At 42.3% G+C, this 115,343-nt stretch carries 102 protein-coding genes and 1 other annotated feature (1 of these 103 running past the window's edge); of the genes, 57 read left to right on the top strand and 45 right to left on the bottom strand.

Features of this window, described 5'->3' with window-relative positions:
* The 6 genes from punR to L2703_RS11085 all read left to right on the top strand — a co-directional run.
* Positions 1–399: the 3' portion of a DNA-binding transcriptional activator PunR gene (gene punR, locus L2703_RS11110; protein WP_248971159.1), read on the top strand. 504 nt of this gene lie to the left of the window's left edge; the window shows 399 of its 903 coding nt (coding positions 505–903); its start codon lies off the left edge, out of view; it ends in the stop codon at positions 397–399.
* 184 nt (positions 400–583) lie between these two features.
* Positions 584–1,243, top strand: a complete 660-nt coding sequence (locus L2703_RS11105) for a Bax inhibitor-1/YccA family protein (RefSeq protein WP_248971158.1) — start codon at positions 584–586, stop codon at positions 1,241–1,243.
* Between the two features lie 67 nt (positions 1,244–1,310).
* On the top strand, positions 1,311–1,700 hold the full coding sequence (gene tusD, locus L2703_RS11100) for a sulfurtransferase complex subunit TusD (RefSeq protein ID WP_248971157.1): 390 nt from the start codon (positions 1,311–1,313) through the stop codon (positions 1,698–1,700).
* Positions 1,701–1,884: 184 nt separating this feature from the next.
* The gene (gene tusC, locus L2703_RS11095; RefSeq protein ID WP_248971156.1) at positions 1,885–2,241 is read left to right on the top strand and encodes a sulfurtransferase complex subunit TusC; all 357 of its coding nucleotides are present in this window, start codon (positions 1,885–1,887) and stop codon (positions 2,239–2,241) included.
* Positions 2,238–2,546 (top strand): sulfurtransferase complex subunit TusB, encoded by a 309-nt coding sequence (gene tusB / locus L2703_RS11090; protein WP_248971155.1) that lies wholly within the window; start codon positions 2,238–2,240, stop codon positions 2,544–2,546. Before tusC ends, tusB begins: the two co-directional genes overlap by 4 nt.
* Positions 2,540–2,878: a TusE/DsrC/DsvC family sulfur relay protein gene (locus L2703_RS11085; RefSeq protein WP_248971154.1), complete on the top strand. Its 339-nt coding sequence runs from the start codon at positions 2,540–2,542 to the stop codon at positions 2,876–2,878. The genes tusB and L2703_RS11085 overlap by 7 nt, the downstream gene beginning before the upstream one ends.
* A 263-nt stretch (positions 2,879–3,141) precedes the next feature.
* On the opposite strand, the gene serS is transcribed toward L2703_RS11085, so the two are convergent.
* The 6 genes from serS to lrp form a co-directional block, all read right to left on the bottom strand.
* Positions 3,142–4,428: a serine--tRNA ligase gene (gene serS, locus L2703_RS11080; protein ID WP_248971153.1), complete on the bottom strand. Its 1,287-nt coding sequence runs from the start codon at positions 4,426–4,428 to the stop codon at positions 3,142–3,144.
* An 18-nt stretch (positions 4,429–4,446) separates the two neighbouring features.
* Positions 4,447–4,821, bottom strand: a complete 375-nt coding sequence (gene crcB, locus L2703_RS11075; RefSeq protein ID WP_248971152.1) for a fluoride efflux transporter CrcB — start codon at positions 4,819–4,821, stop codon at positions 4,447–4,449.
* Positions 4,814–6,145: a replication-associated recombination protein A gene (locus tag L2703_RS11070; RefSeq protein WP_248971151.1), complete on the bottom strand. Its 1,332-nt coding sequence runs from the start codon at positions 6,143–6,145 to the stop codon at positions 4,814–4,816. The genes crcB and L2703_RS11070 overlap by 8 nt, the downstream gene beginning before the upstream one ends.
* 7 nt (positions 6,146–6,152) lie before the next feature.
* Positions 6,153–6,797, bottom strand: coding sequence for an outer membrane lipoprotein periplasmic chaperone LolA (lolA, locus tag L2703_RS11065; RefSeq protein ID WP_248971150.1), 645 nt, complete (start codon positions 6,795–6,797; stop codon positions 6,153–6,155).
* A gap of 11 nt (positions 6,798–6,808) precedes the next feature.
* A complete protein-coding gene (locus L2703_RS11060) occupies positions 6,809–9,460 on the bottom strand; it encodes a DNA translocase FtsK (RefSeq protein ID WP_248971149.1) in 2,652 nt (883 codons plus the stop codon).
* 296 nt (positions 9,461–9,756) lie between these two features.
* Positions 9,757–10,254: a leucine-responsive transcriptional regulator Lrp gene (gene lrp / locus L2703_RS11055; RefSeq protein WP_248971148.1), complete on the bottom strand. Its 498-nt coding sequence runs from the start codon at positions 10,252–10,254 to the stop codon at positions 9,757–9,759.
* Between the two features lie 178 nt (positions 10,255–10,432).
* Between lrp and ald the strand changes: the two genes are divergently transcribed.
* On the top strand, positions 10,433–11,548 hold the full coding sequence (ald, locus tag L2703_RS11050; RefSeq protein ID WP_248971147.1) for an alanine dehydrogenase: 1,116 nt from the start codon (positions 10,433–10,435) through the stop codon (positions 11,546–11,548).
* Between the two features lie 65 nt (positions 11,549–11,613).
* On the opposite strand, the gene L2703_RS11045 is transcribed toward ald, so the two are convergent.
* From L2703_RS11045 to L2703_RS11030, 4 genes are all read right to left on the bottom strand, one after another.
* Positions 11,614–13,875: a bifunctional diguanylate cyclase/phosphodiesterase gene (locus L2703_RS11045; RefSeq protein WP_248971146.1), complete on the bottom strand. Its 2,262-nt coding sequence runs from the start codon at positions 13,873–13,875 to the stop codon at positions 11,614–11,616.
* 228 nt (positions 13,876–14,103) lie between these two features.
* Entirely contained in the window at positions 14,104–15,318 is a 1,215-nt protein-coding gene (locus L2703_RS11040; RefSeq protein WP_248971145.1) for an RsmB/NOP family class I SAM-dependent RNA methyltransferase, read from the bottom strand.
* Positions 15,319–15,444: 126 nt separating this feature from the next.
* Complete coding sequence (locus tag L2703_RS11035; RefSeq protein ID WP_248971144.1) at positions 15,445–16,713, bottom strand: sugar MFS transporter; 1,269 nt, start codon at positions 16,711–16,713, stop codon at positions 15,445–15,447.
* A 375-nt stretch (positions 16,714–17,088) separates the two neighbouring features.
* A complete protein-coding gene (locus tag L2703_RS11030) occupies positions 17,089–18,720 on the bottom strand; it encodes an alpha-glucosidase family protein (protein WP_248971143.1) in 1,632 nt (543 codons plus the stop codon).
* Positions 18,721–19,222: 502 nt separating this feature from the next.
* On the opposite strand from L2703_RS11030, the gene L2703_RS11025 reads away from it, so the two are divergent.
* The 10 genes from L2703_RS11025 to L2703_RS10980 all read left to right on the top strand — a co-directional run bounded on the left by L2703_RS11025 (position 19,223) and on the right by L2703_RS10980 (position 38,454).
* Entirely contained in the window at positions 19,223–21,961 is a 2,739-nt protein-coding gene (locus tag L2703_RS11025; protein WP_248971142.1) for a TonB-dependent receptor, read from the top strand.
* Positions 21,962–22,042: 81 nt separating this feature from the next.
* Positions 22,043–23,527 (top strand): tryptophan halogenase family protein, encoded by a 1,485-nt coding sequence (locus L2703_RS11020; protein ID WP_248971141.1) that lies wholly within the window; start codon positions 22,043–22,045, stop codon positions 23,525–23,527.
* A gap of 24 nt (positions 23,528–23,551) precedes the next feature.
* Positions 23,552–25,450 carry a glycoside hydrolase family 13 protein gene (locus L2703_RS11015; protein WP_248971140.1) on the top strand — a complete coding sequence of 633 codons (1,899 nt, stop codon included), beginning with the start codon at positions 23,552–23,554 and terminating at the stop codon, positions 25,448–25,450.
* Positions 25,451–25,552: 102 nt separating this feature from the next.
* Positions 25,553–27,517, top strand: a complete 1,965-nt coding sequence (locus L2703_RS11010; protein WP_248971139.1) for an alpha-amylase family protein — start codon at positions 25,553–25,555, stop codon at positions 27,515–27,517.
* A gap of 239 nt (positions 27,518–27,756) precedes the next feature.
* Entirely contained in the window at positions 27,757–29,970 is a 2,214-nt protein-coding gene (locus L2703_RS11005; protein WP_248971138.1) for a YfaP family protein, read from the top strand.
* A gap of 532 nt (positions 29,971–30,502) precedes the next feature.
* Positions 30,503–31,099: a tRNA (pseudouridine(54)-N(1))-methyltransferase TrmY gene (gene trmY / locus L2703_RS11000; RefSeq protein WP_248971137.1), complete on the top strand. Its 597-nt coding sequence runs from the start codon at positions 30,503–30,505 to the stop codon at positions 31,097–31,099.
* A gap of 207 nt (positions 31,100–31,306) precedes the next feature.
* Positions 31,307–33,415: a glycoside hydrolase family 97 protein gene (locus tag L2703_RS10995; protein WP_428848655.1), complete on the top strand. Its 2,109-nt coding sequence runs from the start codon at positions 31,307–31,309 to the stop codon at positions 33,413–33,415.
* Positions 33,416–33,804: 389 nt separating this feature from the next.
* Positions 33,805–35,343 (top strand): MFS transporter, encoded by a 1,539-nt coding sequence (locus tag L2703_RS10990; protein ID WP_248971136.1) that lies wholly within the window; start codon positions 33,805–33,807, stop codon positions 35,341–35,343.
* Between the two features lie 66 nt (positions 35,344–35,409).
* Positions 35,410–37,890, top strand: coding sequence for a glycoside hydrolase family 15 protein (locus tag L2703_RS10985; protein ID WP_248971135.1), 2,481 nt, complete (start codon positions 35,410–35,412; stop codon positions 37,888–37,890).
* Positions 37,891–38,058: 168 nt separating this feature from the next.
* The gene (locus L2703_RS10980; protein WP_248971134.1) at positions 38,059–38,454 is read left to right on the top strand and encodes a DUF805 domain-containing protein; all 396 of its coding nucleotides are present in this window, start codon (positions 38,059–38,061) and stop codon (positions 38,452–38,454) included.
* 330 nt (positions 38,455–38,784) lie between these two features.
* Here the strand turns inward: L2703_RS10980 and L2703_RS10975 are convergent, their stop codons facing one another.
* The 3 genes from L2703_RS10975 to L2703_RS10965 form a co-directional block, all read right to left on the bottom strand.
* Positions 38,785–39,717 carry a DUF808 domain-containing protein gene (locus L2703_RS10975; protein ID WP_248971133.1) on the bottom strand — a complete coding sequence of 311 codons (933 nt, stop codon included), beginning with the start codon at positions 39,715–39,717 and terminating at the stop codon, positions 38,785–38,787.
* A 262-nt stretch (positions 39,718–39,979) separates the two neighbouring features.
* Positions 39,980–41,017, bottom strand: coding sequence for a LacI family DNA-binding transcriptional regulator (locus tag L2703_RS10970; RefSeq protein ID WP_248971132.1), 1,038 nt, complete (start codon positions 41,015–41,017; stop codon positions 39,980–39,982).
* A gap of 39 nt (positions 41,018–41,056) precedes the next feature.
* Positions 41,057–41,767 (bottom strand): DUF3334 family protein, encoded by a 711-nt coding sequence (locus tag L2703_RS10965; RefSeq protein WP_248971131.1) that lies wholly within the window; start codon positions 41,765–41,767, stop codon positions 41,057–41,059.
* A 273-nt stretch (positions 41,768–42,040) separates the two neighbouring features.
* Here L2703_RS10965 and L2703_RS10960 point away from each other — a divergent pair, with 273 nt between their 5' ends.
* Complete coding sequence (locus L2703_RS10960) at positions 42,041–43,651, top strand: methyl-accepting chemotaxis protein (RefSeq protein ID WP_248971130.1); 1,611 nt, start codon at positions 42,041–42,043, stop codon at positions 43,649–43,651.
* Between the two features lie 231 nt (positions 43,652–43,882).
* Here the strand turns inward: L2703_RS10960 and L2703_RS19010 are convergent, their stop codons facing one another.
* Entirely contained in the window at positions 43,883–44,008 is a 126-nt protein-coding gene (locus L2703_RS19010; protein WP_283107860.1) for a hypothetical protein, read from the bottom strand.
* A gap of 21 nt (positions 44,009–44,029) precedes the next feature.
* Between L2703_RS19010 and L2703_RS10955 the strand changes: the two genes are divergently transcribed.
* The 10 genes from L2703_RS10955 to L2703_RS10910 all read left to right on the top strand — a co-directional run bounded on the left by L2703_RS10955 (position 44,030) and on the right by L2703_RS10910 (position 52,101).
* Positions 44,030–44,287 carry an HPr family phosphocarrier protein gene (locus L2703_RS10955; protein ID WP_248971129.1) on the top strand — a complete coding sequence of 86 codons (258 nt, stop codon included), beginning with the start codon at positions 44,030–44,032 and terminating at the stop codon, positions 44,285–44,287.
* Positions 44,288–44,298: 11 nt separating this feature from the next.
* Positions 44,299–46,014, top strand: coding sequence for a phosphoenolpyruvate--protein phosphotransferase (ptsP, locus tag L2703_RS10950; protein WP_248971128.1), 1,716 nt, complete (start codon positions 44,299–44,301; stop codon positions 46,012–46,014).
* Positions 46,015–46,083: 69 nt separating this feature from the next.
* Positions 46,084–46,593 carry a PTS glucose transporter subunit IIA gene (gene crr, locus L2703_RS10945; RefSeq protein WP_248971127.1) on the top strand — a complete coding sequence of 170 codons (510 nt, stop codon included), beginning with the start codon at positions 46,084–46,086 and terminating at the stop codon, positions 46,591–46,593.
* 210 nt (positions 46,594–46,803) lie between these two features.
* Positions 46,804–47,145 (top strand): ArsC family reductase, encoded by a 342-nt coding sequence (locus tag L2703_RS10940; protein WP_248971126.1) that lies wholly within the window; start codon positions 46,804–46,806, stop codon positions 47,143–47,145.
* On the top strand, positions 47,145–48,278 hold the full coding sequence (dapE, locus tag L2703_RS10935) for a succinyl-diaminopimelate desuccinylase (RefSeq protein WP_248971125.1): 1,134 nt from the start codon (positions 47,145–47,147) through the stop codon (positions 48,276–48,278). Before L2703_RS10940 ends, dapE begins: the two co-directional genes overlap by 1 nt.
* A complete protein-coding gene (locus tag L2703_RS10930) occupies positions 48,269–48,976 on the top strand; it encodes a M15 family metallopeptidase (protein ID WP_248971124.1) in 708 nt (235 codons plus the stop codon). The genes dapE and L2703_RS10930 overlap by 10 nt, the downstream gene beginning before the upstream one ends.
* A 36-nt stretch (positions 48,977–49,012) precedes the next feature.
* Positions 49,013–49,861, top strand: coding sequence for an alpha/beta fold hydrolase (locus tag L2703_RS10925; RefSeq protein ID WP_248971123.1), 849 nt, complete (start codon positions 49,013–49,015; stop codon positions 49,859–49,861).
* 109 nt (positions 49,862–49,970) lie between these two features.
* Positions 49,971–50,585 (top strand): carbonate dehydratase, encoded by a 615-nt coding sequence (gene can, locus L2703_RS10920; RefSeq protein ID WP_248971122.1) that lies wholly within the window; start codon positions 49,971–49,973, stop codon positions 50,583–50,585.
* 491 nt (positions 50,586–51,076) lie between these two features.
* Positions 51,077–51,814 carry a 3-deoxy-manno-octulosonate cytidylyltransferase gene (gene kdsB / locus L2703_RS10915; RefSeq protein WP_248971121.1) on the top strand — a complete coding sequence of 246 codons (738 nt, stop codon included), beginning with the start codon at positions 51,077–51,079 and terminating at the stop codon, positions 51,812–51,814.
* Positions 51,815–51,879: 65 nt separating this feature from the next.
* A complete protein-coding gene (locus L2703_RS10910; RefSeq protein WP_248971120.1) occupies positions 51,880–52,101 on the top strand; it encodes a DUF2897 family protein in 222 nt (73 codons plus the stop codon).
* A 62-nt stretch (positions 52,102–52,163) separates the two neighbouring features.
* Here the strand turns inward: L2703_RS10910 and L2703_RS10905 are convergent, their stop codons facing one another.
* Both L2703_RS10905 and L2703_RS10900 read right to left on the bottom strand, forming a co-directional pair.
* Positions 52,164–53,243: an AI-2E family transporter gene (locus L2703_RS10905; protein ID WP_248971119.1), complete on the bottom strand. Its 1,080-nt coding sequence runs from the start codon at positions 53,241–53,243 to the stop codon at positions 52,164–52,166.
* A 28-nt stretch (positions 53,244–53,271) separates the two neighbouring features.
* Positions 53,272–53,493: a sulfurtransferase TusA family protein gene (locus L2703_RS10900; protein ID WP_248971118.1), complete on the bottom strand. Its 222-nt coding sequence runs from the start codon at positions 53,491–53,493 to the stop codon at positions 53,272–53,274.
* A gap of 127 nt (positions 53,494–53,620) precedes the next feature.
* Here L2703_RS10900 and bepA point away from each other — a divergent pair, with 127 nt between their 5' ends.
* The 3 genes from bepA (at position 53,621) to L2703_RS10885 (ending at position 55,924) form a co-directional block, all read left to right on the top strand.
* Positions 53,621–55,090 (top strand): beta-barrel assembly-enhancing protease, encoded by a 1,470-nt coding sequence (gene bepA / locus L2703_RS10895; protein WP_283107858.1) that lies wholly within the window; start codon positions 53,621–53,623, stop codon positions 55,088–55,090.
* Between the two features lie 85 nt (positions 55,091–55,175).
* Entirely contained in the window at positions 55,176–55,532 is a 357-nt protein-coding gene (gene arsC / locus L2703_RS10890; RefSeq protein ID WP_248971117.1) for an arsenate reductase (glutaredoxin), read from the top strand.
* An 11-nt stretch (positions 55,533–55,543) separates the two neighbouring features.
* Positions 55,544–55,924 (top strand): DUF2069 domain-containing protein, encoded by a 381-nt coding sequence (locus L2703_RS10885; protein WP_248971116.1) that lies wholly within the window; start codon positions 55,544–55,546, stop codon positions 55,922–55,924.
* A gap of 306 nt (positions 55,925–56,230) precedes the next feature.
* Here L2703_RS10885 and hda read toward each other — a convergent pair whose 3' ends face one another.
* Positions 56,231–56,941 (bottom strand): DnaA inactivator Hda, encoded by a 711-nt coding sequence (hda, locus tag L2703_RS10880; RefSeq protein WP_248971115.1) that lies wholly within the window; start codon positions 56,939–56,941, stop codon positions 56,231–56,233.
* 84 nt (positions 56,942–57,025) lie between these two features.
* Positions 57,026–58,123, bottom strand: coding sequence for a DUF2066 domain-containing protein (locus tag L2703_RS10875; RefSeq protein ID WP_248971114.1), 1,098 nt, complete (start codon positions 58,121–58,123; stop codon positions 57,026–57,028).
* A gap of 532 nt (positions 58,124–58,655) precedes the next feature.
* Between L2703_RS10875 and L2703_RS10870 the strand changes: the two genes are divergently transcribed.
* Positions 58,656–59,882 carry a uracil-xanthine permease family protein gene (locus L2703_RS10870; RefSeq protein ID WP_248971113.1) on the top strand — a complete coding sequence of 409 codons (1,227 nt, stop codon included), beginning with the start codon at positions 58,656–58,658 and terminating at the stop codon, positions 59,880–59,882.
* An 83-nt stretch (positions 59,883–59,965) separates the two neighbouring features.
* Here L2703_RS10870 and grxD read toward each other — a convergent pair whose 3' ends face one another.
* Positions 59,966–60,307, bottom strand: a complete 342-nt coding sequence (gene grxD / locus L2703_RS10865; RefSeq protein ID WP_248971112.1) for a Grx4 family monothiol glutaredoxin — start codon at positions 60,305–60,307, stop codon at positions 59,966–59,968.
* Positions 60,308–60,542: 235 nt separating this feature from the next.
* On the opposite strand from grxD, the gene sodB reads away from it, so the two are divergent.
* The 4 genes from sodB to L2703_RS10845 all read left to right on the top strand — a co-directional run bounded on the left by sodB (position 60,543) and on the right by L2703_RS10845 (position 66,235).
* Entirely contained in the window at positions 60,543–61,127 is a 585-nt protein-coding gene (gene sodB, locus L2703_RS10860) for a superoxide dismutase [Fe] (RefSeq protein ID WP_248971111.1), read from the top strand.
* Between the two features lie 298 nt (positions 61,128–61,425).
* Positions 61,426–63,360: a PrkA family serine protein kinase gene (locus tag L2703_RS10855; protein WP_248971110.1), complete on the top strand. Its 1,935-nt coding sequence runs from the start codon at positions 61,426–61,428 to the stop codon at positions 63,358–63,360.
* 55 nt (positions 63,361–63,415) lie between these two features.
* Positions 63,416–64,681 (top strand): YeaH/YhbH family protein, encoded by a 1,266-nt coding sequence (locus L2703_RS10850; protein ID WP_248971109.1) that lies wholly within the window; start codon positions 63,416–63,418, stop codon positions 64,679–64,681.
* A gap of 9 nt (positions 64,682–64,690) precedes the next feature.
* Entirely contained in the window at positions 64,691–66,235 is a 1,545-nt protein-coding gene (locus L2703_RS10845; RefSeq protein WP_248971108.1) for a SpoVR family protein, read from the top strand.
* Between the two features lie 68 nt (positions 66,236–66,303).
* On the opposite strand, the gene fadR is transcribed toward L2703_RS10845, so the two are convergent.
* Positions 66,304–67,023, bottom strand: coding sequence for a fatty acid metabolism transcriptional regulator FadR (fadR, locus tag L2703_RS10840; RefSeq protein WP_248971107.1), 720 nt, complete (start codon positions 67,021–67,023; stop codon positions 66,304–66,306).
* A 587-nt stretch (positions 67,024–67,610) separates the two neighbouring features.
* On the opposite strand from fadR, the gene nhaB reads away from it, so the two are divergent.
* Both nhaB and dsbB read left to right on the top strand, forming a co-directional pair.
* A complete protein-coding gene (gene nhaB, locus L2703_RS10835; RefSeq protein WP_248971106.1) occupies positions 67,611–69,203 on the top strand; it encodes a sodium/proton antiporter NhaB in 1,593 nt (530 codons plus the stop codon).
* A 108-nt stretch (positions 69,204–69,311) separates the two neighbouring features.
* On the top strand, positions 69,312–69,830 hold the full coding sequence (gene dsbB, locus L2703_RS10830; protein ID WP_248971105.1) for a disulfide bond formation protein DsbB: 519 nt from the start codon (positions 69,312–69,314) through the stop codon (positions 69,828–69,830).
* A 49-nt stretch (positions 69,831–69,879) separates the two neighbouring features.
* Here dsbB and L2703_RS10825 read toward each other — a convergent pair whose 3' ends face one another.
* Genes L2703_RS10825 through L2703_RS10815 form a run of 3 tightly spaced genes read right to left on the bottom strand, consistent with a single transcriptional unit; the run spans position 69,880 to position 71,655 of the window.
* Complete coding sequence (locus L2703_RS10825) at positions 69,880–70,323, bottom strand: YcgN family cysteine cluster protein (RefSeq protein WP_248971104.1); 444 nt, start codon at positions 70,321–70,323, stop codon at positions 69,880–69,882.
* Between the two features lie 60 nt (positions 70,324–70,383).
* Positions 70,384–71,346 carry a lytic murein transglycosylase gene (locus tag L2703_RS10820; RefSeq protein ID WP_248971103.1) on the bottom strand — a complete coding sequence of 321 codons (963 nt, stop codon included), beginning with the start codon at positions 71,344–71,346 and terminating at the stop codon, positions 70,384–70,386.
* Between the two features lie 30 nt (positions 71,347–71,376).
* Positions 71,377–71,655, bottom strand: a complete 279-nt coding sequence (locus tag L2703_RS10815) for a YcgL domain-containing protein (RefSeq protein ID WP_248971102.1) — start codon at positions 71,653–71,655, stop codon at positions 71,377–71,379.
* Between the two features lie 119 nt (positions 71,656–71,774).
* Here L2703_RS10815 and minC point away from each other — a divergent pair, with 119 nt between their 5' ends.
* From minC to minE, 3 genes are read left to right on the top strand one after another with little or no spacing between them, the layout of a single operon-like run.
* On the top strand, positions 71,775–72,440 hold the full coding sequence (minC, locus tag L2703_RS10810; RefSeq protein WP_248971101.1) for a septum site-determining protein MinC: 666 nt from the start codon (positions 71,775–71,777) through the stop codon (positions 72,438–72,440).
* 27 nt (positions 72,441–72,467) lie between these two features.
* Positions 72,468–73,277 carry a septum site-determining protein MinD gene (gene minD / locus L2703_RS10805; protein WP_248971100.1) on the top strand — a complete coding sequence of 270 codons (810 nt, stop codon included), beginning with the start codon at positions 72,468–72,470 and terminating at the stop codon, positions 73,275–73,277.
* 2 nt (positions 73,278–73,279) lie between these two features.
* Positions 73,280–73,540 (top strand): cell division topological specificity factor MinE, encoded by a 261-nt coding sequence (gene minE / locus L2703_RS10800; RefSeq protein WP_160052275.1) that lies wholly within the window; start codon positions 73,280–73,282, stop codon positions 73,538–73,540.
* A 102-nt stretch (positions 73,541–73,642) separates the two neighbouring features.
* Here minE and rnd read toward each other — a convergent pair whose 3' ends face one another.
* The 8 genes from rnd to yoaA all read right to left on the bottom strand — a co-directional run bounded on the left by rnd (position 73,643) and on the right by yoaA (position 82,415).
* Positions 73,643–74,755: a ribonuclease D gene (gene rnd / locus L2703_RS10795; protein ID WP_248971099.1), complete on the bottom strand. Its 1,113-nt coding sequence runs from the start codon at positions 74,753–74,755 to the stop codon at positions 73,643–73,645.
* 87 nt (positions 74,756–74,842) lie between these two features.
* The gene (gene fadD, locus L2703_RS10790; protein ID WP_248971098.1) at positions 74,843–76,516 is read right to left on the bottom strand and encodes a long-chain-fatty-acid--CoA ligase FadD; all 1,674 of its coding nucleotides are present in this window, start codon (positions 76,514–76,516) and stop codon (positions 74,843–74,845) included.
* A 214-nt stretch (positions 76,517–76,730) separates the two neighbouring features.
* On the bottom strand, positions 76,731–77,630 hold the full coding sequence (locus tag L2703_RS10785; RefSeq protein WP_248971097.1) for an alpha/beta hydrolase: 900 nt from the start codon (positions 77,628–77,630) through the stop codon (positions 76,731–76,733).
* Between the two features lie 157 nt (positions 77,631–77,787).
* Positions 77,788–78,549, bottom strand: a complete 762-nt coding sequence (locus L2703_RS10780; protein WP_248971161.1) for a class I SAM-dependent methyltransferase — start codon at positions 78,547–78,549, stop codon at positions 77,788–77,790.
* A 98-nt stretch (positions 78,550–78,647) separates the two neighbouring features.
* Positions 78,648–79,322, bottom strand: a complete 675-nt coding sequence (locus L2703_RS10775; protein WP_248971096.1) for a M50 family metallopeptidase — start codon at positions 79,320–79,322, stop codon at positions 78,648–78,650.
* Positions 79,315–79,644 (bottom strand): hypothetical protein, encoded by a 330-nt coding sequence (locus L2703_RS10770; protein ID WP_248971095.1) that lies wholly within the window; start codon positions 79,642–79,644, stop codon positions 79,315–79,317. Before L2703_RS10770 ends, L2703_RS10775 begins: the two co-directional genes overlap by 8 nt.
* 69 nt (positions 79,645–79,713) lie before the next feature.
* Positions 79,714–80,415: a tRNA (adenosine(37)-N6)-threonylcarbamoyltransferase complex dimerization subunit type 1 TsaB gene (tsaB, locus tag L2703_RS10765; RefSeq protein ID WP_248971094.1), complete on the bottom strand. Its 702-nt coding sequence runs from the start codon at positions 80,413–80,415 to the stop codon at positions 79,714–79,716.
* Between the two features lie 74 nt (positions 80,416–80,489).
* Positions 80,490–82,415, bottom strand: coding sequence for a DNA repair helicase YoaA (gene yoaA / locus L2703_RS10760; RefSeq protein ID WP_248971093.1), 1,926 nt, complete (start codon positions 82,413–82,415; stop codon positions 80,490–80,492).
* Positions 82,416–82,627: 212 nt separating this feature from the next.
* Between yoaA and L2703_RS10755 the strand changes: the two genes are divergently transcribed.
* Genes L2703_RS10755 through L2703_RS10745 form a run of 3 tightly spaced genes read left to right on the top strand, consistent with a single transcriptional unit; the run spans position 82,628 to position 84,896 of the window.
* Complete coding sequence (locus tag L2703_RS10755; RefSeq protein WP_248971092.1) at positions 82,628–83,872, top strand: cation:proton antiporter; 1,245 nt, start codon at positions 82,628–82,630, stop codon at positions 83,870–83,872.
* Positions 83,869–84,336, top strand: coding sequence for a DUF6265 family protein (locus tag L2703_RS10750; protein WP_248971091.1), 468 nt, complete (start codon positions 83,869–83,871; stop codon positions 84,334–84,336). The genes L2703_RS10755 and L2703_RS10750 overlap by 4 nt, the downstream gene beginning before the upstream one ends.
* Entirely contained in the window at positions 84,336–84,896 is a 561-nt protein-coding gene (locus L2703_RS10745) for a DUF1569 domain-containing protein (protein WP_248971090.1), read from the top strand. Before L2703_RS10750 ends, L2703_RS10745 begins: the two co-directional genes overlap by 1 nt.
* Positions 84,897–85,123: 227 nt before the next feature.
* Here the strand turns inward: L2703_RS10745 and L2703_RS10740 are convergent, their stop codons facing one another.
* Positions 85,124–85,519 carry a Fis family transcriptional regulator gene (locus L2703_RS10740; protein WP_248971089.1) on the bottom strand — a complete coding sequence of 132 codons (396 nt, stop codon included), beginning with the start codon at positions 85,517–85,519 and terminating at the stop codon, positions 85,124–85,126.
* Between the two features lie 350 nt (positions 85,520–85,869).
* Here L2703_RS10740 and L2703_RS10735 point away from each other — a divergent pair, with 350 nt between their 5' ends.
* The 9 genes from L2703_RS10735 (at position 85,870) to hisIE (ending at position 94,909) form a co-directional block, all read left to right on the top strand.
* The gene (locus L2703_RS10735; RefSeq protein WP_248971088.1) at positions 85,870–87,210 is read left to right on the top strand and encodes a hypothetical protein; all 1,341 of its coding nucleotides are present in this window, start codon (positions 85,870–85,872) and stop codon (positions 87,208–87,210) included.
* A 303-nt stretch (positions 87,211–87,513) separates the two neighbouring features.
* Positions 87,514–87,632: a sequence feature (His leader region), on the top strand.
* 69 nt (positions 87,633–87,701) lie between these two features.
* A complete protein-coding gene (gene hisG, locus L2703_RS10730) occupies positions 87,702–88,601 on the top strand; it encodes an ATP phosphoribosyltransferase (protein WP_248971087.1) in 900 nt (299 codons plus the stop codon).
* Between the two features lie 3 nt (positions 88,602–88,604).
* Positions 88,605–89,897: a histidinol dehydrogenase gene (gene hisD, locus L2703_RS10725; protein WP_248971086.1), complete on the top strand. Its 1,293-nt coding sequence runs from the start codon at positions 88,605–88,607 to the stop codon at positions 89,895–89,897.
* A gap of 27 nt (positions 89,898–89,924) precedes the next feature.
* The gene (hisC, locus tag L2703_RS10720; protein WP_248971085.1) at positions 89,925–90,986 is read left to right on the top strand and encodes a histidinol-phosphate transaminase; all 1,062 of its coding nucleotides are present in this window, start codon (positions 89,925–89,927) and stop codon (positions 90,984–90,986) included.
* 58 nt (positions 90,987–91,044) lie between these two features.
* A complete protein-coding gene (gene hisB / locus L2703_RS10715) occupies positions 91,045–92,112 on the top strand; it encodes a bifunctional histidinol-phosphatase/imidazoleglycerol-phosphate dehydratase HisB (RefSeq protein ID WP_238104410.1) in 1,068 nt (355 codons plus the stop codon).
* Positions 92,113–92,121: 9 nt separating this feature from the next.
* Positions 92,122–92,772, top strand: a complete 651-nt coding sequence (hisH, locus tag L2703_RS10710; RefSeq protein ID WP_248971084.1) for an imidazole glycerol phosphate synthase subunit HisH — start codon at positions 92,122–92,124, stop codon at positions 92,770–92,772.
* Positions 92,769–93,506, top strand: coding sequence for a 1-(5-phosphoribosyl)-5-[(5-phosphoribosylamino)methylideneamino]imidazole-4-carboxamide isomerase (hisA, locus tag L2703_RS10705; RefSeq protein ID WP_248971083.1), 738 nt, complete (start codon positions 92,769–92,771; stop codon positions 93,504–93,506). Before hisH ends, hisA begins: the two co-directional genes overlap by 4 nt.
* Positions 93,488–94,261 (top strand): imidazole glycerol phosphate synthase subunit HisF, encoded by a 774-nt coding sequence (hisF, locus tag L2703_RS10700; RefSeq protein WP_238104403.1) that lies wholly within the window; start codon positions 93,488–93,490, stop codon positions 94,259–94,261. The genes hisA and hisF overlap by 19 nt, the downstream gene beginning before the upstream one ends.
* A 24-nt stretch (positions 94,262–94,285) precedes the next feature.
* A complete protein-coding gene (hisIE, locus tag L2703_RS10695) occupies positions 94,286–94,909 on the top strand; it encodes a bifunctional phosphoribosyl-AMP cyclohydrolase/phosphoribosyl-ATP diphosphatase HisIE (protein WP_248971082.1) in 624 nt (207 codons plus the stop codon).
* A gap of 80 nt (positions 94,910–94,989) precedes the next feature.
* On the opposite strand, the gene L2703_RS10690 is transcribed toward hisIE, so the two are convergent.
* The 13 genes from L2703_RS10690 to speA all read right to left on the bottom strand — a co-directional run bounded on the left by L2703_RS10690 (position 94,990) and on the right by speA (position 110,606).
* Entirely contained in the window at positions 94,990–95,859 is an 870-nt protein-coding gene (locus tag L2703_RS10690) for a mechanosensitive ion channel family protein (protein WP_248971081.1), read from the bottom strand.
* 61 nt (positions 95,860–95,920) lie between these two features.
* Positions 95,921–96,856: a lauroyl-Kdo(2)-lipid IV(A) myristoyltransferase gene (lpxM, locus tag L2703_RS10685; RefSeq protein WP_248971080.1), complete on the bottom strand. Its 936-nt coding sequence runs from the start codon at positions 96,854–96,856 to the stop codon at positions 95,921–95,923.
* A 170-nt stretch (positions 96,857–97,026) separates the two neighbouring features.
* A complete protein-coding gene (gene ihfA, locus L2703_RS10680) occupies positions 97,027–97,326 on the bottom strand; it encodes an integration host factor subunit alpha (protein ID WP_160052251.1) in 300 nt (99 codons plus the stop codon).
* Between the two features lie 3 nt (positions 97,327–97,329).
* Complete coding sequence (pheT, locus tag L2703_RS10675; protein WP_248971079.1) at positions 97,330–99,717, bottom strand: phenylalanine--tRNA ligase subunit beta; 2,388 nt, start codon at positions 99,715–99,717, stop codon at positions 97,330–97,332.
* 15 nt (positions 99,718–99,732) lie between these two features.
* On the bottom strand, positions 99,733–100,716 hold the full coding sequence (gene pheS / locus L2703_RS10670; RefSeq protein WP_248971078.1) for a phenylalanine--tRNA ligase subunit alpha: 984 nt from the start codon (positions 100,714–100,716) through the stop codon (positions 99,733–99,735).
* Positions 100,717–101,283: 567 nt separating this feature from the next.
* Entirely contained in the window at positions 101,284–104,118 is a 2,835-nt protein-coding gene (locus L2703_RS10665; RefSeq protein ID WP_248971077.1) for an ExeM/NucH family extracellular endonuclease, read from the bottom strand.
* Positions 104,119–104,323: 205 nt separating this feature from the next.
* Positions 104,324–105,214: a putative ATP-dependent zinc protease gene (locus L2703_RS10660; RefSeq protein WP_248971076.1), complete on the bottom strand. Its 891-nt coding sequence runs from the start codon at positions 105,212–105,214 to the stop codon at positions 104,324–104,326.
* Positions 105,215–105,267: 53 nt separating this feature from the next.
* Complete coding sequence (locus tag L2703_RS10655; RefSeq protein WP_248971075.1) at positions 105,268–105,618, bottom strand: DUF3802 family protein; 351 nt, start codon at positions 105,616–105,618, stop codon at positions 105,268–105,270.
* 79 nt (positions 105,619–105,697) lie between these two features.
* Positions 105,698–106,273 (bottom strand): YceI family protein, encoded by a 576-nt coding sequence (locus tag L2703_RS10650; RefSeq protein WP_248971074.1) that lies wholly within the window; start codon positions 106,271–106,273, stop codon positions 105,698–105,700.
* A gap of 85 nt (positions 106,274–106,358) precedes the next feature.
* A complete protein-coding gene (locus L2703_RS10645; protein ID WP_248971073.1) occupies positions 106,359–106,814 on the bottom strand; it encodes a YaiI/YqxD family protein in 456 nt (151 codons plus the stop codon).
* A gap of 29 nt (positions 106,815–106,843) precedes the next feature.
* On the bottom strand, positions 106,844–107,482 hold the full coding sequence (pdxH, locus tag L2703_RS10640; protein WP_248971072.1) for a pyridoxamine 5'-phosphate oxidase: 639 nt from the start codon (positions 107,480–107,482) through the stop codon (positions 106,844–106,846).
* 177 nt (positions 107,483–107,659) lie between these two features.
* Positions 107,660–108,589, bottom strand: a complete 930-nt coding sequence (locus tag L2703_RS10635; protein ID WP_248971071.1) for an S-adenosylmethionine decarboxylase proenzyme — start codon at positions 108,587–108,589, stop codon at positions 107,660–107,662.
* Between the two features lie 106 nt (positions 108,590–108,695).
* Positions 108,696–110,606, bottom strand: a complete 1,911-nt coding sequence (gene speA, locus L2703_RS10630) for a biosynthetic arginine decarboxylase (protein ID WP_248971070.1) — start codon at positions 110,604–110,606, stop codon at positions 108,696–108,698.
* Positions 110,607–111,176: 570 nt separating this feature from the next.
* On the opposite strand from speA, the gene L2703_RS10625 reads away from it, so the two are divergent.
* The 4 genes from L2703_RS10625 to L2703_RS10610 all read left to right on the top strand — a co-directional run bounded on the left by L2703_RS10625 (position 111,177) and on the right by L2703_RS10610 (position 114,695).
* Entirely contained in the window at positions 111,177–112,010 is an 834-nt protein-coding gene (locus tag L2703_RS10625) for a CvfB family protein (RefSeq protein ID WP_248971069.1), read from the top strand.
* Between the two features lie 211 nt (positions 112,011–112,221).
* Positions 112,222–112,875 carry a YceH family protein gene (locus L2703_RS10620; RefSeq protein WP_248971068.1) on the top strand — a complete coding sequence of 218 codons (654 nt, stop codon included), beginning with the start codon at positions 112,222–112,224 and terminating at the stop codon, positions 112,873–112,875.
* A 90-nt stretch (positions 112,876–112,965) separates the two neighbouring features.
* Positions 112,966–113,799: an ABC transporter permease gene (locus tag L2703_RS10615; RefSeq protein ID WP_248971067.1), complete on the top strand. Its 834-nt coding sequence runs from the start codon at positions 112,966–112,968 to the stop codon at positions 113,797–113,799.
* Positions 113,796–114,695, top strand: coding sequence for an ABC transporter ATP-binding protein (locus tag L2703_RS10610; protein WP_248971066.1), 900 nt, complete (start codon positions 113,796–113,798; stop codon positions 114,693–114,695). Before L2703_RS10615 ends, L2703_RS10610 begins: the two co-directional genes overlap by 4 nt.
* Positions 114,696–115,343 lie beyond the last annotated feature (648 nt).

The raw sequence follows: 115,343 nt of genomic DNA, 5'->3' as shown, positions 1-115,343 counted from the left end.
GCGTTTTTGGTGAGCAAGAATCACCCTCTAGCGAAAGCTGAACACCCATTAACGGATGAAGAGTTAATACAATATCCATCAATTTGCTTGCAAGACACCGCACATAATCTCGCTCACAGACCAAACTGGCTATTAAACAACCAACGCCGCATTGTGGTACCAGACTGGATCCGCGCCTTAAACTGTTTTCGTGAAGGCTTAGGCATTGGCTACATGCCTTACCATTTAGCTGATATTTTTATTAAAGCTGGGGCGTTAATTGAAAAACAAATTGCCTCCCCAAAACAAGATACCGCTTGTTGCCTTGCATGGAACAGTGCCAATATGACTCCAGCAATGCAATGGGTGCTCGATTACTTAGGTGAAACACCTAAACTAAAAAAAGAATGGTTAAGTTAACCCATTGAACAGATTAAGGTTATATTAAACTTAAGATTATGGTAAGTTAGCTAACAACCGTGAACAACAAATTCATTTTAATTTAATGTACGTTGCTTAACCTATGTAAAAGGATTGAGTGTCAGAGTGAAAACGGTGCGTTTTCACGTTGAACAAATCATTGAGTTAATCTCAGGAGACGATAATGAGTCAACAATCAGTTTTATCCCCAAGTCTATCGACTACCGAAGTCAATAAACTGCTCAAAAACACTTATATGCTACTGTCTATGACACTTGCTTTTGCTGCGCTAACCGCTGGCTTAAGCATGCTGTTAGAAATCGGTAGATGGACCTCACTAGGCCTGTCATTAGGTGGTTTAGTGTTACTGTTTGTCACGTTAAAAAAAGCTGATTCTGCTGCCGGTATTTTTTGGGTATTTGCTTTTACCGGTATGGAAGGCGCATCACTGGGCTACATTCTTAACCACTACGCAGGCATGGCAAATGGTCCTGGTTTGATCATGCAAGCGCTTGGCTTAACATCGGTTATTTTTGTGGCGTTGTCAGCTTATGCACTGACCACTAAAAAAGACTTCTCATTTATGGGCGGGTTCTTATTTGCGGGCATGCTAGTGATGATTGGCGCCTTAGTCATTAACTTATTTGTACAAAGCTCAGTTATGTTTATGGCAATGAATGCCGGTATTGCATTGTTAATGACTGGTTTTATCTTATATGACACCAGCCGTATCGTGAATGGCGGTGAAACCAATTACATCCGTGCAACGGTTTCGTTGTTTTTAGACTTCTTAAACTTGTTTATGAGTCTTTTACATTTGATGGGTATGGGCAACGACGATTAATCGCCGATAGAGTTCACCTCCAAATTAAGATAAAATGGCCCCTAATTAAGGGCCATTTTTTATTATCATGAGTAAATTTATCATCCAAGTAAACGGCAGCGTTTATGGCTCCAGTGCAAGCTTTCGCGCATTGTCTTTTTGCCAAAATGTATTGGCTAATGGGCATAGCATTATTAATGTGTTTTTTTATCAAGATGGTGTAACCAACAGTAATGCCCTTACCTGCCCGGCATCTGACGAGATAAACATGCATGCTAAGTGGCAAGCCTTTGCAAAACAGTATCAAGTGCCGTTAATCAACTGCGTATCGGCGGCTCTGCGTCGTGGTGTACTGTCTGAACAAGAAGCAAATGAAAATGGTAAATCACACTGGAACAGTGATGCGTGTTTTACTATGGGTGGTTTAGGTGAATTAGTTGTGGGAATTGAAAAAGCGGATCGGTTAATCAGCTTTTAGGCGCGGGTTAACTTAGCGGGTTGCATGTCGTCGTGCTCGCCCTTTTTCGTCGTGTCGAATGCATAAATCACATAAGACAGTCAATTAAAAGACACCCATTTCTGCTTTACCATCATGGCCAACATTGTGCAGTAAACAATGCCCTTACACTATAAACAGGCTCGACTAATTAACGGTATATAGAATGAAATCGTTAGCAATTGTATTTCGCCATGCCCCTTTTGGTCACACTAGCGGCCGCGAAGGGCTAGACTTGGCAATGCTTAGCGCAAGCTTTGAGCAACAAGTCAGTCTTATTTTTACTGATGAAGCCGTATTGCATTTACTTGCAGGCCAAACACCTGAGCAAGCCGGTGCTAAAGACTATTTGTCTGCATTAAAGGCATTACCATTATATGACATTGAAACGGTATTAGTGTGTGCTGAGTCATTAGCCATATTGGGTATTAATGCGAGCGAATTAAGCATTGATGCACAAGTTGTGACAGCGGACCTTATCACCCAAACATTACAAACCGTTGATGAGGTACTCGTATTTTGATCTTACATCAAATCCAAACATCAACGCTTTGCGACAATGCGCTCAACACCTGCTTGCGGTACATTCACCCCAATGACAGTATTTTACTGTCTGGCGATGCCGTAAATTGCTTATTGCAAACCCAGTGGCAACAACGTTTGGCTGCAGTAAATTTATTGGTGCTACAAGACGATATTCAAGCCCGTGGCTTACAGAAGCGCATTGATGATATTGCCGCTAAAATGCAACCTCAATTATTTCATATTATTGATTATTCAAATTTTGTTGAACAATCGCTTAAACATAACAAGGTGATCACTTGGTAAACTCATTTGAATTTAATGGTCAGCAAATAGAAACAGATCATCAAGGTTATTTGAAAAATGTCGCAGATTGGCAAGAGTCGATGGCACAAATCATTGCCACGACGGAAAACATTGAACTGACAGCGCAGCACTGGGAAGTCATTTGGTTTGTACGTAATTTTTATCTTGAATACAAAACCAGTCCTGCAATAAGAGTGTTGGTAAAGGCAATTGGCCAAAGCTTAGGCCCTGATAAAGGTAACTCTAAGTATTTATACACCCTATTTCCTGTTGGGCCAGCCAAACAAGCTACCAAAATTGCTGGGCTACCTAAACCGGCTAAGTGTTTGTAGCGTAAAGTAGTTTATAAAAAAGCCCAGTTAAGTATTCTTAACTGGGCTTTGTCGTTATTACTTTGGAACCATATTGTCTAAAAAGAGTAAAGCCACTTGAGCAAGTAACATTATCACCAATAAAACAAAAAACATTCCAATTGAAGACGATATAAATTTTCCGTTATTACGTTGACCGTTAGCCACCGCTTGTTAGCCTCTGAAAAGATCAAAAACAGAGATAATAAGTCGTGCTCAATAAGCAAGGCACGACACAAAACCCATTAACCAATAACGCTTAAACCACCCATGTAAGGACGTAATACTTCAGGTACTGTGATGGTACCGTCTTGGTTTTGATAGTTTTCAAGCACGGCAACAAGTGTACGGCCAACAGCTAAACCTGAACCATTTAATGTGTGTAATAACGCTGGTTTGTTGTCAACTTTACTACGGTATCTTGCTTGCATTCTACGCGCTTGGAAGTCTCTCATGTTTGAACAAGATGAGATTTCACGATAAGTATTTTGTGCTGGCAACCATACTTCAATATCGTAGGTTTTACTTGAGCCAAAGCCCATATCGCCAGTACACAACACCATAGTACGGTGCGGTAAACCAAGTAATTGCAACACTTTTTCAGCGTGAGCGGTGATCTCATCTAAGGCTTGCATTGAATGATCTGGGTGCGCAATTTGCACTAACTCAACTTTATCAAACTGGTGTTGACGAATTAAGCCTCGGGTATCGCGACCATAAGAGCCCGCTTCACTTCTGAAACATGAGGTTAATGCTGTCATTTTCATTGGCAGTTCGCTTTCATCAACAATCATGTCACGCACGTAGTTGGTGAGTGGCACTTCTGCGGTAGGAATAAGCGATAAACCTTGGCCTTCTTCTGTGGCAGGTTTTGTGTGGAATAAATCTTCACCAAACTTAGGTAATTGACCTGTGCCTAATAAACTGTCTTCGTTCACTAATAATGGCACGTAGGCTTCAGTGTAACCATGCTCTGTGGTGTGCAGATCTAGCATAAACTGACCTAATGCACGGTTTAAGCGAGCAATTTGACCACGCATAATAATAAAACGTGAACCGGTAATTTTTACAGCACTTTTAAAGTCTAATCCGCCTAACGCTTCGCCTAGGTCTAAATGATCTTTTATCTCAAAATCGAAGGTTTTAGGCACCCCCCAACGGCGCACTTCAACATTGTCATTTTCATCAGCACCCACTGGCACCGATTCGTCTGGCAAATTTGGCACACTCATGGCGATGAGGTTGATTTGTTGTAAAAGCGCTGCTAATTCCGCTTTTTTAGCATCTAACTGAGTACCTAAATCACCCACTTGCGCCATGATGGCACTGGTGTCTTCGCCGCGAGCTTTAGCTTGACCAATCGACTTTGAAATCGCGTTACGCGATGCTTGTAAGTCTTCGGTTTCTACTTGAAGCGATTTACGCTTTTCTTCAAGCTTGGTCAAATTATCAACATCAAGAATAAAACCACGAGTGGCTAAACGCTCGGCGGTGACTTCCAGTTCATTACGCAAAAATTTTGGATCTAGCATGTTGTCAGTTCTTTTTAGTTAAACGCGAGAAAATACAAGCTGTTGACCTATGTACACCATAAAAAGACATAAGGTGACATTCAACAACACATTTAAAACAGCCTTATGCCAAAGGCCTTCCTGGATCAGCAATAAGGTTTCATTTGAGAAAGTCGAAAACGTGGTTAACGCCCCTAATAAACCAACGCCGATTAGGGCTTTAATTTCGGGGCTGACATGGCTCAATTGCCCAAGTGCATAAACAACGCCCATTAAAAACGATCCCATTACATTAACCAACAGTGTACCAAAAGGAAAACTGCTTCCAAATAGCTGGATCATAAATATTGACAGAAGATAGCGTAAAACTGCACCAATTGACCCACCCAGCGCGACAAGCAACACGTTAGTCATAACGCTTGACCTCACTTTGCTTATCAAGATCACTTAATTGAGCTAATTTATCTTGAATGCGTTTTTCAAAACCACGATTGGTCGGTTGATAAAATTGACTGTGCTGCAACGACTGTGGAAAGTAATTTTCGCCCGGTGCATAGGCACCAGGTTCGTTATGAGCATAGCGGTATTCTTTACCAAAACCGATTTCTTTCATGAGTGTGGTGGGGGCATTTCGAAGATGATTAGGCACTGGTTCATGGCCTGTTTGTTTAGCAAGCTCACGGGCAGCCTTAAAGGCGGTGTAAACCGCATTACTTTTAGGGGCGCTAGCAAGATACAATACCGCTTGTGCAATCGCTCGCTCACCTTCGGCGGGCCCGACTCTGTGATAACAGTCCCAGGCATTTAGCGCAACGGTCATAGCAACGGGGTCGGCATTACCTATGTCTTCTGAAGCGATAGCCAATAAACGCCTCGCAACATATAACGCATCGCCACCGCCTTCTAAAATTCGGCAAAACCAGTAAAGTGCGGCATCTGGCGCTGAGCCTCGCACAGATTTATGAACGGCAGAAATTAAATCGTAAAACTGATCGCCATTTTTGTCATAACCTGCCGCTTGATGGCCTGCAACCTGAGTCAGCATGTCTGTGGTAAATTCACCGCCATCGCTAACCAAATCGCTCATGAGCTCTAGTAAATTGAGTGCTTTGCGGGCATCACCTTCACTTATGTCGGCAAGTTGTTTAGCCACCCTATCTGGTAGGGTTAACTGTCGCTTGCCAAAGCCTCGTTCAGTATCATTCAGTGCTTGTGTCACAATTAACTGAATTTCGTCCGACGTTAATCGATTAATAAGATAAACACGGGCGCGAGAAAGTAAGGCATTGTTGATTTCAAACGACGGGTTTTCGGTGGTTGCACCAATAAAAATAACCGTGCCGTCTTCAATAAAGGGTAAAAAGGCATCTTGCTGACTTTTATTAAAACGATGCACTTCGTCTACAAATAATAAGGTGCGTTGGCCACGACTTTGGGCAATGGCTTTGGCTTGCTCAATGGCGGCACGAATGTCTTTTACACCCGATGTAACCGCCGAGATACGCTCCACATGAGCATTTGCATAATGCGCTATCAGCTCAGCTAAGGTGGTTTTTCCGGTACCGGGAGGCCCCCACAATAACATTGAGTGGGCCCGATTTGCCTCTAGCGCTTTACGCAGTGGTTGCCCTTCACCGAGCAGGTGCGCCTGGCCGATATATTCGCTAATGTCCCTTGGCCGCATTCGTGCAGCTAAGGGCCTAAAATCAGGCGCGAAATCAAATCCTAAATTAGCCATTAACCCTTTAATTAACCTGTTTTAGGCGCTGGTCGTCTATTTCAACGTTGTCTGGTATGGCAAACTTGAATAAGCTTTTTTCAGTTGCTGACACTGCGCGTTGAGCTGACAATTGAAATTGACTTAGATTACCTTGTTCATCTGTTAAATTAAATTGGGTAAGTTGTTCACCATTAAAACAGACGCTAACGGCAACAACGCTGCTGTTAAGTTTTTTAGGCTGAATGTCAAAACAACTCGATTTTGCTTTGTTTTGACGTTTCATCACTGTGTATTTGTTCCATGTTTCGTCATCGCGATGAACCAACAATGCCATCGGTGATGCGTCTACCGCTTGCGATACGTCCATCACAGTCACTTCTTCAGCAAAAGGATTAAAGACCCATAAATTAGCGCCATCAGCAACAATCAGCGACTCATCTGGCTCAGTTAAGTGCCAGTAGAATTGATTGGGAAAAGCCAATGCAAATACCCCATTACCACTTTGAATGGGCTTATTGTTAATGTCGGTGACTTGCTGAGAAAACGTGGCATGCAAGCTGTCTATTTTGGCTAATTTGGTGCGTAATTCTTTGGCATCATCAGCCTGTGCAGCGGCGGTGAGCATGCTCGTCGTAATAAATAGGCTTAATACTGTAATACGTTTATTCATCATTATTCCTATTAGTTTCTTGGTGGTGGCGGAGCCAACACCTCACGGTTACCATTGTGGCCTTGAGAGCTGACAATTCCCTGACCTTCCATCATCTCTATGATGCGGGCGGCGCGGTTATAACCAATCTTAAATTTGCGTTGCACACTTGAAATGGAGCCGCGGCGGGTTTCAGTTACAAACGCCACTGCATCATCATAGAGTGCATCGTATTCTTCTTCAGTGTCTGACGTTTCACCCGGTAGCAGCACCTGCTCGCCTTCTGACACGCCATTTAAAATCTCATCAATATATTGTGGTTGGCCGCGCTCACACCAATCGGCGACCACTTTATGCACTTCATGGTCATCAATAAATGCACCGTGAACCCGGTTAGGCACACTGGTGCCTGGAGGTAAATACAACATGTCGCCCATGCCTAATAACGTTTCGGCGCCTTGCTGATCTAAAATCGTACGCGAATCGATACGTGACGACACTTGGAATGCGATTCGAGTTGGGATGTTAGCTTTAATTAAACCTGTGATTACATCTACCGACGGACGCTGAGTCGCTAATATTAAGTGAATACCTGCCGCACGGGCTTTTTGAGCAATACGGGCAATAAGCTCTTCAACTTTTTTACCGACAATCATGATCATGTCGGCAAATTCATCCACTACCACGACAATTGATGGCAGTTTTTCTAACGCTGGCGCTTCATCTAACATGCTCTCAGATGACTTCCATAATGGATCTGGGATGTATTCACCTTTTGCGGCAGCATCTTTAATTTTATAGTTGTAACCTTTTAAGTTACGCACGCCTAACGCTGACATTAATTTATAACGACGCTCCATTTCGCCTACACACCAACGCAGTGCATTGGCGGCTTCTTTCATATCGGTAACCACTTCACATAATAAATGAGGGATCCCTTCGTACACCGATAGCTCAAGCATTTTAGGGTCAATCATAATAAAGCGCACATCATCTGGGCCAGACTTATACAGTAAGCTGGTGATCATCGCGTTAACCCCTACAGACTTACCCGAGCCTGTGGTACCGGCCACTAATAAGTGCGGCATTTTGCCCAAATCGACGACGACAGGTTCGCCTGCAATGTCTTGACCTAGCACCATTGATAGCGTCGATTTACTGTCATTAAAGGCGGCGCTGTCTAGCACATCACGCATAAACACGGTTTCGCGGAATTTGTTGGGTAATTCAATCCCTACATAGGCTTTACCCGGAATAACCTCAACCACACGCACGTTTTCGGCTAACAAAGAGCGCGCCAAATCTTTTGCAAGGTTGGTAATTTTAGAGGCTTTAACCCCAGGGGCCAGTTCAAGCTCAAAACGTGTGATAACAGGACCAGGGAACACGCCAACCACATTGGCAATAATATTAAAATCGGCCAGCTTAGTTTCAACGAGTCTGGCAACTTGATCTAATTCTTCTTCACTGATGGGGTTTTTCTTACGATCGGGAACATCAAGTAAACTAATACTTGGCAAGGGATCCATTTGGCGTTTTTCTTTGGGTGCCTGGCCATCAATAACCACTAAACCGTCGACAATTTTAGCTTCTTTTTTCGGTTGTTTTTGAGCGACTAGTGCCCCGTTTGAATGCGGCTTTTCAAATGCATCAGCAAATGGATCGGCCGCGAATTCATCGTCAATGTCGCTATCATCATTTGCACTAAAACTGACATCATCATCTTCGTCTTTAGTGGCAACCCACGGGGCAAACGCGGGCTCATCATCTTCAAGTTTAATAGACGGCTCTTGACGATCATCAAAGTCAAGTTCGTCATCGTCAATATCGACAGGCTCGATTGTTTCTGTCACTTTTGGCTTGCGACTAAAGAAACTGCGTTTTTTCTCAATCACGGGCTCATGATCAGCGTCATCGTTTATGGCGTGACTGTTAACCGTGCGATCTTTACCCGGTTTAGCAAATGCATTGTTGCTCTTTTCTGCTGGCTCTTGTTCGTCTAATTCTTCACGGCGTTGTTTAAACTTGTCAACTAAAGACATAAAGCCTTTGGTGTCTTCGGTTTCGCGTTCGCGTTTAAACAAGCTTGGTAACGTCCAAATACGTTTTACGCACCAAATCGCACTAAAGCCAGTTAACTCAATGATGGTTAGCCAGCTAATTCCTGTTGCTAAGGTAAAACCAGCACAAATAAAACACATCAATAATAACGTTGTGCCAAGTGTACTAAAGTAAGGCAGCATCGCCTGCCCTATTACATCGCCTGCCACGCCACCGGCTGAAAACACAAACATGTTTTCAGCGTTCATACTCACTAACGCAGCCAGGGCTAACAGCATTAACATAAATCCAATAATGCGCAGACCGACAGAGAAATAGTCGATTTCAAACAATCTATGGGCACGATTAAAAATAAACCAACCGGTGGTGGCAATAATGACGGGGATTAAAAACGCGATAAAGCCAAAAAAATAAAACAGCACATCTGCCGTCCAAGCGCCAACAGCGCCAGTCCAATTGTGAATTTCACCTTGATAATGTGATTGACTCCACCCGGGATCATTGGGGTTAAAACTCGATAGCGCCAATAGAATGTAGGTTGCAACCATGCAACAAATAATTAAACCACCTTCAAGCAAGCGTTGTAAGCCGCTGAGTGTTTTTAGACTATTTTCCTGAGTCAAACGAAAACATCCATAAAAGAGTGAAAAATAAGGGTTAAGATAACAGAATATCACTGTATTTGCAGTGATTATGCACCTTGATTTAATGAAGCTCAATGGATTGTTATAGGGAATTAATCCAGGCAATCAAAAGTGTGCAAGATAGACTAAGCAGTGGCGATTTTATCGACACAAACAATCTCTGATGAAGCCATAAAAGAGAGTCAAGCTCGCGATTTTATAGTCCATCAAGATTGCATTAAAACGCTGGTAACAATAGTGCAAACAGGTTAAACCACTTAGTGGTGTAGATAAGGCTATCCTAGATTGTATAAGGCCACTTTATTAGTCTGCTTTACTTCTTCCATTACCACATAAGTACGAGTATCTGACACTGAGGGTAATTTCAGTAAGGTTTCACCTAATAATCGTCGATATGCAGACATATCTGACACTCTTGTCTTTAATAAGTAGTCAAAATCACCAGAGACTAAGTGGCACTCTTGAATGTCATCTAGGAGTTGAACCGCGCGATTAAAGCGATCAAAAATGTCTGGCGTGTCTCTATTTAAGGTGATCTCAACAAACACAAGTAACGATGCACCTAAAAAATGTGGATTAACCAACGCAGTATAGCCGTTTATAAAACCTTGTTTTTCTAGGCGTTTAACTCTTTCTAGGCAAGGCGTCGGGCTTAAGCCAACGCGTTTAGACAGTTCGACATTAGAAATCCGCCCGTCAATTTGTAGCTCGTGCAGGATATTGCGATCGATACGGTCTAAATCTTTAATTGAAACGTTTTTATTACTAACCATATTTTTAACCTTGTTTTGTCCTTAAAACAATATTTAAACCTTTTTTAAGGGGAACTTCAGCAGCATAATCTGCTTAACCAGCACTATACTAGAGTTCCCTGAAATAAGCACGTTCAGGTCACAATTAATAACAACTATACCCACTTAAAGTGGGTTTTATGCAAATTGAGGCTCAAAAATGATTATTGGTGTACCAACAGAAATCAAAAACCACGAATACCGTGTCGGTATGGTTCCTTCAAGTGTGCGCGAATTGACGATTAAAGGTCATGAAGTTTTTGTTCAGTCAGATGCGGGTGTAGGTATCGGCTTTACTGATCAAGATTACATAGATGCTGGAGCTTCAATTTTAACAACCGCTGCTGAAGTCTTTGCTAAAGCGGAAATGATTGTCAAAGTAAAAGAGCCATTAGCTGTTGAACGCGCAATGCTGCGTAAAGACCAAATCTTATTTACTTATTTACACCTAGCACCTGATTTAGCCCAAACGAACGATCTCATCGCTAGCGGCGCAGTGTGTATTGCCTACGAAACCGTTACCGATGATCGTGGTGGTTTACCCCTTCTTGCTCCTATGTCTGAAGTTGCCGGCCGTATGTCAATTCAAGCGGGCGCACGTGCGCTTGAGAAATCACTCGGTGGTCGCGGCATGTTGTTAGGCGGAGTGCCTGGTGTTGAGCCTGCTAAAGTGGTCATTATTGGTGGCGGCATGGTAGGAACTAACGCGGCACAAATGGCGGTCGGTATGGGCGCTGATGTCGTTGTACTTGACCGTAGTATTGATGCATTACGCCGCTTAAATGTTCAATTTGGTTCAGCGGTTAAAGCCATTTACTCAACAGCCGATGCGATTGAACGTCATGTGCTTGAAGCAGACTTAGTCATTGGTGGTGTATTAGTACCAGGTGCTGCTGCGCCAAAACTTATCACTAAAGACATGGTTAAGCGCATGAAGCCTGGTAGCGCGATTGTTGATGTTGCTATCGACCAAGGTGGTTGTGTTGAAACTTCACACGCAACCACTCACCAAGACCCAACTTACATTGTTGATGACGTTGTGCATTACTGTGTGGCAAACATGCCAGGTGCTGTTGCACGTACATCAACGTTTGCATTAAACAATGCAACCCTTCCTTACATCATTAAGTTAGCTAACCAGGGTTACAAACAAGCGTTATTAAATGATAAACATTTATTAAATGGCTTAAACGTTATCCACGGAAAACTAGTATGTAAAGAAGTGGCTGAAGCGTTAAACCTTGAGTTTACTGAGCCTAAAAGCATGCTTAACTAATTAGGTTTTGGTGTAATAAAAAATGCCGCATGAGTTAATGCGGCATTTTTTTATGGCTATAATTTTTATATTGTAGTTTGTGACTGTTTTGCTAATAGCTCAAAAAATGCTTGTTGTGGCATCGGTTTGTGAAAGTAATATCCCTGCACCGACTCAATGTCTTGCAACTTAATAAAATCAAACTCTGCCTGAGTTTCTACACCTTCTGCAACTATGGTTAAATCAAGCGCTCTACTCATACTAACAATGGCTTCAATGAGTGCTTCATGGCGGGCCCCCATAGATATTTTTTGAATAAACGACTTATCAATTTTTACTTGATCTACTGGGAAATTGGCCAAATAAGACAGTGACGAATACCCCGTACCAAAGTCATCAACTGAAATTTGCATTCCACGATGTCTTAACTCGTTAAGCAACTGATTGATGGTATCAAGTTGTTTCATCATCAGTGATTCGGTAATTTCAAGTGTAATAAAAGAATAGGGAAATTGTCCGGCATCATACTCGGATTGTTTTTCATCAAAATAACGCAAAAAGCGTTGTTGTAAATCTGTGGTCCAAAACTCAATTGTCGACACATTAATTGATAGTGGGATAGTCAAACCACGTTGTTGCAGTATAGCTATCGTGTTAAGTGCTTCATTTCTTACCCATTCACCAATATTGACAATAAAGCCCGATTGTTCGGCGATAGGAATAAATTCATCCGGCGAGATAAAGCGTCCATCATATTGCCAACGTAACAAACACTCAGCTTTGACTATCAAACCGTTATGTGGATTGACGATAGGTTGATAATACAATGCAAATTCATTGTTACTGATGGCTGACTTTAAACGCATGTGTAATTCGGCACTGCGTTCTGCATCTTTTTGAATTTGTTGATTAAAAAAACGAAAACAATTACGCCCATGTGATTTGGCATTATACATGGCTTGGGTGGCACAATTTAAAATTTGTTCCACGTTTTCGGCATCATCTGGGTAACGAGCTAAACCAGTACTTATGGTCAGTTTAAGATGTTGCCCGCCCACTGAAAATGGATTGTCGAGCACTGCCGAGACATCGTTAACCATGTTGATGAGCGAATCTGTCGATAATTTACCCGGTAATACTAAGGCAAACTCGTCTGCTGCAATGCGCGATAACAATACGTTTTCAGGGATCACACTCGACAAGCGTTTAGCCACTAACTTTAACACCAAATCGCCTTTGTCATGGCCTAAGGTATCGTTAATTTGTTTAAAATGGTCTATGTCTATCAACATCAAACTAAACTGTTTTTCACTCTCATGATGTAAATCGTCCGACTCAATCATGCTTTGCAAACTATGGAACAGGTGTTTTCGATTTACCAACCCAGTTAATTGGTCATAGTTTGTTTGAAAATGAATAAGCTGCTCGGCATTTTTTCTGGCCGAGATATCATTAATCAACCAAGCGAAACAATTTTGTTGGGTAAAAGTGTCACGAATAACAGTGACCGTTAGGGCAATATCAATAATGTCATTATCATTTTTTAAGCCCTTTAATTCCCCTTGCCAAGCGTGTCCTCTTGATAAACTATCAAATAAATCGGCTGTTACTGATGGGGATGAGTGACTTAAAAAACGTTGTACATCAAATAATTTAAGGTTGGCGTAGTAAGTCGAGGTTAACGCTTTAAATACAGGATTGGCTAATAATACTGAGTTATCTTCACTGGTGATCACTAGCGCAATAGGTAGACTACTAAAAATTTTACTGCTTAACCGTTGTACATGCATTCCACGGCTTCGCTCAATGGCCAAACTGGCTAATCTAGCGGCTTCTTGAATGAGAATTAAGTCCTGCTCCGTTGGCGACTTTACCGTATCGTAATACATGGCAAACGTACCAAGTACGTTATTGTTACTGTCTTTAATGGGTTCTGACCAACACGCTTTTAATCCAGATTTAAGCGGGATCTCTTTGTACTTTTGCCAATTAGGATGATTATCAATATCGTCAACAATCACCCGCTGACACAAAAATGCAGCAGCACCACATGAACCGACTTCGGGACCTATTTCAACACCATGAATGGCCTGATTGTACGTATCAGGTAAATTTGGCGCAGCACCAGATAAGAGCCTTTTGCCATCATCACTGATGAGCAATACCGATGCTCGAGTACCTATTTTTTGCGCCTCAATCAGCAACACTAACGCGTGGAGCATTTCGCCTAAAGGCTGACCCTGTAACACCATATTCAAAATAGTGCTGTAACGCTCTAGGCTGGATTCATGGTATGGATCTTGAGACGAATCCGGCAAGGTGCTGATAATATTAGGTCCTATATCCATAGTGCTCCGTATATAAATGAGCTAAATTGCATAAACTAACTATGTTAATAAGATTATGCATTTATATGCTTTTAATCAATGTAAAATTCACATTTAAGCTCAAAAATATTGGCAAGTCAGCAGCATAATTATGCATGAAAAAAAACAGTGCCCAAAAGACACTGTTATAAAATTGATAAGTATTTGTTACGTTTATAGCTTGTTACTATTGATACCAACAATAACGTGCTATTCAGAAACCCGTTCCATTTTGGCAAGATAAAAACCGTCAAAGCCGCGCTCTGACACTAAGATATTTTCATCTTCAATAAAGCGAAATTGTGGGTTGTCAGCTAGAAAAGCGTCCACTTGCTGACGATTTTCTTCTGGCATGATTGAACAGGTTGCGTATATCAGCATACCGCCCACTTTGACCATGCGGCTGTAACTTTGCAAAATCTGCTTTTGCAAATCAATCAATACGGGTAAACGCTCAGGGGTATCACGCCATTTTGAATCTGGGTTACGCTTTAACACGCCAAGTCCTGAACAAGGCACATCAAGTAGTACTCGGTCGGCACTGAGCTTTAAACGTTTAATGGTTTTAGAGCTGGCAATAATGCGGGTTTCAACATTATGCGCACCAGCACGTTTAGCACGAGCTTTTAAATTGTCGAGTTTCCATTGCTCAACATCCATTGCCAATAAACGCCCTTTACCTTGCATTTGCGCAGCAATATGCAGCGTTTTGCCCCCCGCACCCGCGCAGGCATCAACCACACGCATCCCCGGTTTAGCGCCTACGGCGTCAGCCACTAATTGCGAGCCGGCGTCTTGTTGTTCAAACCAACCATCTTTAAAGGCATCGGTACGAAACAGAGCCGAATCTGAGGTTACCTCAACTGCAGAGGCAACATCGGGCAATGCAACGGCCGTTACGCCCTCTTTTTGCAAACGAGCAATCAGTTTTTCACGATCGCACTTAAGCTCATTAACGCGCAAATAGCGCTTAGGTTGCTCTGCTAATGCAGCACGTTCTGCCGGCCATTTATCGCCTAATTGGGTTTGCCCTAATTCGTTTAACCATTCAGGACAACCATCCCACAACACAGGATCGGCTTTGGCTTTTTCAAGATTGACATCAAATGATGCTTGCTCGATTTGTAACGAGTACTGCATCTTAGGTAAATCAAGGCCATGAAACACATGCCAACCATTAAGCAGTTTCGACCCCTGGCGATCAAACTCGTCGGGGGTGATATCGACTAAAAAACAATACAGATTAAGCCGACGTAAAATATCGCCAGTAACTTGGGTGATCCGCGCTTGCTCTGACGGGTTAAGCGATAAACCAGAAAAATGCTCAGAATAAGCGCGATCTAGTGGTTTTCCTCGGGTTAACACCATCGTCAGTACGTTTAATACTAATTCAGATGAACTGCCAGACAGCGGGTAAGTTAACATGGGCTCTCTCATAAAATAACAATCAGTGTAAAAACGTGCCGATCATAGGGATTTAGGCCACTGATAGCAAGAAAAAGCGACCCGAAGGTCGCTGAGTTTGTCTGCCAGTAAACTGGGGATCACCAATTACATTTTTGAGCCTTTAGCGCCATAAAATAAAATAAAGCCATAACACACAACCGGTAAAATAAACGCCAGTTGTAAGCCCATGGCATCTGCCATGACACCTTGTAATAACGGTACAATCGCGCCGCCCACAATGGCTAAACATAAAATACCGCTGCCTTGTGAGGTGTGTGGGCCTAAGCCACGCAATGCCAGGCTAAAAATGGTTGGGAACATAATTGAGTTAAATAGTCCCACACCTAAAATTGACCACATGGCAATAGCGCCACTGCTAGTCATTGCCACTAACACAAGCACAGCAGCCATTAAGGCATTAAAAGCAAGCATGGTACCCGCCGGAATTTTTTGCATTACCGCAGAGCCAATAAAACGACCGACCATCGCCCCGCCCCAATAATAGGTAATGTATTTAGCCGCATCGGCTTCTTGTAAACCGGCAATATGTTCTTCGCCTAAAAAGTTAACTAAAAAGCTACCAATGGATACTTCTGCGCCCACATAAACAAAAATACCCACCGCGCCCAACACTAAATGGGTACTTTGCCATGCGCTGGTTTTGCCGTTGTGTGTAACAACCCCTGTGTTGTCAGACACTTCATTGTGCTCAGCAATGGTCGGTAAGTTAAGTTTGGCAAAAATAAACGCTAATACACCTAACATGGCGGCCAAAATAAGGTATGGCAGTTTAACCACTTCCGCTTCGGCTTGCGCATGGCTTAAACCTTCAGCAGCGCCACTTGCCACAGACAAGATGAGTACCGCCCCAAAATAAGGGGCAACCGTGGTACCCAGTGCATTGAATGCTTGGGTCAGATTTAAGCGGCTCGATGCAGTTTCAACACTGCCTAATGCGTTAACATAAGGATTCGCGGCAACTTGTAAAATGGTGATGCCTGATGCTAATACAAACAATGCGCCTAAAAACAATCCGTATGTTGCAAACGCCGCGGCGGGGTAAAACAACAAACAACCTAAGCAGGCGATTAATAAACCACATACTATGCCTTTTTGATAACCCATTTTTTTAACTAACTTACCCGCGGGCAACGACACCAAAAAGTAAGCGCCAAAAAAGCAAAATTGGATCAGCATTGCCTCGGTGTAATTAAGTGAAAACACCGCCTTTAAGTGCGGAATTAAAATGTCGTTTAAACAGGTGATAAATCCCCACATAAAAAACAGCGAGGTTAATGACACTAACGCAAACCGATAATTACCATTACCACCGTCAGTTGTTGTGTATTCTGTACTTTGCATTGTTGAAGCCATAATTGGTCTCTTCTCGTTAGTTATTGTTGTTTGGCATATTACTTCTATATATTGGCGATAATTATCGTCAAGGTGACAATTTTTATTGGGGCATATTTACTCATTCAATAATGCCCATGGATGACAGAAAAAAAACCTGAAACACCAAGACCTGTTGAACTTGCAAGGTTGTTTTTGCAGCGAATTGTTGGCCATTACTTACCTATATCACTGCGAGGTAGAGACTTTTCGTGTCATTATTTTGCACAAAGAGTCGACAACGCAGTAAACAGGGCCAACAAACGCTGCCTGAAAAGTTAGCCTAAAAACGTGTTTAACTCGAACAACATTCAACCAGCAAAGGTCAAAGGCCTTTCGTATTTCAGTTTGTAAATGCTAGTTCAATTTGCCATAAAAGCTGGCAAAGCCAGGCAAAATAACAGCACTTGTATCATCTGATGCGATATAACCAGACTCCAGCCCATGCCCCTGCACAGCCTCATCTAGTGTTAACTTGCCTAAGTCAAAACGACATTGTTCACCAGAAAAATTAAACAGAACCAGCATTCGCTGCGAGTCTAGTGTTCTGATAAAGGCCAACACATTGGTGTCGGCATCAACAAACGATATGTCACCTTGCACCAATAAAGGCTGTTGTTTTCGCCAGGCTAAAAAATGCCGGTAACTGTTTAAAATAGAATAACTGTCTACATCCTGCACATCTACGGCGCAGTTTTTATGCTCTGGTGCTACGGGTAACCAGGGGGCCACATCACTAAAACCGGCATGTGGGTCATTTTTAATCCATGGCATAGGTGTACGACAGCCATCACGGCCTTTAAACATTGGCCAAAACGCAATACCAAAAGGATCTTGTAATTGACTAAATTCAATCGATGCCTCGGTTAAGCCTAATTCTTCACCTTGATAACTGCATACACTGCCACGCAAAGAAAATAACATCGCATTGAGCATTTTTATCATGGTCGGGTTTGCTTGCGCTTTCCCCCAACGAGATGCAACCCGTTGTACGTCATGATTACCAATTGCCCAACATGGCCAACCATCACCAATGCTGGCTTCTAATTCTTCTGCGGTTTGGCGAATATAGGCTGCGCTAAAATCATCGGTTAATAGCTCAAAACTGTAGGCCATGTGTAAACGATCATCGCCTTGAGTATATTCTGCCATCGTGGCTAATGAGTCTTCTGATGAAACCTCACCCAAGGTGACGGCACCCGGATAGCGATTAATTAATTCCCTTAACTCTTCAATAAAACCCACGGTTTGAGGCCGGGTATTGTTGTAATAATGGTATTGATAAGCATAAGGATTGTCTTCGCTAAAACCACGGCCTTGGCGTTTGTCTTTTGGTTTAGCAGGGTTGTCGCGTAATTGCTCATCGTGATAACAAAAGGTAATGGCATCAAGTCGAAAGCCATCTACGCCCTTTTTAAGCCAAAATTCTACGTTATTAAGTACAGCTTGACGTACTTGCGGACAATGGAAATTTAAATCAGGTTGGCTTTTAAGAAAATTATGCAAATAGTATTGTTGGCGTCGAGGCTCCCACTCCCAGGCACAACCACCAAAAATGGCTAACCAGTTATTTGGTGCACTGCCATCGTCTTTAGGGTCGGCCCACACATACCAATCTGCTTTGTCGTTGTCACGACTTTGGCGACTTTGTTCAAACCATGCATGCTGATCTGATGTGTGACTTAACACCTGATCAATGACCACCTTAATATTGCGTAAATGCGCCTGTTCAATAAGTTGATCAAAATCCGCCATGGTGCCAAACAAAGGATCAATTTCAAGATAGTCACTAATGTCGTAACCAAAATCTTTCATCGGCGATTTAAAAAAAGGTGAAATCCAAATCGCATCGACGTTGAGGCTAGCAATGTAGTCAAGCTTAGCAATAATACCTTGTAAGTCTCCAACGCCATCACCATTGGAATCCATCAAACTGCGTGGGTAAACTTGATATATCACCCCACCTCGCCACCAGGTTACCTGACCCATTGTATCCCCTTAAACTAAGTTAACGCATTTTTGCCCTGCAAGTTAACTTGATGTTACGACCGAGTAACAGGTCGCGCTTGTTTTATTAATACCCAGAGGATACGTGAATAAGGAAATCAGGTTCAATACACCTGCATACGTATGCAAAGAAACAATTACATTTCACAGGTTGGCCAAAACAACTTAAAAACAATAAAATCATACATTTACTACACAAAAAGACACATTCAACTCTGTGTTTAAATTATACAACAGCAGCTAAATGGCGTTGCTGCTGGCTTTGAATACGTATGCATAATATTGTCGGCAAAAGTGTACTGGGAGTAGTATCGTCACTGTTGTGCAACAATTTGGTCATAACTTCAGCACTTATGCAGTCACTTATAAAGTTAATTAAGCATGCTGGAGCATAAACACAATAAAGACTGTAACCAAAATTCAAAAGGACACTAACACTCGACCTAAATCAAGCTGTTAAGTGTTCACAAAAGGGGAAAGATGAATGTTGCTATTTAAACCGAGCCTACTTACGTTAGCACTAGCCACCGCCGGTGCGAGTATCAGCGCCTACGCTGCTGATGATGTCAACACAACTGAGACTGCCGAAGAAAATATCGAAGTGATCCAGGTCACTGGTATTCGCCGCAGTTTGCAAGAAGCACAAGCCGTTAAAATGACTAGCTCTTCTGTCGTTGAAGCGATTTCAGCTGAAGACATTGGTAAGCTACCTGATGTATCAATTGCTGAATCACTTGCACGTTTACCTGGTATTGCCGCACAACGTCTAGATGGTCGTGCTAACGTCGTATCTATCCGTGGTTTAGGCCCAGATTTCTCGTTAGCAACGTTAAACGGGCGTGAGCAAGCGTCAATTAACGATAACCGTGGCGTTGAATTTGATCAGTACCCATCTGAATTGCTCAACTCAGTGGTAGTTTACAAAACCCCTGATGCGTCGTTAATGACCCAAGCTATTGCTGGTACGGTTGATATGCAAACCATCAGCCCGCTAAAACACGGCGAACAAACCTTTGTTGTTAACTTACGTGGTGAAACCAACTCACTTGGTGCCCTAAACGCTGGCAGTACTGATAAAGGCTACCGAGGCAGCATTTCTTATATCGATCAATTTGCAGACGACACTATCGGTATCGCGTTGGGTTATTCTCGCATGCAATCACCTAACCAAGAAGAGCGCTGGCAAGCATGGGGTTACCCAGAAGATGCTAACGGCGATGCTATTTTAGGCGGTGCTAAGCCCTATGTACGTTCATCTGAACTTGAGCGTGATGGGGTAATGGCGGTTATAGAATTTCAACCAAATGAACAATTCCGCTCTGTAGTCGATGTGTTTTACACCAAGTTCTATGATGAACAAATTTTACGTGGTATCGAAATCCCTGGTCAATGGGGTGGCGGTTGGGCTAACAGCGGTAGCACCTCAACGACTGTTGAGAACGGTTTAGTCACTGAAGGGTCTTTCCAAGATGCAATGGTATTAGTGCGCAACGACATTAATACTCGTGATGCAGACTCTATCTCAGTCGGTTGGAACAACAACTATATCATCGATGATAACTGGGAAATCGAAGCTGACTTGGCTATGTCAAAGGTTGAACGTACTGACATTGGTATCGAAACCTATGCCGGTACTGGCCGTGGTAATGGTGTTGGTGCAGTAGAGCCTAACCTAGGATTTAACTTCACTGGCGATGGCCGTTATTTATTCGACCCATCATTAGATTACGCAGATCCTGAGTTAATCAAACTAGGCGGCGCATTCAGCTGGGGGCCGTCAATTGATGGCAACATGCAAGATGGTTTTATTAACAAGCCTAAAATTGAAGATGAATTAGCCACATTGCGTTTAAGCACCACTTACAATTTCGATGAAGGCTTTATGCGTAGCGTCGAATTTGGTGTTAACTACACAAACCGCGAAAAGAACAAAGTCGATAATGGCGAATATTTAACCCTTAAAGGTTATGAAATCGGCAGCGGTGATAACTATATGTTAGCTGTGCCAAATGAATACTTACAAAACCCGACATCGCTTGCCTTCTTCGGCATGGGTAATATGCTTTCTTACAATGCGTTAGCATTATATAACGCAGGCATTTATAACTCATTAGATGCAGCTACCGTTCAACCTGAACGTTCAACTAACACTTGGCAAGTTGAAGAGAAAGTATCTACTTTCTACGTAAAAGCGGATTTTGAAACTGAAATTGGCGATATGCCTTTAACCGGTAACTTTGGTGTTCAGGCGGTTCAAACAAACCAATCATCTAATGCTAAAGCCGTTGAAAACGTCAATGGAACTCTAGAAGTCGTTGATAGCTATGGTGAAGATGATTACCTAGAATGGTTACCAAGCATGAACATTGCACTTGGTTTAACTGACAGCCAGCGTATCGTATTAGCCGCTGCCCGTACCATGAGCCGTGCTCGAATGGACAAAATGAATGCTTCTGCAAGCTTCAATTACGATCCAAATGGTGCCGGCGGGATTTACTACTCTGGTAGTTCAGGTAACCCGACTCTTCGTCCTTGGATGGCCAATCAAGTTGACTTAAGCTACGAAAACTACTTTAGCGATCAAGGTTATTTCGCTATTGCAGCATACTACAAAAAGTTAGAAAACCCTGTTTATACTGAAACCATCTTCCTTGATTTTGAAGACGTTATTCCAGGTGTTGAGCCAGGAAAAGGTCAAGGTTCATTCGAAGCACCAGTGAACGGTGATGGTGGCCATATTGCCGGTATCGAAGCGTCATTCTCTGTGGACTTTGGTTATTTTGCAGATGCGTTAGAAGGTTTTGGTACAATCCTAAACGGTTCTTACAATGACTCTGAAGTAAGAGAAACTGCAGACCGCGACCCAATCGCTTTAGCAGGTCTTTCTGATAAAACCTTTAATGCCACCATTTACTATGAAAACTCAGGTTTTGAAGCCCGTGTTAGCTCTCGCTACCGTAGCGATTTCTTAGGTGAAGTTACTGCAATCAGCTTAAGCCGCGTAAATGTAAACGTTCAAGGTGAAACCGTGGTCGATGCGCAAATTGGTTATGACTTTACCGAAAGTGGTATTGATGCACTATATGGTTTATCAGTGGTATTCCAGGTTAATAACTTAACTGATGAGCCATTTATCACTTACACTGGTGATGATGCTCGCCATGTTCGTGACTACCAAAACTATGGTCGTAACTTCATGCTTGGTGCTAACTACAAGTTCTAATACTGTAGGACTTGTTCCTAACACTTAGCTGTTGTTTAGAATAAGCCTCTGTATTGCAGAGGCTTTTTTTTAAGGATGATTATGGCGACTAACGTAAATCACATTGTTGTTCTAGGTGGTGGAACAGCAGGTTGGATGACGGCAGCATTACTCAGTAAACTGTATAAAGACTGTTTATCTGTTAGCCTAATTGAGTCTGACGATATCGGCACTATTGGCGTAGGAGAAGCCACCATCCCTCCCCTTAAAATTTTCAACGATGTGCTTGGTATCGATGAAAAAGCATTTATACAGCAAACTAAAGCCACTATTAAGCTGGGTATTGAGTTTGAACATTGGGGCAAGGTTGGCGATAAATACATGCATGCCTTTGGCGAATTCGGTAAAGATATTGGTTATACGGCCTTTCATCATTACTGGTTAGCCGACAAACCTGAAGCTAAATCGTTATGGGACTACTCCTTTAACTATCAAGCGGCTATTGAAGGTAAATTTTCCCCTACACCGCGAATTCACAACAATCAGCTTGCTGGCATTACGCATGCTTATCACTTTGATGCCGGGCTTTATGCCAAATTGCTGCGCAAATACAGTATCGACAAAGGGGTAAAGCGCATTGAAGGTAAAGTGATTCAGGTCACTCAAGATGAGCGCGAGTTTATCACCTCTCTTACCCTTGATAATGGCAACACAGTTAAAGGCGATTTGTTTATTGACTGTTCAGGCTTACATGGCATGTTACTGGATAACGTATTTAAGGTCGGCTTTGACAGTTATCAGCATTGGCTACCTTGTGATAGCGCTTGGGCTGTGCCTTGTGAAAAAGTCGAGCCGATAGTGCCTTATACTCGCTCAATTGCCCACAAAAATGGTTGGCAATGGCGTATTCCACTGCAACACCATACTGGTAATGGCTTGGTGTTTGCCAGTCATAAAATGTCTGATGATGAGGCAAAGCAATTACTGCTTGATAACTTAGATGCGCCTGCTATTGGTGAACCTAGGCTCATTCGTTTCACCCCAGGCCGACGTCAGCAGCAATGGGTTAAAAACTGCCTTGCCATTGGGCTTTCCTCTGGCTTTTTAGAGCCGTTAGAGTCCACCAGCATTCATTTGGTGCAAACTGCCATTATCCGTTTAACTAAATTAATGCCACATGCACAAATCAACCAACCACTTATTGATGAATATAACCGTCAATCTAAAGTGGAATTTGAGCAAATTCGTGATGTTATTATTTTGCACTATCACCTCAATACTCGCTCAGAACTCGATGATATTTGGCATGATTGCCGAGCAATGGACATTCCAGAGTCACTTAAACACAAAATAGCCCTTTTTAAAGCTACAGGTAATTTATTTAGGCATCAGGAAGATCTCTTTACTAATGAGGCATGGCTACAGATCATGTTAGGACAAGGCATCATGCCAGAAGATTATAACCCCCTCGCCAATATGATCACCAAAGCACAGCGACTTGAATTTTTAGCCAATCTTAATGCCATTTATCGGCAGCAGCTTACGTTGCTGACATCTCACGAACAGTTTTTAACATCTTGTGGATGATCCAGCAAGAAATTAGGAGTTAACATGAAATCACTTATTAAACTCAGCGCCATTGCCGCAAGTATTAGTTTAAGTTTTGCCGTACAGCACGCTAATGCCAATGATTTTACCAAACAACATCTTTCTGTTGAGCCTGAGTTTTGGTGGGCAGATATGCACAATAGCCAATTGCAGTTGCTTATTTATGGTGAAGGTATTGCTAAGCAACAAATTAAGCTTAAACAAGGCAAAAAGGTTAAACTGTTAGCCGTCGATACCACAGACAGCCCCAATCATGTGTTTGTCACACTGGAGTTAAAAGACGCACCAGCGCAAACATTATCATTTGATATTGTTGATAAAAATAACGTTATTGGCCAATTTGATTATTCGTTACTAACACGTGAAGCCAATTCAGCCAAGCGTATTGGTTTTAACAACAAAGATGTGATTTATCTCATCACACCTGATCGTTTTGTCAACGGTAATCCAGATAACGATAATCACCCAAGCATGCTTGAAAAAGCCGATCGCAGCTTTGATGGTGGCCGTCATGGTGGTGATATTATGGGGATCCGCAAAGCACTGCCCTACCTGCATGATTTAGGCGTCACGCAGCTGTGGATTAATCCGTTACTTGAAAATAACCAAGAAAAGTATTCATACCATGGCTATTCAACAACTGACTTTTATCGCATAGACCCACGTTTTGGTACCAACGAAGAGTACTTAGCTCTTGTGCAAGAAGCGCGCAGTTTTGGTATTGGGGTCATTAAAGATGTGATAGTCAATCACATGGGCTCAGGACACCGTTGGATGGCAAACTTTCCAAGCAACAGTTGGATAAATGGTCAACAAGCTTGGCAACAAAACCCCAAGGACATTTTATACACCAGTCACCGCCGTACAACAGTACAAGACCCTTATGCTGTAGCCAGTGACAGGGCTGATTTTGACAAAGGCTGGTTCACCGACACCATGCCCGACATGAACCAAATCGATCCTAAAATGGCGACGTATCTCATTCAAAACAGCATTTGGTGGGTTGAATATGCAGGTTTAAGTGGCATTCGCGAAGACACCTACTCTTATGCTGATAAAGCATTTTTAACCCGTTGGTCTAAAGCCATTATGGACGAGTATCCCAACTTTAATATTGTTGGCGAAGAGTGGACAGGCAACCCTATTACAGTGAGTTACTGGCAGGCTGGTAAACAAAATAACGATGGTTATACCTCATACACACCTAGCATGATGGATTTTCCGCTTTATGACACGTTAATTGCCAGTTTGACCGAACCCGAGGGCTGGGACACGGGCTTAATCAACTTGTACCAACGTTTAGCCGACGATGTAGTGTACGCTAAACCAACAGATTTGGTGTTATTTGAAGGCAATCACGACACCAACCGCCTGTATAGCTTAATGAAAAACGATATTGGTTTATTCAACATCGCCATGGCCTACGTGCTCACAAGTAACCGTATTCCACAAATTTTTTATGGCACAGAAGTGCTTATGCAAAGCCCAAGTGAAGGCCGAAACGATGGCGCGGTGCGCGGTGATTTTCCAGGGGGTTGGCCGCAAGATAAGGTTAACGCGTTCACCGAAGAAGGGTTAAGCGTCACTCAAAAAGAAGCGTTATCATTTGTGCGCACCCTCCTTAATTACCGTAAAAACTCATTGGCTATCCAGCAAGGTAACTTACGTCATTTTGTACCTAAAGATGGCATTTACGTGCAAAGCCGCCAACATGGTGATGAAACCTTATTGATTATTTATAACAAAAATGATCAAAGTGTCGCGCTCGACTTACACCGTTTTAGCAGCGTATTTAATGGCTATACGTACGGAACCGATATCATTAATAAACAATCTTATCAATTAGATGCACCACTTAAACTGGAGCAAAAAGGCGTAACAATATTGTCGCTAAAACGATAAGTTTACCCATTGCTAGGCTGATCCACTGTTGATGAGCCTAGCCGCGATAAACACACACGCTTATGCACCACCGCAAGTGGATACCAAGATAAAAGAGTCCCTATGTTATTACCTTTAGTGTCAATTAACGTTAACCTGCGCCCAATCACCTACATAGCCGTGATAGGGTTAAGCTTAAGCATTAGCGGCTGTAAGCCAACTAATACCGACATTCAAAAAACTGAAAATGTGAGAGAATCGACATCATCAATGGCACACGTTAAGTCATCTCCCACAACAGGTAAACCCGTTGTATACCAAGTATTCACCCGTTTGTATGGCAACACCAACACCACAAATAAACCCTGGGGAACCATTGCAGACAATGGCGTGGGTAAATTTAGCGACTTTACCGATACCGCCTTACAAGACATAAAATCCTTAGGCACCACTCATATCTGGTATACCGGAGTGCCCCACCATGCGGTCATTAACGATTACACCAGTATTGGTATTAGCAATGATGACCCTGATGTGGTTAAAGGCCGTGCAGGCTCACCTTATGCGGTAAAAGATTATTACAACGTCAACCCAGATTTAGCGAGCAATCCGACTAATCGCTTGGCAGAATTTGAAGCCTTAATTGCTCGAACTCACGCCAATGGTATGCAGGTGATAATTGACATTGTGCCCAACCATATCGCCCGTAACTATCACTCGCTATCTGCCCCACAAGGCGAACCAGACTTTGGTGCCAATGACGATACCTCACAGGTTTATAGTAAACATAACAACTTTTATTATGTTATCGGTGAAGACTTTACCGTACCAGATGCCCCCAATGACTACGCACCACTAGGCGGCGAATTTCACCCTCTGAGCGACGGCAAATTTGCTGAATCACCAGCAAAGTGGACAGGTAATGGCTCGCGTTTAGCCAAACCCGATGCCAACGACTGGTACGAAACCGTGAAAATTAATTATGGTCTAAAGCCCGATGGCAGCCATGACTTCCCGACACTGCCACTTGAATATGCTCACAAAACCGCCGCGGAGCATCTGGCTTTTTGGCAAGCACAAGCGGTCGATGACATCCCCGACTCCTGGCGTAAGTTTGAACGGATAGCACAATACTGGTTAACTAAAGGTGTTGATGGGTTTCGTTACGACATGGCCGAAATGGTACCCGTTGAGTTTTGGAGCTACCTTAACAGCCATATTAAACACACTAATCCCAATGCCTTTATTTTAGCCGAAGTATATAACCCTGATTTATATCGTGATTATATCCATTTAGGTAAAATGGATTACCTGTACGACAAGGTGGATTTATACGACAGCTTAAAAGCCATTATTCAAGGAAAAGCCAGCACAGCGGTTATCGCTACAGTGCAAGCAAAAGTGAGCGACATTGAACAACATATGCTGCACTTTTTAGAAAACCACGACGAGCAACGTATTAACACCGCCGATTTTGCCGGTAATGCATTCAATGCCCTGCCCGCCATGGTGGTGTCGACCACATTAAGCCGCTCACCCACGCTGCTGTATTTTGGCCAGGATGTGGGCGAACAAGGCGCGCAAATGGCTGGGTTTGGCCAACCGACTCGCACCAGTATCTTTGACTATGTTGGCGTGCCTGCACATCAACGCTGGATGAATAACGGCAAGTTTGATGGCGGACAGTCCACCCAAGATGAAAAGGCATTACGGGCTTATTATCAAACCTTATTAACCCTGAGCCACACTGCACCAGCACTCACTGGCGAATACATTGAATTAGACACCCTGCAGCGCCAGCTTAATACACCAGGTTACGATGATGAGGTTTTTGCGTTTAGTCGCTTTAATACAGAGCAGCAATTGATTATTGTCAGTAACTTTAGCCAACATCACAGTAAAGCACTTAACCTTACCTTGCCGGACACATTAGTCAGCCAGTGGAATGTCACGGAAAACAGGGCGTTGAAAGACTTACTCAACCCCAAAGAGCCATTAAAGCAGCTTGTACTGCATAAGGACAATCACGCTACAATCAGTGTGCAACTTGCGCCACTTCAGTCGGCCGTTTTGGCGTTGACGCGTTAACAATACCCTCAAGTATGTGAGCAATCAATGTGGCTCAGACTGCGCAGTTTGAGCCACATGGTTATCGTCACGGCATTCCTGTACATAAGTATAGGTCTGGCAGTAAAAACACATTACTTTTGCGTATTGAAAATAAATGGTTAACCCACCATCATCTAGCGCTAAATATCTACACATCAATACTTCACATATTGCAGATATTTAGCGCTTATTAACACCTTAATGAATGGAGTGGTTAAATGGATTTAATACAAAAGTGGCGATTATCTATCGTGGCTACGGCACTTACTGTTGCGTTAACTGGTTGTGGGTCTTCCGATGATGACGATGAGGCTGTCAGCAACATTGCCCCGTTAATATCTTCTAGTGCGGTGGTCACTGCCATCGAAGACACTCAATACCGTTATCAACTGACGGTGACCGATCCTGATGATGCTAATGATGGTGCAAATTTATCCTTTGCACTAACCAATGCACCCACTGGCATGTCGATTAGCAATACGGGTCTCATTTCATGGACGCCACTTGAAGGAGTATTAACCTCTGGAATTATCACTGTCACGGTAAGCGATGGTGGTGAAGACGGCGCTCAGCCTGCTGTCCAGAATTTTGAAATCGCAGTCACGCCAGTAAACGATGCGCCTACTGTGTCTTCTGTCGCGGCACAAAGTGTCGATTCTGGTGCAACATTTACCTACCAATTAGTGGTCTCTGATGTTGATGATAGTGATATCGAAAATGACATTAGCTTTGAACTCATTAACGGACCAAGTGACTTAACGATTAGCCCATCTGGCTTAATCACTTATACCTCTTCTGTTGCTGAAACAACCTCTACCGATATTTCAATACAAATTGCTGACGGCGGTGAAGATGGCGTAGCCCCCATTCAAGTTAACTTTAATTTGAATGAAAAGTTTTTCTATACCATTTCCGGCTCTACAATTAACTATTTTAATGGTGAAATGATTCCAGAAAGTATCGTTAGTTTGTCTAACGGTGACCTAGTCGTAAACACAACAACCTCCAATGCAGAAGGTTTGTTTTCAACAAAAATTCAAGATACTCAATTAAGCGACAGATTAACGCTTGTGGCTGACGCGACAAATTATTCTGAAGCTGCACGGAGTATTTCAAGAAATGAGTTAACACAGGTACACACGTTACAACTACAACCTGTACATGCATCTATTAGTTTTGATGCAACTCAAGCCTCAGAGCTCGCTGTTGATGGTAATGTTCTTGTAAACTTGCCTCAAAATAGCTTGGTCGATCTCAACGGTAATCTTGTCTCTAGCGCCGTTGTAGCTGAGCTAACGATTATTAACCCCGCGATTGATATCGAAATGATGCCTGGGGATATGCTCACAACAAACAGTGCGAATGAAATCGTCCCGATAGAATCTTTTGGCGCTATTACCGTCAGTTTTGTTGATGATGCAGGTAATAAGCTGCAGTTAGCAACAGATAAAGTTGCACAAATTAACATCCCCGTGGCAGGTACCAACCCACCAGCAACAATACCGCTTTATTATTTCGACACCACGACAGGTTTATGGGTTGAAGAAGGCGAAGCGCAATTAGTGTCCATCAATGGTGAAGCATTCTATCAAGGTAGCGTGAGTCATTTTACCACCTGGAATGCTGATATGATTTACGACACGATTATCGTCAATGGCTGTGTGGAAGACGAAGAAGGTAATCGATTGAGTGGTGCTCGCGTTATTTCAGATGGGCGTAACTATTTAGGCCGTTCGGTAACATTCTCACTCGACAATGGCACATTTAGCCTACCAGTAAAAAGTAATTCAACCGTATTATTAGGCGCAACAATTGGTTTTCAAAGCCGAACATCAATTATTAATACTGAGGCTGAAGACATTACCTTAACTCAATGTTTAGTGCTATCTGAAGCATTAACCAAAATCACATTGAACTGGGGGGAAGCACCTCGAGATTTAGACTCACATTTGTTTATTGTCGATGCTGAAGGTAATCAGAACCATGTGTTTTATGCCAACTCAGGAGTCACGATTAATGACACGATTATCTATTTAGATGTTGATGATGTAACCAGTTACGGCCCTGAAGTCATTTCTATTCCTCAATTCCCGGTCGAAGGGCGTTATGACTATTATGTCCATAATTATTCAGGTTCACCTGATATTGACCCATCAACAACTCGTGTCGAAATCATCTTTAATAACCAGCAGCGTATTTTTAGCCCGCCAACTAACGGCATCACCGAATGGTGGCATGTTGCTAAAATAGAAAAAGACGCAGAAGGTCAATTACTGTTCACCGCCATTAACGAATGGAGCGACGAGCCGCAAACAACGATTGTGACACCGCAAACAGTACAAAGGCCACAATCTGTGGTTCCAATCACACAACTGGAGTCTATCGTTAAAGGTCTGATCAGCAGTAAATATTACAATAATCATATTCAATAACGGTAAAGAGGGATTAAGTTACTCTTAATCCCTCTTTAAACTGCCTCGTGTTAACACAGCATCGCCTCACCCTTCATCAACTGCTACTGCAGTATTAATTTCATCACTAGAGCAAGTTGTTCTTTGCCGATTGTTTTGCAGCCATTTGTTGGTTCATATACAAGTGCGCGGCAGTGACCTTGATGTGTCGTTATGCTACATAAAAGTCGATAACACCGTAAAAATGGCCAACAAACGCTGAATAATTCGAGTTACAGCCACAGATAAAACTGGGATAATGCCGCTGTAATCCCACTACCACTAATTATCTGGTGATTGAGCGAGCGTTTTACGCCTTCTAGGCAAGAAATAAGATTGTAGAAAGGTTGCTCAGCAACATTCTATTTAACACCATAGAAGACAAATAGCGCTGTCTCGCATAAGACGCTCAGACTGGCCACATAATTAATGGAAGTGGTATCATTTTATTTAATCGCGTGACCCTGCAAGGTTATCGCCTTTCCTACCATTGTTCATTTTTAGGATGTTTTTCATGCGCGCGTTTGTCGTTCGAGCCAGAGCAGCTCCAGTTGATAGCCAACAATTTTTAGCGGGTATTGGTCAATCGGCTCACACAGAAATTTTAGCCCACACGTTAATGAACACCCTCTTTGTGGCGCAATCTCATCGTGATGATGTGGTCGTGTATTTAGTGCTAGAAAGCACCAGCGATTTTTCCCGCACAATTTGCTTTCGCTCAAGCGAACTAGGCCATATTGGTGGTTTTCATGAGCAAAACCTCACCAATAAAATTGCCAAGGCATTAACTGTCTCTAAAGGCATGGATAAAGAACAGTTACGAGACGTCGAGGCTGGTATCACTGTACGTACTGTTAGCTTTGAAAAGTTAGTGCAAGAATTAGCCGAAGAGTATCAGCTGTATATGCTCGAGAAAAAAGGCACTCCGGTTCGCGATATTGAATTTGCAGCAAATCCGTGTTTTTTATTAACCGACCATATCCCCATGCCTAAAAAGAGCTTTAATAGCTTAAAGCGACTTGGCACCCAACACATTAATTTAGGCCCTAAAATGCTGTTTGCATCCCAATGCGTGGTGCTGATCCATAACGAATTAGACATGAGACTATAGTTATCAGCTGGACCTCGGCTTGCCTTTACTGCATCAAGTACATCATACATGCCGCTCTTGATGCTATAAGGGCAAACGTTAACTGCGTCTTTTTAAGTGCTACAGCACTCGCCCGCTGAATACGTATGCAGATCTTTGCGGTAAAATCTAAAAGCGTCATATATTACTTGTTGATAACAATATAATAATAAATAACAAGGATACCGTATGACACCCTCATACCTACAGCCAACGGCTTTATGCCCAGATGTTGACACTCAAGCTCTATTTAACAAATCAATCATAGGGTTAACCTGCACTTTAGCCGTTTGTGGCTTGGCATTTTCGAGCATGGTGAATGCCAAAACCGTGCAAGTAACCTCGCCAGACACCCACATCAGCATCAGTTTAACAGACGACAATGGCCGCCCTGAGTACCAAGTACAATTTAATGGCAACACCGTCATTAACCCCAGTAAACTTGGCCTGGTATTTCAGCAGTTAGGTGAATTTGGCAGCGAGTTTACCATTAAGCATGTAACCCAAAATAGTGTTGACCAAACCTGGCAACAACCCTGGGGTGAACGTGAGAATGTTCGCGATCATTATAACCAAATTGTGGCCACGTTTAGCAACGGTAAAGCTGATTTTGACATTGAGTTTAAAGCCTTTAACGACGGCATCGGCTTTCGTTATCTGGTCCCCAAGCAAGCCGGTTTAAACAGCACACCCAAGCTGAATATTACCGATGAGCTTACCGAATTTGCTATCCCCAACCCGCAACTCACCACAGCATGGTGGATCCCTGGCCGAGGCTGGAACCGCTACGAGTATTTATATCGCACCACCACACTCGATAAAATCGACCGTGCCCACACCCCTATGACATTTAAAACCGCTGATGGCATACACCTAAGCATCCATGAAGCCGCCCTCACCGACTATGCCGCCATGGTATTAAATCAAGGCCGTGACGGCACACTGCGCGCAGATTTAACCCCATGGTCAGACGGTATACGGGTTAAAACTCAACCTGGGTTTTCTACGCCGTGGCGCACCATTCAAATAGCCAAAGATGCACCAGGGTTACTGAACTCAGACTTGATCCTTAACCTTAACGAACCTAATAAATTAGGCAATGTATCTTGGGTGCAACCGGGTAAATATGTCGGGATCTGGTGGGGTATGCACCTCAACGAAAACACCTGGGGTAGCGGCCCCAAACATGGCGCAACCACCAACGAAACCAAACGCTACATGGACTTTGCCGCGCAATATGGTTTTGATGGGGTGTTAGTTGAAGGCTGGAACGAAGGCTGGGACGGCAGTTGGTTTGATAATGGCGATGTATTTAGCTTTACTAAAGCCTACCCAGACTTTGATATGGACGCGATTAGCCAATACGGAAAAAACAAAGGAGTGCGTTTAATTGGCCACCATGAAACATCTGGCTCAGTGACTAACTATCGCAATCAAATGGGCGACGCATACGACTTATACAAAAAGCATGGTGTGACTCAGGTTAAAACCGGTTATGTGGCCGATGGTGGCGACATCAAACGCATTGATGAAACTGGCATAGTGAGACACGAATGGCACGACGGCCAGTTTATGGTAAACGAGTATTTACACAGTGTGACCGAAGCGGCCAAGCGAGGCATTAGCATAAACACCCATGAGCCAATTAAAGATACGGGACTACGCCGCACTTACCCTAACTGGATTGCCCGCGAAGGTGCCAGAGGCCAGGAGTATAACGCCTGGGGTAGCCCACCTAATAACCCCGAACACACAGCCATATTACCCTATACCCGAATGCTAGCAGGGCCAATGGATTTTACCCCGGGGGTTTTCAATTTAGCCCCACAAGGTTTAAACGCTGAAAACCGCGTACAAACCACGCTAACAAAACAATTGGCACTGTACGTTGTGCTATACAGCCCTATTCAAATGGCGGCCGATTTACCGCGTAACTATGTACAACGTCTTGATGCATTTCAATTTATTCAAGACGTACCAACAGACTGGAGCGAGAGTATCGCCCTTGCCGGCGACATTGGTGATTATGTCGTTTTTGCTCGTAAGCAGCGCGGTGAGCAAGATTGGTATTTAGGTGCGTTAACTGACGAAAATGCGCGTAAATTCAGCATTAAACTCGATTTTTTAACCGCTGGAAAACGTTATGAAGCACAAATATACCGTGATGGTAAAAACGCAGATTGGTTAACAAATCCGTATGATTACGTTATCGAAACCAAAATGGTGAGCGCTAACGATACTCTGCCACTGTCACTTGCGCCCAGTGGCGGTACAGCTATTCGCTTTAAAGCACAGTAGCATGTTACAAAAGTGTGTGTGTTTGGTTGCTCAAATGGCATGAATACGTATGTAGCACGTTGAACCAACAACAGGCACAAGGCTACTATAAAACCTGCTATTTCGTTCTCAGATTGCAGGATGAGATGGACTAGGTCGTTTCTGGTAAGCCACGTGTAGAGGCAACCAGCTTTAAGTACCACTGTTGCTTTTATCGATAGCGTATTAGGACAATAATCTATCGATAACGCTTAGGTCTTGGCGAATACCTGTCTTAGGGAGATGCGTATTCGCCATTTTTTTATCGACACCCTTGTCTCAAGAGTGGATCTGGCAAACTTAAGAGCCACATAGCACCATTAACAGTCATAATAATAAGTCAGCATAACGACTGATAAAAAGGATACAACATGTCAGCGGATAAACATCATAAAGTGACCCAACAGCCACAACTGAGCTTTTGGCAAATCTTTAATATGTGCTTTGGTTTTTTGGGGATTCAATTTGGTTTTGCTCTGCAAAATGCCAACGTCAGTCGTATTTTTCAAACCTTAGGTGCTGCCATCGACGACATTCCGATTTTATGGATTGCCGCGCCGCTTACCGGGCTCATAGTGCAGCCTATTATTGGTTACATGAGCGACAACACTTGGAACGCCCTTGGGCGTCGTCGTCCTTATTTTTTAATTGGTGCCGTGCTAACCACGTTATCACTATTTATTATGCCTCACTCGCCTACCCTGTGGATTGCGGCAGGCATGTTGTGGATTATGGACGCATCGATCAACATCGCCATGGAGCCATTTCGTGCCTTTGTTGGCGACAATCTACCTAAAAGCCAACGTACCCAAGGGTACGCAATGCAAAGTTTTTTTATTGGCATAGGTGCAGTTGTCGCCTCGGCCATGCCCTATATGTTGACTAACGTGTTTGATGTAGCCAATACCGCTGCAGCAGGCGATATTGCCGACTCTGTGCGCTACTCATTCTACTTTGGCGGCGCAGTGTTATTTGTCGCCGTGGGCTGGACGATTATCTCCAGCAAAGAATATTCACCAGAAGAGCTAGCCTCGTTTGAACAGCACGCAAAACATAGCCAATCGATAGAAAATACCAATAATCGTACCCATAAACAGTATCAAACTGGCGGCATTATCTGGATGGTGATTGGCGCCATATTCACCGCAGCCATTATTACGCAAGATCTTGATAAACAGCTTTATATCCTTAGCATTGGTATTTTTGCGTTTGGTCCACTGCAATTGTTTTGTGCGCATAAACTGACTCAAACAAGCCTCTGTGAAAACAAACGTGAAAACAATGGCATGTTGTTTAATGTGGTCGATGATTTGTTTCATATGCCCAAAGCCATGCAGCAATTAGCTGTGGTGCAATTTTTTGCTTGGTTTGCCCTCTTTGCCATGTGGATTTACACCACAGCAGCGGTGACCTCACACCATTACGCCACCAGCGACGTACTCAGCCAGGCGTATAACGATGGTGCCGACTGGGTGGGAATGCTATTTGCCTCCTACAACGGATTTGCCGCCATTGCTGCCATCATCATTCCGTTTTTAGCCAAAGTGGTCGGTATTAAACTCACTCACACCATTAATATGTTTTTAGGTGGGCTGGGGTTAATCAGCTTTATGTTTATTGAAGACCCGAACCAATTATGGATCCCTATGATTGGGGTTGGCTTTGCCTGGGCCTCTATTTTGTCAGTCCCTTACGCCATGTTGTCTTCAGCGTTACCGGCTAAAAAAATGGGCGTGTACTTGGGGATTTTTAACTTTTTCATTGTGATCCCCCAGTTACTGGCAGCCAGTATTTTGGGCTTGTTATTAACCGTGTTTTTTGATGGTCAACCCATCTATGCCTTGGTATTAGGTGGAGTCTTTATGATGGTGTCGGGCATTGCCGTGCTATTTGTCAAACAAGATAACTAAATCATTTACTTAAAAGAAAAATATCAGCGTTCTGTCATCATCACAGACAATATTTTGGGGACATATATGTTAACACTACACTCACCGCGCAGCGCCATTTCAACCGCCGTTTCGGCAAGCCTATTAGGGCTCATATTAACTGGTTGCTCACCTAGCGACACCGCAACCAAGGTTGAAACGGCTGCGAGTGCTTCGCCCATTCAGACCGTTGCGCCAGGGGCTCCGGGAGCTGAGCCGACGTGGGCTTTTTCGGGTAAAACAGGCATAGGCACCTCTTACGAGCCGTACATCAATGGGCAATATCAGGACCAAGCGACGAACCCTGTCAGTAAAGTATGGTTTTCTGTCGCCCAGGGCATACTCACCGAAACCATGTTTGGCCTGATTCATAATGCACAATTAAAAGAGCTGCAATTTGTTATTAGTGGTAATGGCTTTGTTGACACAGAAAAAGATAACACGATTAGCACCATTGAATACCTCGACACCGACGCACAAGGGCGGCCATTGTCGCTGGCATATAAGCTGATCAATAAAGACATTGAAGGCAAATACCAAATCGAAAAGCACATTTTTACCGATCCTGATAGAAATAGCTTAATGATGAGAGTCACTTTTACTGCCTTTGAAGCTGGGATCACGCCGCATTTGTACGTTAATCCGCATATTGATAATAGCGGCGCCAATGACATCGCCTCGGTTGAGGGCCAAGCACTTGTGGCACACACCAGTGACGCCAATTCAACCGTAATGACCATTAAAACCGACGTTGATTTTGTGCACGCAAGTGCAGGCTTTGTTGGTACATCAGACGGCATTATCGACTTACAAGATAATGGCCAGTTGGACTCGTACTATCACACCACCAGCGATACCAATCAAGGTGGCAATGTTGCATTAACTGCGCAATACCCAACGTTAACCAAAGCCAATGACAGCTTAACAATGAACTTGGCCATTGGATTTGCTAAAGACAAAGCCAGCAGCCTCGCCACAGCTCAGGCTACATTAGATGCTGGTTACGATGCCGTAAAACAGGCCTATTTAGGTGATGACAAGCATATCGGCTGGAAAGATTACCTTAGCTCTTTAGCGCCATTAACTAACATGAGCGCCAATACCACAGATAACGGCAAACTGCTGTATGCCAGTGCATTAGTGCTCAAAGCACAAGAAGATAAAACCCATGCAGGCGCCTTAATCGCATCACTGTCTAACCCATGGGGTGATACCGTTTCAGCCAACGTCGGCAGTACGGGCTACAAAGCAGTATGGCCACGGGATTTTTACCAATGTGCTATGGCATTTTTAGCCATGGGCGACACTCAAACCCCTAAAGTGGCGTTTGAGTATTTAAAGAAAGTTCAGGTTAACCAACAAACCCCAGGTTTTGCAGGCACACCGGGATGGTTTTTACAAAAAACCCACGTAGATGGCCAAATCGAATGGGTTGGCGTGCAGCTTGACCAAACCGCAATGCCCATTATGCTCGGCTGGAAGTTATGGCAAGCTGGAGTATTAACCGATACCGAAATCACTCAGTGGTATCAAGACATGCTAAAACCTGCGGCCGACTTTTTAGTCAGTGGCGGTAACGTCAAACTTGACTGGAATGAGACAAACATTAGCCCGCCAAGCACCCAACAAGAACGCTGGGAAGAACAGGCAGGCTTTTCACCTTCGACTACCGCTGCCATTATTGCCGGTTTAGTGGCCGCAAGTGACATGGCTACACTGGCAAAAGATGCACATGCCAGCGCATACCTTGAGTTAGCTCAAAAACTGCAAAGCCAGCTTGAAGCAACTATGGTCACCACCAGCGGCTTACTCAGTGCAACTGAGTCAGCACATACTGAGGGTAACGCAGCGCCTTATTATGTGCGCATTAGTCCTAATGGTAATCCCAACACTGCGGACAAACTTTTAGACAACAATGGTAAGCCTGGCTTAGATCAACGACTGATTTTAGACGGCGGTTTTTTAGAATTAGTACGCTATGGCGTGGTTGATGCACAAGACCCTGTCATTAAAAACAGCGTGATGCTCATTGATAATCAACAGCTTGAAGATAACTTACGGGTTAAATACGAGTTTACCGCTAAAGATGGCACTAAAGTGCCAGGTTATCGCCGTTACGGTAATGACGGCTACGGTGAAGACATTGTCACAGGCCTAAGCTATGCAGAAAAAGGCAATACCGAAGATCAACGCGGCCGTGTATGGCCCTTCTTTACCGGCGAGCGCGGCCATTACGAATTAGCACTTGCAAAATCAGCCGGGAATTTAACCCCCGAGAGTAAAAAAGCATTAATTAACACCTACGTGCAAGGCATGGAAACGTTTGCTAATCAGGGGTTAATGTTGCCAGAACAAGCATGGGACGGCGTCGGTAACCCAACACGCTATAATTACAAAATGGGTGACGGCACTAACTCGGCCACACCACTGGCGTGGACTCATGCTGAATACGTTAAGTTGGTCCGTTCAATGACCGATGAGCAAGTATGGGACTTTTATCCTGTAGTCTCGCAAAAATTGACCAAATAACCGATTTGACTTAGGTGTCGCTGCCTATAATATGCTGAGATTTTCATTAAACGCCGTTGCTTATTGCAGCGGCTTTTTTGTCTAAAATATGAATAACCTCTTGTTAAATCAATAGCATCTTGTTACAACTACATCAGATTAAAAATAGTTAACGTTAAGGACTAACGAATGGATTGGTATTTAAAAGTATTAAAACAATATTTCGACTTTACAGGTCGCGCGCGTCGTAAAGAATATTGGATGTTTGCATTAATAAGCGCAATTATCAGTGTGGTGCTGACATTAGTAGACATGGGCACTGGGATGTACAATGACATCTACGGTACTGGTTTATTGAGCACGGTTTACTCGTTAGCCGTATTAATTCCAAGTATTGCCGTGAGTGTGCGCCGCTTACATGACACAGACCATTCAGGTTGGTGGCTATTTTTATTACTTATCCCGCTGCTTGGCGCGCTGATTATTTTAGTTGTAATGTGCTTTAACAGTAAAGATGACAACGAATACGGCCCAAACCCAAAAGCGCAACCAACTTTGACTGATAACGACAATTTAACCGCTTAAGTTATTTGTATCGTTAAAAAAGGAGCAAGGTCAATGACCCTGCTCCTTTTTTTCATCGCTCATTTACATCTTTAATGTACATAACCTAAGCTCGGGATAAGGGATGAACTTATACTATTTAAAATCAACATGTTACCCTTTCTCACCTTCAAGCTTGTCATTTGTTCTGCTAACAAGGCGAATTGACGCGTCAATAGCTAGCCTATTGTAAGTCGATTCAACGCAGTGAGCAGGGCAAAGGACTGTTTGAAAGGCATTTATTATCCCGAGCTCAGGTTACATATCAAACTAAATCATGTTTTACCAATGAAGCGCTTTAACGCTACAGCGTTAGCCTTTTGATGGTATTAATTTCATCACAGCATTCATGAGCAACACCGCTAATCCACCAGCCACCACGCCAAACAATGCGTTGAGTACGCTTGGCGTTAATAGCCCTAACACCCCACCTACCACATTAATTTGTTCAACCACCACGGCCGCATGTTCTATCCATTCAAATACCACATGAATACCATGAGTTAAAATGCCGCCACCCACCATAAACATGGCAATGGTGCCAACAACGGTGAGTATTTTCATTAAATAGGGCGCTGCAGATACCAGCATTAAACCAATTTTGTGCCCTAAGCCTTGCGCTTTACGCCTCGCAAGGTATAAGCCTAAATCATCAATTTTAACAATACCCGCAACTAGGCCATACACCCCAACAGTCATGATCAGAGCGATCACAGACAAGGTTAAAAATTGCCCCATTAAATCCATGTGAGCCGCAACACCAAGGCTAATGGCAATAATTTCAGCAGACAGCACAAAATCGGTACGAATAGCACCTTTGATTTTATCTTTTTCAAATGCTGCCAAATCATCAATGTCCGCTTTGGCTTTAGCAACAATGGTTTCATCGTCAATAGGCGCGGACGTTTTATGTGTCATCGAATGATACACTTTTTCAAAGCCTTCGTAGCACAAAAACAAACCGCCAAACATTAACAAAGGCGTGATCGCCCAAGGAATAAAAGCACTGATTAATAAAGCAAGCGGCACTAAAATAAGTTTATTTCGAAACGATCCTTTAGCAACCGCCCATACAACAGGCAGTTCACGCTCTGATGCCACACCAGACACTTGCTGGGCATTCAATGCTAAATCATCACCTAAAACACCTGCCGTTTTACGTGCAGCAACTTTACTCATTGCCGCAACGTCATCCAGAATCGTCGCGATATCGTCTAACAAGGTTAATAAACTGGCGCCAGCCATAATTGCTTGTATCCTTAATTAAAAATAATTCTCTATTGGTTAGGGCCTGTTTATCTTTGCAGGTAAAATGTTGTTCAAGTTAAAACGTTTTAGCCGAACCTGTAAGGCAGCGTTTGTTGGCCATTTTTACTGCGTTATTGACTTTTTGTTCAACATAATACACATCAACGTCTGTGCCACGCAGTTGCATATATGAAAAATGACCAACCATTCACAGCAAAAACAACCTTACAAGCGAAACAAGAGCGAGTATTTATACTGATTACCGCTCATCAATATTGGCACCACATGAGCCACGTATCACCAAACTTGTTTGTATAAGACGTTGGCTAACTTCTTCACCGCGGATCAACTTTAATACGCTTTCAACTAAAATTTCACCCGCATATTTAGTATCTTGTTTAACCGTAGTTAATGCAGGATTAGCAAAGCTAGCCACCGGAATATCATCATAACCAACAACGGCAACCTGCTCAGGCACTAATACTCCACGTTTTTTTAATGCCCTTATTGCCCCTATTGCAATAAGATCACTGGCAGTAAAAACAGCGTCAAATGTAATCCCCGCATCAAGTAATGCCATCGCGGCGTCATATCCCGATGCTTCGGTATTAATGGCGTGATGTTGTAGTTGTTTATTCGCGGTAATTCCCGCAGAGGTTAAGGCGTCAACATGACCTAAATAACGATCGCGAAACTCAGGGCTGTGACCAGAAGCGTCCCCTAAAAATGCAATATGGCGATGTCCAAGCTTCAATAAATGTTCGGTGGCAATCAATCCACCTTGGTGATTATCACAACCAATTGATAACACGGCTTTGTTGTTGTGCTCGGCACCCCAAATAACAAAATGGGTATTTTTTTCGATTAAGGTTTCCAGCTTATGGGCGTAATCCATGTAATCACCATAGCCGAGCAAAATGATACCGTCCGCCTTGTTACTGTCTTCATAATCTGCGTGCCAATCTGTCGATAACTGCTGAAATGATACAAGTAAATCATAACCTTGCCGGGCTGTCGCACGAGTAATAGACCCCAGCATAGACAAAAAGAAGGGGTTGATCATTGAATCGTCATTGGTGGGATCTTCACAGATTAATAACGCCAATGTTAGGCTATTTTGGGTGCGTAAATTACTGGCGTTTTTGTCGACTTTATAATTGAGCTCTTTGGCAATAGCTTGAATACGTTGGCGAGTTTCTAAATTCACCAACGGACTATTGCGTAGCGCACGAGATACGGTAGATTGCGACACGCCTGCACGGTATGCGATATCAATAGAGGTCGCTTTAGATGTCATTTTTCTGCATCGCCTTTATTATTTAGTGAGGTTTTACCGCTACAAACCAAGCTCACTGAGTAAATCGTCGGCATCATCAGCCACAATCCCTTTAACACTTGGATCGTTTATCATATCTTTAGTTTGCACCTTTGGCTTGTGTGCGGCTTTACCATGGGCCTCGATAAGTGAATCTGCATCAAATTCTTCATCCATTTCAAAATCTGCAGAGCGAATAAACTCAGTTTTATCCATTGCAAATTCAAGATAAAAAATATGATTATTTTCGGTTCTAAATGATACCCGTCTTGCCACGGCATTATCTAGGTTAGTATCTACCGATATTGTTAATTCTTTATTAATTGTTAACATTTTTGGCTGGCTTTGGCTGATCGATGTTTGTAACTCTTTGGATATTTTTCCAATAAAATCACCCAAAATTTGGTTCATCAACTCACCCATCACGTTACTGACATCGTCTGATGTATGCGAAAAAGCCAATTCAGATTCTGGCATGCCCATGTTGATCATATAGCGTCGATAAATTTCAATCGCTGCATCGGCTGAAAAGTTGATCACAACCAGGCCGGAAAAGCCACCATCAAAGATTGAAAAACAGCCTAAATCAGGTTTTAAGCGAGTCCGTGAAATACTTTGTACCATACCCGCATGGCTAACCTGGCTGGCACTCGTGCTTGATAAGACATGAGAGACCGAATGGCACAGCTTTAACAGAATGTCGTCGTTATTAACAGTGTGTGAAGAATGCATCGTTTTTATACCTTGTTATTGTTTAGACTAATCTTGCGGGTAAAACGTAAAAAAATCAAAATTAAAACAGTTGATTAGCTTGTTTAATAATCAAACACACCACAAATCTAATTAACCGCATGAAATACCTATATTTTATATTCTAGTTTGCAGATTACACAAAAATGCAAATTGTTGCTATTTGCTCACAAAATTCACCTATAACAGTTAAGTTTTCTATAAAAATGTTTATAATTCGAACACTCAATATGGATGTGAATTTTAGGGCAATAAATGATTGATTTACTGAGACGTTTAACCATTTTAAAGCGGCTGTTTATTATGCTGTTATTGGCGGCTATTGGCACGGTCGTTTTTGGCAGTTTTTCTGTAAAAGAACAATACAATCATTTAGTCGAACAAAAACAAAAAATGCTCAATGCTCAGGTCTCGTTATTAAGCCATACCCTTACGGCATTACAACGCAAGCAGCCATTATCTGACACCGATTTATTGTCGATAATCAATGAAATCAGTTTACCCGACCATGTTGGCTTACTTGTTGTTAATGAACAGCCGCAAGTGCTTATCAATAGTTTAACCCCATCGGCAATAGGATTATCGGCCGATGGGGTTACTCGCGATAATAATAAAATCAGCTTTAAGCAATTATTGGTCGATGCAAAACAAACGGTGGCTCAAGCCAGGTTTACAACAAACGAAGCCAACCGCGATTCAGCCACTATCTTAGCCGCGGGTGTTTATTTCCCAAGTCATCAGTGGACCTTGATCACTCAAGCCAGTTTAGCCGATGTCAATCACAGTATGACGGGTATTATTATTGATTACTTAATCATTATGATGGTGATTTCGGTACCTATTTTTGCCTTTTTTTTATTGCTCAATCATTCAATTACTCAACCATTAAAAGCGGCAATTCATGCCATGAACCAAATAGCTAAAGGTGAAGGCGATCTTACTCAGCGATTATCAACCCAAGGCAACGATGAAGTGGCTCAAATGGCCCATGGGTTTAATCAATTTGTGATTAAAATTGCCAACATGGTGGCCCATTTACAGCCTCTTGGACAAAACTTACACAACGAAGCAATCGATTTACTTGGCACCGTGAAGCAATCAAATCAAAGTGCTAATCAAGTCAATAATGAAACCCAAAGCGTTGCGACGGCCATTAATCAAATGCTGTCAACAAGCCAGGAAATGGCCCGTAATACTCAAGACGCAGCCCAAGGTGCAAATAATGTCAAACATCAAGCCGAGCAAAATCAGCAGTTAATGCAACAAACCGTAGAGCACACAGAGAGCTTAGTTGGCGAATTAAAACAGTCAGAAAAAGTGTCTTTAAGCTTAAGCCAGTCCTCTGCTGAAATCGGCAGTATCTTGGATGTGATTGGCAGCATTGCTGATCAAACCAACCTATTGGCACTTAATGCGGCCATTGAAGCTGCTCGAGCGGGCGAACATGGACGTGGTTTTGCTGTTGTCGCAGACGAAGTGAGAGCACTAGCCAATCGAACCCAATCATCAACAAATGAAATCAATAAAATCATCAGTCAAATTCAACAAGGGATCCAATCGGTCATCGATAGCAATGCTCATACACAGCAACAATCAGCACAACTGCAACGCAAAGCCATTCAATCTAGCGAGGCAATCGCCGAAATTCTAATGCTCATTGATAACATCAGTAATATGACCGCACAATTAGCCAGTGCGACCGAAGAGCAAGCGCTGGTAACAGAAGACATTAATCGAAACGTCACAACCATTACAGAACTGACAGAGTTATCACTTCGCGTCAATGAAATTCATGAACACGCAGCGCAGTCATTACAAACTGTCAGTCAAGACATGAGCACAACCTTAGGGCAATTCAAAATCTGAGACCATTACGCATCAATAAGTGATAACTCAGTAAGAAGTTAAAAGGGCTTAAACGAGGCGAATGACTGAATGAATAGCGTTCTGTTTCTAAGTCATGCAACGCTGTGTAAGCCCTTTTAACACTCGCCACTTATTAATACGCAATGGTATATCTTCATTTATACCTGATAAACATGTATTACACTGTGGTATGCGTGTTTGTTCAGAGCATGACTTTTAGCCATGTACACTTTAAGGTATATTAAGTGCTTCTGATTGAATACCGTCGTATTTCATATTTGCTTTAAGCACTGCGCCCGTCATGGTTAATGGCGTAAATACCTGAAATATTACATTAAATGAGTATTTAGTTGTCATTCATTATTGAGTATTTTCTCTATGTATCAAAAAACGGTAACCATTAGCGCACCTCATGGTATTCACACTCGCCCAGCAGCATTGTTAGTTAAAGAAGCCAAAACATTTACATGCGACGTAATGGTAGAGTGCAATGGTAAACAAGCAAGTGCGAAAAGTTTATTTAAATTACAGACATTAGGGTTATATCAAGGCGTGTCGGTTACCGTATTTGCTACAGGAGAGCAAGCACAAGCGGCTGTCGATAAAATTGCCACCTTGCTGAACACCCTCACATAACAGGAACGTTTATGTCATTCAATGGAGTTGTAGTTTCTGCAGGCATTGCATTTGGCAAGGCATTAATCATGACCTCGCAAACGCCGCCATTGGATTTTAAACTGCTCAGTGCAGAACAAATCAAGCAACAGCAGCAACAATTAACCCATGGCATTGAACTGCTTATTCATCATTTACAACATTGCCAGCGTCATTTGTGTCAAGAATGTGATAATTTTCAGCTAATCGACGCCGATATCATGCTGCTCGAAGATGACGGTCTTCAACAACAATTACATCAACATATTGAGCAATTTAAAGTGAGTGCGGCGGTGGCGATTGATAGAATTTTCAATCAACAAGCCGCTGAATTAGCCTCGTTAGACGATCCTTATCTTGCCAATCGCAGTGGCGACATATTGTGTTTATCAAAACGTTTAATCAGTGCCCTGCATGGGCATTTACAATCTGACTTGTCGACCCTAACCGACGACACCATTTTATTAGCTGACGACTTAACGCCTGCAGAATTTGCCATTTTACCGCTTAAACACATCAAAGGCATTGTATTAGAGTCCGGTGGACTCACCAGCCACACCGCCATTTTAGCTCGAGCTGCTGGTATCCCTGCACTACTCAACTATCCATTTTCTAAACGTCTGGTGCCAATTAGTGACGGCGAGCAATTAGTACTCGACGGAATGACAGGCGAACTGCACATTGCTCCTTGTGAAGAATTGTTTGCCAAGCTTAAACAAAAACACATACAAGAGTTGCAACGACGCCAAGCGTTGACCGCCTACAAAGATAAACCAAGCATCACCATAGATGGCCACCATGTCACGTTACTAGCCAACGTCGGTAATTTAAGTGAGATTTCACATGCAACTGATGTGGGGGCTCAAGGTATTGGTTTATTTAGAACCGAATTTTTACTAATGAACGCCAAAGCATTACCCAATGAGCAGCAACAATACAAGCTGTATTGCGATGCGTTACACAGTTTACATGGACAAATATTATCCATCAGAACCTTTGATATCGGTGCCGATAAAGAAATTCCCTGCCTTGAGCAAACTCATGAAGACAACCCCGCGATGGGCATTCGTGGCATTCGCTATAGCTTGGCTCACCCAAATACCTTTATCACCCAAGTTAAGGCTATTCTTCGCGCGGCTAATCATGGTCCCATCAGATTGATGTTTCCCATGGTGAGCCAAATAGAAGAACTTGAAGGCGCCCTAGCATTAATTGAGCAAGCCAAAGCACAATTAATTGAGCAAGAAAAAGGCTTTGGCGAGTTGATGTTAGGCATTGTGGTAGAAACGCCAGCAGCAGTGTTGAACCTTCCTAGCATGTTGCCATTGCTTGATTTTGTCAGTATTGGTACAAATGATTTAACCCAATATACTTTAGCTGCTGACCGCACGAATCCAAATTTAGCCAAACAATATCCCGCGCTATCTCCTGCGGTGATTCAATTAATATTGATGACCATCACTTATTGTAAACAGGCTAATGTTAACGTTTCTTTGTGTGGTGAACTGGGTAGCGATCCACAAGTATTGGGATTATTAGTCGGTTTAGGTTTAGACGAGATCAGTATTAACCCGACCCATTTACTCGAGGTGAAAGCAGCCCTCGTCAATGGGCGTTATCAAGATTTTGTCAAACATGCACACACCATTACAACATTAACGCGGATTGAAGATATCTGTTTAGCCATTAGTGCGGTTAACGACAATTAAAGCTGGTAAATTTAGCAGGGCGCTTTACAATTAAACACATAAAAATATTAATAAAAGGGGCTTTTTCTTATGGGATTTTTAAGCCGCATTCGACGACTCATTTCTGGCCAGCCACAACTGTCTGGCGGAATAGCTATTTTAGCGCCTGTATCGGGTGAAATAGTAGCTATTGAAAAAGTACCAGATGTCGTTTTTGCAGAAAAAATTGTCGGCGATGGCATTGCTATCGATCCTAAAGGCGAATTTATCGTTGCGCCAATTGATGGCACCATCGGCAAAATTTTTGAAACAAATCACGCCTTCAGTATTGAGTCTCCACAGGGCCTAGAGCTGTTTGTTCACTTTGGGGTTGGCACGGTTGAACTTAGAGGAAATGGCTTTAAACGTTTAGCCGAAGAAGGCCAACAAGTTAAAGCTGGCCAACCTATTTTGTCGTTTGACTTGGCTTTTTTACGTGACAACGTAGAAAGTTTATTAACGCCTGTCGTGCTGGCAAACATGGAAGATGTGACTAAATTAGACAAAGCCCAAGGTTCAGTCATCGCCGGCAAAGATGTTATTTTTACGGTGCAAATGTAACGCGACTGTCTGCTGCTAAGATGCAAGCGAGCTTAGCTTGCATCTTATGAATTCTATTCAAAACACGCCATTACCCTTGTCCAAGGCGCGACTCAATGCCACAATGATCTTATAAATTTGATTTGCTGCCCTCTCACATATTATCAGCAGAGTCAGTGTAGCGGTCTTGTTCCCCTTGTTCACATCAACCGATAAAAAAGGAGCGCTCCTTTGACGTTATACGGCATTAAAAATTGCGATACCGTTCGTAAAGCACGCAAATGGTTAGAAGCAGAAAAAATTGATTACACTTTTCATGATTTTCGTGAGGATGGCCTAACAACTGACATGGTTAATCAATGGGTTAGCACAGTGGGTTGGGAAGTATTATTTAATAAACGCAGCACAAGTTTTCGCAGCCTAAACGACGCCGACAAAGCCGATATAACACAAGACAAAGCCATTGCTCTTATGGTTGAGCATCCAACGTTAATTAAACGTCCGGTCTTGGTTAAACAAAACAACATCCTAATCGGTTTTAAAGCTGAACAATACCAAGCGTGGTTTGCGTAATGACGAATGAAGTAATTGAATTAACAAAAGAGCTCATCTCCCGCCCATCGGTCACACCACTCGATGAAGGCTGCCAAACATTAATGGCTAACCGCTTAGCAGCTATTGGTTTTGATATTGAACCTATGGTTTTTGAAGATACCACCAACATGTGGGCCAGACGCGGAAAGGGTCAACCAGTATTTTGTTTTGCAGGTCATACCGATGTCGTGCCAACGGGCGACTTAAATCGTTGGCATACCCCCCCTTTTGAACCCACGATAATTGATGATTATATTCATGGTCGCGGCGCAGCCGACATGAAAGGCTCATTAGCCGCCATGATTGTTGCCACCGAGCGCTTTGTTGCAAAACATCCCGATCATAATGGTTCAATTGCTTACCTCATCACCAGTGATGAAGAAGGTCCATTTATCAACGGTACCACGCGTGTTATCGACACCCTAGAAGAGCGAAATGAAAAAATCACTTGGGCGTTAGTCGGCGAGCCATCTTCAACACATAAACTCGGTGATGTTGTTAAAAATGGTCGTCGTGGTAGCTTAACCGGCCACCTAACCGTGAATGGAATTCAAGGTCATGTAGCTTACCCTCACCTTGCAGACAACCCTATTCACAAAGCATCACCTGCGTTAGCTGAATTGGCGCAAATGCATTGGGACAATGGTAACGAGTTTTTCCCGCCGACCAGTTTTCAAATTGCCAACATTAATGGTGGCACAGGCGCATCGAACGTGATCCCAGGGGATCTTAAGGTGATGTTTAACTTCCGTTACTCAACAGAAGTAACCGCAGAAGAGTTAATCAGTCGCGTGGTCAACATTCTCGATGCGCACGGACTCGATTACGATATTGATTGGGTTTTTAACGGCTTACCCTTTTTAACTGGCGACGGCCCACTGCTTGATGCAACCCGTGACGCAATTCGTGAAGTCACAGGCTATGATACCGATCCGCAAACCTCAGGCGGAACATCAGATGGACGCTTTATTGCTCCTACTGGCGCACAAGTGATTGAACTGGGCCCAGTGAATGCCACCATCCATAAAGTGAATGAATGCGTTAAAGTGTCCGATCTTGAAGTATTAGCCAATTGCTATGAGCGTATTTTGGAAAAACTATTGTGCAATTAACATCGCAGCTCATTGTGGATATTCCTAGGCACCAACAAAAACTGTATGGCTTAGACGCCCATCATTTGATGCCTGTTGGGGAGTTTTTACTTGAGCCGCGCACCGCTGCGGCATTTGCCGAGATGCAATTTGCCGCAGCAAAAAATGGATTCGACTTACAAATATGTTCAGCTTATCGCCCCTTTGAGCGGCAAGTGCATATTTGGAATGCTAAAGCATCGGGCAAACGATCTTTATTAGATATTGAGTCAAACCCCATCGATTTTGCCTCGCTAAATGAACAACAACTTATCGACACTATTTTGATTTGGTCCGCCTTACCTGGCGCATCAAGGCATCATTGGGGCACAGATATCGATGTATACGATGCCAAACACATAAGTAAACAGTCGCTGCAATTAGTCAGTGCAGAATACCAAGCAAACGGCCCCTGTTTTGCCCTGCACCAATGGCTCACTCATCACGCGCAGCAATATGGTTTTTATTTTCCTTATCAAGCACAAAAAAGTGGTGTCAGCCCAGAACCATGGCATTTAAGCTACTTCCCTGTCGCCACAGATTACCTAAGTCAGTTTCGGGTCGATGAATTAGCAAAAGTGTTGTCTCAGGCGCAAATATCATTACAATCGCCGCTAATTGAACGATTAACCGAATTAGTTAATCAGTATGTTTTTTATGTCGCGCCTTCTCCGGCTTAACGCCCGCGTGTCACCTAGATAAATGAGCCAACAGCTATGTCAACCATATTACCCAGTATCATTATTGACCAACACCCGCTGCATTATATTGATAAAGGCAGTGGCCCTGTGGTGGTGTTTTGTCACGGTTTATTAGCCAATGGCCACATGTGGCAAGCACAAATAGAGGCGTTATCTACACAGTATCGTTGCATTGCAATCGATTTTTGGGGGCACGGACAAAGCCAAAGCATCCCCGCCGAGTGCAACAATTTACAAGATGTCGCCAAACACGTATTGCAGTTACTCGATGCACTTGCAATTGATAATATCGCTGTCATTGGCCACGGCAGTGGTGGAGCTGTGGCTGCCGAAATGGTATTAATGGCCCCCACACGCGTACATGCTTTAGTCATGCTAAACAGTTTTGTGGGGTTTGAGCCACAAGTTAACTGTATAAAATATCAAGGTTTTATGGCAAAAGTGGCTAATGAACAAACCATATCAGATGAGCTCGCGACAAGCATAACTGAACTATTTTTTAGTAAAAATGCCAAAGAACTTAGCCAGCAAAACCAACCATTAACTCTAGCGATAGCGGCATTTCACCAGCAACTAAGCCACATCAGTACTCAACAAATCGCCCCTTTACTGAAATTCGCCAATATGGCAATTTTTAAACGTGACACATTAGAGTTTGTCGAGACATTAACCTTGCCGACATTAGTCGCGGTGGGTCTTGATGGCCATTTGCGCACCGCATTAGAAAGCTATTTAATGCACGACAGCATAGATGGCAGTCAATTACTGCATATTGAACAAGCAGGCCATTTAGCCAATATAGAAAAAGCCGATTTGTTCAACCAGCATGTTATTGAATTTCTGAATAAAGTGAATTTTACTTAATCAAGTAAAAGGATAGACCAGATCTTGTCACATTACTGATATACTCGTCATTTTATAACATCATGTCAGTCAATATTGATCGACATCTTACAGAATAATCCGGGCGCCAATGAAACTTCTAAAATCATTATTTGACAATAATCGCCGTTGGGCTGAGCGGATCAACAAAGAAGATCCAACGTTTTTTGAGCAACTAGCAAAACAACAAAATCCCGAGTATTTGTGGATTGGTTGCTCCGACAGTCGAGTCCCTTCAAACCAAATCATTGACCTATTACCTGGCGAAGTGTTTGTGCACCGTAATATCGCGAACATGGTTATTCACACCGATTTAAACTGTTTGTCTGTGCTGCAATATGCTGTCGATGTGTTGAAAGTGAAACACATTATGGTCGTTGGCCATTATGGCTGTGGTGGTGTGCGCGCAGCAATGGGCACCCAGCGTTTCGGGTTAATTGATAACTGGCTTGGTCACCTACGTGATATTCACCGTATACATCATGCCGATCTTGAGTCGATGACAGAACAACAGCGATTTGACCGTTTATGCGAATTAAACGTCATGGAACAAGTCTCTAATGTGGTATCAACTAACATTATTCAAGAAGCATGGGACCGCGGCCAAGACGTGGCCATTCATGGCTGGATTTACGGCATCAATAATGGTTTGTTAACTGATTTAGACGTGACAATTGACCGAGTACACGGGCGTAACATTCCTTAACTCAGTCATCACCTTATCTCCTCGCAATGGCCTGCATTACCACTTAACCTTCTTTGTTAATGTGCAGGCCTTTGATTAGCAAATACTCTAATGGTGTTAGCCTATTCAGAAATCAGCGTTCACAACTCTCCCCCCCCCAATTTAACCTAAACTCTGGATGATTGATGCATTGATAATTTAACAATAATCAATACGTTATAATATTTAATTAATCATTGATGGCTCAGCGATAATGTAAAGGGCTTAATGAAACGAGTAACAAAAAAGATGATAAAAGGCTATTTGAAAGGGTTTATTATCTAAGGCTCAGGCTATTTATTAACAATGATAATAATAAAGATGCAGATTTAAATATTACCTTGTATATAATGGCTTCTCTGGCGTAATCAAGGCACTGGCACCTAAGTGCGATTAACGCATAACCTATTAAATTATTGAGGATAAATGTTTATCTTCGATGTGTGATGTCTTCAACCAGTAGGGCGAATGTAATGAACGTAACTCTCATCATCCCAGCACGATATGGCTCAAGCCGTTTTCCTGGCAAGCCACTTGCCCTTATTGCAGGTAAACCAATGATCCAGCGCGTATACGAACGTGCAGCACTGGCAACAGGAATAGACAATATATACGTTGCCACCGATGACGACAGAATAAAAAACACCGTCGAAGGATTTGGCGGTAAAGCGGTAATGACAGATCCAGACGCCGCCTCGGGTACAGACCGCATTAACGATGCCATTGAACGTTTAGGCTTAAGTGATGATGACCTCGTCATTAATTTACAGGGCGATCAACCCTTAATAGACCCAAGTGCTATAGAGCAGATGGTGAGTTTATTTCAACAGCATCCAGGTGAGTTTGAAATGGCGACATTAGGCTTTCAAATTACCGAAGAAAAAGAATTAGACGATCCCATGCACGTAAAAGTGGTGTTTGATAACAACCATAATGCACTGTACTTCTCCCGTGCTCGCATTCCATTTGGCCGAGATATCAAAGAGTACCCGGTTTACAAACACATTGGGGTTTACGCTTATACCAAACGTTTTATTAATACCTTTGCTAAGTTACCGTTAGGTAGATTGGAAGATATTGAAAAATTAGAGCAATTACGCGCATTAGAAAACGGCTATAAAATTAAAGTCGTAATAAGCAAATACAACGCACCAGAAGTCGATGTACCTAGCGATATTGATAAATGCGAACGCATTTTAGCAGCAAACTAAAGCCTATCATCCCGTAACTAACTATAATAAGGTGGTGTTAATTCACCACCACTGGGGAGCAACACATGAGCTTAGAAGGCTATGAAGTCTGGCTGATCATCATTTTAGTATTGGGCGTTATTGCCAGCAATATCGCCGTGCTAAAGTATTCAGCTAAATTTAAAATGCCACAATTTGGTGATCCTAAAGAGCATAAAGGCAAACCAACAGCAAATGATGAAGATAAAGTCGCAACCAATCACCATTCAAGCGAGACAGATAAAAACGATAATAAGCCCAATCGTTAACTTAACGCGTAAAAAAACGCTAGTCATTAACAATGACTAGCGTTTTTTATTAGATACCGTGTTTATTCGTTATCAAGTGCCACTTTAGGTGAAGAGGCATTAGGCCACGCATTAATTACCGCTTTCACTAACGAGGCCAACGGAATCGCAAAAAAGACTCCCCATACGCCCCATAATCCGCCAAAAACTAACACAGCTGCAATAATGACCACTGGGTGTAAATCCACAGCGTCTGAAAACAATATTGGCACTAACACGTTGCCATCTAATGCCTGAATAATGCCGTAACCTAGCATTAAATAACCAAATTCAGCACTAAAACCCCACTGAAAAAAGGCCACTAATGCAATCGGCAATGTCACCAAAGTGGCACCAACGTATGGTATCAACACAGACAAGCCTGTTAGTACCCCTAACAAAGCCGAATAACGTAGCCCCATCACAGCAAAAAAGATATAGCTCACCACACCAACGATTACAATTTCAATCACTTTACCGCGAATGTAATTAAATATTTGTTGGTCCATCTCAAACCATACTGTTCTGGCAAGATCACGATTTGCAGGGAAAAAACGTTTACTGCCTTTCATTAACTGATCTTTATCTTTTAGAAAGAAAAATACCAACAATGGCACTAAAATAGCGTACACCATTAACACCAATAATGACGCAGAATAACCTAACAACTGCTTGCCTAAATCTAACAAGTGCTGAGTATCAAGCATCTTGTTCACTTCTTCCATCATTGAGTCCAATTGCGAAGCGCTGACAAATTGCGGATATTCCGCACTAAACTCTCTAACAATAAGCATGCCCTTGTCTATCATTGTCGGTAAGTCAGTGACTAATGACACCCCCTGGCGCCAAATACTGGGCACTAATCCCAACATTAAAATCAACATTACACCGAGAAATACCACCAACACGATCGTGGCCGCAGCCGTGCGACTAATCCCTAGTCGAGACATTTGCGCAACAGGCCACTCAAGTAAAAATGCTAACACTAGCGCCACTAATAGCGGCGCTAACAATCCAGCACCAAAGTACAACGCAAGCCCAATACCGATAATAATAAACATCAAGGTAATGGCCTGGGGATCGCTAAAACGGGTTTTGTACCACTCTGTTAAAAATGCCAGCATTGAACAACCTTTATATAAAAAACACTAATTAGTTTGTTTTGGTAATTATCATAGACAAACAATGCGACTCATCTTTGATGATTTCAATACCAAAACCCATTTTTTTCATTAATAAGGGAACATCTCGACGTGAACCGTGGTCAGATAAAAGGACATGTAAGGTTTCACCCACTTGTAGCTCCTTAAGTAAAAGTTTCACTTTAACTAAAGGATACGGGCAAGAATACGGTGTTAAATCAATAAAAATCATTATGAGCTTGCTTTAATCATTCTAGGCCTATTATCCTAGCTTGAACAACAAACCACAAGCGATGTTGCAAAACCAACTTGTGCGTTAAGCCAAGAACTTACGACTCATTTAGCATTATAGGTTTCGCTTGCGTAAATTATCATTATCAGCCTTTTCAAAAGCATTAACAGCTACAGCCATTAGTATTGTCTTTGCTGGCAGTATTGCCCACAGCTTCGCCAACAATGATCTTCCCGATCTGGGCACCGCAGCAGTCAACACATTCAGTTTAGAAAAAGAAAGCGTTTACGGTGATGCCTACATGCGAGTGATTCGCTCATCTGCACCCGTACTTAATGATCCAGTATTAACCCAATATTTATCTGAGCTTGGTAACAAACTCGTGGCCAACGCGACTGGAGTAAAAACCCCCTTTTATTTCTTTTTACTGCGTAATGATGAAATCAACGCATTTGCTTTTTTCGGTGGCCATGTTGGGGTGCATACTGGGTTATTTTTAAATGCCGAAAATGAAAGTGAGTTAGCCTCTGTACTCGCCCACGAAGTCACTCACGTAACCCAGCGACATTTAGCGCGCTCACTTGAAGCACAACAAAAAAGTTCAACAGCCACCATTGCAGGTATGTTAGGTGCGATTTTACTCACTATTGCTGCGCCACAAGCAGGTATGGCAGCATTAGCAACAACACAAGCACTATCAACCCAATCAAAAATTAACTATACCCGCTTGCATGAAAAAGAGGCCGACCGCATAGGTATGCAAATATTGGTTGATGCCGGTTTTGATCCCAATGCCGCAGCGACATTTTTTGGCCAACTTGCAGCGCGTTATCGTTTTTCGACAACCCCGCCACAAATGTTGTTGACTCACCCATTGCCAGAATCTCGAATTACCGAAGCCCGCAACCGAGCCGCGCAATACCCTAAGCGTATTGTACCCGACAGTTTAAACTATCAATTAGCTAAAGCGCGTATTCAAGTGCGTTTTTCAAATTACAGCGACGATGGTGCATTGTCATTATTTGAGCAGCAGTTAAAGAAGAATAACTACACCTTTGAAGACGCAGCACTATACGGTAAAGCCTTGGCCTTATTTCGTTTAGAAAAATTTGCTCAAGCTGAAGCCATCATAGATACCCTGCTAAAAAAAGATGATAATAATTTATTTTATCTCGACACTAAAACCGACCTATTAGCCCAAAAGAAAGACTATGCATCTGCCATTGCTTTACTCGAAGGGCAACGTAAATTAAAGCCAACATCGCAAGTGATTAATACCAACTTGGCACATATTTATGTCGAAGCCGATCAAGCTTTAAAAGCCATCCCACTGCTTGAAGAGCTCATTTTTTTCGACAAGCAAAACATGTTGCCATATCAAATAATGGCCGATGCATATCGCAAGCTTGATAACAAAGCGCTCGAATATTACAGCAATGCTGAAATTATGGCGCTAACGGCTAACTATCAAGGCGCAATCGATCAATTAAACTATGCCTATCGTTATTCTGAAGGACAAACTTTACAACTGGCACGTATAGAGGCGAGGATCCGTCAGTTTAGACAAGCAGACAGGGATCTTGAACAGTTCAAGTAATCATAACGCAGTAACGTTAGTCGTAAATATTTGATAGAATAATGGCAAACTGATTGTTTGCCATTTTTTATGACGGAAGTTGCCCATGACAAAAACTAAAACAACGATTTTCCATAATCCGCGCTGTTCTAAAAGCCGTGAGACCCTTGCATTACTTGAGGCAAATGGCGCAGACATTACTGTCGTTGAATACTTAAAACAGCCGCCTAGTGTCGCAGAAATTCGTACAATATTATCTTTACTCGGTCTCTCTGCCCGTCAAATAATGCGCACAAAAGAAGATGAATACAAAGCCCAGCATTTAGATGATACAACACTCACAGAAGAACAACTTATCGCCTCGATGGTGGCTACACCTAAATTAATTGAACGTCCAATCGTACTGGCTAATAACAAAGCAGCCATTGGCCGTCCGCCCGAAAATGTCCTGACCATTCTTTAACGAGTAACATAATGACTTCACAGACCTTGTTTCAATTAAGCCGTATTGGTTATCTTGCGCTACTCCTACTGCTAAGTGGTTGGTTTATCCAACAAGGTATTAATGGAACTTATTCGCTAGGGTTCAGTTTAATTTGGATTATACCTTTACTGTTTCCCCTTAAAGGTATTCTTACTGGTAATCCGTACACCTATGCCTGGGCTAGCTTTATTTTATGTGTATATTTACTCCATGGTTTAACACTGGCATACATCACTACAGACGCGTTTGTCTTTGCACTCATTGAATCAGTATTGATTTGTATTTTATTGGTGACCTTCCCGTTTTATGCCCGCAAACGCGGCCGCGAATTGGGCCTAGGATTAAAGAAAAAATCTGAACAGAATAGTTAACCTGAGCTCGGGATAATAAATGCCTTTCAAACAGTCCTTTGCCCTGCTCACTGCGTTGAATCGACTTACAATAGGCTAGCTATTGACGCGTCAATTCGCCTTGTTAGCAGAACAAAAGACAAGCTTGAAAATGAGAAAGGGTAACATGTTGATTTTAAATAGTATAAGTTCATCCCTTATCCCGAGCTCAGGTTAGTTAAACTTGATTGTGATCATTTAATAAAAAACGCCAAATGAATTCATTTGGCGTTTTTTATTGTCATTTACTATCCATGACTGCGTGTTCGCGACATGGATAAGCGTGATTTATAGCCTAAGCATTTCTTTAATGAACGGAATCGTTAGTTTACGCTGATGCACCATGGATGCTTTATCAAGCTTATCGAGCACATCAAATAAGGTACGTAAATCACGTGCCATACGAGTAAGCAAAAAACGCCCGACGTCATCAGATAACTGCAAGCCACGCATTGCTGCACGGCGTTGTAATGCAGCCAGTTTCTCATCGTCTGCCATTGGTTGAAGTTGGTAAATTAAGCCCCATTGCATCCGCGAGACTAAATCTGGTAGTGAAAACCCCGCCTCAGATGGCGATGCATTACCACTGACAATCAAACGGCAATCTTGCTGCTCTGCAATACGATTATACAGATGAAATATCGCTTCCTCCCACACCGGATGCCCAGCAATAGCTTCAACATCGTCAATGCAGATGAGTTCTAAAGATTCAAGCCCTTCAAACAATGCTGGTGAAATACTGGCATGGATCCCAAGCGGAATATAAAGTGTGCGGCGTTCTAAATCATTTGCATGGGCGCAAGCTGCATGCATTAAATGAGTTCGGCCTGACTTTTCTGGACCATATACATACAAAGAAGACGATAATTTACCTTCTGCGCTAGCCTGAAGCTTCTGGATCAGCTCATCATTACCCGAAGCAGGATAATAACTTTGAAAGGTTTCATCGTCGGGTAAATAAACGGGCAAAGATAATTGTCTTGGTGAGTTTTGTGTCACTCAGATAGGTCTCAACATCAAAAACGAACTAGGGTTATTATACATGTAAGCGCCCTGTATTCACAGAGCGCTAGTTTCGCCGTGTTATTGGCCCAACCATTGATACATTAACTGTGGTTGCGAAGCCTCTGATTTTTGTTGATAAAATGAGTCTACACTGCCCATAGTGTCTAATTTTGATAATCGACTATCAATATCAAGTAAGCGCTGTAAATCATCCACATTACTATATAACTCAAGGTTAAAGGTTGCTGTGCTTCCTTTAAATGAGTGCAAACGGATTGACTTAATGGCGCTAAGTTGGCGTAAATACGCTTCTATATTCACCATTTGACTCATGGTATTTAACCCAGAAAAACTGACTTCTGTGGCCACATTACTGCCTGTTGATGCTATTGCATATTGGCTAATATGGTAATCGGCTAAAATACTCATCATACGTTTTACCGCTTGTTGATTATCTGTTGCCTCACCTTGCTGAGCAACCAATGGTTGTAACACACCATTTGTTCTGGTCTTATTAAACAATTTAATCGAAAACATGACCCGGTTGCCTAAGTTTTCAATATTGGCAATGGCAAAATAATCAGACTGGTAACGAGCTGACGCAACAAATACTACATCGGTAAAGCCACCGCGCACATCATTGACCGTTACCCCCATAACATCATCAAGATCCATAATAGGCAACATTATCGGAATACCTTTATTGGCAGACTCTTGATTTAAATCATCACGGATATCAGACAATGACGCATCAGCTAAAATGCTTGGCTCTGCGTTTTCATCTACGGTTAACCACATGAGGGTAAGTGGGCGTTGGCTTCCCCAAACGGGTAAGCCTGCTTCACGCAATTTGGCTACGACGCGCTGATGATCGAAGCTGGCTTTTAACATTAACTCGCCATTTTGCTCAAAATAACCATACTGAGTCAAAATCACTTCAGGATCGTTTATCTGTGCCTTAATCAAGGGATTTAATACCACACTTGGGCTGCCAGAGTTCTTTAAAAATACAGCCGCTAACGCTTCTTTCAGGGCATTATTTTTAACATCGTTTGCACGTGAACTCACCGCAATATCGGCCTCTTCAAGCTTGCTGACTTCAGCGGCCTGCACAAGGGCAATTGAGGTTAATGCAACTAAAGGTAACACAATGAGATTAATTAGTTTTTTAAGCATCTGATAACATAAACGCAGCAAATAAAAGTGACGAAATTATATCATAATAAAAAATGGATAACGAAAACTCTTTTTACAACAGATAAGCATCCTAGTCATTTTGACCAAGTATTGTAGCGATATCAAATAACTATAATCGCAACACAAGTCTAATACAGATTATGAAAACATAAGCATTTATGTGACAATTCGCGCCGTTTAATCAGACGCTCACTTCTAGGGCTTGTTGATCTATGCTGCTTGAATGTTATTCGAGTTAACAATGTTTAGGCCAAGGGAATGGATTGGTGCTTACTCCTATCAGCTACTCGTTATTCCGAAGCATCATTCAATAAAGCGTAAAATAGTGAACGTTTTTAGCCGCCCCCTTCGGCAACGGTTGATGGCCAGTTTTACGGCATTATCGACTTTTTATGTAACATAATAATACCTCAACGTTTTGCCGCGCAGTTATATATGTGACTAATGGCCAACAATTGGCTGTAAAAAACCTTGAAAGGTCAACCGGCCCAAGATAATTATGGAGAAAAATATGAAACGCGTGTTAATTCCGCTACAAGGCGCACAAATGTTATTTGTCGCTTTTGGCGCGCTGGTGTTAATGCCATTATTAACTGGCCTAGATACCAGTGTTGCCCTATTTACAGCAGGTTTCGGTACCCTTCTGTTCCAACTGGTGACTAAACGCCAAGTTCCTATATTTCTAGCATCATCTTTTGCCTTTATTGCGCCCATATTATACGGGGTGCAAACATGGGGGGTCCCAGCCACTATGGGTGGATTAATGGCTGCGGGTCTGGTCTACATGTTACTGGGTTTATCGGTCAAATTACGTGGCACAGGCTTTATCCATAAACTATTACCGCCAGTCGTGGTTGGCCCAGTGATTATGATTATTGGCTTAGGTTTAGCGCCAGTTGCTGTGAATATGGCGCTGGGAAAAAGTGGCGATGGCAGCATAGTAATTGTGGCGCAAAATACCGCGTTGATGATTTCACTCACCGCATTAATCACCACAGTATTGGTTGCGATATTTGCTAAGGGTTTAGTGCGTTTAATGCCCATACTCGCCGGGATTTTAGTTGGTTATGCTGCAAGTTTAGCCTTTGGCATTGTTGACTTTACTCCTGTCACTCAAGCCGCTTGGCTAGCAATGCCCAATTTTGTTGCCCCAGAATTTAATTGGCACGCCATTTTATTCATGATCCCTGTGGCCATTGCCCCTGCGGTCGAACATATTGGCGATATTCTTGCGATATCCAATGTCACAGGCAAAGATTACCTTAAAAAACCGGGCTTGCATCGCACCTTAACCGGCGACGGTATCGCCACCATTGCCGCATCGGCATTGGGTGGTCCACCAAACACCACATACAGCGAAGTCACAGGCGCGGTGACCTTAACCAAAAGCTTTGACCCGCGCATTATGACCTGGACCGCTATCACCGCGATAACATTAGCCTTTGTTGGTAAACTTGGTGCATTAATGCAAACCATACCAGTACCGGTCATGGGCGGTATCATGTGCTTATTATTTGGGTCGATTGCTGCTGTTGGTTTAAATACACTCATTCGGCATCAAGTGGATTTATCTGAACCACGCAATCTAAGTATTGTTGGTGTCACGTTAGTCTTTGGTATTGGCGGCATGGCCTTTGGAATTGGTTCGTTTAGCTTAACGGGCATCAGCTTGTGCGGTATTGTTGCCATTATAATGAACTTAATTTTACCAGTGACAGCAACCCAGCATAAAGAATAAGCTTCGTGATTGAGTGATGTTGTCCAATAAAAAAGCCCCAAAGCAAATGCTGTTGGGGCTTTTTATGAGTCATTTACTCTATTTTACTCTGCTGATTCTGCTTTACGAAACTTGTCTGCAGTCGCTTTAATGATAGGCTGAAGCTCACCTTTTTGGTACATTTCAGTGATGATGTCACACCCACCAATCAACTCACCTTCAACCCACAATTGTGGGAACGTTGGCCAGTTAGCATATTTTGGTAATTCAGCACGGATATCTGGGTGCTGTAAAATATCAACGAATGCAAATTGTTCACCACAGTTGATCATCACTTGAGCAACCTGAGATGAAAATCCACAGCTTGGTAATTTAGGTGACCCTTTCATGTACACAATAATCGGGTTTTCGCTAATTTGCTGTTTAATCTTTTCTACAGTTTCCATTTGATTTCCTAAGTACGACGTCTATACACAGTTAACCTATTGTACGACACCTAAACAAATAACAAAATGCTACGATTTGTAAGGTTAATCGAAAAACAACCAAATCAATGTGTCCCAGTTCGATAATTCCCTAAACAATGATTCACATCACAAAAATAATCAGTACAATAGCAGTAGAGCAATGTTACCTGATTGGTAAACAAAAACGATAACCTGAATCCATGGAGAGATACTAATGGCTTTCGAACTACCAGCATTACCTTATGCAAAGAACGCACTTGAACCGCACATTTCACAAGAAACTATCGAATTCCATTATGGTAAACACCACAACACTTATGTGGTAAAACTAAATGGTTTAGTTGAAGGAACTGAATTTGCTGGCAAGACCCTTGAAGAAGTTGTTAAAACTTCAACAGGCGGCATGTTCAACAACGCAGCTCAAGTTTGGAACCACACTTTTTACTGGAACTGTTTAGCACCAAACGCTGGCGGCGAAGCAACTGGTGCTATCGCTGCTGCTATCAACGCTTCTTTCGGTTCTTTCGAAGAATTCAAAGCTAAGTTTACAGATTCTGCGGTAAACAACTTCGGTAGCGCGTGGACCTGGTTAGTGAAAAAAGCTGACGGTTCTTTAGCTATCGTTAACACTAGCAATGCAGCAACTCCGTTAACTGACGACACAGTGACACCACTATTAACAGTAGACGTGTGGGAACATGCTTACTATGTTGATTACCGTAACGCTCGTCCAGAGTACCTAGCGCATTTCTGGCAACTTGTTAACTGGGAATTTGTTAACAAAAACTTTGCTGCCTAATTGCATCGTTAAACACATACATTAAGGAGCCTTTTGGCTCCTTTTTTATATTTCCAATCACCTTAAAGTACGACAAATCTCCTGCTTGTATTTTTGCAACTATTGCAAATGCTACTGTTTGTCATTGTTTTTATTTAATTTATTTTATAATAAAACTTAGCTAACTCCTTTAGCCTGTCCTACACTTTAGTCGTAAAGCCTATTTTATCGACAATACAGTTTACACATTCACGCATTCATTACGGGGTAATGATGTCAACTGTTGAGTAAGACAACGGCATGCTTTTAGGGGGTTATTATGGGCATTTTCGAGCATTATCAAAAACGTTATGAAAAAAAACTCGACGAGGAATATACGTTAGAGCAGTTTCTTGATATCTGTAAACAAGACAAAAGTGCTTATGTGTCTGCTGCAGAGCGCTTATTAATGGCCATTGGCGAAGCCAAAATGGTCGACACCGCCAAAAACCCTGTATTAAGCCGCATTTTTTCAAATCGTTTAATCGCCAGTTATCCTGCGTTTAAAGATTTTTTTGGTATGGAAGATGCCATAGAGCAAATCGTGGCTTATTTAAAACACTCGGCCCAAGGTTTGGAAGAATCTAAACAAATTTTATACTTACTTGGCCCTGTGGGAGGCGGTAAGTCATCGCTAGCTGAGAAATTAAAATCATTAATGCAGCAAGTACCAATCTATATATTAAGTGCTGATGGTATGCGCAGTCCGGTTAATGATCATCCTTTTTGCTTATTTGATCCTGAAGAAGACAGCAAGCTGTTGCAAAGTGAATACGGCATTCCACCTCGCTACCTTAAAACCATTATGTCACCTTGGGCGGTTAAACGCTTGCATCAATACGGGGGTGACATCTCAAAATTTAGGGTGGTTAAGGTATACCCATCGGTATTAGATCAAATTGGTATTGCAAAAACAGAACCTGGGGATGAAAACAATCAGGACATTTCAGCCCTTGTTGGTAAAGTGGACATTCGACAACTTGAGCATTTTTCGCAAGATGATGCCGATGCTTATGCCTATTCAGGCGCCCTTTGTCGTGCCAATCAAGGCTTAATGGAGTTTGTGGAGATGTTTAAGGCGCCCATTAAGGTGCTCCACCCATTATTAACCGCCACTCAAGAAGGTAACTATAACGGTACCGAGGGCTTATCTGCCCTACCGTATAACGGCATTATTCTTGCTCACTCGAACGAGTCAGAATGGTCAACCTTTAGAAATAACAAAAACAACGAAGCGTTTTTAGACCGGGTATACATTGTTAAAGTGCCTTATTGCTTGCGCGTTTCAGAAGAAATGGCCATTTATCAAAAACTGTTGGCAAACTCTGAACTGTCAATGGCCCCCTGTGCCCCAGGTACCTTAGAAACATTAGCGCAGTTTAGTGTGTTATCACGTTTAAAGGCCCCAGATAACTCATCCATTTATTCTAAAATGCGTGTCTATAATGGTGAAAGCCTAAAAGACACAGACCCCAAAGCAAAATCATATCAAGAATATCGTGATTACGCAGGGGTTGATGAAGGAATGCAAGGGCTATCGACTCGTTTTGCCTTTAAGATTTTATCGCGCGTGTTTAACTTTGACAGTGCCGAAATTGCAGCAAACCCAGTACACCTTTTTTATGTACTTGAAAAACAAATTGAGCAAGAACAATTCCCAAGCGAAACTGGCGAGAAATACCTTGAGTTTTTAAAAGGCTACCTTATTCCAAAATATGTGGAGTTTATTGGTAAAGAAATTCAAACGGCTTACCTTGAATCTTATTCTGAATATGGCCAAAACATTTTCGACCGTTATGTCACCTATGCCGACTTTTGGATCCAAGACCAAGAATACAGAGATCCTGAAACGGGGCAACTATTTGACCGAGGTGCATTAAATGCTGAACTGGAAAAAATAGAAAAACCCGCAGGCATCAGTAACCCAAAAGACTTCCGTAATGAAATTGTTAACTTCGTTTTACGTGCTAGAGCGAACAATGAAGGTAATAACCCATTGTGGACCAGTTACGAAAAGCTGCGCACTGTGATTGAAAAGAAAATGTTTTCTAACACAGAAGATTTACTGCCTGTTATTTCGTTTAATGCCAAAACCTCAAATGATGACCAGCGTAAACATGATGACTTCGTCAATAGGATGATGGAAAAAGGCTACACCAAAAAACAAGTCCGATTATTGTCTGAATGGTATTTACGCGTACGAAAATCATCGTAATCAATACCCTACTCTGGCTGGGCACTCTCAGCCAGATAATTGACTTGGGGGGCGTATGGCAAATTTTATTGATAGACGACTTAATGCAAAAGGAAAAAGCACGGTTAATCGTCAGCGCTTTATTGAACGCTATAAAAAGCAGATCAAAAAAGCAGTGAGCGATGCAGTCACACGTCGTAGCGTGACCGATATAGATAAAGGTGAACAGATAAGCATACCCACTCGTGATATCAGTGAACCGCTATTTAGACAAGGGCAAGGCGGTAAACGAAACCGCATTCATCCAGGTAATGATCAATTTAACCGTGGCGACCAAATACAACGCCCAAAAGGTGGCCAAGGAGGAGCGGGACAAGGTGAAGCCTCTGACAGCGGCGAAGGAAATGACGATTTTGTCTTTAATCTCTCAAAAGATGAGTACCTAGAACTGCTATTTGAAGACTTAGCACTGCCTAACTTGCAAAATAACCGTCTTAACAAGTTAGTTGAATATCAAACATACCGAGCAGGTTTTACCAATGACGGAGTGCCTGCAAATATTAATATCGTTCGATCACTGCGCTCGTCTCTTGCGCGGCGCATTGCGATGTCTGCCAGTAAAAAGCGTGAACTTATCCAACTTCAAGCCGAGCTTGAGCAATTACAAAACAGGCCAGGAGCCGAGGCTGAAAAGATACTCGCCTTAAAAGAGCACATTGAGCGACTCAAAAAACAAATTGCTAAAGTGCCGTTTATCGACACCTTCGACTTGCGCTACAACAATTATGCCAAACGAGAAAAACCATCCAGTCAGGCTGTTATGTTTTGTTTGATGGACGTGTCCGGCTCAATGGATCAAGCCACAAAAGATATCGCCAAACGTTTCTACATCTTGTTGTATCTGTTTTTAACCCGCAACTATAAAAACCTCGAAGTGGTGTACATCCGCCATCATACTCAAGCCAAAGAAGTGGACGAACATGAATTTTTCTACTCGCAAGAAACCGGCGGTACCATAGTGTCGAGTGCGTTAAAGTTAATGAATGAAATCCAGCAGGCTCGTTATCCTGAACATGAGTGGAACATCTATGCAGCCCAAGCGTCAGACGGCGATAATTGGTCAGATGATTCGCCCCATTGCCATGATTTATTGGCAAACCATATTTTGCCAAAAGTGCGTTATTTCAGTTACATAGAAATTACTCATCGTGCACATCAAACTCTTTGGCATCAATATCAAACGTTGCAACAGCAATATGACAATATCGCCGTCCAACATATTCGTGAAGTCGAAGATATTTATCCGGTTTTTCGTGAACTCTTTAAAAAACAGGCTGTATAGGGGGCTATCATGGTTAACACAACACGCAAACCGTTGGATGATGGACCAGAGTGGACATTTGATTTACTGCAACAGTATCAGCAAGCCATCGCTGATGCTGCAGAATTTTTTAAGCTCGACACCTACCCTAACCAAATAGAGATCATTACCGCAGAACAAATGATGGACGCTTATGCAGGAATTGGCATGCCGATAGGTTACACCCATTGGTCTTTTGGTAAACGTTTTATCGAGACAGAACAAGGCTACAAACGCGGACAAATGGGCTTAGCTTACGAGATTGTGATTAATTCAGATCCATGTATTGCTTACTTAATGGAAGAAAACACCATTACCATGCAGGCACTTGTCATGGCGCATGCCTGTTATGGTCACAACAGTTTTTTTAAAAATAATTATTTATTTAAAACCTGGACAGACGCGAGCTCCATTATTGATTACCTCGTGTTTGCCAAAAATTACATACGAGAATGCGAGTTAAAATATGGTATTGATCAAGTAGAGCTAACCCTAGACTCATGTCATGCATTGATGAATTACGGTGTCGATCGCTATAAACGCCCTGCTGAAGTGTCGTTTAAAGAAGAACAGGCTCGCCAAAAAGAACGAGCAGAATACTTACAAACTCAAGTGAATGACTTATGGCGCACAATACCGACTTCGCCGCAAAAAGCGCCTCAAGAAAACAACAAAATATTCCCAACAGAGCCACAAGAGAACATTCTGTATTTTATAGAAAAAAACGCCCCACTACTGGCCCCCTGGCAGCGTGAATTAGTGAGAATTGTTCGCAAAATGGCGCAATACTTTTACCCCCAAAAACAAACACAAGTAATGAATGAAGGATGGGCGACATTTTGGCATTACACTATTTTAAATCACCTATACGACACTGGGAAAGTCAGCGACCGTTTTATGCTAGAGTTTTTACAAAGCCATACCGCAGTAGTGGCACAGCCTTCATACAACAGTCCCTACTATAATGGAATTAATCCCTACGCTTTAGGGTTTGCGATGTTTGTTGATATTAAACGCATTTGCGAAAACCCAACGCAAGAAGATCGTATATGGTTTCCAGAAATGGCAGGAAGTGATTGGTTAACCACAGTGCATTTTGCAATGCAAAACTTTAAAGATGAGAGTTTTATCAGCCAGTATCTGTCACCTAAAGTCATCAGAGACTTTAAATTATTTGGTATTTTAGATGATGAAAAAAGAAGCCATTTAGCGGTGTCAGCCATTCACGATGAACAGGGGTATCAAGATATACGTAATACATTGTCACAGCAGTACAATTTATCTAACATCGAACCTAATATTCAGGTTCAGCAAGTCCTGGTCAATGGCGACAGATCAATTACCTTACGCTACATACCATTTGATAACATCCCACTGGCTGACAACCATGAAGAAGTATTAAAACATTTACACCGATTATGGGGATTTAACGTCACATTAGAGCAAATAGACGAACTAGGCATGATAAAAGTGATCTCAACCTGCCCTAAACACACTGTAGAACAAACCACCTCGTCACATGAGGTAATCACATAAAATAGCAAAGCCAATCAACATGATTGGCTTTGCAGGTTAACCATAGGCATCAATGCGTATGCATGTCGTTAACTATTATCCTGGCCTATTTCTGCAGGCATATCATCACGCAATTTTTGCCATAACTTACCACTTTCTATGCCATTAGTGCGCATTAGTGCGGGTACATCTGCATAGTTTTTATCTTTTGCCAGTTTTTCAAGTTTAATATAGAAACGCATGGTCAATTCTCTTGCCTCTTGGCTTGAAAAATAAAAGCGACCAACACGGTTATACAAACCTTTAAACCCATTCAAAATCAGCACATATAAAGGATTACCAGAAGCAAAAGCCAATGTATGGTGCAGTTGATAATCAAACTCGGCATAAGCTTCGGCATCATTTTCTAAAGAATGAATGCCAGCTAATACTTCAATGGCTTTATCAGGGTTATGTCGAATTGAAGCACGGAAATAAATGTTACTCACATTACCACGCGCAGACATTAATTGATCAACTAATAACGGAAAGCCATCTGGATTAAGATCTGCAATGGTTTCAAGAATATTGAGCCCTGACGTTTCCCAAAAGTTATTCACTTGTGTTGGCTTACCGTGCTGGATTTTCAACCAACCATCGCGGGCTAGACGCTGCAGCACTTCACGTAAGGTTGTGCGCGTGACCCCAATGAGTTCAGAAAGCTCTCGTTCTGCAGGTAAAATTGATCCGGGTGGAAACTTGTTTTCCCAAATGGAGCGAACAATGTATTTTTCGGCAAAACTGGCTGGGCCTTTGGCATTGATGATCATTAGCCTTCTTATCCTATTGCTAAACAATGGCGAAACTATTTACTGATCATACCAGAGCGACGGAAAATAAAAACCATTGTTTATTCACATCATCTGTAATGCTGCTTTTTTAATCAAACCGACATCATTCAATGATACCTAAGTGAATAAACCTCACATTATCTGACTATTATCATCAACCTATGTCGATTTATGTCGATAAAATCAAACAAGTTTAGTATATACTTATGTAGTTAGTTTGTTACTGCTATGTAGCATTATTCGCTAGGGTTACAGCATTACAATTATCGCTGTTTACGCTACACTAGCGGCCATAATACAAGACCATAACGTGTTTGCCACACAAAATTGTGAGCTAACATATTGTTTAACATATCAATACGTGAGTTTTTTCAACAAGTAGGTAGGCAGTTTTAACGATAATAGTCAGTAATGTTTTAATGAAAATAATGAAATATTGATTTTCATCAAGTTTTTAAAGTGAACATGCCACTATTCTCCCAAACTTGTTAAAAATATGAATGTGTTGTTTGCTATCAAAAAAATGGTACCCAAACTGTCACAATTACAATATCGGAGAGGCTGCTATGCAGGCAACCAAAAGTCAGGCGCTGTTTGTAAACTTTTTAGGTAATTCGCCTAAGTGGTACAAATATGCCATTTTGGCATTTTTAATTATTAATCCCCTGCTGTTTTTTTACGTCAGTCCATTTGTTGCCGGATGGGTGTTAGTCATAGAATTTATTTTTACACTTGCAATGGCACTCAAGTGTTACCCCCTTCAGCCTGGTGGTCTGCTCGCCATTGAAGCGGTAATGATTGGCATGACATCTCCCACTCAAGTGTTGCACGAAATCGAAGCCAACCTAGAAGTACTATTGTTATTGGTGTTTATGGTGGCGGGTATTTACTTTATGAAGCAGCTTCTGCTGTTTGTATTTACCAAAATGATCACTAAAGTGCGTTCCAAAATTGTCGTGTCGTTAATGTTTTGCACTGCATCCGCTTTTCTATCAGCCTTTTTAGATGCATTAACAGTAATCGCGGTAATTATTGCTGTTGCCGTCGGGTTTTACTCTATTTACCACAAGGTGGCCTCAGGTAAGAACTTTAGCGACAACGATGGCCATGACCACACATCTGAATCATCAGGACAATTAAACAATGATGAATTAGAAGCATTTAGAGCCTTTTTGCGTAATTTATTGATGCATTCTGGAGTGGGTACAGCCCTAGGCGGCGTGTGTACCATGGTGGGTGAACCACAAAACTTGATCATCGCCGCACAAGCACATTGGCAATTTGGTGAGTTTTTCTTACGTATGTCGCCAGTAACAATGCCAGTATTGGTTGCAGGTATTTTAACCTGCTTTTTGGTTGAAAAATTTAAATGGTTTGGCTATGGCGCACAATTACCTGATGCTGTTCACCGTATTTTAACCGACTATGCGGCGCATGAAGATTCGCACAGAACCAATCAAGACAAAATGAAATTAGTTGTTCAAGCCTTAATTGGGGTGTGGTTAATTGTTGGATTAGCATTGCATTTAGCCTCTGTTGGTTTAATTGGTTTATCTGTGATTATTTTAGCGACCGCATTTAATGGCGTTACCGATGAACATGCATTAGGTAAAGCGTTTGAGGAAGCCCTGCCTTTTACCGCGTTATTAGCCGTGTTTTTTGCCGTTGTTGGTGTGATCATTGACCAAGGTTTGTTTGCGCCAGTCATCCAGTGGGCATTGAGTTATGAAGGCAATATGCAGTTAGTGATTTTCTATATTGCCAACGGCTTACTGTCTATGGTCAGTGACAACGTGTTTGTGGGAACGGTTTACATTAACGAAGTCAAATCAGCCTTATTAAGTGGCCAAATTACTCGCGATCAATTCGATCTGCTTGCTGTTGCGATTAATACAGGCACGAACTTACCTTCGGTTGCGACACCTAATGGACAGGCCGCATTTTTGTTCCTGCTGACGTCAGCTATTGCCCCACTGATTAGGCTCTCATACGGCCGTATGGTGTGGATGGCGTTACCATATACTATTGTGTTGTCTGTTATTGGTGTTTTAGCAATTGAAACAGGATTCTTAACCGATATGACACAAATACTGTACGATAACCATTTAATTATTCACCATTCAGCGAAAGACTTGGGTGGTATGGTGAGCGGCCATTAGTACTAGTGTATTGGACTTAAGAGGTAATTTGTCTTAAAGTCACACAACCCATTTGAACACCCTCAATTGAGGGTGTTTTTTTATCTTAAAACGCACTAGGAGCAATACTTGTCAAGGTTACAACTTTTTTGTCATGGTCGCTTATCGTGGGGATTACTCGCACTGTCAGGGGTAGCATTAGAAATTGCAGCACTCTTTTTTCAATACGTGATGGATTTGTCACCCTGCGTCATGTGCATCTATGTGCGTGTTGCCGTGCTTGGCCTAATATTGGCTGGGTTGATAGGTATGCTACAACCTAAGGTCTGGATATTTCGCTTTATAGGTTTACTGAGCTGGGCGGTATCTTCAGTGTGGGGATTTAGCTTGTCTTATGAGCTAAACGATATGCAAGTAAACCCTTCGCCATTCGCCACCTGTTCTTTTTATCCTGAATTCCCAAGCTTTATGCCATTAGATGTTTGGTTGCCTTCAGTATTTTCGCCTACAGGTATGTGCAGCGACTCTCCTTGGACCTTTCTGTCAGTGAGTATGGCACAATGGATGATGGTATGTTTTGCCATTTATGGCTTGATTTGGTTTGTTATGCTTGTACCAAGCTTGAAAACTGCAAAGAGCAACCTCTAGCTGTTAAAATAAAAAAGACCTAAATAGGTCTTTTTTATTACCGATGAAGCTATTCAACATCGAGCAATGGCCACAGCACAATACAATCTTCAAGGTATTTCACTTTCATCTCGTTAACCGTTTTTCCTTGCACCGAAATACCCGCAGCATGCATAGCTTGTTTATCGCCGGTTAATAATGGGTGCCAACTGGGCAAGGCTTTACCTAAATATAAACGACGATAAGCACAACTGTTTGGCAGCCAAGTTAATTGAGCGATATTGTCGGGAGTAATTGCGGTGCATTCAGGTACATATTTAAAGCGCTCAATATACCTTCGGCAACTACAACTATCAGCATCGAGTAAATGGCAGGCGGCATTGGTGTAATAAAGTTCATCGGTTTCATCATCGATAATTTTATTTAAACAGCATTTACCACAGCCATCACAGAGTGACTCCCATTGTACTGGTGTCATTTTATCTAGCGGAGTTGTTATCCAAAACTGAGTCATTTTTGTATTAAATCATTGTTCATCATTATTGATAATATTTTACACTGAAAACGATTTGAGTTACTGCTTAATTTTTTCTGAAAGGTAAGTTAAGGCTAAGGTGTCATGTATTGAAGGAGTCAATTGATGAAGTAAGCGAAAATTGTTATACACTAAATAAAAACGCCCTTTTTCTCCGTCGGGCGCGATGAGAGAAACACTCATGTCACTTCGACTTGGTAAATCATCACCATTAAAACGTCTTATGCCATAAGCCTGCCACGTTGAAAACGTATGAGTGCGATCCAAGCCTAACAGATTAGGATCTAACATCATTGTTGCTTTGACTTGGCGCCCCCAAGTGGAATCAAATTGCCATCCTTGTTGCAAAAGCATATTGGCGGCAGTTGCAAACGCATCTTCATTACTGTTCCAAATATCAATTTGACCATCTTGGTCACTATCGACCGCATATTGTAAAATTTTCGATGGCATCATTTGCATTTGCCCCATAGCCCCCGTGGAGGAACTACGTAATAACGTGATGGGGATGTGTTTTTGCTCAATCAGCTTGAGCGCTGCAATAAACTCATTCACATACAAGGTTTCATTATCGCCTTTAAATGCCAATGACGCTAAAACTGACAAGCTTGGGTAATCCCCTGGGACTTCGCCAAATCGTGAATTAACTCCCCATAAAGCCATTAAAAATCGTGGTTGAACTTGATAACGTTGGCTAATTTTATTAAGTAGTAATTCATGCTGTTGTAGCATTGCCCTTGCGGTACTGACTGTGATTTCTGGAATAGTAAGTGGAATGAAGGTCTCGAGGGTGTGTGATTCTTTGTTAACGCGGTTGGCTTTTTTAAATATTTTGATTTCCGATATATGACGGTTAACCACATCGGCAGAAATACCAGCATTAATTGATTTTTGCTGTAAAGTCAGGAGGTAATCTTCAAATTGCTGATGGTTGCTTTTGGCAATCACCAATGAAGACAACAAGGAGTAAATAATGGCGCTTAACATGATTTTTAGGATCATACGGTCTTATTTACTCCCTAACGTATCAGTTTATTGTTTAAAACCTATCTCTTGTTTGTGTTGCTCAAGCAAATTAATGGCCGGTGGAGGTATTTGTAAATAATAGCCCTTTTCGTCTAAAGCTGCTTTGACTTTACTAATATCAGCAATACCTAAATGATCTCGCTTAGACAAAGGCACAACCATCACTAACATGGGCGCACCAAACATTTCCATTAACGGAGCAGGAACATCATCAAAAACATCACGTTTTTTGACAAAAAGGTACGTATCCACTTTTTTACTACTTTTATATACTGCACAGATCATTTTAGTGTAAATTTCCAAAGGTTCAAACTTGATAGTAAACTAAGCACACTATAACATGGTGACTCAAGAAAATAATTGTAAATCAGTTTCTAGCTGATGTTTTGGAGAATGATGCCGGGATGGCTAAACAAAATCTCGAATTAAAAGCCACGTCTTTTACCTTGTCAGTATTGCACATCAATACGAGCAATCTCGATATAATTGCTGCTGAGCTAGATAATAAGTTAGCTCAAGCACCTCAATTTTTTCTAGGCGCCCCATTGGTTTTAAATCTTGCTGCGATTAAACATTCCCACATTGATTTTTATGCGCTCAAACAATTATTAACAGATAGAAATTTAATTATCGTTGGCATCACAGATGCTAATGATGAACAAATTGCGCACGCAAAAGAAATGGCGATTGCGGTGGTCAAATCGGGCAAACAAGCTCCTAAAGCTCAGTTACCCCAACGAGCCACTAAAATTGTTAAACAAAATGTGCGTTCTGGGCAACAAATATACGCACAAAATGCTGATTTAATCATTTTTGGCGCTGTTGGTAATGGCGCTGAAGTGATTGCTGATGGTAGCATTCATATCTATGGTGCGCTTCGAGGTAAAGCTATGGCGGGTGCCGCTGGCGACAATCAGAGCGTGATTATCGCTAACTCACTCGAAGCTGAATTAGTGTCGATTGCTGGGCAGTATTGGTTAACAGAACATCTACAACAATACGCTCTTAATCAAAGAGGTTGTGTCCGCCTTGATGGCGAGTCTCTCACAGTTGAATCATTGCCTCAATAATTGGCAAATAAAAGGATATAAAACAAAATGGCGCAAATTATTGTTGTCACATCAGGTAAAGGCGGTGTGGGTAAAACAACATCCAGTGCAGCAATTGCCACAGGATTAGCTTTAAAAGGTAAAAAGACCGTTGTGATTGATTTTGACATCGGCTTACGTAATCTTGATTTGATTATGGGCTGTGAACGCCGTGTCGTATATGATTTTGTTAATGTCATTAATGGTGAAGCGAATTTAAACCAGGCATTAATTAAAGACAAACGTTGCGACCAACTGTTTGTATTGCCCGCATCGCAAACTCGCGATAAAGATGCATTAACCAAAGAAGGTGTTGGCCGAGTACTTGATAACTTAGCCAAGGACTTTGATTACATTGTGTGTGATTCACCAGCAGGGATTGAACAAGGCGCAATGATGGCATTGTATTTTGCCGACATCGCTATTGTTACCACTAACCCTGAGGTCAGTTCTGTACGCGATTCAGACCGTATTTTAGGTATGCTACAAAGCCGCTCTCGTCGTGCTGAGCAATCCCTTGAACCGATCAAAGAATATTTATTACTGACTCGCTACTCACCTGCACGGGTAAAAACAGGTGAAATGCTAAGCGTTGAAGATGTAAAAGAAATTTTAGCCATCGAGCTGCTTGGGGTTATTCCTGAGTCACAATCGGTACTAAAAGCCTCAAACTCTGGTATTCCCGTGATTATAGATCAAGAGAGTGATGCAGGCTTAGCCTACAGCGACACCGTTGCGCGCTTATTAGGTGAAGATGTACCCGTTCGATTTATCACAGAAGAGAAAAAGGGATTCCTTAAAAGGATTTTTGGTAGCTAACTATGTCGATACTTGATTATTTCAGAAGCAATAAAAAACCTAATACCGCATCCTTGGCAAAAGAAAGATTACAAATTATCGTCGCGCATCAACGTGGGGAGCGTGGTGCGCCTGATTACTTTCCAAAGATGAAGCAAGAAATTATTGAAGTGATCCGCAAATATGTGCAGATATCAGACGACCAGGTGTCTGTTCAGCTAGATCAAAACGATGATAACTTATCTGTATTAGAACTGAATGTAACATTGCCTGACTCAAAATAACTCAACTCACCTTGTGGGTTATTACGGCACTGTGAATAAAGTGGATACTCTTGTCGCAAGAGTATCCACTTTGGCATATTTTTTATTTGATATGAGTTGAGGCTAACTAAATTGAATATCAGCGAGTAAATCACCTACAAGCTGCCCTCGCCAACCACACATGAGTATAGGTGTCGGCGTTTGTTTGTTATTGTAAAGCCATAACAAGAACTCATGGATATGGCGCTTTGAACCAATAAATTCTAGCGGCACATTTTCTTGCTCACACAGGGCAGACAAGCGGTTTTTTATGTCTTTAAATGAAGACTTATAGCCAGATTTTAGCGCCACTATATCGACTTCTTCAGGTAGATTATTCAAATCCGCGCTAGCCATCACTGCTAATAATTCTTTACCGTGGATCCGCTTTTCTTGTTCTGTCAATTCTGTTAATCGGCTCAATTGAGCAAGACTGTTAGGTTGCTTTTTAGCAAGTGCGATTAAAGCATGATCTTTTACCACAAAACCGAGGGCTAAATTGCGACTAACCGCTTTATTTAAACGCCACTTTGCCAATACTTTCAAATAAGCCAGTTGTTGGCCATTAAGCTGAAACGCATTTTTCACTTTAAGATAAATACTGTCGCCATCTGGTAAAGTCATTCTGCCTTCGGTCATGCGTTGACCTTCTTCAAACAACCAGGCTTCTCGATTTTTATCGGCCAACTTTTGCTGCAATTGTGGGTATAACTGATACAAATAATACACATCATTTGCCGCGTATTGCAGTTGAGCATCGGTTAATGGCCGTTTCATCCAATCGGTTCTGGACTCACCTTTATCAATTTCCACTTCAAGGCATGCTTCAACCAACTTTGCATAACCTAAACCATGTCCCATTCCAGCAAAACTTGCTGCTATTTGGCTATCAAAAAGAGGACTTGGCTGACAGTTACCGTAATGCGCAAATACTTCAAGATCTTCACTACATGAATGCACTAATTTAACGATATTAGGATTAGTGAGTAGCTGCCAAAATGGCCCAAGATCTGAAATGGCAATGGGATCTATTAACGCCAATGTTTGACCGTCATAAGCTTGTATAAGGCCGAGTTTTGCGTAATAAGTGCGTGTACGAACAAACTCAGTATCAAGCACCAATAACGTGCTGTGTTGGTACTGTTCAACTAATGATAAAAGACTGGCATCATCACTGATATATTCAAACGTTAACAAAATAAGCCCCGCTCCAATTGCGTGTCGATAATATGGCCTGTAAAAAATTAATCAATAAAAAGCCGGCTTAATTGCCGGCTTATTATTTTATGCTTTTTTAACTTCGTCTCGAAGTTGTCGGCGTAAAATTTTACCCACATTCGTTTTTGGTAATTCGTCCCTAAATTCTACCAGCTTAGGCACTTTATATCCCGTTAAATGATGTTTACAGTGCTTAATTAGCTCTTCTTGTGTAAGCGATTTATCTTTGGCAACCACAAATATTTTAACCAATTCACCACTGGCTTCGTTAGGTACACCCACTGCGGCCACTTCTATCACTTTAGGGTGCATGGCCACAACTTCTTCAATTTCATTCGGGAACACATTAAAACCTGACACCAAAATCATGTCTTTTTTACGATCAACAATATAAAAGAAACCCTTTTCGTCCATGTAACCGATATCACCTGTGGCTAACCAGCCGTCTTTATCGATAACTTTTGAGGTTTCTTCAGGACGTTGCCAGTAACCTTGCATGATCTGTGGCCCTTTGGCATACAACTCGCCTGTTTCGCCTTGTGCTAACACCTTACCATCATCATCACGCACCTGGATCATGGTTGAGGGGGCAGGAAAACCAATCGAACCGTTATAACCAGATAAGTTATACGGACAGCAGGTTACTAAAGGTGAAGCCTCAGTTAAACCATAACCTTCTAACAACCTGGTTTTGGTTACTTTTTGCCATTTATCTGCCACAGCGCGCTGAACCGCCATGCCGCCACCTATAGAAAACTTCAACTTTGAAAAGTCTAAACTGGTAAACTCTTCACTATTGACCAACGCATTAAATAAGGTATTCACCCCTGTTAGGGCCGTAAATGGGTATTTTTTCAATTCGCCGACAAATGCAGGTATATCGCGCGGGTTAGTAATTAACAAGTTTTTACTGCCTTTGTGTAAAAACAACAGGCAATTAACTGTTAAGGCAAAAATATGATAAAGCGGTAATGCCGTGACAACAAACTCAACACCATCGTTGAGTGCTGGCGAATAGGCGCCATTGGCTTGCAATACATTACTGACCACGTTTTTATGGCTAAGCATTGCACCTTTTGAAACCCCAGTTGTTCCGCCGGTGTATTGTAAAAAGGCCAGATCGTCACCATCAATATCTGCTTTAATGTACTGTAGCCTTCTGCCTTTACTTAATGCGTCACGAAATGACAACGCATGAGGTAAATGGTATTTAGGCACCATTCGCTTAATGTATTTAACGACAAAATTCACAAGCGTTCGTTTAGGCGCACTGAGTTGATCACCAAGACTGGTAATAATGACTGACTCTACTGGAGTTTGATCAACTACTTCTTCTAAAGTGTTGGCAAAATTTGACACCACGACGATGGCTTTCGCGCCAGAATCAATCAATTGATGTTTTAGTTCACGAGGGGTATACAGAGGATTGACGTTAACTACGACCATACCTGCACGTAAAATACCAAACAAAGCAATTGGATATTGCAATAAATTTGGCATCATAATGGCGACACGATCACCTTTATTTAAATGCAGTTCATTTTGTAAGTAAGCAGCAAATGCTCGACTACGCTCTTCGAGTTTGCGATAAGTGATTGTCGCGCCCATGTTGATAAATGCAGCTTGATCAGCATATTTAGCCACTGATTCTTCAAACATGTGTACTAAAGAACTAAATTGAGATGAGTCGATTTCGGCCGGAACATTTTCAGGCAGGTGATTAATCCAAGGCTGGTCCACAAGTGTCTCCTAATCATTCCACTGTGCTAAGACGTGCATTCCCCGTCAGTGGTAAAATTTTATTGCAACTGCATATCATTTATATTGTTTTTGCAGGCTTTTATGTTTCTTGTAATGCTTATTTGTCGCGACAAAAATCATACAAGTGTTTTAATTTTTGACCATAATCACATAAATGCATTCAAAATAACAGCGATTTCAACCGTTACAGCCACTAATTTAGAATAAATGCTCCAATCGATTCTGCGACTTGCCTAGCATTACCCATATGTAAGTGATGATCACCCGCTAATGTAACCATTTTAATATCAGTAAACCAGGTATTTGCATGCTGTTCAGTTAATGTGAGTTGTTTATAACCGTCTATAGCACCAATAAAAAGTGTTGCGGTATTACTGCGGGTCATTAATGCATCAACTTGTTCAAAGGTAAAACGATTTAATGAATCAAGCTTTAATCTTGGATCGCTTCGCCACGCGCATTTATCATCAATCAATTGCATATTTCGCCGCGTGATGAGCTCACACCAAGGTAAAGCAAGCCCTGTAAGTTGATGCCTTGCTTGAATAGCCACATCCATTGAAGAATATGTTGGCGTTGGCCGGGCTAACTGACGATTAAAACGCGCTTGTTGAACTAAACCGTTGCGAAGCCGACTCTTGGCGTGCTCTGCTGATTCAAATAAAGGCGCAAGTGCTTCGATTAGGATCAATTTTGCGACATGCTCAGGCATGCAAGCATTGTAAGCTGAGGCAATAATCCCTCCCAAAGAGTGCCCGATAAGAATGATAGGTTGATTATCTGTTGATATTGCTTGAATAACGGCCTGTAAATCATAGATATAATCAACCCAATGTAATGGATATCTGCCCGGTCTATGCTCAGACAAGCCATGCCCTGGCCAATCTATGCAGATTAACTGATGACTGTTAAATAAACCTAGTTGTTGAAATTCATGAGCTAAGGGAGCAAAGCTGTCGGCGTTATCTAACCAACCGTGTAGCGCCAAAATAATTGGATTGTTAGCATGACCATAACGCTTTACTGCAATATTAATATGCGCCAAGGTCAGCTGAAATTCAGTAGCATCAACATTAAGACCTGTGTTTAACATAGGATAATACCACACTCATTAAAGATAATATCAATAACACATCATTGGTGTTATTCAACAATACAATGAATGTATTTTTGGAAGTGATGATAAAGTACTTAAGGAAAGCAAACGGGATAACTTATCAATGAGCATAATAAGTTATCCCATGGTAACGTTACTTGGTGGCTATTTTGGTAAATTTAAGCGTCATACGATCGCTCTCACCAATATCAAGGTATTTTTGCTTATCCTCATCACCCATTGCGAGTCGAGGTGGCAATGTCCACACTCCTTTTGGATAATCTTTAGTGTCTTTCGGGTTAGCGTTAATTTCAGAGCTAGCCGTTAATTCAAAACCGTATTTTTTGGCCAATTCGACCATTTGGTTTTGATCCATATAACCGCTTTCTGCTGGCATACCGACATTGGCTCTATGTTCAACCACGCCAAGTGAACCGCCCACTTTTAACACATCATAGGCCGCTTTGAATACGCCTTCTAATTCACCTTTCATTGCCCAATTGTGCAAATTACGGAATGTCAGCACATGATCGGCTGAGTTATCTTTACCTAATGCAAATTTAGCAGGTGGGTCTAGCGTGACAAATTGCACATTTCCTACAGTGGCTTGGTTATCATTTACCCATTTTTCAAACTTTAAACCTGCTGATTGATAATAAGCACTTTGCCTAGTCTCTGTAGCCGGTTTAGTTTCAAAATTAGCTGCCACATATTGGCCCTTTTCAGCTAAGTAAGGTGCCAAAATCTCAGCATACCATCCTCCACCAGGCCATAACTCAATTACAGTTTGATCAGGTTTGACGTCAAAAAATGCTAACGTTTCAGCTGGGTGACGATATTGGTCACGTAATTTATTTTCTGAAGAACGAAATTCACTGGCTACGGCTTTGACTAATGCAGCATTAATTTGCGGCATTGCTTCTTGCTTAACAGGCACGGCCTGTGCGGCAAACACAGCTGGTGTTAATCCAAGACAAGAAACGCCAATTAAGGCTCCTAACATCATGTTACGTTTCATTTAGTTACTCCCTTTGTGTACTCTACTTTTTGCCAACATAACCACAGCATCACACAACTGAACATCAGCCATGTTATGACCCATAACCATGCAGGGATCCACGTCATTTGCGCTAGCATCACCGCATCGCCTTGGCCACTTAATCCTAATAACACCATAGGGCTTGCCATGGCATTCAAAATTATCATCAGCCCTAATATACGCAGTAAGGTGTTTAACAGACTACTGTTTTTTAATTTAAGTGGTAACAAAAAAACAATTGCAAGCACAAGTAAAATTGCAATGGTAAGAATATCACGCGCCCAAAACACTAATGATGACGCAACGGTCAACCCTAATAAGCTTAGGGTAAAACGAATAATGCTTTTTTTAGTGGCTAACAAAAAAATAACATAACCCCATAATGCAGCGCCCAAATAGCCAGCATAGGCAATGACTATGCTGCTACCACCCTGACTAAAACAAAAGCCAGCACCATTAGGAAATAACTGAATATGACTCACCATCCCACCGGTTAAGATAGTTGCAATACCATGAGATAACTCATGAAAATAGCTTTCTAACCATTTAAATGGAATAGAGATATAAGGTAAGCGAGTGAGTAAAAATGCCACCAGCAGTTCAAGCATAAATCGGCTGCGACTAGGCGTTGCAGATAAGCCATTAGGCATACAAGTCTATACCGACCATTTGTTGAATTTCTTCACGTTTTGCTGAATGTTGAGTTGATAAATACTGAGCAATTGCACCACGTTGGCTACTGGTTTCACGGTCGTACTCGACACGTGCTTGGCGTTTAGCAGATAGGGTGACATCATCAACAATTTCAACGCTATGACTCTGCGCCCCTTGTTGCTCAGCATCGACAGTAACAGGATTGACAATAATCGCTTCACGCGCAGGAGTAATGGGCCGATTGCCGGCAACAGCTTGGCTCAGGCTGACAGCGCCTGATTGATTATTTGCCAAAGATAATGCTGCATTCATCGTCATAAGCGTAACTGACTGTCTCAGTATTATGTGAAGTGTTGATTAAATAATATGTCAATTTACGTGCAATGGCTATTCTCGACCAGGAAGTTTTTGCCACGTGACAGTATCACGCAAGTAAACTGGGGCAAGTTCATCAACACTGGTGTGTAAGCCCTGTTGATAGCCTTGTTGTGCTAACAACAGCATGTATTTTGCGTCAGGGTAAGTAACGTCACTGCATAAAGTGGTGTCTGGCGCCAATGCCAACAGTTGAGGATAAGCGGCAAAACCAGTACCACAGGCATGAATAGCTTGCTCGCTTTTCAGTAACATCTCAACCGCTTCTGGTGCGCTGACATGTTCTTCACCCACTAATGTTGCAATGCCATCTTTGGCAACAAATTGGCCCCAATAAACTTCATCCATACGAGCATCAATACTGCAAAAAACCTGAGTGGCTCCGTGCTCTGTAATCGCCGCTTGGGCCATTGCTGCTAAGGTCGAAATACCTATCACAGGTAACGCTAAACCAAGTGCAAGCCCTTGAGTCATGCTGGTACATATTCTAATACCGGTAAAACTTCCCGGCCCTCTGCCATAAGCAATTAAGTCAACCTCACCTAACGTCACTTTTGCTTGTGCTAAAATGTCATCAACCATAGGTAATAACCGTTGGCTATGTTCACGAGGGGCGTCGGCAATTTGGGCAAACAGCTTGCCATTGACAGTGAGCGCAGCAGAACAGGTTTCAGTGCAGGTATCAAGCGCAAGTATGGTTAACGGCTGTAACATAATGGAAAATTACCCAATAAATAAAGCATCAAATTAGCCCAATATGATAACTGATACATGCCGTTTTAAAAAGCTTATGGGATCTGTTTTAAAAATTGCAATGCACTGTCTAAATCTCGTGTGCGTTTCATTGGTGGTAATGAATTAATAAATGCTTGTCCATAAGCACGGTTAACAATGCGGTTGTCTAATAAAATCAGCACGCCTCGATCTTTCTCATCACGGATAAGTCGCCCAACCCCCTGCTTTAAACTAATCACAGCTTGGGGCAAGGAGATATGATTAAATGGATCCATTCCCTGACGTTCAGCATTGGCGGCACGGGCTTTATACAGCGCATCATCAGGTGACACAAAAGGTAATTTATCGATGATGACACAACTTAATAATTTGCCTCTCACATCTACACCTTCCCAAAAACTGCTAGTACCCAGTAATACCGCATGACCTAATTGCCTAAACTTATTCAGTAAACTCTGTTTGCTCGCCTGCCCTTGTACCAATAATGGGTAGGCTGTTCTACCCTGTAAGGAACTGGCAACCTGCTCAAGCATTTGATGGCTGGTAAATAAAATAAATGTTCGGCCTTGTGCCGCATTGATGGCTGGGATACAAACATCAACCACTTGTTTTACTGAATGTTGAGACTGACCTACTTTGCCAAGGTGTCTTGGTACACAAAATATGGCTTGATTTGGATAATCAAATGGACTGTCTAAAATAATCTGCTTAGCAGATCCTAAACCTAACTCAGTCGCAAAATGGGCTAAACTTCTATTTACTTGCAAGGTTGCAGAGGTAAAAATCCACTGCGTATTACCATCAAAAAGTTGCTGGCATTGTTTGGCCACATTAATCGGGCTAAGCCTTAACATGATAAACCTAGCGCCTAATTCGACACTGTACGCAGATTGCATATCTTTGCATTCAAAATAATCTTGTAACTTTTGCGCAAGCTCGTGAAGTTGTTCAAACGCAAGGTCAAGCTGATCATCTCGGCCTAGATGATAAGTCATCACGTTAGCAAGATCGGCCAAGGCTTGCTGTAATGTCCACGATAGGTTGGCTAAATGTTTATTCGCTAATACTTTGCGCCAATCTGATACTTGCGCATCAAACATTGCATTATGCCAATCACTTAATCCTATTAATGCTCGCTGCGCCAACTGTTCTATTTGAATACTGTCGCGAATAACCGTTTTGTGCAGCTTAATAATGTTATTTAGCAGGGAGTCTATTTCTCGGCTGGAGATATGACTTCCAAAATAATTAATGCAAATATCTGGCACCAAATGGGCTTCATCAAAAATCACGACATCAGGATCGGGCAGTAATTCAGCAAAACCGGTATCTTTAAGCAGTCTATCGGCAAAAAACAAATGATGATTAACGACAACAACTTTAGCATCCATCGCCCTTACCCGCGCTTTTCGAGTAAAGCACACATCGTAATGTTGGCATTGCTTACCTGTGCAGGTTTCTTTGGTGCTTACCACGCTTGGAATTACCTCAGAATGCTCTGCAACTGAGGTTAAATTACCGATATCGCCGTCTTTTGTTAAATGCGCCCACTGATTAATTTTCAGTAAATCATCAATGTAATCATCAGCAAATTGACTCGCGTTTTGCATAAGCTTTTCCAGTCGCAACTGACACAAATAGTTATTGCGCCCCTTTAATAATGCAATAGGTACATACACAGATAGCATTGCAAGTAAGGCGGGCAAATCTTTTAAAAACAACTGCTCTTGCAAGTTTTTACTACCCGTACTGATAACCACTTGCTTACCACTAAGTAATGCAGGGATTAAATAAGCAAAGGTTTTACCTACACCGGTACCGGCCTCGAGGATCAGGTTATGTTGTTGGCTAATGGCCTCACTCACAGCGACAGCCATATCGGTTTGACTTTGACGATGATGGTAGTTGTGTACATGTTTAGCCAATGCACCATGGCCGCTAAATTCGTGAACAACCGTTTTAGTGAGTCTAGAGCTCAAAGTATCCTCAAATGATAAAATGATGACTGGCTAATTGTGTGCAGTATTATGCTTATAACCGTCACATCTTCCAACCTATAATAACGATAAATCAAAGACACACTATTTTAACATTCCCCCCTTGACCCAAAGTAGACTCTATTGAATAGTTAGCATCCTTGTTACAGGCACATTGCCATGCTGCAATCGATACTCACCCCTATTAAGGTTATATGAACACAATTGAACTCATTTTTGCCTTTTCATTGCAATTACTTATCATCATTATTGCTTCGCAAGTTATGGGGTATTTAGCCAAATTTATTGGCCAACCTAAAGTTGTTGGCGAGATGATAGCCGGCGTGATGTTAGGCCCCTCACTTCTTGGTTTTATATGGCCACAATGGCAACAAAGTGTGTTTATTGAACAGACGCAATCCTGGTTATATCTGGGCGCACAATTGGGTGTTGGCTTATACATGTTTCTAGTAGGCTTAGAATTCAATACGGATTTATTTAAAAACCAACTGAAATCAGCTATATCGGTATCGTTAGCTGGCATGTTAGCCCCTTTTGCAGTGGCCATGTTGTTGTGTATTTGGCTAATGGACGTTCCTGGTTTATTTACAGAAAATATCAGTTTTAGCCACGCGTCATTATTTATGGGCGCCGCAATTGCAATCACCGCATTCCCAATGCTTGCCAGAATCGTCTATGAACGTGGATTAGCCGGTACCGCTTTAGGTACCTTAGCATTAGCGGCTGGCGCAATAGACGATGCTGCCGCATGGTTTATTTTAGCCATAGTGTTAGGAAGTTATGGCGGCGGAGTATTATTAGCGCTTAAAGCGTTGTTCGGCGGTGGGCTTTATGCCTACATTATGCTAACCAAAGCCACAATGTGGCTTCAACCACTTGCTAATAATGCTCAAATAACAGGCAAATTATCGCATGGTACATTTGTATTCATTTTAATCTTGTTCGGCTTGTCAGCTTACGCAATGGAATGGGTTGGTTTACATGCTGTGTTTGGCGGCTTTTTATTAGGTGTTGCGATGCCTAGAGGGCAACTAACAGACATACTCACCTCAAGACTACATACCATTACCCTAGTCATTTTGTTACCTATGTTTTTTACATACTCTGGTTTAAAGACAGAATTAACCTTATTAGCATCTTGGGATTTACTCGGTATTACACTATTAATTTTATTGGCCTCTATATTGGCGAAAGGCCTTGCATGTTGGGCGGCAGCAAGGTTAAGTGGAGCAGACAACCCTACCGCAATGGCTATTGGCGCGTTAATGAATGCTCGCGGGCTAATGGAGCTCATTATCATCAATATTGCCCTGCAACATGGCATTATTGAGCAAGGGTTATTTTCGATAATGGTAGTGATGGCGATTGTGACTACGTTTATGGCGACCCCCATATTTGAATTAGTCTATGCCAGAAAACACATAAAAGGTCGTGAATGAAATTAATCCTATTTGGGCTACTGACATTATTGTCACACAGTGCCTTAGCAACACAATGTGAAAACATCTCCGTTTTGCAAGGCTTATTAGGCGTTTGGCAAAGTGTGCACAAACAGCGCATTGTGCAAGAGCAATGGCAACAAGTGAGTGGCAATACTTTTGAAGGCAGCGGTGAAACCTTTACCGAACAATGGAAACACAATGAGTCTTTGCATTTATTGAGTATGCCTGAAGGGATTTTTTATGTGGCGACAGTGGCACATAATCCTTTGCCAGTAGCATTTAAACTAACCCAATGTGAGCAAACAAGACTGGTATTTGAAAATAGCGCACACGACTTTCCAAATAAAATTGAGTATGATTTTATCGACCATGATCATCTCATTGTGAAGTTAAGCGGCCAACACAGTAAAGGCGTTAACATTAAGTTTACTCGCCTCAAAGACAAAAATAAGGCAAATTAATGCAACGCAGACAGTTTTTAAAAATCGGCCTCGCCAGCTCAGTGATCGGGCTTAGTGGTGCAAGTGCGGTTTGGTTAGCACAAGGCAACGATCCAAAATCCCTCACTCTTGACGCATTATTCTCAAGGTTACACATGTTTGCCAGCTTACCAGCTGAAGCACTTGCAAACTTGAGCATAGGCCAATGGAATGCGGCGCAAATTTTTACCCATTGTGCTCAAAGCGTTGAGTTTTCCATGAGTGGATATCCCCAGCACAAATCGGCCGTATTTAAACAAACAATAGGGACATTAGCCTTTTCTGCTTTTGCCATAAAAGGGGCAATGACACATAACCTTACCGAGGCCATTCCAGCAGCGCCAGTACTTGAACCAAACGCTGATGCCCATCAAGCCCTGGCGCGATTAGTCACATCATTAACTGACTTTTCGCAATACCAAGGCCAACTAGCACCGCATTTTGCTTACGGTGAACTGACTAAACAAGAATATGAGCTTGCGCATATTTTGCATTTTTATAATCACCTAGACAGCTTTAAACCATTGAGTAACCCAGTATGATGCTAATTAACCTCAGCTCTGGATAACAAACGCCTTTCAAGCAGTCCTTTGCCTTCCTCACTGCGTTGAATTAACTTGCAATAGGCTAGCTATTGACGCGTTAATTCGCCTTGTTAGCAAAACAAATCACAAGCTTGACAGTGGATTTTAGTCAATCTATTGATTTATATCGTTATCAATACATCTCTTATCCAGAGTTGAGGTTAATTAATCCAAATGCTGGATAATTAATGATACCGAGCCGCAGCACTCCCTCTCTTTAAACCCACACCCATTAATGGGCTGCTAAGGCGTAATGCCCAGTTGCCATTATGTTGCTGTTGACACGCAGTTTCCGTATCAAACAGAACATGTTGCTCAATATTGCCAAGGGCAATTCCGTCTTTTGCCAACGTGCGTTTAATCAAGTTCATTAACTCAAGCTGATGACCATCTAGAGTGAATTGCCTCAGTTGTGGTTCAGTATCAAACACACATACAATGCGCAAACTTTTAGGAAATGCATTGTAATCAACTATGTGAGTTAACCATGCAAAGCCACAATACGTGTCCATTGCAAAATCACACACTTCTGTCAGTAATTGCCTGAGCCTATTGTCTATTTTTTTATCTGTTTTACGCATAATGTGCCGTTAGTCGCCTCATCTCGCCTGCATCGCGGTATTAGCCTGCGGGATTTCAACATTTCATTGCAATCTTAATTGCGTCATAATACCGTAAACCGAATAAACCTAAACCCTCGTTTAAAAGGGCTTACACTGCGTTGCATGACGTTGAAAGAGCATCACTATTCATTCGCCTTGTTTAAGCCCTTTTAAATTCTCGCGAAGCGATCATTTACTCACGCGCAATGGTATTATCACTGCATTGAATTAACTACCGCCTAAGGTTTGGTAGATTGTTAATGAAATATATCGTCCACCCAAAATTTAGGTGAATAAATAAGTAATATGTGGCTTAAGGAAAAGCAATAATGAAATGGTTAATTGTGGTCGTGATCAGTTGGTGTATCGGGTTTGTCAGTTACCCACTGATTTGGCCGAACAAGGCACACAATACCGCAAACAGCTCGCATGTTTCACAGCCAAGCAACGGCGTAAATAATTTATTGACGGCATCATCAAGCTCTACAGCGGCAACACATTCTCAGTTGACCGCGCAACAGCGTGACCAAGGCCTGCTAAAAGCATCGCTAAATAACGATGAAACACCATATATGTCAATTTTTAAAATCATGCAGCTCGCCGAACAAGACCCTTTAGAAGCACTACTCGTTGCTCAAGAAACACAACACCAAGATCTATACGGCTTTATCTTAGAGATTGCCGGAAAAAAACAATTTTCAAATGTAATTTCATGGCTTGAACAACAAAAAAATACTGAACAATTTGAATCGCTACTCGACAGTTATTTGCGCGGTTTAGCGTCAGTGAACCCTCAACAGGCATTAAGTGATGTTGAACTGTTAGCGGTAGAACCAATGAGATCGGCAATTGTGATGTCAATTGTTGACTCATGGGCCAGCACCGATGCACTTGGCGTATTTGAATGGTTAAAGCAACAACCTGAAAACCAATCAACCCTAAAAATGTATTTAAATACGATGTATTACTATATTGAACAATCACCAAATGAGGCAGCTAGTTTAATTTCATCACTGCCTTTAAATGAATCCACAAACTACCTCATTACCTCAATGGTTTATCAATTAGTCGAAAAAAACATCCAAGATGCGGTGGACTGGTTAGATGGCATTTCAACAGAGCAACGTGCCAGTGGGGTATTTATTATTTCTCGTAAAATGGCCGAAACTGACCCCGAAGCGGCCCTAGCCTTTTTAAACAACCAAAAACAAATATACGATTTAAATCAAGACTACTTTAATAGTGCGCTAGCAGAAATTGCCAGTGTAGAGCCCAATATCATGCTTGCTCGAATTGATAATTACGACACCAATGTGCAGCGAGATATCATTATTAATGCCAGTTATGCTCTGGCCGATCATTCTGAATCACGATTTTTACAAGTGGTTGAGCAGCTTTCAGATGACAATAAAGACGTTGCCTATCGTCAGCGAGCAAACCAGCTCAGCCAAAGCGATCCGCAACAAGCATTTAATATTGCCCAAAGAATTAACGATGCAGCCGCACGTGAGGAATCTATCGTGAATACGGTAAATATATGGAGTAGTTTTGATAAACGAGCCGCATTGAGTGCTATTGACAGTTCGGCACAATTAACCGCCAGTCAAAAAGCTGATATAAGCAGTCAAATAGAGTTGCAACTCAGCTCATCGAATATTATTTATCCGTAATAACACTAGCTAAGTTCAAGCGCTGTGGCTCAATGTGTAACACCCCGCTTGCAAAAAAGATGAGCATATTTCATGGTCGAGGCCCTTTTTAATCACGTATGAGTCATAACGCATAACTTATGCAAAAAATCTTGTCATTAAATGACATTAATGCTTTATCCACTATTGCAAACAAACATAAATACGGTTAAGTTAAATGCAAGTCGATTTGCACGACAAGTTATGTGTGAATAAACCCTCACAAAAAACGACTATTTAATACAGAATTAAGAGAACAACTATGAACATCCAAGTGACTACAATCCATCATCATCACCATATGCGGTAGCCTTCGGATGCTTACTGCCGGAGGACGTTATCCTTCTGGTGGTGAACATATTTTCACATAAACCCCTGGAAGGAATTTCAGGGGTTTTTTGTTTTCTACAGAATTATTTTTTAAGCTTTTAAATTTACAACATTTTATATTTAATCTATTGAGGAAGTATCACATGAGTCAATCAAAACGTTTACGTATCGCCATTCAAAAATCAGGCCGCTTATCAAAAGAATCGCAGCAACTGCTTAAAAGCTGTGGTGTTAAATTTAACGTAAATGAACAGCGCCTAATTGCCCACGCTGACAATATGCCAATTGATTTATTACGCGTACGTGATGACGATATTCCAGGCCTAGTAATGGACGGCGTAGTTGACTTAGGCATCATTGGTGAAAACGTACTAGAAGAAGAACAAATCGAACGTCAGACCCTCAACAAACCTTCAGCCTGCACCAAGTTACGTGAGTTAGATTTTGGTGCTTGTCGCTTATCTTTAGCTGTGCCTAATGAGTTTGAATACAAAGATGCAACCTCTTTAGAAGGTCTTCGCATTGCCACCTCATACCCAAATCTTTTACGCCGTTTTATGCAAGAAAAAGGCATCAACTACAGTGACTGTATGCTAAAAGGTTCAGTAGAAGTTGCCCCACGCGCTGGCTTATCTGACGGTATATGTGATCTGGTTTCAACCGGTGCCACACTCGAAGCTAACGGCTTATATGAAACCGAAGTCATCTACCGCTCAATGGCCTGCATCATTCAATCAAACGAAGATCAAACACCAGAGAAACAAGCACTAATCGACAAAATTTTATCACGCATGAATGGGGTAATACGTGCTCGCGAAAGTAAGTACATCTTATTGCACGCACCAACCGAAACCTTAGATCAAATCGTGGCCCTATTGCCAGGCGCTGAAAACCCAACGGTATTGCCATTAAATGACGATACAAATCGAGTGGCCATTCATGCTGTTAGCAGTGAAGACTTATTCTGGGACACAATGGAAGAATTAACCGCCTTAGGTGCAAGTTCAATTCTTGTTATGCCAATTGAAAAAATGATGGGGTAACACATGCAAATTCTCGATTGGGCGTCTTTGTCTAAAGCCGAGCAACAACAAGCATTAACCCGCTCACCTCTCATCGGTGACGCCAGTGTTGAGCAAGGTGTACGCGATATTATTGAACAAGTAAACAGCCAAGGTGACGCGGCGTTAATTAGCTTTAACAAACGTTTTGATGGTGTTGAACTCACCAAGCTGGCATTAACCGCAGAACAAATTAGTGCCGCATGTGATCGTGTGAGTGACGATGTTAAACAAGCTGTAGCTCAAGCAGTGGCTAACATTGAAGCATTCCATAAAGCCCAAGTGTTTAATGGTGTGGATATTGAAACCCAAGCGGGAGTGCGTTGTGAGCTTCGAAGCGAGCCAATCGAGCGTGTTGGTTTATATATACCCGGCGGTACTGCGCCACTAATCTCTACCGTGATGATGCTTGCATTACCCGCCAAAATCGCCGGCTGTGAAAAACGTGTATTAGTAAGCCCACCACCCATTAATGATGCCATTGTCTATGCTGCCAATGTGTGTGGCATTACCGACATTTTTCAAGTGGGTGGTGCCCAAGCCATTGCAGCACTCGCATTTGGTACCGAATCTGTGCCTAATGTAGACAAAATTTTTGGCCCTGGTAATCGTTACGTCACTGAAGCCAAACGTTTAGTGTCGCAAGACAGTCGTGTCAGTGTGTCAATTGATATGCCAGCAGGCCCGTCTGAAGTGTTAGTGATAGCCGACAAAGACGCAAACCCAGCATTTGTCGCCTCAGATTTACTGTCACAGGCAGAACATGGGGTTGATTCACAAGTGATGTTAGTCACTGACTCAGTTGATTTAGCAAACGCGGTCAACCAAGCGTTAACTGAACAACTTGCCAAATTGAGCCGTAAAGACATTGCCGCCACCGCATTAGAATGTAGCCGCAGTATTGTTGTCTGCGATATGTCCCAAGCCGCAAAAGTATCTAACTTATATGGCCCAGAGCATTTGATTATTCAAACAGCTGCACCTCGAGACGTATTAAAGCACATTCGCGGTGCAGGTTCAGTATTCTTAGGGGCTTATACCCCTGAATCTGTTGGCGATTACGCAAGCGGCACCAACCATGTATTACCCACCTATGGTTACAGTCGCTCGGTTTCAAGTTTATCGCTCGCTGATTTCAGCCGCCGCTTTACCGTGCAAGAGCTCAGTCAAGCTGGCTTACAAACCTTAGGTCAAAGTGTCATGGTACTGGCTGAAAATGAGCTGCTAGATGCCCATAAAAATGCCATCGCAATTCGTTTAGCCAGCCTACAACAATGATAGTTTAGTGAATTAGAGAACATAGCCATGAGCCCAAAAACAGCAGCGCCATTTGACCCTAAACAGTTGGCCCGACCAGAATTACTCTCGTTAACCCCGTACCAAAGTGCCAGACGCATTGGTGGCCGTGGTGACATTTGGATTAACGCTAACGAGTCACCGTTTAACAACAGTGAGTTAGATAAAGTGAACCGTTACCCAGAATGCCAACCCCCAGAGCTGATTAATGCATACAGCCAGTATTCCGGCGTAAAGGCCAGTAACATTATTGCCAGTCGCGGCGCAGATGAAGCGATTGAATTATTAATCCGCACGTTTTGCATACCAGGTGTCGACAGTATTGCTTGTTTTGGGCCAACTTATGGCATGTACGCCATTAGCGCTGCCACATTTAATGTCAGTGTCACTGCGTTAAGTTTAACCGAAAACTATCAGCTACCCGCTGCATGGCCTGCGCAAATCGGCAATGCCAAAATCGTGTTTATTTGTAACCCAAATAACCCTACGGGTACGGTTATCGCTAAAGAAGATATTGAGCAAGCCATTCAAGCTGCGCCCAATGCCATTGTGGTGGTAGACGAGGCCTACATTGAGTTTTGCCCCCAATACAGCGTGGCAGATTTGCTTAGCACCTACCCTAACCTTGTGGTACTGCGCACCTTATCAAAAGCATTTGCATTGGCCGGCGCACGTTGTGGCTTTATGTTAGCCAATGATGCCATTATCGATTTAGTCATGTTAGTGATTGCACCTTATCCCGTGCCACTGCCGGTGTCTGAATTAGCCACTAAAGCCTTAAGTGCCCAAGGTCTTGATACCATGCAAACTCAGGTGGCCACTTTAGTCGAACAAGGCCAGCGATTAAGTACGGCATTAAGTGCTTTTGGCGCTCAAGTACTGCCAGCAAACGGTAACTACGTGTTAGCTAAATTCGATGATGTTGCCAGCGTAGCTGAGCGCTTACGTGAGGCAGGCATTGTTGCCCGTGCATACAAAGATCCTCGCTTAGCCGATGCTATCCGCTTTAGCTTTACCAACGAGCAGCAAACCAATGCCATTATTGCGTTGTTTAACGGCTCGGCGGCATAAACCACATTAATACATAAAAGTTAACTATAAAATTACACCCTATTGTTAAGGTAGTCCCATGAAACAAAACATATTATTCATCGACCGCGATGGCACATTAGTAGAAGAGCCTGCTATCGACAAGCAATTAGACCGCTTAGAAAAACTGGTTTTCGAACCACAAGTCATTCCTGCTCTACTCAAGCTGCAAAAGGCTGGATTTCGGTTGGTGATGGTGAGTAATCAAGATGGCTTAGGCACACCTTCATTTCCAAAAGAAGACTTTGACGCACCACACAATATGATGATGCAAATCTTTGCCAGCCAAGGTGTTAAATTTGACGATGTGGTCATTTGCCCACACTTTAATGACGAAAACTGCAGCTGTCGCAAGCCAAAACTTGGCCTGGTGAAAGACTACTTAACTCAAGGTAAAATCGACTTTACCACCTCTGCGGTGATTGGCGATCGTGACACTGACGTAGAACTGGCTAATGCCATGGGCATTAAAAGCTTTAAATATGACCGTCAAAGCCTTAACTGGGACGACATCGCCAATGCCCTATTGAGCAAAGGCCGTATCGCCACGGTAGTGCGCACAACCAAAGAAACCGACATTAAAGTGACCATCGACCTAGACAGTCAAACCAAAGGGTCAATCGAAACTGGCATTGGATTTTTTGACCACATGCTTGATCAAATTCAAACCCACGGCAATTTCAAAATGGATGTCCACGTCGACGGCGACTTAGAAATTGACGATCACCACAGTGTTGAAGACACCGCCCTCGCCATTGGTGATGCAATTCGCCAAGCACTAGGTGACAAACGCGGTATTGCGCGCTTTGGTTTTAGCTTACCAATGGATGAAGCCAGCGGTGAATGTTTAATGGATATCTCAGGGCGACCATTTATTAAATTCAGTGCTGATTTTGACCGTGAAATGGTGGGCGAAATGGCCACTGAAATGGTGCCGCATTTCTTCCGCTCATTTGCTGACGGCCTTCGTTGCACATTGCACATTGGCTCAACAGGCGATAACGATCACCACAAAGTGGAAGCATTGTTTAAAGTGTTAGGCCGCACACTTCGCCAAGCGGTGAAAGTCGAAGGCGACATACTGCCATCAAGCAAAGGCGTACTGTAAGGAGTTAACGTGACACAACAAACTGTTTCTTCAAACAATGCCAATGACTTAACTGTGATAATCGACACAGGCTGCGCCAATTTAAGCTCGGTACGCTTTGCGTTTGAACGTCTTAACGCCAATGTCGTTGTCAGTGCTGACTTTGATGTGATTCGCAGTGCCGCGCGCGTTGTTCTACCTGGCGTTGGCACCGCTGGTGCGGCAATGGATGCACTAAAGCAAAAAAACTTAATCGCGTTGATTAAAAGTTTAACTCAACCAGTGATGGGCGTGTGTCTTGGCATGCAAATGCTCGCCAGCTTATCTAACGAGCATGGCGGACGTAGCGAGCAAGATATTACCTGTTTAGGCCTTGTGCCCACTGAGATTGGCGATCTTGACAGCAAAGGCTTGCCCTTGCCGCACATGGGTTGGAACCAAATAGAGGTTGGCGACCACCCGTTATTTAGCGGGATTGAAAATGGCAGTTATGTGTACTTTGTGCATAGCTACCGCGCGCCCATCAGTGAATACACCTTAGCTAGCAGCACTTATGGCGAATCATTTAGTGCTGCCATTGGCAAAGATAACTTTTTCGGGGTGCAATTTCACCCAGAAAAGAGCGCAAAAGTGGGTGCACAAATTTTACAAAACTTTTTAAACATGGGGACACCACAGTGATTATTCCTGCCATTGATTTAATTGACGGCCAAGTGGTGCGCTTATACCAAGGCGACTACGACAAACAAACCACCTTCGACTTAAGCCCGCTAGCACAATTACAGTCGTATCAAGCACAAGGGGCTAAGTTACTGCATATTGTTGACCTCACTGGGGCAAAAGATCCCAACAAACGTCAAACCCAGCTGATCAGCGAATTAGCCGCAGGGCTTAATGTCGATATTCAAGTTGGCGGCGGTATTCGCAGCGAAGAGCAAGTTGCAGAGCTGCTTAATATTGGCGTTAAACGAGTGGTGATTGGCTCCCTTGCCGTCAAAGAACCTGAACTGGTTAAAAGCTGGTTTGTAAAATACGGCAGCGATGCCATCTGCCTAGCCCTTGATGTTAACATCAACGAGGCTGGCGAAAAAATAGTGGCGGTTTCAGGTTGGCAATCAGGTGGCGGTAAGTCACTAGAATCGTTAGTCGCCGAGTTTGAAAGTGTTGGCCTTAAGCATGCTTTAGTTACCGACATTAGCCGTGATGGCACCTTAACAGGCGCGAATACCGAGCTCTATACTGAACTGGCATCAGCTTATCCTCATATTTTATGGCAAGCCTCAGGCGGTATCGCCACCCTAGATAACGTTGCAGCAGTGCGTGACAGTAAAGCGTCGGGCATTATTATTGGCAAAGCCTTACTGATTAATCAATTTACCGTTGAGGAGGCAATACAATGCTGGCCAAACGCATAGTTCCGTGTCTTGATGTCCGTGACGGTAAAGTCGTTAAAGGCGTGCAATTTCGCAACCATGAAATTGTCGGTGACATCGTTCCCCTCGCCGCCCGTTATGCCGAAGAAGGTGCTGATGAGCTGGTGTTTTATGACATTACTGCCAGTGCCCACGACCGGGTTATCGATAAATCCTGGGTAAGCCGTGTTGCAGAGCAAATTGATATTCCCTTTTGTGTAGCCGGTGGCATTAAAACCATTGAGCAAGCACGGGAAAAACTGGCTTTTGGTGCCGATAAAATCTCGATTAACTCGCCAGCATTAACCGATCCAAGTTTAATCTCGCGCTTGCAAGATGAGTTTGGTCGCCAGTGTATTGTGATTGGGATTGACTCATACTACGACGCGGTGTCAGACAGCTACAAAGTCAAACAGTTTACCGGCGATGAAGCCGCCACCAAAGACACCCAATGGTATACTCAAGACTGGGTGGAAGAAGTGCAAAAACGCGGTTGTGGAGAAATTGTGCTAAACGTGATGAACCAGGACGGCGTTCGCGGTGGTTACGACATAAAGCAACTCAGTATGGTACGAGCGATTTGTGACGTACCATTAATTGCTTCAGGTGGCGCGGGTACCATGGCACACTTTAAAGACGTGTTTGAACTGGCTAAAGTCGACGCCGCATTAGCTGCAAGCGTATTTCACAAAGGCATTATCGATATTGGCGAGTTAAAACAATACTTACACGCTAATCACATCGCCATTCGTTTATAACGTTGCCAAAAAAAGAGAACCTCAATGACTGATATCGTATTTGACAGCACAAGCGTAGATTGGGACAAACAACAGGGGCTTATCCCTGCTGTTGTTCAACATCACCTTACGGGTAAAGTGCTCATGCTCGGTTACATGAACCAGGCCGCGCTAGAAAAAACCCTTACCACTAAGCAAGTCACTTTTTTTAGCCGCTCTAAACAGCGTTTATGGACCAAAGGCGAAACCTCAGGTAATACCTTAGATTTAATTGCAATCGATAAAGATTGCGACAATGACAGCTTTTTAGTGCAAGTCATTCCAAATGGCCCAACCTGCCACACTGGCACAGAAAGCTGCTGGAAAGACGGCAACGCGCACCCTTTTATTGATAATCTGACAAACTTGATTATTTCACGCAAAGGCCAAAGCGCCGACTCAAGCTATACCGCGTCATTATTTGAACGCGGCACTAAGCGCATTGCACAAAAAGTGGGAGAAGAAGGCTTAGAAACCGCACTCGCTGCGGCGACTCACGATAAAGAAGAGCTGGTCAATGAAGCCTCTGATCTCATGTATCACTTAATTGTGCTTCTTGAAGATCAAGGGTTATCGATGGCCGATATCAATAAAAATTTATTGGACCGTCACACTAAAGCCAGCAAATAATATCCATTTAGCCATGCTGCTAAATAAACACAAAAAAGACGCCGCGGCGTCTTTTTTATTCTTCTAAAAATGGTCAACCGTTAGTTTTTATGGCTTTGAGTAATGGTTAGATTACCGTCCACATGCAAATCACGTTGTGGGTAGGCAATGACCACCTGATGCTCGTTAAACAGCTCATACATTCTAAAGCGAATTTCACTGCGACGACGGCGAATATCGGTTTCTGATACCGCGCTCACCCAAAAGATTAAATCAAATATCAGCGCGTTATCGCCAAAGTCTTCAAATAGCACTAAGGGTTTTGGCTGCGGTAAAATATCGTCACGCTCGCCAATCACCTGGTAAATTAACTCGCGCACTTTAACAACATCAGAGCCATACGCCACCCCAACACGAATAAAGGTACGGGCATTTTTGTCAATTAACGTCCAGTTAGTTACCGTGTTTTCAAGTAACTGACTGTTGGGCACTAACATGTGCACACCATCATTACGACGAATTAAGGTTGAGCGGGTATTAATGCATTCAACCACGCCGCGGGCCTCACCTACCTCTAAAAAGTCGCCAATACGGATTGGGCGCTCCCACATCAAAATCCAACCACTAATAAAGTTGTTAATGATGTTTTGCGCACCAAAACCAACACCAATGGCAATCGCACCCGACACAAATGCAAAGGCGGTTAATGGGATATTCAATATTTCCATACTGGTGAATACCAATACAGCAATAGTGATAATAAAATACATGCGGGTAAATAAATGAATTGCGTCGGCACTCACATTGCGTCGTTTTAACGCTTTAACAATGAGTCGACCTGCACGGGTAATAATAAACCACGCCAACAAAATGTATAACGGCACCTGAAGCAATTGTAGCAAGGTGATTGGCCTAGCATCATAAGTGAACACCACAAACGATAAAGCAGATAACAATTCGTTAAAATCCATATAAACCTCTTATTATTATGACTTCGATGAGTTTAATTTATAGTCTATCGCTCAATAAATATTAATAAAAACGCTTCTCACCTGGAGGACGGGTTTTCAGTAATTTCAAAAACCACATATATTGCTCTGGATAGGCATTAATCACTTGCTCGACGACTTTGTTTAGCGCTAATGCCTCGTTTTCTTTACCTGCCATGTCTTGCGGATCTATAGCAGGCATCACGGTCATGATAAACTGTCGGCTTTGCTCATTATAGCCAATCTTAACTGGCATCACTTGGGCATTACCGGCTTGTGCAAGGCGGCCGACCACAGGTAATGTTGCTTTAACGGTACCCAAAAAAGGCGTGAATACGCTTTTATCAGGCCCTAAATCTTCATCGGGTAAATAAAAAAAGCTGTTATCTTGTTTTAGCTCAGCAAGTAAAGCTCGGATCCCAGCTTCACGCATGTATACCCGGCCATTTTGACTGCTACGCATACGATTGCTAAACCAGTTAAACAAGGCGTTACGATGTGCTTTAGCCATGGTCACTAATGGGATTTCCATATTAATACGCAAACCTGCATATTCCATCGGCCATACATGAGGCATGATAAAAATGATCGGCTGACCGGCATCTCTTGCCGCTTTAACATGCTCAAAACCATTAAGCTGTATACGGCGTTTTAAATGCGCACTTGACCTAAATAGCAACTCAGATTGTGACAACAATACCAGCACAAACATCTTCACATTTTGCTTAACTAACGTTTCAACTTCGGTTTCTGACTTTTCAGGAAAGCAATGACTGATGTTAATTCTGGCGATATTAATGGGCTTTTTGGCTATTTTCATCACAAAATGGGCTAACAATTTTGCAATAGGATCACGCACACGAGCAGGTAAAATGCCAAATAAAAACAACACAGCAATCGCTAGCCAGGTAGGCCAATAACGAGGGTGCAACAATGCCATTTTAAAGCGGGTATCAAAATGTTTTGCTTCTCGAGACAAAAGAACGCTCCAATTAAACGTGTACGAACAAAAAACATCTCAATGTTATTGTTCGGTAAAATCTTATTATACCAAGGCTTTGGGAAACTCAAAAACAAAAGAGCCACTCAATCAAGAGTGGCTCTTAGTATTACAGATCCAATAACTGGATTGGCGTGTTCGCTAGTGAGTTATTTTTTACCCGAGTTTGCCGCTTCAACGCGTGATTTTAACTTCTGTCCAGGACGGAAAGTTACAACACGACGTGCAGAAATGGGAATATCTTCACCAGTTTTCGGGTTCCTTCCCGGTCTTTGATTCTTGTCCCTAAGGTCAAAGTTGCCAAAGCCAGATAACTTGACCTGCTCACCATTTTCGAGTGCTTCACGAATTTCTTCAAAAAAAGACTCAACCATCTCTTTGGCTACACGTTTATTTATGCCTAACGTTTCAAAAAGATGTTCTGCCATTTCGGCTTTGGTAAGTGCCATACTTTAATCCCTCAACGATGCGTTGAACTCGGTCTTAAGAGCCGATAACACTAAATCCATAGTTTCAGTGATATCTTTTTCTTCAAGTGTACGAGTAGTGTCTTGTAATGTAAGTGCGATAGCGAGGCTCTTTTTGCCAGGCTCAACACCTTTACCTTGGTATACATCGAACAAGTTTAAGCCAACCAACTGATTTTCGCCAACTTTTCTTATCAAATTCATAACATCAGCGGCAGAAACGGTTTCATCTACTACGAGCGCGATGTCGCGACGGTTAGCAGGAAACTTAGATACAGCTTGGGCTAGCGGCAAACGGGCATGCAGTAATGCATCCAGTTCTAACTCAAAAACAATTGTTTTGCCATTAAGTCCAAAGGGCTTTTCCAAGCTAGGATGGATAGCACCAATGTAACCAATGACTCGATTATTTCTTAATATTTCAGCACATTGTCCTGGATGCAGCGCAGGATGTGTTGCCCCTTTAAAACTAAATTCAGAAGCGGCAACTGTCAAGCCAAGAATTGCTTCTAAATCACCTTTTAAATCAAAGAAGTCGACTGTTTTCGATTCCATTGACCAATGTTCTTCGTTTTGCACACCCGAAATCACCGCGCCCAGCATAGCTTGTTGGCGAACGCCAGAATCTGCTTGTGCATCAGGAACAAAGCGTAATCCGGTTTCAAATAATCTTACGCGACCTTGTTGACGACTTTGATTATAGCCCACTGCAGTTAATAACCCAGTGAACATAGACAAACGCATTGCCGACATTTCAATTGAAATGGGGTTGGGTAGCACCATGGCCTCTTGGCCTGGGTGTACTAAGTTTTGCATTTTAGGGTCAACAAAGCTGTAAGTCACCGCTTCTTGGAAACCACGTGCAACAAACATACTACGAACACGCTTAAGCGAAATATCCGCTTCTTTGTGATCTGGCATGGTAAGCGCTGCTTGTGGCGCTGTGTTAGGGATATTGTTGTAGCCGTATATGCGTGCCACTTCTTCGATTAAATCTTCTTCAATCGCCATATCAAAACGGTAGGTTGCCGTCGTCACTAGCCATGTATCATTGGCCGATTCAACGCTAAAGCCTAAACGCTGTAAAATCTCAACGACATCAGCATCAGGAATAGGGTGACCTAATGTTTTATCTAACTTGTTACGACGTAGCGTGATTTTAGCCGCTTTGGGTAAATGCTCAGCAGATACGGCTTCAATCACTTGCCCTGCTTCACCACCACAAATATCAAGCACAAGACGCGTAGCACGATCCATGACTTTATGCTGCAGCTCAGGGTCAACGCCACGCTCAAAACGGTGTGAGGCATCTGTGTGTAAGCCTAAGCGACGCGATTTACCCATAATGGCCAGAGGGGCAAAAAATGCGCATTCTAATAAGATGTCTTGGGTGTTGTCATTAACGCCAGTGCTTTCGCCGCCAAACACACCTGCAAGTGCGACAGCTTGTTTGTCGTCAGCAATCACTAAGGTGTCGTTTGGTACGGTAATTTCGTTACCGTCGAGCAAGGTTAGTTTTTCAATGCCATCGGCTAAACGCACAGTAATGCCGCCGTTTAGGGTGTTTAAGTCAAATGCGTGCATTGGTTGACCAAATTCAATCAACACGTAGTTGGTAATATCCACAATCGGGTCGATTGAACGAATACCACTACGGCGCAATTTTTCTTGCATCCACAAAGGGGTTGCAGCTTTAACATTAATATTTTTAACCACACGGCCTAAGTAACGCGGGCATAAGTCTGGCGCAACAACATTGATGCTAAATGGCGCGTCAATGGTGGCGTTTACAGCTTGCCAAGTCGGCTCGGTGACGGCCAGACGGTTTAACACGCCCACTTCGCGCGCAAGACCAACCATACCTAAACAATCAGCACGGTTGGCGGTTAAATCAACGTCAATGATGGCATCATCAAGTTGCAAAAATTCACGTACATTAACGCCTAATGGTGCATCTTGTGGTAGCTCAATAATGCCATCACTTTCGATGTCGATACCTAATTCACTGTATGAACAAAGCATGCCCATTGAAGGCTGACCGCGTAATTTGGCTTTTTTAATTTTAAAATCGCCAGGCAAAACTGCCCCGACCATAGCCACAGCAACTTTTAAGCCTAAACGGCAGTTAGGCGCGCCACAGACGATGTCGATAAGCTCGTCGCCACCGACATTGATTTTGGTTACACGTAATTTGTCCGCATCAGGATGCTGACCGCATTCGACCACTTCACCAATGATCACGCCGCTAAAATCGGCAGCGACAGGATCTACGCCATCGACCTCAAGACCGGCCATAGTGATTTGGTGTGATAACTCGTCACGACTTACTGATGGATTAACCCACTCACGAAGCCAAGATTCACTGAATTTCATCTAATTATTGCTCCGTTATTTGAATTGCTTAAGAAAACGTAAATCGTTTTCGAAGAAGGCACGTAAATCATTCACGCCGTAGCGCAACATGGTTAAACGCTCTACGCCCATACCAAAAGCAAAACCAGAGTATTTTTCAGGGTCAATACCCACACTGCGAAGCACATTGGGGTGCACCATACCGCAGCCTAAAACCTCTAACCATTTTCCGTTTTTGCCCATAACGTCTACTTCAGCGGAAGGCTCTGTGAAGGGGAAGTAAGATGGACGGAAACGCACTTGTAAATCTTCTTCAAAGAAGTTACGTAAAAAGTCGTGCAAAATCCCTTTGAGCTCAGCAAAGTTGACGTTTTCGGCAACCATTAGTCCTTCCACTTGGTGGAACATTGGCGTATGAGTTTGGTCGTAATCGTTACGGTAAACACGGCCTGGAGAAATAATGCGCAGCGGGGGCTTTTCATGTTCCATGGTGCGAATTTGCACGCCCGATGTTTGGGTACGCAACATCACTTTTGGATTAAAGTAAAAGGTATCGTGATCGGCACGAGCAGGATGGTGCTCAGAAATGTTTAGCGCATCAAAATTATGAAAGTCATCTTCGATTTCAGGACCTTGCTTAACCACAAAGCCTAGCTCACCAAAGAAGGTTTCAATACGTTCAATTGTACGCGTTACCGGATGTAAGCCACCGATTTCTAAGGTACGACCGGGTAAAGTCACATCGATTTTTTCTGCAATTAATTTTGCTTCTAATTCCGAGGCTTTTAATCCATCGATACGCTCAGACAACTTTTGCTGAACGGCTTGTTTAGCTTGGTTGACGGCTTGACCAAAGGCAGGTTTTTCTTCTGCACTTAATGAACCCATCATTTTCATCATGTCAGTGATTTTACCTTTTTTACCAAGGTAATCGACACGGATGTCATCCAATGTCTTTAGATCACTGGCCTTGTCAATGACCTCTAAGGCTTGTTGTACGATCTCGGTTAACTGCTGCATGTTATCATCCACTGCATTTGTGCATATCAATGCGATTGGGCGTCCCATTCGACTAACAAAAATAGTCCAGACGCGATAGTTTAACTCTTGTTTTGTGACACTAAGAGCCAAGCTAGTGTTAAAATAAAAGAGTGAAATTTTACGTGAGCAACCACCAATTTACTAGTCATTATTGGACTTTTTAATGGCAAATAGCTGTATTTCCCTGCTATTTCGTTTTGTTGGCTTATCTGGCATGTTAATCATCTTACATTGACTGCAGCCTCTAGGGCCTTTTAGTCATCAGATACTTAAAATAACGTTGCGCGAGATAACGACACCAGTGCTATTTTCACTAAACTGAATCTGATGACGCTGCGGTAAATAGCTCACAAGCTGTTGTTATACCAATCGCATTAAAATGTACTCTTTTAGCGAAAATGATCAGTGAGCTAGTCAAGGCAACCTAACATAGATCATATTCTAATAAGCATTGGTATAAAGAGCATCATTCAAAGGATGGCACTAAAAAATAAAAGGCACCAAGGTGCCTTTTAGCATAACGATGCCTATTTGCATTATCAGGCATTAAAAAGCTAATGATGTTGAGCCTTTCTCGCCTAAGTTATCTTGCACTGTCAGTTCAACGTTTTTTTCACGCCGACTCAAACTGTATGTGATTGGTCCAGTGGCTTTACGACCATTATTAAATAGCCATTGATGATGTTTAATAAACCCGTCTGGATCATAGCTGCTTGAAATAAACAGCTTGATAAACCAAAGGTTTATTTGTGTTATTTGTGCAACTGGTGCGACATTTTCGGGTTCAAGGATAACGCTCACGGTTTGTGATGTGCTTGCCACCTCGCCTTGATTATCTGTAACGGTTAACGTCACGTGATAGTCACCCGATTGCTGGTACTGATGCGACGCACTTGTACCCGTTGCCATCACACCATCACCAAAGTCCCATTGCAACGCCACAATCTCGCCATCACTGTCTGTTGAGGTAGACAACACCTGCAATTTGCTGCCTATTAACTGTTTATCAAAACCCGCGACAGGCGCAAGGTTAACAGGAGGAAATTTAAGTGAAATAATCACGGGGTCGTGATCTGAAGAACGAAACGCATCATCTTGATATAGCGCTTGTACCTGCATGTCAGATTTATATTCTTCATTATAATCAAGCACAATGGGTTCATCAGCATTAATGTGCCACTGACTTATTCCCACTACATCGTCAAGCAGGGCCTTGTTCGCTAAAGCATGATCAAGTTGCCCCGACTCTCCTGCAAACACATAAGAGTAAGGTGATGGTATGCTCAGGTAATCGCTTAGCTCATGGTAGCCGTGACTTGCTAACATGGTTAACGGATCTTCCTTGGCGTATGCATTTAAATCACCAATAACCAACACTTTACTGTCTGGGTATTGTTCTGCTAACCATTGACCTATTGCATCTGTAGCTCGAGTTCGAGTCATATTACAGTTACCTTGGCCATCAAGCATGTCAGGATCATTGGCGCTATTACAATCGCTGCCTTTTGACTTCAGATGATTGACTGCAACAACGACACTTTCATCGCTGCCGATCACCTTAAACGCCTGTGCTAACATAGGGCGATTTTTACCGTCATCAAATAGCAACGTTCCACTGTCATCAACAGGTGAGTTACTGGACGATAATATACGCGCAGCGCCAGAAAGACTCAATTTATCAGTACGATATATCATACCTACACTGATAGCATCTGTACCTAATGTTGCCATGTTTGGGGCAACAAAATCATAGAGGGGTTGCCCCAGTGCCGCATTTAAACCTGTCACCAAGTCATTAATCGCTGACTCATCGCCGTAACCATCATTTTCGATTTCCATTAAACCAAACACATCGGCATTGATCGTTTGCATTGCGCTGATAATTTTGGCTCGTTGACGCTCAAATTCGCTAACAGAATCCGCACCTCGCTCTGTAGGGAAGCCCGCACCAACACCATCGCCATTAAAATAATTAAGCACATTAAAACTGGCTATGCGAAGGTCAGCGTCAATTACAACCTCTGGCATCTCTTGTCTTGGATTTGTTTGAACGACATTAACTAAACTGGTTGGCATAATACGATACTGGTTAAATCCATAATGCATGACACCTTCAAGCTCAGTCACACTGTCACCGACCCGCAGCGTGTTTACTGCCGATAATCCCGGTGCAGGATAAGCAATAACGTCAGGGTTTTGGCTGGTCGAGCCATCGTCTAAAATAATACTGTCTTTACTGTTAGCTTGGGTAACAGCAAGCGCTTGCTCTCCAGGAGTGGCAACTTGTGTGCCGATAAAGTGGCGGCGACTGCCTAATAATACTTCTCCGTAGCGGCCCAAACTATATACATCGTTGACAATCAGTGCTTGATCAAACTTAACCCGCATACCTTCAACGCGCTCAAGTTGTTGATCGTCATCTATGGGTAATGTCACGTTAACGACTGTGGGCAATGCTTGCTGAGTTTGACAAAGTGCAAACTGGCTAACTGCCGATAACTGAGTGGTGCCATTATATTCAGACACCTTAGCAGTAATACGAATACGATCGCCTGAGTTGACCTGTAACGTTTGGTTACCTGTGTAAACAAAGATCCCTTCAGAAGTAGCAATGTCAGAGTCGACATCGGCATCTGCCATCTGGATAAAAATCCCTGAAAGCCCAGCCTGTTGATCGCTGGTAACAATCGCCTCAACCTCGACTGTGTCACCAATCATGTTACTGGCTTGAGCATTACCTTGTATTTGATGGATTGCGACTGCCGTTTCACCGCAAACCAGTTCAACGGGTTCAATAGGATCAGTCGGGTCCGTTGCTCCACTTGCAGAGAACGAACCTAAATCGGTGATATCATCTTGAGCAAATCCCTGCCAACCAGCCAATGATACGTCATTATCAATAATGATATCTGGGGTTAAATTATCCACATTACGGCGTAGGGTATTATTTTGTGTAGACAAGTCTCCACTGCCCCACTCAGCACCGGGATCGACACCAACTTGCCCGAGTGAATCCACAACGTTACCATTGTGAGTTAACACTATGGCGTCGTCTCCATTAAAAAAACTGGCATTACTTGTCTGCTGAGCTAAAGCCAAAATATCTGCAGATGCATCGTTATCGGCAACCACAAAAGTTGTATTCGAAGCGACACGACCAATTAAGCTAATGTTGGTTGCCGCAGACGTACTACCGTTAAAATAAAATGATAAAACATAATCACTTAAATCAATGGTATTAGCCGTTGGGTTATATAATTCGATGGCTTTATTGTTGCTGCTACCCTCAACATATTCGCTTATGAGTAGCTCTTGTGAGTTGGTTTGAAATGCCATCATTGAAGATATGGACACTGCAAGCAAGGTTTTAGTGCTTAACATAATTGACCCCTATTACGATTCATTTGTGTAATAAATTGCTTGTATCTGACATGTCTATTTAAGATTTATTGAATAACTATCAGTAAAGCGAGGGCAACTATATCCTCATGGAGTGACATACTGGTTGCAACCATGTTGCAAAAGTGTTTCATAACACATAAAAAAAACGCTCAATATGAGCGGTTTTCACAAACACCGATAATTGTTAAGATTCTTTATTTACATCAACAACATAATGGCCTTGAAGCCAATTTCGACCAATTAATAATTTATAACCCATTTTAGTGCGATCCGTTAAATTCACATCGACTAAATACTCTTCTCCAGGTTTACCGACATTCAGCCTTACCGTATAACGAGCTTCAGTACCTTGAGCGTTACGAATTAACGCGGTGCTACGTATTTTGGTGCTAACTTCGACTTTCTCACCTTTTTCATTTTCGGTAGTAAATGTAATGATTTTGCCAATGTTATTAGTAATGTCGTCTGTATCTTCGTTTTCAACATGGATATTCACAGCGTGTAATGAATTTTGCCCTGCACCAGTGTCAATCCTTGTGTCAAATAACAGCCCTGTTTGCTTAATACTCAGCGTCGCTACAGGACCAATGGTTTTATTGTGTGCTACATCAACAATATAACCTTTTTTCAGAAAGTTACGCCCAATTAGCAGCTTATAGTTCATATGGCTTCTATCACGTAAATTGACATAAACATTATGCAAATTATCAGGAAAGCCCACACCAAGTTTCACCATATAACGCCTTTCGATACCTAAGGCATTTTTGACTTTAGAAGTGCTCACAATCTCAGCCTGCATGCGCTGTTTTTTTCCTTGCTCATTTTCTGTGGTGAACTCAATCATTTTGCCCACATTTTGTTTCATCTGGTCTGAGGCACCACCAACAATATGTAAATCAACAGCATGCAAAGAGGTGTTTACTGCACCGGTATCTATGCGTGCTTTAAAGATTAATCCAGAATTGCCTACTGTCATTGACTCAATTTGACGTAAAAGAGTAACTTGATCACTTGCAAAAACAGATACTGAAACGAAACAACATAACAAAGCAGAAAACACAATACTTCTAAACATCATCAATCCCAAAGAGTTCAAACATGTAACCTAAAATTTGTTGCATTTTGCGTTTAACGTAAAAGATTATCAATTTCTTGATCGAATAGATTTTTAATCAAACCAGAAAATTCAGTAATAAAAATGCTTTGTTCTGGTGTGGCTTTTTGATTAGCAACTGAAGCTAAAATTTCTTCTAAATCATAGACAATTGCATCAATTTCGCGGATCACCATATTTCGTTGAGCAAATGACAATTGCGGGTTTTGACCACAAACCATGATAATTTGAGCGGATAACTGCTCTTCAAACAACTCCATCACAGTTTCCGTTGCGGCGGCATTGGTATCAGGCGCTTCAAACAAGCCTAAATGTTCAGTCAAATACTGAATTAAATGCATATATCCGTCTTTATCGGTAACCATGTTATTCACCTTTATCCACTACTCTATATAATAAAGTGGCTTCACTTTTTACCGAAGCCACTATTCAACGCGTTAATCTTTATTGTGCTAACGTGAGCACAAACGACACAGGTACAGCTAAACTGATACTAGGTAAGCCTGCGATTTCTCTTAACTTTTCAACACCTGCAACCAAATTAAACTCATCAGCTTGCACAAGTATTGGCGCAAAACTACTGATAACAAGTTTGTTATCAGACAACTTAGCCACGAGAACATCTATCGTCTTCGCTTGCTTTTTCCCGTGTAATTCTACTGTGGCATTAACTTGGGTGGTTAATGTATCTCCAGCTTTCATTCCCAACAAAAGTTGAGGGTTAATGGTCGCATTAACTTTTAACTGAGGGAATTGTGCCACCTCAAACAAAATAGTTTGCATACGCTCATCACGAATTTGAATACCGGTATCAACCGAGTTCAAGTTTATGGACAATGAGAAAGCACCGCTATCGGTTAACTGACCAGAAACTTGTTTAAAGTGGTGTACTTCAGCAATATCGTTTTTCTTAACGGATATAAAGCTGATGCGAGAATGATCTTGATTCACTTGCCAATCACCAGCCATAGCTTGAAAACTGAGTAAGCTAGCAGCCAACAGAGAAAATGCTATTTTCATCATGACGTCCTTTGGTTATTCATTACGCAACAGTTCACTTAAAAAGTAAGTATAGATGACGCTTCAACCAATGTTGTACTCACCATTACTTTACTTTAGCCAACCATTTATCGAGTGCTTGAGCAAACGTGTGCTTATCGGCTTGTGAGAAACTACTGGGGCCACCTGTATGCACGCCACTGCTTCTCATTTCTTCCATAAAATCACGCATCGTTAAAATTTGTTTAATATTTTCAGTTGTGTATACAGTGCCTCGCGGATTTAACACCAAGGCACCTTTGTCTATTGCCTCTGCCGCTAATGGAATATCAGCAGTAATCACTAAATCACCAGAACTTAACTGCTCAACGATATAATTATCTGCTTCATCAAATCCAGAGCTGACACGGATCGTTTTAATGAGTGGCGAAACAGGCACTTTTACCAATTGATTTGCCACTAACATTAGCTGAATAGATTTTCGTTCTGACGCTCTAAATAGCATCTCTTTAACGGCATTTGGGCACGCGTCTGCATCAACCCAAATTTTATTGCTTATCACGCGATAATGCTCCTATTTATTAACACAGATTAAGGTGCTAAACGATCTATTTGCCAATCGCTGTCTGTCTTACTGTAAATAAATCTGTCATGCAGACGATGCTCGCCACCTTGCCAAAACTCAATGCTGTTGGGCCGAACTAAATAGCCGCCCCAAAACTTAGGTAAAGGGACTTCACCTTGAGCATATTTCGCTTTCATTTCAGCAAATTTAGTTTCCAAAGCCTGTCTTGCCGTGATTTTACTCGATTGTTTAGACACCCAGGCCGCAATTTGACTGTCTTTGGGGCGGCTCATAAAATATTTGGCCACATCAATCATCGATAAGGGTTCTGCCTGTCCAATAACGGCAACCTGCCTTTCTAACGGATGCCAGGGAAATAACAAGCTAATTTTACTGTTTAGTGCAATTTGCGATGCTTTTCGACTTTCAAGGTTAGTAAAAAACACAAAGCCATTGTCGTCAAAACGTTTGAGCAATACTATGCGCTGAAATGGTTGGCCTGTGGCATCGACAGTCGCTACACACATCGCGGTAGGATCAGTTAACTGAGCATCTTTTGCCTGTTGCATCCACTTCTCAAATAAATCCATTGGATTGGTGGGCAAGTCAGCCCGTCTCAACCCACCTTGAGTGTACTCACGGCGAATATCACTTAAATCACTCATTTGCGTTTCCTTGTTTAGCCTACTTCACGCTATTTTACGCTGACCACCCACAAAAAAGCCAACGCCTGTGCGTTGGCAATCGCATTTTAATTACAATATAAATTATCTTGATCATACCCGATTTTTAGACCATCACATGCACAGTAAAACGTATCAGAGCAATTATGTGAGTCAGCATTACAAAATTTCAGGGCTAAGACACTCTGAGCTGACTTGCTGAAAGTGACTAACATTCACATGCGTATCGCGACCTATGGCATAAGTACAATGGGCTAAACAAATATTGTCCGGTGTCGTCACCAAAGGTAACGTACAATTAAAACCAATAAAATCCCAACTGATGGGTTTTAACATGGCTAAATAATTGGCCGCAATATCACTGTGATTGCAGGTTAAATCGATATTGGTTTCTACACTGACATAAGAGCTTTGCTCTTGAGGAGTGATGTGGATAGTAAAATAACGATCACCTTTTATCCCATTAACCGAAAAACCTAATGGGCTGAATAAATGGCAATCATAAAGAAAACCTGGAAAAAATATATCCAGTTGTAACCAGTGTATAATTTGCTCTTTTGATTGGTTTTGAGACAGTAAATATTGGGCAAACTCGCCGCTGATATGATACATCAATAATTCACTGGTGGGCTCGATTAACTCAGGCTGACCGCAACCATCCGTTGTAAAAATAAAATGATGATGACTGTCTAAATGGCCTATACGGCAAGCATTACCGGGAACCACCTGGCGTAATCTGGCAATGTCGTCCACAAAAGTTGAAGCCTGTAAGTGAGCTAAATATTCATTTTTACGTTGGTAACACACAAACGAGACATTCACTACACCGATTCTATCGATGAGCGCCAACAAACTGTCTATTAAGGTTGATAGGCCACAGGTAATAACGACAACGCGCTTATCCCAAACAAATAAACTCGACTCACTCAATAAATACGCATCACATTGCTCATTACTGATAACCGAAATAATCTCTGCTTTAGCTAACGCAACGATGTCTTTCCAGAACATTTGGTCAAACGAGCGAAACGAGCAACTCGTTGGCTGAGCAATTAATTCAAATTTCTTTTCTGTTCCTTCAAAAAACATCTGCGCAGCTTACTCTCATTTCTGTTATCTGAAACTTAAACAATAAATAAAGGCTTAGTTATTACTCATAACTAAGCCTCTTTTGACACTCATTAACCCTAAAAGATTAAAAATCTTCTAGGTAAGTGTAGCCATCAAGACCCACTTGTAGCTCTTCTAAAATGCTCGCTCTTTCGTCTTCAACAATATGTTGCGTCACGAGCTCTTCAAAGGTGCGCATAAACTCTTGAGCATCTAAGTTAACATAACGTAATACATCAGCAACAGTGTCACCTTGCAATACCGACTCAATATTGGCAGCACCATCGGCATCAAGACGCACAACAGCCGAGTTAGTGTCACCAAATAGGTTATGCATATCACCCAAGATTTCCTGGTATGCACCCACCATAAAGAAGCCGATTAAGTAAGGGCTTTCTTCGCTCCACGCTGGCACAGGTAATGTAGTTTCAATACCCTGTCCGTCAACGTATTGGTCAACAATACCGTCTGAGTCACAGGTAATGTCTAGCATTACGGCACGGCGCTCAGGCGCTTTATCTAGGCCAGACAATGGTAAAACAGGGAACACCTGATCAATACCCCATGCATCTGGTAATGACTGGAACAAAGAGAAGTTAACAAAAAACTTATCCGCTAACTTTTCGTTTAATTCATCAATAATAGGACGATGGTAACGGTTATTATTGCTCAGCAAACCTTTCACTTCATGACAGACACGCAAGTGTGTTTGTTCAGCCCATGCACGGTGCGCTAGGCTAAATTGGCCAACGGCAAATAACGAATGTGCTTCAGCGATATCACTTTGAGTATCGTGATAAATCTCAATAATGGCACGTTGATCCTGTCCACCACTGATTTCTTCCCACGACTGCCACATGTTGTGTAATAGTTGCGGAGCATCTTCTGCTGGCGCTTCAATCACTTCCGGCATGTAGGCTTCTGTGCCAATAACATCGGTAATCAACACCGCATGGTGCGCTGTTAAGTGGCGACCAGATTCAGAAATGATACGTGGCATTGGCTGTTCGTATTCATTACATAAGTCAGTTAACACATTGACGATATTATTAGCATATTCATTTAAACCGTAGTTCATCGAATTATTACTTTGACTGCGTGTACCATCGTAGTCAACCGCTAAACCACCACCAACGTCAAAGCACTTAATGTTGGCGCCTAGTTGACGCAACTCACAATAAAAACGCCCCGCTTCACCCACACCTTGGCGGATATCACGAATGTTGGCAATTTGCGAACCTAAGTGGAAGTGCAAAAGCTGCAGAGAATCAAGCATGTTAGCGCTTTTTAATTCTGCAACCACTTTCAATACTTGAGCCGCCGACAAACCAAACTTTGACTTTTCGCCGCCACTTGCTTGCCATTTACCTTTGCCTTGGAACGCTAAACGAACGCGAAGACCTAAACGAGGCGTAACACCGAGTTTAGACGCTTCTTCGAGTACCATTTTCAGTTCTGACATCTTTTCAAGCACGATGTACACTTTATGGCCGAGCTTTTCACCAATAAGTGCTAGGCGAATATATTCTTTGTCTTTGTAACCATTACACACAATGACTGAGCTTGCTTTTTGTGCCATGGCCAATACTGCCATAAGCTCAGGCTTACTACCCGCTTCTAGGCCTAGTTGGGGCACTTCTTTAGATTTTTGGCTAGCGAGGATCTCTTCAACAACGGTTTGTTGTTGGTTTACTTTAATTGGATAAACTAACAAATAATCATTTTGATAGTCGTACTTAGTAATAGCATCATTAAAAGCTTCACATAAACTTTCCACTCTGTGGTGCAAAATTTGTGGGAAACGCACAAGTACCGGTAACGAAACGCCCGCTTGCACCATATTTTTGGCTAATTCATTTAAACCAATTTTATGATCAGGGTTTTGTGGATCTGGTGACACTGTCACTTCGCCATCTTCACGAATACCGTAAAAACCTTGGCTCCAGTGAGTCACGTTATAACCCGCGCGAGCATCTTCGATAGACCAATCAGACATAATTATTTTCCGTATTTGTATCAAAGTAAGCAGATAAAACTACTGCTTGTTAAAATCCAGACAATTTTTAGCATTGTCTCAGTATCGTTGTCATAGTTAATGCGAGGAGAATCCCAGCTAAACAACACGCTTTATGTTGCAAACCACCATTGAAAAAACAAGCGTAAAAGCAGTTATCCTTTTCGCTGTGTTTTCGCTTTTAGTAAATACATCTTAGTCTTACATTAGCATGGCTTGCAAATTTGTGGGCGAAACATCAGTGTGTCATTATGTTCAGTGTTTTACTCAAAAAAGTGAACATAAGATCACTTTACTGCACTGAAATTTTGCAGATACTCGCCTTAGTAAAAACGGCGCAATTAAAACCTGCAATCCAGCCTAATGCAAGTAAATTACCCATTAATTACTATAAAAAGTCAGATTTAATGGTCTATCGAGAGTTCAATATTCTTGCCACACAAAAAATCAGTACTGCACAGGGTAATTGCCACAACTTAGTGATGATTTACGTGTATAATTAACCGATTTTGATTAAATCACCTTTTCATCTTTTATTAAGTAGAGTCATTCATGATACAAATCGGTAAACGTTATTCATTAGAAGTGGTAAAGCAAGTGAACTTTGGGGTTTACTTAAATGCTCAAGAGCTAGGACAGGTCTTGCTTCCTAATAAATTTGTCCCTACCGGTTGTAATGTCGGTGATATGGTCGACGTCTTTCTTTACTTAGATTCTGAAGATATTGTGATTGCCACCACCCAAAAAGCGCTTGCCCAAGTCGGTGAGTTTGCCTACTTAAAAGTGGTCGCTACAGGCCCTTATGGTGCGTTTTTAGATTGGGGCCTAGACAAAGATTTATTACTGCCATTTGGTGAACAGCATAAACCTGCCGAAGAAGGCCGCTCATATTTAGTGTATGTCCATGCAAACCATGCCGATGAACGCATTATGGCGTCATCTAAAGTGGATAAATTTGTCGACAAAACAGAAGCACACTACACCCCCGGCGAACAAGTTAACTTAATCATAGGTGGCAGCACAGATTTAGGTTACAAGGCCATTATTAACCATAAGCATTGGGGCGTAATTTACACTAATGAGGTTTTCCAAAAACTGCGTTTTGGCCAAAAACTCACCGGCTTTATAAAAACCATGCGCAGTGATGGCAAAATTGATTTGGTGTTACAAAAAAGCGGTAAAGAAGAGTTAGACAAAAACGCCCGCCTGATCATTAATAAATTGCGTAGCGCTAATGGCTTTTTACCTTTGCATGATAAAACCGATGCTGACGTCATCTATGATCAACTAGGCATGAGTAAAAAAGCCTTCAAAAAATCGATTGGCGGTTTATTTAAAGCGGGTGACATCAGTATCGACAGCGACGGTATTCGCCTCACCATGTAATTCAATGGCCTTTTTCGTTTAAATGATGAGTGTAGTGTTCACTTATCATTTAAACGGCGCTGAATAAATACGCCGCACCATCGAAATAGCAATAAGGTGGCACGCTTTCAACGAGCAACAATCACCCCCTGGTTTGTTTCGCTATTTGATGGGTATCAATGAGCGTTTCTGATATAAACAAAAATATGAGCCAATAAAATAAGGATAGTGTATGGAATTGACGCCATTAGAAGCCCGAGTGATTGGGTGTTTACTCGAAAAAGAACTCACCACACCCGATCAATATCCTCTCTCCCTTAACGCCCTAACCCTCGCATGTAATCAAAAAAGCAGCCGTGAACCCGTTCTGTCATTGAGCGAATCCGATGTACAACACATTATTGATGAACTGAGCAAAAAACGATTAATTAGTGAACAATCTGGCTTTGGAAGCCGTGTGGTTAAATACAAACATCGTTTTTGTAATACCGAATTTAGTGAATTACAACTTAACAGCGCCGAAGTCGCATTAATATGTGTACTGCTATTACGTGGACCACAAACACCAGGCGAACTAAAAACCCGCACACCTCGTTTGCATGAATTTAGCAACGTAAGCCAGGTAGAAGCGACTTTATTGGGGTTAAGCCAACGCGAAAAACCACTCGTTGTACAACTTGCTCGTGAACCAAATAAACGAGATTGCCGTTTCTTAGAGTGTTTTAGTGGCAATATTGATGAACATCAAGTCAATAGTGGTGACAGCATTCAAATTTCGACACAAACTCAACACAGTTTGGCCCAAGAAACACGCATCATTGAATTAACAGAAAGAATTACCGTACTCGAGCAAAAAATGGCTCAACTTGAATCGTTACTCAGTTAACCTATCAGCATGTTTGTAGACAAAATGGATCGCCACTAGTGCATCATGTCTGCGATTAAAATTAATGTGTTACATCCAAGGATTAATACTATGCAACACGTCACGCCCCCATCGGGACTGTCACATATTTGGTTATTAGCCAAATACGAACTCAGCAAGCGTTTTACAAACAAAAGTGGCATGGTGGCATTAATCGCTTTCATGTTAATTTGGGGGATTTTATTACTTTACCCCATAAAAAGTGCTTCAGAATTTATCATGCAGCCAAGCTTTAAAGAATTAACCGAAGCACTCTTTGGACCAGGTAGCTTACAACATTTATTTGAATGGCCAGTACCTGAGCTTGCCGTATTTTGGCTCGCGGCTCTGTATTTGTTTCCTATGTTTAGTATTTTTATCGCTGCTGACCAGTTTAGTTCAGATAAACAACGCGGTAGCTTACGCTTTCTGACACTCAGGGTGAGCCGCAGCAGCTTGTTTTTTGGTCGATTCTTAGGTCACATGTTGATTCAACTTGCACTAATAGTGTTTACCCTGTTGGCCACCATTATAATGGTCACCAGTCGCGATATCAGTTTGTTTGTACCGTCACTAATAACCTGTGTCATAGTGATGATTAACCTTGTGATAGTATTGCTTCCCTACACAGCGGCGATGGCCGTGCTTTCTTTGTATGCAAATTCGGCTAGGCAAGCCAGTATCTTTGCAATCATTCTGTGGGCGATTGTGTCGATTATCATTGCTGTCATCAATGCGAAATTTCCACAACTGACTGGCTTAAGTATGATTCTTCCTGGTTCGCAAATCTCTAGCATGATTAATACACAAGGCCTAGGGTCATTTGTCTTTGCTCCAGTACCAATACTGCAAACCATTGTAATATTAACTTTGGGTAATCTATTAATGAAACGGAGTGCCCTATGACCTTTATTCAATGCGATAACTTATCTAAACAATACCTCAATAAATTAGCTCTTGATAATGTAAGTGTCAGTCTACAGGCTGGGGCACCTGTGGCATTAGTTGGCCCCAATGGCGCAGGTAAAACCACATTGTTTAGCTTATTATGTGGTTATATTAAACCGACTCAAGGCAGCATTAGTATTTTAGGTCATGCACCAGGCAGCAAGGCGTTGCAAGGCGTATTATCTGCATTGCCGCAAGATGCAGCCTTAGATCCACACTTTACCATTGCTTCACAACTGCAATTTTTTGCTCAGCTGCAAGGATTTAACAAAACCGATGCCAAACAAGAAGTCATACGTGTATTAAAACTGGTTGAGCTTAGTGATTCGGCGCAAGCAAAACCAAAAAGTTTAAGCCATGGAATGAGCAAACGGGTGTCAATTGCACAAGCCCTCATCGGCAATCCCAAAATTGTACTATTAGATGAACCCACTGCAGGGCTTGATCCAGCTAATGCCAAAAAAATTAGGCAAATTGTTAAACATTTAGCTGGCGAAACAACGTTTATCATCAGCTCTCATAATCTAGATGAGCTTGAAAAGCTTTGCGATCATGTTATTTACCTTGAAAATGGCCAATTACAACAGTCAGTGTCGATTAAAGCCAGCCAAGCAACCGATTTCATTACCCTCACAATGCAAAGCTGCGACATGGACAAGCTGCATCAACAATTACTCGGCTTAAGTCATGTCATTGAAGTCAAGCGTAGCGGTGACGAACAATATGTCATTGAATACCATAAGCAAAGTAGTTTCGAATTAGAAAATCAATTACTGGCATTATTTAACGAACAACAATGGCAATACAAAGCCATACTCAAAGGCAGAACGTTAGAAGAAACCTTATTCTCTTAAATAATCAACACAAAGGCCCAATTCATGGGCCTTTTATTCACCTATTTACTCGATTAATACTATTGCGCATTAGAATATGCTCTTTTAGCGATAGCAATCAGTGCGGTGTTCGCGGAAGCCTTTACGGGCATAGTATTGTCGATAACAACTCCTGTGTTGTGCCTACAACTTCCATGCTGTCGTACGTTAAAAAAGCTAATAAATCACCCTTCGAGCCAGCGCTACAAGCCTCTATTATTGCTTATGTCAATCCGCATTAAAATGTGTTCTTTTAGCGAAAGTTATCAGTGAAGTAGTCGAGGTAGCCTTTTGAGGACATAGTGCTATCGATAACAACTCCTGAGTTGTTGTGCCTACTGCGTCCATGGTGTCGTAGGTTAAAAAGGGCTAATAAATCACCCTTCGAGCCAGCGTTACCCCACCCATTATTGCTTTAAATGACTTTATTGTAGATGACTACACCGACGGTGATTTTCATTGTATTGGGTCTAATGACGCAGCCTAAAATAGATCACATTCCAATAGGGTTGGTATGAATAGCGATTAGCGATTAGCGATTAGCGATTAGCGATTAGCGATTAGCGATTAGCGATTAGCGATTAGCGATTAGCGATTAGCGATTAGCGATTAGCGATTAGCGATTAGCGA

This window comes from Shewanella basaltis (genome assembly GCF_023283885.1).
Lineage (GTDB): Bacteria > Pseudomonadota > Gammaproteobacteria > Enterobacterales > Shewanellaceae > Shewanella > Shewanella basaltis.
This window is presented reverse-complemented; position numbering and strand designations above follow the sequence as displayed.

Bases quoted from the DNA above. Each gene is read 5' to 3' on its own strand.
- L2703_RS19010 (WP_283107860.1), bottom strand. From the start codon at position 44,008: ATGACAACTAAATACTCATTTAATGTAATATTTCAGGTATTTACGCCA.
- ald (WP_248971147.1), top strand. From the start codon at position 10,433: ATGATTATTGGTGTACCAACAGAAATCAAAAACCACGAATACCGTGTC.
- L2703_RS10655 (WP_248971075.1), bottom strand. From the start codon at position 105,618: ATGGTTACCGATAAAGACGGATATATGCATTTAATTCAGTATTTGACT.
- L2703_RS10845 (WP_248971108.1), top strand. From the start codon at position 64,691: ATGGTTAACACAACACGCAAACCGTTGGATGATGGACCAGAGTGGACA.
- L2703_RS10615 (WP_248971067.1), top strand. From the start codon at position 112,966: ATGCAACACGTCACGCCCCCATCGGGACTGTCACATATTTGGTTATTA.
- L2703_RS11010 (WP_248971139.1), top strand. From the start codon at position 25,553: ATGTTATTACCTTTAGTGTCAATTAACGTTAACCTGCGCCCAATCACC.
- L2703_RS10925 (WP_248971123.1), top strand. From the start codon at position 49,013: ATGTCAACCATATTACCCAGTATCATTATTGACCAACACCCGCTGCAT.
- hisIE (WP_248971082.1), top strand. From the start codon at position 94,286: ATGACTGATATCGTATTTGACAGCACAAGCGTAGATTGGGACAAACAA.
- L2703_RS10955 (WP_248971129.1), top strand. From the start codon at position 44,030: ATGTATCAAAAAACGGTAACCATTAGCGCACCTCATGGTATTCACACT.
- nhaB (WP_248971106.1), top strand. From the start codon at position 67,611: ATGCAGGCAACCAAAAGTCAGGCGCTGTTTGTAAACTTTTTAGGTAAT.
- pheT (WP_248971079.1), bottom strand. From the start codon at position 99,717: ATGAAATTCAGTGAATCTTGGCTTCGTGAGTGGGTTAATCCATCAGTA.
- L2703_RS10960 (WP_248971130.1), top strand. From the start codon at position 42,041: ATGATTGATTTACTGAGACGTTTAACCATTTTAAAGCGGCTGTTTATT.
- L2703_RS11025 (WP_248971142.1), top strand. From the start codon at position 19,223: ATGTTGCTATTTAAACCGAGCCTACTTACGTTAGCACTAGCCACCGCC.
- L2703_RS10690 (WP_248971081.1), bottom strand. From the start codon at position 95,859: ATGGATTTTAACGAATTGTTATCTGCTTTATCGTTTGTGGTGTTCACT.
- L2703_RS11005 (WP_248971138.1), top strand. From the start codon at position 27,757: ATGGATTTAATACAAAAGTGGCGATTATCTATCGTGGCTACGGCACTT.
- tusC (WP_248971156.1), top strand. From the start codon at position 1,885: ATGAAATCGTTAGCAATTGTATTTCGCCATGCCCCTTTTGGTCACACT.
- L2703_RS10610 (WP_248971066.1), top strand. From the start codon at position 113,796: ATGACCTTTATTCAATGCGATAACTTATCTAAACAATACCTCAATAAA.
- L2703_RS10905 (WP_248971119.1), bottom strand. From the start codon at position 53,243: ATGCTGGCATTTTTAACAGAGTGGTACAAAACCCGTTTTAGCGATCCC.
- L2703_RS11015 (WP_248971140.1), top strand. From the start codon at position 23,552: ATGAAATCACTTATTAAACTCAGCGCCATTGCCGCAAGTATTAGTTTA.
- L2703_RS10975 (WP_248971133.1), bottom strand. From the start codon at position 39,717: ATGGCTGGCGCCAGTTTATTAACCTTGTTAGACGATATCGCGACGATT.
- lrp (WP_248971148.1), bottom strand. From the start codon at position 10,254: ATGGTTAGTAATAAAAACGTTTCAATTAAAGATTTAGACCGTATCGAT.
- sodB (WP_248971111.1), top strand. From the start codon at position 60,543: ATGGCTTTCGAACTACCAGCATTACCTTATGCAAAGAACGCACTTGAA.
- hisC (WP_248971085.1), top strand. From the start codon at position 89,925: ATGAGCCCAAAAACAGCAGCGCCATTTGACCCTAAACAGTTGGCCCGA.
- L2703_RS10855 (WP_248971110.1), top strand. From the start codon at position 61,426: ATGGGCATTTTCGAGCATTATCAAAAACGTTATGAAAAAAAACTCGAC.
- L2703_RS10885 (WP_248971116.1), top strand. From the start codon at position 55,544: ATGACTTCACAGACCTTGTTTCAATTAAGCCGTATTGGTTATCTTGCG.
- tusD (WP_248971157.1), top strand. From the start codon at position 1,311: ATGAGTAAATTTATCATCCAAGTAAACGGCAGCGTTTATGGCTCCAGT.
- minC (WP_248971101.1), top strand. From the start codon at position 71,775: ATGGCTAAACAAAATCTCGAATTAAAAGCCACGTCTTTTACCTTGTCA.
- arsC (WP_248971117.1), top strand. From the start codon at position 55,176: ATGACAAAAACTAAAACAACGATTTTCCATAATCCGCGCTGTTCTAAA.
- crcB (WP_248971152.1), bottom strand. From the start codon at position 4,821: ATGACTAACGTGTTGCTTGTCGCGCTGGGTGGGTCAATTGGTGCAGTT.
- L2703_RS10625 (WP_248971069.1), top strand. From the start codon at position 111,177: ATGATACAAATCGGTAAACGTTATTCATTAGAAGTGGTAAAGCAAGTG.
- pdxH (WP_248971072.1), bottom strand. From the start codon at position 107,482: ATGAGTGATTTAAGTGATATTCGCCGTGAGTACACTCAAGGTGGGTTG.
- pheS (WP_248971078.1), bottom strand. From the start codon at position 100,716: ATGCAGCAGTTAACCGAGATCGTACAACAAGCCTTAGAGGTCATTGAC.
- L2703_RS10900 (WP_248971118.1), bottom strand. From the start codon at position 53,493: ATGATTTTTATTGATTTAACACCGTATTCTTGCCCGTATCCTTTAGTT.
- hisG (WP_248971087.1), top strand. From the start codon at position 87,702: ATGAGTCAATCAAAACGTTTACGTATCGCCATTCAAAAATCAGGCCGC.
- can (WP_248971122.1), top strand. From the start codon at position 49,971: ATGAAACTTCTAAAATCATTATTTGACAATAATCGCCGTTGGGCTGAG.
- L2703_RS10750 (WP_248971091.1), top strand. From the start codon at position 83,869: ATGAAATTAATCCTATTTGGGCTACTGACATTATTGTCACACAGTGCC.
- L2703_RS10995 (WP_428848655.1), top strand. From the start codon at position 31,307: ATGACACCCTCATACCTACAGCCAACGGCTTTATGCCCAGATGTTGAC.
- L2703_RS10740 (WP_248971089.1), bottom strand. From the start codon at position 85,519: ATGCGTAAAACAGATAAAAAAATAGACAATAGGCTCAGGCAATTACTG.
- trmY (WP_248971137.1), top strand. From the start codon at position 30,503: ATGCGCGCGTTTGTCGTTCGAGCCAGAGCAGCTCCAGTTGATAGCCAA.
- minE (WP_160052275.1), top strand. From the start codon at position 73,280: ATGTCGATACTTGATTATTTCAGAAGCAATAAAAAACCTAATACCGCA.
- lolA (WP_248971150.1), bottom strand. From the start codon at position 6,797: ATGAATAAACGTATTACAGTATTAAGCCTATTTATTACGACGAGCATG.
- L2703_RS11035 (WP_248971144.1), bottom strand. From the start codon at position 16,713: ATGGCTTCAACAATGCAAAGTACAGAATACACAACAACTGACGGTGGT.
- L2703_RS10850 (WP_248971109.1), top strand. From the start codon at position 63,416: ATGGCAAATTTTATTGATAGACGACTTAATGCAAAAGGAAAAAGCACG.
- L2703_RS11040 (WP_248971145.1), bottom strand. From the start codon at position 15,318: ATGTTAACTTACCCGCTGTCTGGCAGTTCATCTGAATTAGTATTAAAC.
- tsaB (WP_248971094.1), bottom strand. From the start codon at position 80,415: ATGTTACAGCCGTTAACCATACTTGCGCTTGATACCTGCACTGAAACC.
- dapE (WP_248971125.1), top strand. From the start codon at position 47,145: ATGACGAATGAAGTAATTGAATTAACAAAAGAGCTCATCTCCCGCCCA.
- L2703_RS10825 (WP_248971104.1), bottom strand. From the start codon at position 70,323: ATGACTCAGTTTTGGATAACAACTCCGCTAGATAAAATGACACCAGTA.
- ptsP (WP_248971128.1), top strand. From the start codon at position 44,299: ATGTCATTCAATGGAGTTGTAGTTTCTGCAGGCATTGCATTTGGCAAG.
- minD (WP_248971100.1), top strand. From the start codon at position 72,468: ATGGCGCAAATTATTGTTGTCACATCAGGTAAAGGCGGTGTGGGTAAA.
- L2703_RS11030 (WP_248971143.1), bottom strand. From the start codon at position 18,720: ATGGGTCAGGTAACCTGGTGGCGAGGTGGGGTGATATATCAAGTTTAC.
- serS (WP_248971153.1), bottom strand. From the start codon at position 4,428: ATGCTAGATCCAAAATTTTTGCGTAATGAACTGGAAGTCACCGCCGAG.
- ihfA (WP_160052251.1), bottom strand. From the start codon at position 97,326: ATGGCACTTACCAAAGCCGAAATGGCAGAACATCTTTTTGAAACGTTA.
- L2703_RS10660 (WP_248971076.1), bottom strand. From the start codon at position 105,214: ATGTTTAGAAGTATTGTGTTTTCTGCTTTGTTATGTTGTTTCGTTTCA.
- L2703_RS10965 (WP_248971131.1), bottom strand. From the start codon at position 41,767: ATGCATTCTTCACACACTGTTAATAACGACGACATTCTGTTAAAGCTG.
- L2703_RS10770 (WP_248971095.1), bottom strand. From the start codon at position 79,644: ATGACGATGAATGCAGCATTATCTTTGGCAAATAATCAATCAGGCGCT.
- L2703_RS11105 (WP_248971158.1), top strand. From the start codon at position 584: ATGAGTCAACAATCAGTTTTATCCCCAAGTCTATCGACTACCGAAGTC.
- L2703_RS10735 (WP_248971088.1), top strand. From the start codon at position 85,870: ATGAAATGGTTAATTGTGGTCGTGATCAGTTGGTGTATCGGGTTTGTC.
- hisD (WP_248971086.1), top strand. From the start codon at position 88,605: ATGCAAATTCTCGATTGGGCGTCTTTGTCTAAAGCCGAGCAACAACAA.
- hisB (WP_238104410.1), top strand. From the start codon at position 91,045: ATGAAACAAAACATATTATTCATCGACCGCGATGGCACATTAGTAGAA.
- L2703_RS10875 (WP_248971114.1), bottom strand. From the start codon at position 58,123: ATGCTTAAAAAACTAATTAATCTCATTGTGTTACCTTTAGTTGCATTA.
- L2703_RS10980 (WP_248971134.1), top strand. From the start codon at position 38,059: ATGGATTGGTATTTAAAAGTATTAAAACAATATTTCGACTTTACAGGT.
- L2703_RS10970 (WP_248971132.1), bottom strand. From the start codon at position 41,017: ATGACATCTAAAGCGACCTCTATTGATATCGCATACCGTGCAGGCGTG.
- L2703_RS10650 (WP_248971074.1), bottom strand. From the start codon at position 106,273: ATGAAAATAGCATTTTCTCTGTTGGCTGCTAGCTTACTCAGTTTTCAA.
- kdsB (WP_248971121.1), top strand. From the start codon at position 51,077: ATGAACGTAACTCTCATCATCCCAGCACGATATGGCTCAAGCCGTTTT.
- L2703_RS10665 (WP_248971077.1), bottom strand. From the start codon at position 104,118: ATGTTAAGCACTAAAACCTTGCTTGCAGTGTCCATATCTTCAATGATG.
- L2703_RS10990 (WP_248971136.1), top strand. From the start codon at position 33,805: ATGTCAGCGGATAAACATCATAAAGTGACCCAACAGCCACAACTGAGC.
- L2703_RS11070 (WP_248971151.1), bottom strand. From the start codon at position 6,145: ATGGCTAATTTAGGATTTGATTTCGCGCCTGATTTTAGGCCCTTAGCT.
- L2703_RS10775 (WP_248971096.1), bottom strand. From the start codon at position 79,322: ATGCCTAATGGCTTATCTGCAACGCCTAGTCGCAGCCGATTTATGCTT.
- L2703_RS10985 (WP_248971135.1), top strand. From the start codon at position 35,410: ATGTTAACACTACACTCACCGCGCAGCGCCATTTCAACCGCCGTTTCG.
- hisF (WP_238104403.1), top strand. From the start codon at position 93,488: ATGCTGGCCAAACGCATAGTTCCGTGTCTTGATGTCCGTGACGGTAAA.
- L2703_RS11045 (WP_248971146.1), bottom strand. From the start codon at position 13,875: ATGGATATAGGACCTAATATTATCAGCACCTTGCCGGATTCGTCTCAA.
- L2703_RS10635 (WP_248971071.1), bottom strand. From the start codon at position 108,589: ATGTTTTTTGAAGGAACAGAAAAGAAATTTGAATTAATTGCTCAGCCA.
- L2703_RS10620 (WP_248971068.1), top strand. From the start codon at position 112,222: ATGGAATTGACGCCATTAGAAGCCCGAGTGATTGGGTGTTTACTCGAA.
- L2703_RS10815 (WP_248971102.1), bottom strand. From the start codon at position 71,655: ATGATCTGTGCAGTATATAAAAGTAGTAAAAAAGTGGATACGTACCTT.
- L2703_RS10755 (WP_248971092.1), top strand. From the start codon at position 82,628: ATGAACACAATTGAACTCATTTTTGCCTTTTCATTGCAATTACTTATC.
- grxD (WP_248971112.1), bottom strand. From the start codon at position 60,307: ATGGAAACTGTAGAAAAGATTAAACAGCAAATTAGCGAAAACCCGATT.
- L2703_RS11020 (WP_248971141.1), top strand. From the start codon at position 22,043: ATGGCGACTAACGTAAATCACATTGTTGTTCTAGGTGGTGGAACAGCA.
- L2703_RS10870 (WP_248971113.1), top strand. From the start codon at position 58,656: ATGAAACGCGTGTTAATTCCGCTACAAGGCGCACAAATGTTATTTGTC.
- L2703_RS10785 (WP_248971097.1), bottom strand. From the start codon at position 77,630: ATGTTAAACACAGGTCTTAATGTTGATGCTACTGAATTTCAGCTGACC.
- fadR (WP_248971107.1), bottom strand. From the start codon at position 67,023: ATGATCATCAATGCCAAAGGCCCAGCCAGTTTTGCCGAAAAATACATT.
- crr (WP_248971127.1), top strand. From the start codon at position 46,084: ATGGGATTTTTAAGCCGCATTCGACGACTCATTTCTGGCCAGCCACAA.
- L2703_RS10820 (WP_248971103.1), bottom strand. From the start codon at position 71,346: ATGATCCTAAAAATCATGTTAAGCGCCATTATTTACTCCTTGTTGTCT.
- L2703_RS10745 (WP_248971090.1), top strand. From the start codon at position 84,336: ATGCAACGCAGACAGTTTTTAAAAATCGGCCTCGCCAGCTCAGTGATC.
- L2703_RS10780 (WP_248971161.1), bottom strand. From the start codon at position 78,549: ATGCCGCAAATTAATGCTGCATTAGTCAAAGCCGTAGCCAGTGAATTT.
- speA (WP_248971070.1), bottom strand. From the start codon at position 110,606: ATGTCTGATTGGTCTATCGAAGATGCTCGCGCGGGTTATAACGTGACT.
- L2703_RS10910 (WP_248971120.1), top strand. From the start codon at position 51,880: ATGAGCTTAGAAGGCTATGAAGTCTGGCTGATCATCATTTTAGTATTG.